The organism is Methylobacterium sp. 2A, from assembly GCF_009806555.1.
Classification (GTDB): Bacteria; Pseudomonadota; Alphaproteobacteria; order Rhizobiales; family Beijerinckiaceae; genus Methylobacterium.
This window is the reverse complement of record NZ_VUOK01000010.1, coordinates 1-109481: the sequence shown is the minus strand read 5'-3', so window position 1 is coordinate 109481 and position 109481 is coordinate 1. Positions and strand designations below refer to the sequence as shown.

General features: G+C 69.0%; 118 protein-coding genes, 1 tRNA gene and 4 pseudogenes (1 of these 123 running past the window's edge). 67 read left to right on the top strand and 56 right to left on the bottom strand.

Going from position 1 to position 109481, the window contains the following annotated elements; translation table 11 throughout:
* Positions 1–1204, bottom strand: the 5' portion of a protein-coding gene (locus FVE89_RS05605; RefSeq protein WP_160533052.1) for an AMP nucleosidase. It extends 290 nt beyond the left edge of the window; the window shows 1204 of its 1494 coding nt (coding positions 1–1204); the start codon lies at positions 1202–1204; the stop codon falls past the left edge of the window.
* A 112-nt stretch (positions 1205–1316) separates the two neighbouring features.
* Between FVE89_RS05605 and tsaA the strand changes: the two genes are divergently transcribed.
* The 3 genes from tsaA (at position 1317) to FVE89_RS05590 (ending at position 3251) form a co-directional block, all read left to right on the top strand.
* Positions 1317–1814 (top strand): tRNA (N6-threonylcarbamoyladenosine(37)-N6)-methyltransferase TrmO, encoded by a 498-nt coding sequence (tsaA, locus tag FVE89_RS05600; RefSeq protein WP_160533051.1) that lies wholly within the window; start codon positions 1317–1319, stop codon positions 1812–1814.
* Positions 1811–2503 carry a GDSL-type esterase/lipase family protein gene (locus FVE89_RS05595; protein WP_160533050.1) on the top strand — a complete coding sequence of 231 codons (693 nt, stop codon included), beginning with the start codon at positions 1811–1813 and terminating at the stop codon, positions 2501–2503. The genes tsaA and FVE89_RS05595 overlap by 4 nt, the downstream gene beginning before the upstream one ends.
* Positions 2504–2639: 136 nt before the next feature.
* On the top strand, positions 2640–3251 hold the full coding sequence (locus FVE89_RS05590) for a LysE/ArgO family amino acid transporter (RefSeq protein WP_160533049.1): 612 nt from the start codon (positions 2640–2642) through the stop codon (positions 3249–3251).
* An 18-nt stretch (positions 3252–3269) separates the two neighbouring features.
* Here FVE89_RS05590 and FVE89_RS05585 read toward each other — a convergent pair.
* Positions 3270–3465, bottom strand: a pseudogene (locus FVE89_RS05585) (GMP synthase (glutamine-hydrolyzing)); the annotation flags it as partial.
* A gap of 108 nt (positions 3466–3573) precedes the next feature.
* On the opposite strand from FVE89_RS05585, the gene FVE89_RS30960 reads away from it, so the two are divergent.
* Both FVE89_RS30960 and FVE89_RS05580 read left to right on the top strand, forming a co-directional pair.
* A complete protein-coding gene (locus tag FVE89_RS30960; RefSeq protein ID WP_246730511.1) occupies positions 3574–3855 on the top strand; it encodes a hypothetical protein in 282 nt (93 codons plus the stop codon).
* The gene (locus tag FVE89_RS05580; protein WP_160533124.1) at positions 3852–4283 is read left to right on the top strand and encodes a type II toxin-antitoxin system VapC family toxin; all 432 of its coding nucleotides are present in this window, start codon (positions 3852–3854) and stop codon (positions 4281–4283) included. Before FVE89_RS30960 ends, FVE89_RS05580 begins: the two co-directional genes overlap by 4 nt.
* An 11-nt stretch (positions 4284–4294) precedes the next feature.
* Here the strand turns inward: FVE89_RS05580 and guaA are convergent, their stop codons facing one another.
* From guaA to FVE89_RS05540, 8 genes are all read right to left on the bottom strand, one after another.
* The gene (guaA, locus tag FVE89_RS05575) at positions 4295–5851 is read right to left on the bottom strand and encodes a glutamine-hydrolyzing GMP synthase (protein ID WP_160533048.1); all 1557 of its coding nucleotides are present in this window, start codon (positions 5849–5851) and stop codon (positions 4295–4297) included.
* A 94-nt stretch (positions 5852–5945) separates the two neighbouring features.
* Complete coding sequence (locus FVE89_RS05570; RefSeq protein ID WP_160533047.1) at positions 5946–6365, bottom strand: hypothetical protein; 420 nt, start codon at positions 6363–6365, stop codon at positions 5946–5948.
* On the bottom strand, positions 6362–6757 hold the full coding sequence (locus tag FVE89_RS05565) for a hypothetical protein (protein ID WP_160533046.1): 396 nt from the start codon (positions 6755–6757) through the stop codon (positions 6362–6364). The genes FVE89_RS05570 and FVE89_RS05565 overlap by 4 nt, the downstream gene beginning before the upstream one ends.
* A gap of 266 nt (positions 6758–7023) precedes the next feature.
* Positions 7024–8391 (bottom strand): MFS transporter, encoded by a 1368-nt coding sequence (locus FVE89_RS05560; RefSeq protein ID WP_160533045.1) that lies wholly within the window; start codon positions 8389–8391, stop codon positions 7024–7026.
* 42 nt (positions 8392–8433) lie between these two features.
* Positions 8434–9180: an NADPH-dependent F420 reductase gene (locus FVE89_RS05555; protein ID WP_160533044.1), complete on the bottom strand. Its 747-nt coding sequence runs from the start codon at positions 9178–9180 to the stop codon at positions 8434–8436.
* Positions 9170–10075, bottom strand: coding sequence for an aldo/keto reductase (locus FVE89_RS05550; protein WP_160533043.1), 906 nt, complete (start codon positions 10073–10075; stop codon positions 9170–9172). Before FVE89_RS05550 ends, FVE89_RS05555 begins: the two co-directional genes overlap by 11 nt.
* A 209-nt stretch (positions 10076–10284) precedes the next feature.
* Entirely contained in the window at positions 10285–10623 is a 339-nt protein-coding gene (locus FVE89_RS05545; protein ID WP_160533042.1) for a hypothetical protein, read from the bottom strand.
* 72 nt (positions 10624–10695) lie between these two features.
* Complete coding sequence (locus FVE89_RS05540) at positions 10696–11127, bottom strand: CHRD domain-containing protein (protein ID WP_160533041.1); 432 nt, start codon at positions 11125–11127, stop codon at positions 10696–10698.
* A gap of 233 nt (positions 11128–11360) precedes the next feature.
* Here FVE89_RS05540 and FVE89_RS05535 point away from each other — a divergent pair.
* Positions 11361–11437 (top strand) — tRNA-Met (locus tag FVE89_RS05535).
* Positions 11438–11705: 268 nt separating this feature from the next.
* Positions 11706–12814 (top strand): annotated as a pseudogene (locus FVE89_RS05530) (IS5 family transposase).
* Between the two features lie 153 nt (positions 12815–12967).
* On the opposite strand, the gene FVE89_RS05525 reads toward FVE89_RS05530, so the two are convergent.
* A complete protein-coding gene (locus FVE89_RS05525; protein WP_142585087.1) occupies positions 12968–13483 on the bottom strand; it encodes a hypothetical protein in 516 nt (171 codons plus the stop codon).
* 101 nt (positions 13484–13584) lie between these two features.
* Positions 13585–13917 carry a hypothetical protein gene (locus tag FVE89_RS05520; protein ID WP_142585088.1) on the bottom strand — a complete coding sequence of 111 codons (333 nt, stop codon included), beginning with the start codon at positions 13915–13917 and terminating at the stop codon, positions 13585–13587.
* Positions 13918–14199: 282 nt separating this feature from the next.
* On the opposite strand from FVE89_RS05520, the gene FVE89_RS05515 reads away from it, so the two are divergent.
* The gene (locus FVE89_RS05515) at positions 14200–14553 is read left to right on the top strand and encodes a hypothetical protein (RefSeq protein ID WP_059408488.1); all 354 of its coding nucleotides are present in this window, start codon (positions 14200–14202) and stop codon (positions 14551–14553) included.
* A gap of 163 nt (positions 14554–14716) precedes the next feature.
* Here the strand turns inward: FVE89_RS05515 and FVE89_RS05505 are convergent, their stop codons facing one another.
* Positions 14717–15112 carry a hypothetical protein gene (locus FVE89_RS05505; RefSeq protein ID WP_070998510.1) on the bottom strand — a complete coding sequence of 132 codons (396 nt, stop codon included), beginning with the start codon at positions 15110–15112 and terminating at the stop codon, positions 14717–14719.
* Between the two features lie 262 nt (positions 15113–15374).
* Here FVE89_RS05505 and FVE89_RS05500 point away from each other — a divergent pair, with 262 nt between their 5' ends.
* Genes FVE89_RS05500 through FVE89_RS30955 form a run of 3 tightly spaced genes read left to right on the top strand, consistent with a single transcriptional unit; the run spans position 15375 to position 18352 of the window.
* Positions 15375–16958: an AAA family ATPase gene (locus tag FVE89_RS05500; RefSeq protein ID WP_059407724.1), complete on the top strand. Its 1584-nt coding sequence runs from the start codon at positions 15375–15377 to the stop codon at positions 16956–16958.
* 10 nt (positions 16959–16968) lie between these two features.
* On the top strand, positions 16969–17670 hold the full coding sequence (locus FVE89_RS05495; RefSeq protein ID WP_059407727.1) for a hypothetical protein: 702 nt from the start codon (positions 16969–16971) through the stop codon (positions 17668–17670).
* Complete coding sequence (locus FVE89_RS30955; protein ID WP_245364360.1) at positions 17663–18352, top strand: hypothetical protein; 690 nt, start codon at positions 17663–17665, stop codon at positions 18350–18352. Before FVE89_RS05495 ends, FVE89_RS30955 begins: the two co-directional genes overlap by 8 nt.
* 580 nt (positions 18353–18932) lie before the next feature.
* Here FVE89_RS30955 and FVE89_RS05480 read toward each other — a convergent pair.
* From FVE89_RS05480 to FVE89_RS05455, 6 genes are all read right to left on the bottom strand, one after another.
* On the bottom strand, positions 18933–19382 hold the full coding sequence (locus FVE89_RS05480) for a hypothetical protein (protein ID WP_070998508.1): 450 nt from the start codon (positions 19380–19382) through the stop codon (positions 18933–18935).
* A gap of 96 nt (positions 19383–19478) precedes the next feature.
* On the bottom strand, positions 19479–20429 hold the full coding sequence (locus FVE89_RS05475; protein ID WP_059407733.1) for a hypothetical protein: 951 nt from the start codon (positions 20427–20429) through the stop codon (positions 19479–19481).
* Positions 20430–20576: 147 nt separating this feature from the next.
* Positions 20577–22616: a hypothetical protein gene (locus FVE89_RS05470; protein ID WP_059407734.1), complete on the bottom strand. Its 2040-nt coding sequence runs from the start codon at positions 22614–22616 to the stop codon at positions 20577–20579.
* Positions 22617–23480: 864 nt separating this feature from the next.
* On the bottom strand, positions 23481–25076 hold the full coding sequence (locus FVE89_RS05465) for a hypothetical protein (protein ID WP_160533040.1): 1596 nt from the start codon (positions 25074–25076) through the stop codon (positions 23481–23483).
* Complete coding sequence (locus tag FVE89_RS05460; RefSeq protein WP_059407737.1) at positions 25073–26119, bottom strand: hypothetical protein; 1047 nt, start codon at positions 26117–26119, stop codon at positions 25073–25075. Before FVE89_RS05460 ends, FVE89_RS05465 begins: the two co-directional genes overlap by 4 nt.
* Before the next feature lies 1 nt (position 26120).
* Entirely contained in the window at positions 26121–26495 is a 375-nt protein-coding gene (locus FVE89_RS05455; protein WP_059407742.1) for a MarR family winged helix-turn-helix transcriptional regulator, read from the bottom strand.
* 65 nt (positions 26496–26560) lie between these two features.
* Here FVE89_RS05455 and FVE89_RS05450 point away from each other — a divergent pair, with 65 nt between their 5' ends.
* Positions 26561–27721, top strand: coding sequence for a DUF4062 domain-containing protein (locus FVE89_RS05450; protein ID WP_107645287.1), 1161 nt, complete (start codon positions 26561–26563; stop codon positions 27719–27721).
* 81 nt (positions 27722–27802) lie between these two features.
* Here the strand turns inward: FVE89_RS05450 and FVE89_RS05445 are convergent, their stop codons facing one another.
* Complete coding sequence (locus FVE89_RS05445) at positions 27803–28411, bottom strand: recombinase family protein (protein ID WP_059407746.1); 609 nt, start codon at positions 28409–28411, stop codon at positions 27803–27805.
* 529 nt (positions 28412–28940) lie between these two features.
* On the opposite strand from FVE89_RS05445, the gene FVE89_RS05440 reads away from it, so the two are divergent.
* Entirely contained in the window at positions 28941–29789 is an 849-nt protein-coding gene (locus FVE89_RS05440; RefSeq protein ID WP_059407748.1) for a hypothetical protein, read from the top strand.
* Positions 29790–29902: 113 nt separating this feature from the next.
* Here the strand turns inward: FVE89_RS05440 and FVE89_RS05435 are convergent, their stop codons facing one another.
* From FVE89_RS05435 to FVE89_RS05420, 4 genes are read right to left on the bottom strand one after another with little or no spacing between them, the layout of a single operon-like run.
* A complete protein-coding gene (locus FVE89_RS05435; protein ID WP_059407750.1) occupies positions 29903–30517 on the bottom strand; it encodes an SAM-dependent methyltransferase in 615 nt (204 codons plus the stop codon).
* Positions 30514–31656, bottom strand: coding sequence for an acyl-CoA dehydrogenase family protein (locus FVE89_RS05430; RefSeq protein WP_059407752.1), 1143 nt, complete (start codon positions 31654–31656; stop codon positions 30514–30516). The genes FVE89_RS05435 and FVE89_RS05430 overlap by 4 nt, the downstream gene beginning before the upstream one ends.
* 14 nt (positions 31657–31670) lie before the next feature.
* Entirely contained in the window at positions 31671–32162 is a 492-nt protein-coding gene (locus FVE89_RS05425) for a DNA polymerase ligase N-terminal domain-containing protein (RefSeq protein WP_070998505.1), read from the bottom strand.
* A 10-nt stretch (positions 32163–32172) separates the two neighbouring features.
* Entirely contained in the window at positions 32173–33369 is a 1197-nt protein-coding gene (locus FVE89_RS05420; RefSeq protein WP_059407756.1) for a glycosyltransferase, read from the bottom strand.
* A gap of 120 nt (positions 33370–33489) precedes the next feature.
* On the opposite strand from FVE89_RS05420, the gene FVE89_RS05415 reads away from it, so the two are divergent.
* The 6 genes from FVE89_RS05415 (at position 33490) to FVE89_RS05390 (ending at position 39328) form a co-directional block, all read left to right on the top strand.
* Positions 33490–34698 (top strand): MFS transporter, encoded by a 1209-nt coding sequence (locus FVE89_RS05415; protein ID WP_059407757.1) that lies wholly within the window; start codon positions 33490–33492, stop codon positions 34696–34698.
* Positions 34699–34758: 60 nt separating this feature from the next.
* Positions 34759–35919 (top strand): MFS transporter, encoded by a 1161-nt coding sequence (locus FVE89_RS05410; RefSeq protein WP_059407760.1) that lies wholly within the window; start codon positions 34759–34761, stop codon positions 35917–35919.
* A 62-nt stretch (positions 35920–35981) separates the two neighbouring features.
* Entirely contained in the window at positions 35982–36896 is a 915-nt protein-coding gene (locus FVE89_RS05405; RefSeq protein ID WP_059407763.1) for a manganese catalase family protein, read from the top strand.
* A gap of 182 nt (positions 36897–37078) precedes the next feature.
* On the top strand, positions 37079–38083 hold the full coding sequence (locus tag FVE89_RS05400) for an HWE histidine kinase domain-containing protein (protein ID WP_059407765.1): 1005 nt from the start codon (positions 37079–37081) through the stop codon (positions 38081–38083).
* Positions 38084–38200: 117 nt separating this feature from the next.
* Positions 38201–38944, top strand: a complete 744-nt coding sequence (locus FVE89_RS05395; protein WP_059407767.1) for a Crp/Fnr family transcriptional regulator — start codon at positions 38201–38203, stop codon at positions 38942–38944.
* 132 nt (positions 38945–39076) lie between these two features.
* The gene (locus FVE89_RS05390) at positions 39077–39328 is read left to right on the top strand and encodes a hypothetical protein (protein ID WP_059408268.1); all 252 of its coding nucleotides are present in this window, start codon (positions 39077–39079) and stop codon (positions 39326–39328) included.
* A gap of 66 nt (positions 39329–39394) precedes the next feature.
* Here FVE89_RS05390 and FVE89_RS05385 read toward each other — a convergent pair whose 3' ends face one another.
* From FVE89_RS05385 to FVE89_RS05370, 4 genes are all read right to left on the bottom strand, one after another.
* Positions 39395–40927: a sensor domain-containing diguanylate cyclase gene (locus FVE89_RS05385; protein WP_059407769.1), complete on the bottom strand. Its 1533-nt coding sequence runs from the start codon at positions 40925–40927 to the stop codon at positions 39395–39397.
* A 213-nt stretch (positions 40928–41140) separates the two neighbouring features.
* A complete protein-coding gene (locus FVE89_RS05380; protein WP_059407770.1) occupies positions 41141–43363 on the bottom strand; it encodes a CHASE3 domain-containing protein in 2223 nt (740 codons plus the stop codon).
* Between the two features lie 235 nt (positions 43364–43598).
* Positions 43599–45653 (bottom strand): PAS domain-containing hybrid sensor histidine kinase/response regulator, encoded by a 2055-nt coding sequence (locus FVE89_RS05375; protein WP_059407772.1) that lies wholly within the window; start codon positions 45651–45653, stop codon positions 43599–43601.
* The gene (locus FVE89_RS05370; RefSeq protein WP_059408269.1) at positions 45650–47167 is read right to left on the bottom strand and encodes an ATPase domain-containing protein; all 1518 of its coding nucleotides are present in this window, start codon (positions 47165–47167) and stop codon (positions 45650–45652) included. Before FVE89_RS05370 ends, FVE89_RS05375 begins: the two co-directional genes overlap by 4 nt.
* Positions 47168–47385: 218 nt before the next feature.
* Here FVE89_RS05370 and FVE89_RS30450 point away from each other — a divergent pair, with 218 nt between their 5' ends.
* From FVE89_RS30450 to FVE89_RS30945, 7 genes are all read left to right on the top strand, one after another.
* The gene (locus FVE89_RS30450; protein ID WP_185156782.1) at positions 47386–47523 is read left to right on the top strand and encodes a hypothetical protein; all 138 of its coding nucleotides are present in this window, start codon (positions 47386–47388) and stop codon (positions 47521–47523) included.
* A 103-nt stretch (positions 47524–47626) separates the two neighbouring features.
* On the top strand, positions 47627–48139 hold the full coding sequence (locus FVE89_RS05365) for a DUF892 family protein (RefSeq protein ID WP_059407774.1): 513 nt from the start codon (positions 47627–47629) through the stop codon (positions 48137–48139).
* A gap of 57 nt (positions 48140–48196) precedes the next feature.
* Positions 48197–48547: a DUF3140 domain-containing protein gene (locus FVE89_RS05360; RefSeq protein WP_059407776.1), complete on the top strand. Its 351-nt coding sequence runs from the start codon at positions 48197–48199 to the stop codon at positions 48545–48547.
* A gap of 3 nt (positions 48548–48550) precedes the next feature.
* Positions 48551–48742, top strand: a complete 192-nt coding sequence (locus FVE89_RS05355) for a hypothetical protein (RefSeq protein WP_059407778.1) — start codon at positions 48551–48553, stop codon at positions 48740–48742.
* Between the two features lie 143 nt (positions 48743–48885).
* On the top strand, positions 48886–51273 hold the full coding sequence (locus tag FVE89_RS05350) for an EAL domain-containing protein (RefSeq protein ID WP_059407779.1): 2388 nt from the start codon (positions 48886–48888) through the stop codon (positions 51271–51273).
* Positions 51274–52207: 934 nt separating this feature from the next.
* A complete protein-coding gene (locus FVE89_RS30950) occupies positions 52208–52807 on the top strand; it encodes a PAS domain-containing protein (RefSeq protein WP_244612616.1) in 600 nt (199 codons plus the stop codon).
* 18 nt (positions 52808–52825) lie between these two features.
* Positions 52826–53248, top strand: coding sequence for a sensor histidine kinase (locus FVE89_RS30945; RefSeq protein WP_244612615.1), 423 nt, complete (start codon positions 52826–52828; stop codon positions 53246–53248).
* On the opposite strand, the gene FVE89_RS05335 is transcribed toward FVE89_RS30945, so the two are convergent.
* Positions 53245–54711, bottom strand: a complete 1467-nt coding sequence (locus FVE89_RS05335) for an HWE histidine kinase domain-containing protein (RefSeq protein WP_059407784.1) — start codon at positions 54709–54711, stop codon at positions 53245–53247. The two genes, FVE89_RS30945 and FVE89_RS05335, sit on opposite strands and share 4 nt — an antisense overlap.
* 350 nt (positions 54712–55061) lie before the next feature.
* On the opposite strand from FVE89_RS05335, the gene FVE89_RS30940 reads away from it, so the two are divergent.
* The 5 genes and pseudogenes from FVE89_RS30940 to FVE89_RS05320 all read left to right on the top strand — a co-directional run bounded on the left by FVE89_RS30940 (position 55062) and on the right by FVE89_RS05320 (position 60324).
* The gene (locus tag FVE89_RS30940) at positions 55062–55250 is read left to right on the top strand and encodes a PAS domain-containing protein (RefSeq protein WP_245295892.1); all 189 of its coding nucleotides are present in this window, start codon (positions 55062–55064) and stop codon (positions 55248–55250) included.
* Positions 55251–55292: 42 nt separating this feature from the next.
* A pseudogene (locus FVE89_RS31490) lies at positions 55293–55469 on the top strand (PAS domain-containing protein); the annotation flags it as partial.
* 18 nt (positions 55470–55487) lie between these two features.
* Positions 55488–56075 (top strand): sensor histidine kinase, encoded by a 588-nt coding sequence (locus FVE89_RS05330; RefSeq protein WP_280178955.1) that lies wholly within the window; start codon positions 55488–55490, stop codon positions 56073–56075.
* A gap of 404 nt (positions 56076–56479) precedes the next feature.
* Complete coding sequence (locus tag FVE89_RS05325) at positions 56480–59338, top strand: PAS domain-containing protein (RefSeq protein WP_059407786.1); 2859 nt, start codon at positions 56480–56482, stop codon at positions 59336–59338.
* A 662-nt stretch (positions 59339–60000) separates the two neighbouring features.
* The gene (locus tag FVE89_RS05320) at positions 60001–60324 is read left to right on the top strand and encodes a metalloregulator ArsR/SmtB family transcription factor (RefSeq protein WP_059407790.1); all 324 of its coding nucleotides are present in this window, start codon (positions 60001–60003) and stop codon (positions 60322–60324) included.
* Positions 60325–60329: 5 nt separating this feature from the next.
* On the opposite strand, the gene FVE89_RS05315 is transcribed toward FVE89_RS05320, so the two are convergent.
* On the bottom strand, positions 60330–61646 hold the full coding sequence (locus FVE89_RS05315; RefSeq protein ID WP_059407792.1) for an ATP-binding protein: 1317 nt from the start codon (positions 61644–61646) through the stop codon (positions 60330–60332).
* Positions 61643–62305 carry a response regulator gene (locus tag FVE89_RS05310; RefSeq protein WP_059407793.1) on the bottom strand — a complete coding sequence of 221 codons (663 nt, stop codon included), beginning with the start codon at positions 62303–62305 and terminating at the stop codon, positions 61643–61645. The genes FVE89_RS05315 and FVE89_RS05310 overlap by 4 nt, the downstream gene beginning before the upstream one ends.
* 97 nt (positions 62306–62402) lie before the next feature.
* Here FVE89_RS05310 and dsbD point away from each other — a divergent pair, with 97 nt between their 5' ends.
* The 9 genes from dsbD (at position 62403) to FVE89_RS05265 (ending at position 69331) form a co-directional block, all read left to right on the top strand.
* The gene (dsbD, locus tag FVE89_RS05305; RefSeq protein ID WP_059407795.1) at positions 62403–64184 is read left to right on the top strand and encodes a protein-disulfide reductase DsbD; all 1782 of its coding nucleotides are present in this window, start codon (positions 62403–62405) and stop codon (positions 64182–64184) included.
* Positions 64185–64223: 39 nt separating this feature from the next.
* Entirely contained in the window at positions 64224–64853 is a 630-nt protein-coding gene (locus FVE89_RS05300; RefSeq protein WP_059407797.1) for a DsbA family protein, read from the top strand.
* Complete coding sequence (locus FVE89_RS05295; RefSeq protein ID WP_059407799.1) at positions 64853–65659, top strand: L,D-transpeptidase; 807 nt, start codon at positions 64853–64855, stop codon at positions 65657–65659. Before FVE89_RS05300 ends, FVE89_RS05295 begins: the two co-directional genes overlap by 1 nt.
* Positions 65643–66110, top strand: coding sequence for a DsrE family protein (locus FVE89_RS05290; RefSeq protein ID WP_059407801.1), 468 nt, complete (start codon positions 65643–65645; stop codon positions 66108–66110). The genes FVE89_RS05295 and FVE89_RS05290 overlap by 17 nt, the downstream gene beginning before the upstream one ends.
* Before the next feature lie 206 nt (positions 66111–66316).
* Positions 66317–66742: a YeeE/YedE family protein gene (locus FVE89_RS05285; protein ID WP_059407803.1), complete on the top strand. Its 426-nt coding sequence runs from the start codon at positions 66317–66319 to the stop codon at positions 66740–66742.
* Between the two features lie 3 nt (positions 66743–66745).
* Entirely contained in the window at positions 66746–67195 is a 450-nt protein-coding gene (locus FVE89_RS05280; RefSeq protein WP_059407805.1) for a DUF6691 family protein, read from the top strand.
* Positions 67192–68001: a sulfite exporter TauE/SafE family protein gene (locus FVE89_RS05275; RefSeq protein WP_185156781.1), complete on the top strand. Its 810-nt coding sequence runs from the start codon at positions 67192–67194 to the stop codon at positions 67999–68001. The genes FVE89_RS05280 and FVE89_RS05275 overlap by 4 nt, the downstream gene beginning before the upstream one ends.
* A 20-nt stretch (positions 68002–68021) precedes the next feature.
* Complete coding sequence (locus tag FVE89_RS05270) at positions 68022–68933, top strand: MBL fold metallo-hydrolase (RefSeq protein ID WP_059407807.1); 912 nt, start codon at positions 68022–68024, stop codon at positions 68931–68933.
* Between the two features lie 11 nt (positions 68934–68944).
* Entirely contained in the window at positions 68945–69331 is a 387-nt protein-coding gene (locus tag FVE89_RS05265; RefSeq protein WP_059407809.1) for a rhodanese-like domain-containing protein, read from the top strand.
* A gap of 29 nt (positions 69332–69360) precedes the next feature.
* Here the strand turns inward: FVE89_RS05265 and FVE89_RS05260 are convergent, their stop codons facing one another.
* A complete protein-coding gene (locus FVE89_RS05260; RefSeq protein ID WP_059407811.1) occupies positions 69361–70035 on the bottom strand; it encodes a Crp/Fnr family transcriptional regulator in 675 nt (224 codons plus the stop codon).
* A gap of 185 nt (positions 70036–70220) precedes the next feature.
* On the opposite strand from FVE89_RS05260, the gene FVE89_RS05255 reads away from it, so the two are divergent.
* The 4 genes from FVE89_RS05255 to FVE89_RS05240 all read left to right on the top strand — a co-directional run bounded on the left by FVE89_RS05255 (position 70221) and on the right by FVE89_RS05240 (position 72777).
* Complete coding sequence (locus tag FVE89_RS05255; RefSeq protein WP_059407813.1) at positions 70221–71021, top strand: pentapeptide repeat-containing protein; 801 nt, start codon at positions 70221–70223, stop codon at positions 71019–71021.
* A gap of 43 nt (positions 71022–71064) precedes the next feature.
* Entirely contained in the window at positions 71065–71454 is a 390-nt protein-coding gene (locus tag FVE89_RS05250) for a thioredoxin family protein (RefSeq protein WP_059407815.1), read from the top strand.
* A 7-nt stretch (positions 71455–71461) separates the two neighbouring features.
* Positions 71462–72181 (top strand): cytochrome c biogenesis protein CcdA, encoded by a 720-nt coding sequence (locus FVE89_RS05245; protein ID WP_059407818.1) that lies wholly within the window; start codon positions 71462–71464, stop codon positions 72179–72181.
* Positions 72182–72357: 176 nt separating this feature from the next.
* On the top strand, positions 72358–72777 hold the full coding sequence (locus tag FVE89_RS05240) for a hypothetical protein (protein WP_244507391.1): 420 nt from the start codon (positions 72358–72360) through the stop codon (positions 72775–72777).
* A 28-nt stretch (positions 72778–72805) separates the two neighbouring features.
* On the opposite strand, the gene FVE89_RS05235 is transcribed toward FVE89_RS05240, so the two are convergent.
* The 10 genes from FVE89_RS05235 to FVE89_RS05190 all read right to left on the bottom strand — a co-directional run bounded on the left by FVE89_RS05235 (position 72806) and on the right by FVE89_RS05190 (position 81004).
* Complete coding sequence (locus FVE89_RS05235; protein ID WP_059407826.1) at positions 72806–73267, bottom strand: DsrE family protein; 462 nt, start codon at positions 73265–73267, stop codon at positions 72806–72808.
* A gap of 63 nt (positions 73268–73330) precedes the next feature.
* Positions 73331–74230: an MBL fold metallo-hydrolase gene (locus tag FVE89_RS05230; protein WP_244612612.1), complete on the bottom strand. Its 900-nt coding sequence runs from the start codon at positions 74228–74230 to the stop codon at positions 73331–73333.
* A gap of 47 nt (positions 74231–74277) precedes the next feature.
* On the bottom strand, positions 74278–74955 hold the full coding sequence (locus FVE89_RS05225; protein WP_059407830.1) for a cytochrome c: 678 nt from the start codon (positions 74953–74955) through the stop codon (positions 74278–74280).
* A complete protein-coding gene (gene soxC / locus FVE89_RS05220; RefSeq protein WP_059407832.1) occupies positions 74939–76246 on the bottom strand; it encodes a sulfite dehydrogenase in 1308 nt (435 codons plus the stop codon). The genes FVE89_RS05225 and soxC overlap by 17 nt, the downstream gene beginning before the upstream one ends.
* A gap of 53 nt (positions 76247–76299) precedes the next feature.
* On the bottom strand, positions 76300–77979 hold the full coding sequence (gene soxB / locus FVE89_RS05215) for a thiosulfohydrolase SoxB (RefSeq protein WP_059407833.1): 1680 nt from the start codon (positions 77977–77979) through the stop codon (positions 76300–76302).
* Between the two features lie 15 nt (positions 77980–77994).
* A complete protein-coding gene (soxA, locus tag FVE89_RS05210; protein WP_059407835.1) occupies positions 77995–78858 on the bottom strand; it encodes a sulfur oxidation c-type cytochrome SoxA in 864 nt (287 codons plus the stop codon).
* 59 nt (positions 78859–78917) lie between these two features.
* Positions 78918–79247: a thiosulfate oxidation carrier complex protein SoxZ gene (gene soxZ, locus FVE89_RS05205; protein WP_010682137.1), complete on the bottom strand. Its 330-nt coding sequence runs from the start codon at positions 79245–79247 to the stop codon at positions 78918–78920.
* A gap of 39 nt (positions 79248–79286) precedes the next feature.
* Positions 79287–79757, bottom strand: coding sequence for a thiosulfate oxidation carrier protein SoxY (gene soxY, locus FVE89_RS05200; protein WP_059407837.1), 471 nt, complete (start codon positions 79755–79757; stop codon positions 79287–79289).
* Between the two features lie 27 nt (positions 79758–79784).
* Positions 79785–80261: a sulfur oxidation c-type cytochrome SoxX gene (gene soxX, locus FVE89_RS05195; RefSeq protein ID WP_059407839.1), complete on the bottom strand. Its 477-nt coding sequence runs from the start codon at positions 80259–80261 to the stop codon at positions 79785–79787.
* A 167-nt stretch (positions 80262–80428) separates the two neighbouring features.
* On the bottom strand, positions 80429–81004 hold the full coding sequence (locus FVE89_RS05190; RefSeq protein ID WP_059407841.1) for a thioredoxin family protein: 576 nt from the start codon (positions 81002–81004) through the stop codon (positions 80429–80431).
* Between the two features lie 241 nt (positions 81005–81245).
* Between FVE89_RS05190 and FVE89_RS05185 the strand changes: the two genes are divergently transcribed.
* Both FVE89_RS05185 and FVE89_RS05180 read left to right on the top strand, forming a co-directional pair.
* Positions 81246–81587, top strand: coding sequence for a thioredoxin family protein (locus FVE89_RS05185; RefSeq protein ID WP_185156780.1), 342 nt, complete (start codon positions 81246–81248; stop codon positions 81585–81587).
* A 33-nt stretch (positions 81588–81620) separates the two neighbouring features.
* Positions 81621–81977: a metalloregulator ArsR/SmtB family transcription factor gene (locus FVE89_RS05180; RefSeq protein WP_043379005.1), complete on the top strand. Its 357-nt coding sequence runs from the start codon at positions 81621–81623 to the stop codon at positions 81975–81977.
* A 12-nt stretch (positions 81978–81989) separates the two neighbouring features.
* Here the strand turns inward: FVE89_RS05180 and FVE89_RS05175 are convergent, their stop codons facing one another.
* The 4 genes from FVE89_RS05175 to FVE89_RS05160 all read right to left on the bottom strand — a co-directional run bounded on the left by FVE89_RS05175 (position 81990) and on the right by FVE89_RS05160 (position 85076).
* Positions 81990–83033, bottom strand: a complete 1044-nt coding sequence (locus FVE89_RS05175) for a YeeE/YedE family protein (protein WP_059407843.1) — start codon at positions 83031–83033, stop codon at positions 81990–81992.
* Between the two features lie 33 nt (positions 83034–83066).
* Complete coding sequence (locus FVE89_RS05170; protein WP_059407845.1) at positions 83067–83966, bottom strand: MBL fold metallo-hydrolase; 900 nt, start codon at positions 83964–83966, stop codon at positions 83067–83069.
* A 37-nt stretch (positions 83967–84003) separates the two neighbouring features.
* Positions 84004–84216 carry a DUF2892 domain-containing protein gene (locus FVE89_RS05165; protein ID WP_059407847.1) on the bottom strand — a complete coding sequence of 71 codons (213 nt, stop codon included), beginning with the start codon at positions 84214–84216 and terminating at the stop codon, positions 84004–84006.
* Positions 84217–84290: 74 nt separating this feature from the next.
* Positions 84291–85076: a sulfite exporter TauE/SafE family protein gene (locus FVE89_RS05160; protein ID WP_059407852.1), complete on the bottom strand. Its 786-nt coding sequence runs from the start codon at positions 85074–85076 to the stop codon at positions 84291–84293.
* Positions 85077–85291: 215 nt separating this feature from the next.
* Here FVE89_RS05160 and FVE89_RS05155 point away from each other — a divergent pair, with 215 nt between their 5' ends.
* Positions 85292–86968: a bifunctional protein tyrosine phosphatase family protein/NAD(P)/FAD-dependent oxidoreductase gene (locus tag FVE89_RS05155; RefSeq protein ID WP_059407854.1), complete on the top strand. Its 1677-nt coding sequence runs from the start codon at positions 85292–85294 to the stop codon at positions 86966–86968.
* Positions 86969–87251: 283 nt separating this feature from the next.
* Here the strand turns inward: FVE89_RS05155 and FVE89_RS05150 are convergent.
* Positions 87252–87521: pseudogene (locus FVE89_RS05150) on the bottom strand (metalloregulator ArsR/SmtB family transcription factor); the annotation flags it as partial.
* Positions 87521–88180: a peroxiredoxin gene (locus tag FVE89_RS05145; RefSeq protein WP_059407858.1), complete on the bottom strand. Its 660-nt coding sequence runs from the start codon at positions 88178–88180 to the stop codon at positions 87521–87523. The gene FVE89_RS05145 and the pseudogene FVE89_RS05150, both read right to left, overlap by 1 nt.
* Positions 88181–88409: 229 nt before the next feature.
* Here FVE89_RS05145 and FVE89_RS05140 point away from each other — a divergent pair, with 229 nt between their 5' ends.
* The 7 genes from FVE89_RS05140 to FVE89_RS05110 all read left to right on the top strand — a co-directional run bounded on the left by FVE89_RS05140 (position 88410) and on the right by FVE89_RS05110 (position 93997).
* A complete protein-coding gene (locus tag FVE89_RS05140) occupies positions 88410–89834 on the top strand; it encodes a cytochrome ubiquinol oxidase subunit I (protein ID WP_059407860.1) in 1425 nt (474 codons plus the stop codon).
* Between the two features lie 12 nt (positions 89835–89846).
* Complete coding sequence (gene cydB / locus FVE89_RS05135; RefSeq protein ID WP_059407862.1) at positions 89847–90857, top strand: cytochrome d ubiquinol oxidase subunit II; 1011 nt, start codon at positions 89847–89849, stop codon at positions 90855–90857.
* On the top strand, positions 90857–90955 hold the full coding sequence (locus FVE89_RS05130) for a DUF2474 family protein (protein ID WP_083374277.1): 99 nt from the start codon (positions 90857–90859) through the stop codon (positions 90953–90955). Before cydB ends, FVE89_RS05130 begins: the two co-directional genes overlap by 1 nt.
* A gap of 348 nt (positions 90956–91303) precedes the next feature.
* Positions 91304–92050, top strand: a complete 747-nt coding sequence (locus tag FVE89_RS05125) for a c-type cytochrome (RefSeq protein WP_083374276.1) — start codon at positions 91304–91306, stop codon at positions 92048–92050.
* Positions 92047–92979, top strand: coding sequence for a c-type cytochrome (locus FVE89_RS05120; RefSeq protein ID WP_244612611.1), 933 nt, complete (start codon positions 92047–92049; stop codon positions 92977–92979). Before FVE89_RS05125 ends, FVE89_RS05120 begins: the two co-directional genes overlap by 4 nt.
* Before the next feature lie 29 nt (positions 92980–93008).
* Complete coding sequence (locus tag FVE89_RS05115; RefSeq protein WP_059407866.1) at positions 93009–93776, top strand: transcriptional initiation protein Tat; 768 nt, start codon at positions 93009–93011, stop codon at positions 93774–93776.
* Positions 93777–93784: 8 nt separating this feature from the next.
* On the top strand, positions 93785–93997 hold the full coding sequence (locus FVE89_RS05110) for a hypothetical protein (protein ID WP_142582430.1): 213 nt from the start codon (positions 93785–93787) through the stop codon (positions 93995–93997).
* 39 nt (positions 93998–94036) lie between these two features.
* Here the strand turns inward: FVE89_RS05110 and FVE89_RS05105 are convergent, their stop codons facing one another.
* Positions 94037–95005, bottom strand: a complete 969-nt coding sequence (locus tag FVE89_RS05105) for a substrate-binding domain-containing protein (RefSeq protein ID WP_059407868.1) — start codon at positions 95003–95005, stop codon at positions 94037–94039.
* Positions 95006–95890: 885 nt separating this feature from the next.
* Here FVE89_RS05105 and FVE89_RS05100 point away from each other — a divergent pair.
* A complete protein-coding gene (locus tag FVE89_RS05100) occupies positions 95891–96262 on the top strand; it encodes a hypothetical protein (protein WP_059407870.1) in 372 nt (123 codons plus the stop codon).
* A gap of 213 nt (positions 96263–96475) precedes the next feature.
* Positions 96476–96808: a hypothetical protein gene (locus tag FVE89_RS05095; protein WP_059407872.1), complete on the top strand. Its 333-nt coding sequence runs from the start codon at positions 96476–96478 to the stop codon at positions 96806–96808.
* A 67-nt stretch (positions 96809–96875) separates the two neighbouring features.
* On the opposite strand, the gene FVE89_RS05090 is transcribed toward FVE89_RS05095, so the two are convergent.
* From FVE89_RS05090 to FVE89_RS05080, 3 genes are all read right to left on the bottom strand, one after another.
* Positions 96876–97661, bottom strand: coding sequence for a hypothetical protein (locus tag FVE89_RS05090; protein WP_142582429.1), 786 nt, complete (start codon positions 97659–97661; stop codon positions 96876–96878).
* A gap of 76 nt (positions 97662–97737) precedes the next feature.
* Positions 97738–98232, bottom strand: coding sequence for a hypothetical protein (locus FVE89_RS05085; RefSeq protein ID WP_059407876.1), 495 nt, complete (start codon positions 98230–98232; stop codon positions 97738–97740).
* A 2-nt stretch (positions 98233–98234) separates the two neighbouring features.
* Positions 98235–98963 carry a hypothetical protein gene (locus FVE89_RS05080; protein WP_142582428.1) on the bottom strand — a complete coding sequence of 243 codons (729 nt, stop codon included), beginning with the start codon at positions 98961–98963 and terminating at the stop codon, positions 98235–98237.
* A gap of 220 nt (positions 98964–99183) precedes the next feature.
* On the opposite strand from FVE89_RS05080, the gene FVE89_RS05075 reads away from it, so the two are divergent.
* The 7 genes from FVE89_RS05075 to FVE89_RS05045 all read left to right on the top strand — a co-directional run bounded on the left by FVE89_RS05075 (position 99184) and on the right by FVE89_RS05045 (position 103245).
* Complete coding sequence (locus FVE89_RS05075) at positions 99184–99492, top strand: helix-turn-helix domain-containing protein (protein ID WP_142582427.1); 309 nt, start codon at positions 99184–99186, stop codon at positions 99490–99492.
* A complete protein-coding gene (locus FVE89_RS05070) occupies positions 99483–99803 on the top strand; it encodes a hypothetical protein (protein WP_059407882.1) in 321 nt (106 codons plus the stop codon). The genes FVE89_RS05075 and FVE89_RS05070 overlap by 10 nt, the downstream gene beginning before the upstream one ends.
* 77 nt (positions 99804–99880) lie before the next feature.
* Positions 99881–101728, top strand: a complete 1848-nt coding sequence (locus FVE89_RS05065) for a ParB N-terminal domain-containing protein (protein WP_059407884.1) — start codon at positions 99881–99883, stop codon at positions 101726–101728.
* A gap of 58 nt (positions 101729–101786) precedes the next feature.
* Positions 101787–102167 (top strand): hypothetical protein, encoded by a 381-nt coding sequence (locus FVE89_RS05060; protein ID WP_059407886.1) that lies wholly within the window; start codon positions 101787–101789, stop codon positions 102165–102167.
* Complete coding sequence (locus FVE89_RS05055; RefSeq protein WP_159392710.1) at positions 102167–102337, top strand: hypothetical protein; 171 nt, start codon at positions 102167–102169, stop codon at positions 102335–102337. The genes FVE89_RS05060 and FVE89_RS05055 overlap by 1 nt, the downstream gene beginning before the upstream one ends.
* Before the next feature lie 315 nt (positions 102338–102652).
* On the top strand, positions 102653–102961 hold the full coding sequence (locus FVE89_RS05050; RefSeq protein WP_159392709.1) for a hypothetical protein: 309 nt from the start codon (positions 102653–102655) through the stop codon (positions 102959–102961).
* 41 nt (positions 102962–103002) lie between these two features.
* A complete protein-coding gene (locus FVE89_RS05045) occupies positions 103003–103245 on the top strand; it encodes a hypothetical protein (RefSeq protein WP_059407890.1) in 243 nt (80 codons plus the stop codon).
* 16 nt (positions 103246–103261) lie between these two features.
* On the opposite strand, the gene FVE89_RS05040 is transcribed toward FVE89_RS05045, so the two are convergent.
* The 4 genes from FVE89_RS05040 to FVE89_RS05025 all read right to left on the bottom strand — a co-directional run bounded on the left by FVE89_RS05040 (position 103262) and on the right by FVE89_RS05025 (position 107164).
* Entirely contained in the window at positions 103262–103756 is a 495-nt protein-coding gene (locus tag FVE89_RS05040; RefSeq protein WP_059407891.1) for a hypothetical protein, read from the bottom strand.
* A 34-nt stretch (positions 103757–103790) separates the two neighbouring features.
* Positions 103791–104351: a metallophosphoesterase family protein gene (locus tag FVE89_RS05035; protein ID WP_059407893.1), complete on the bottom strand. Its 561-nt coding sequence runs from the start codon at positions 104349–104351 to the stop codon at positions 103791–103793.
* Positions 104352–104527: 176 nt separating this feature from the next.
* Entirely contained in the window at positions 104528–106054 is a 1527-nt protein-coding gene (locus FVE89_RS05030) for an integrase family protein (RefSeq protein ID WP_059407896.1), read from the bottom strand.
* Between the two features lie 441 nt (positions 106055–106495).
* Complete coding sequence (locus FVE89_RS05025) at positions 106496–107164, bottom strand: sigma-70 family RNA polymerase sigma factor (RefSeq protein WP_342389917.1); 669 nt, start codon at positions 107162–107164, stop codon at positions 106496–106498.
* Between the two features lie 209 nt (positions 107165–107373).
* Between FVE89_RS05025 and FVE89_RS05020 the strand changes: the two genes are divergently transcribed.
* From FVE89_RS05020 to FVE89_RS05005, 4 genes are all read left to right on the top strand, one after another.
* A complete protein-coding gene (locus tag FVE89_RS05020; protein WP_160533037.1) occupies positions 107374–107733 on the top strand; it encodes a hypothetical protein in 360 nt (119 codons plus the stop codon).
* Between the two features lie 65 nt (positions 107734–107798).
* On the top strand, positions 107799–107972 hold the full coding sequence (locus FVE89_RS05015) for a CsbD family protein (protein ID WP_160533036.1): 174 nt from the start codon (positions 107799–107801) through the stop codon (positions 107970–107972).
* A gap of 62 nt (positions 107973–108034) precedes the next feature.
* Complete coding sequence (locus FVE89_RS05010) at positions 108035–108541, top strand: CsbD family protein (protein ID WP_160533035.1); 507 nt, start codon at positions 108035–108037, stop codon at positions 108539–108541.
* 49 nt (positions 108542–108590) lie between these two features.
* On the top strand, positions 108591–109481 hold an 891-nt coding region (locus FVE89_RS05005; RefSeq protein ID WP_348644667.1), incomplete at its 3' end, for a PhnA-like protein.

The following is a 109481-nucleotide window of genomic DNA, read 5'->3' as shown; positions in this document are numbered from 1 at the left end:
GGCTGAACCGCAATTCCCAATTGCGGTCGTCGTAGGTGACCACCGTGCCGGTGCGCAGGCGGCGCTTCAGAGCCTCGGCCTGCTCGCCGGTCACGGCGGCGGCCGCGTTCTGCAGCGCGACCTGCACCTCGGCCAGCGCCGGCACCGGTACGTCCGGCGGGACCAGCTCGTCGAGGATGCGGTCGCGGCGCAGATAGGCGTGGGCCAGGACGTAATCGCCGATCGTCTGCGACTGCCGCAGGCCGCCGCAATGGCCGACCATCAGCCAGCAATCGGGGCGCAGCACCGCGAGGTGATCGGTGATCGTCTTCGCGTTCGAGGGGCCGACGCCGATATTGACCAGGGTCGTGCCCTGATGGGTGCCGTCGGCGCCCCGGGCGACGAGGTGGTAGGCCGGCATCTGATGCTTGTGCCAGGGCGAGGCGGCGATGACCGTTGCCGGGTCGGCCTGCGCGGCCTCGGCCCGGGACACGGACACGCCCCCCGGCAGGACCAAGCGCTCGAACCCCTCCGCGCCGGAGGCCAGCCGCTCAAGCCCGTGGCGGACGAACTGATCGACGTAGCGGTGATAGTTGGTCAGCAGGATCCAGGGCTGGACCTCGCGCCAGTCGCAGCCCGTGTAGTGGACGAGCCGCCGCAACGAATAATCGACCCGCACCGCGTCGAACAGCGCCAGCGGCAGCGGCTCGCCCGCCACTTGGTCGAAGGTGCCGTCCGCGATCTCGTCGCCGACGAGCGAGAGGAGCGGCACCGGGAAGTAGGTGGCGAGGTCCGCGCCGTCGACGGCGCGCCCGCGGGCGTCGAGCCCCGCCTCCAGCACGTAGGGATAGGGGATCTCCTGCGCGCTGAGGCCCACCTCGATGGAGATCCCGTAATCGGCAATCAACGGCTCCAACTGACGGGTCAGGTAGTGCCGGAAGACGGCGGGGTGCGTGATCGTGGTCGCGTAGGTGCCGGCCGCCTGGAGCTTCGCGGTGGCGCGCCGCACCCGGGGCAGCGGACCGTCCGGGCGGTAGCTGATCCGCAATTCGGGGTAGCGGAAGGCGAGGCGCTCGGTGGCGTCCGGGGGCGGACCGCCGGCGAGGTAGCGCTCCAGGGCCTGCCGCAGCGCGCCGACCGCACCATCATAGAGCTCGACCAGACGGTCGATTGCGGTCCCGGCATCCGCCACCGCCTGCATCGGCCGCAATTCCCGCTCGATCATGTCGCCTCCGGTCCAGGCGCCGGCTCTACACCTCCGGCCACGTCGGCGCGAGATCCGGGCTTGCGGGCGGCGGGGGCTTGGCCGAGAAGCCCCGGAGGCAGAGCGAGGTCGTATGAGCGCGGACGAGTTCGGGATCCGTCCCGGCGAGGAGATGGCGAGCCTGCCCGCAACGTTCGATGCGGGTCTCCATTTCATCGGCCGGCTGCGCACCCCCTGGCAGGCGCGCTCCGAATGCCCGAAGAACGGGCTTCAGACCGACGCACTCTGTACCGTGGAGGTGGACGCGCCCTACGTCCCGGGCCTGCGCACCATCACGGGCTGCACGCACCTGATCCTGCTCTACTGGATGGATCGGGCGACCCGGGGCCTCGTGGTCCAGCAGCCGCGCCACGCCGACGGGCCACGCGGCACCTTCTCGCTGCGCTCGCCGGCGCGGCCCAATCCGATCGCCCTCTCGGTGGTGGACCTGCTCGGGCGAGAGGGCGCCGTGCTGCGGGTGCGCGGCCTCGACTGCATCGACGGCACGCCGCTCCTCGACATCAAGCCCTACTACGCCTCGACGGATTCCCGGCCGGGTGCGCGGGTCGATCGGGCCGGCGCCGAGCCGTGAGGCGTCTCGCGCTCCTGATCGTCGGCGGGATCGGGTTGCTCGCCCTCGGCGGCTACGCGGGCTGGCGCCTGCACAGGCCGGCCGCCGATGCGCGCGCCTACGCGGTCATGCGCCTCATCGCGATCCAGGTGAGTCTCGACGAGGCCCCGGCGCAATACGTCTTCTACGGCGGGGACTCGCAGGTCGAGTTGCACCCCGGCGGACAGGAGGTCTGCGGATCGCCGCTGGTCAATGGCGGCGTGAGCGGCTCGACGGCGGCGGCCTACGCGGACCACCTCGCGCAGCTGAGCTTCAAGACGCATCCCCGCATCGCTGCGCTGACGATCGGGACCAACGACATCCTCATCAAGAACAAGCCGCGCTCCGCCGAGCCGGCCGCACGGTTCGAGGCTGCCGCGGAGATCATCGTGCGGCGCCTGCAGGGCCTCGCGCCGCGGGTGGTGGTCACCGCCCTCCCCCCGGTCGGGCGCGAGCTCGGGAGGCTGGTCGATGCCGCTGCGGTTGCAGATTACTCGGGGCGCCTGCACGCTCTTTGCGGGCGGCTCGGCTGCACCTTCACCGACCCGTTCGCGGCCTTGCGCGACGGCGACACCGGCTACGCCAAGCCGGGCGCCATGCGGGACGGCCTCCATCTCGCGGCCTACAGGCCGGCGCTGAAGGCGCTCGAACCAGCGCTTTGCGGGCCGTGATCGGCGGCAGCGCGGCGTGATGGTCGAACACGGTCCCGTTCAAGTCTCAGCTTGGCTGTTGCCCATGTTCATGTGGGGCGCGCCGAGCCGGCTTGGCTGAGGTCGCCGTCGAAGGGTCTTGTGAGGAGCGAGAGGCTTGCTCGAAGCGTGTCTGGCGGGGTTCTCGCTCGGCCTGAGCCTGATCCTCGCAATCGGGGCTCAGAACGCCTTCGTCCTCCGTCAGGGTCTGCGCGGCGAGCATGTTGCGGCCGTCTGCGCCACCTGCGCCGTCTCCGATGCGGTCCTGATCGGTCTCGGAGTGACGGGATTCCGCAGCGTTATCGCCGCCGCCCCATGGCTGAGACCCGCGATGGTCTGGGCCGGGGCCGCGTTTCTCATCTGGTACGGCCTGCGAAGCCTGCGCGCAGCTTTCGCTTCGGAGGAGGCCGCGCTCGTTCCATCCGCGACCGCGACCGTCGGGCTTCGGCAGACCCTGACCGTCTGTTTGGCGCTGACGTGGCTCAATCCGCATGTCTATCTGGACACGGTCCTCCTGATCGGGTCGGTGTCGACCCGGTTCTCGGGCCACGAGGCCGCGTTCACCGTGGGGGCCTCGACGGCCTCGGTGGCGTTCTTCTTCGCCTTGGGGTTCGGCGCCGCGATCCTGAGGCCGCTGTTCGAGAAGCCAGCGGCGTGGCGGGTGCTGGACGGCGCGATCGCGCTGACCATGTGGGCCATCGCCGCAAACCTGTTGCTCAACGAGGTGTAGAAGCGGGAACGCCAGACCTCACTCCCACTCGATCGTGCCCGGCGGCTTCGAGGTGATGTCGTAGGTCACCCGGTTGATGCCCTTCATCGCGTTGATGATCCGGGTCGCGACCCGGCCGAGGAAGGTCATATCGAACGGGTAGAAGTCGGCGGTCGCTCATCGCGCTCACGGTCTTCACCGGCAGGATGACGACCAAGGCCTGCCGGATCTCGTCCAGCTCGCGCCCGAACGGCCCGTGCTGAAGGCGCTTGAACCGGCTCTGCGCGGGCCCTAACGCTATGCTGACCGGCGAAACCAATCCGCGTGGGAGGTTGCCACAAGCATGGCTCAGCAACGTCCTGTCCGGAGTCACCGCGCACGCGGGCTGGTGCGCTTTGCAGTTGTAGGCCGCGATACGGACCGCGGTCTGTTACAGTCGCTCGCGACGCTCCTGGCCGAGGATACGCCGCAAGCCTCGGAGTTGCGTGCGACAGTCAGCCGTTCCGTCGCCGGCGAGCCAAGTCCAAGGGGGGGCATCCTGGCCGCATTGCGGCGTTCCCCCCTGGTCGGAGCCGACCTAGACCTGACGCGCGGGCGGGACGAACGGCCTGTGCCCGACCTCTGATGCGCTTCCTGCTCGACACGAACATCATCAGCCACGTCATCAAGCCGAAGCCTTCTGCGTCTCTCCTGACATGGATGGCCGCGCAATCCGACACGGACCTGTATATCGCCGCCCTGACAATAGCGGAGATCCGGCGCGGGGTTCTGGAGAAGCCCGACGGACAGCGCCGTCGCCTGCTCGAGACGTGGTTCGCCGGCCCGGAAGGACCGCAGGCGCTCTTCGCGGGCCGGGTGCTGCCCTTCGATGAAGCTGCGGCGCTCATCTGGGCGCGTATGATGGCTGACGGCAAGGCGCGTGGTCGCCCGCGAAACGCGCTGGATACGATCATCGCTGCGGTCGCCGAAGCGCATGGCTGCGTGGTCGTCACCGATAACGAGCGCGATTTCGTTGGCGTCCCGATCCTCAACCCGCTCCGTCAGCCGACCTGAGCGGGGCAACCTCACTCCCACTCGATCGTGCCCGGCGGCTTCGAGGTGATGTCGTAGGTCACCCGGTTGATGCCCTTCACCTCGTTGATGATCCGGGTCGCGACCCGGCCGAGGAACGCCATGTCGAACGGGTAGAAATCCGCCGTCATGCCGTCCACCGAGGTGACGGCGCGCAGGGCGCAGACGTGGTCGTAGGTGCGCCCGTCACCCATCACGCCGACCGTCTTCACCGGCAGGATCACCGCGAAAGCCTGCCAGATCGTGTCGTAGAGCCCGGCCTGCCGGATCTCGTCGAGGTAGATCGCATCGGCCTTGCGCAGGGCCTCCAGCTTTTCGGCGGTGATCGTGCCGGGGCAGCGGATCGCGAGCCCCGGGCCGGGGAACGGATGGCGGCCGACGAAGCCCTCGGGCAGGCCGAGCTCCTTGCCGAGGACCCGGACCTCGTCCTTGAACAGCTCGCGCAGGGGCTCCACGAGCTTCATGTTCATGCGCTCGGGCAAGCCGCCGACATTGTGGTGGCTCTTGATCGTCACGGACGGGCCGCCCGTGAACGACACGCTCTCGATCACGTCGGGGTAGAGCGTACCCTGCGCCAGGAATTTCGCGCCGCCGATCTTCTTCGACTCGGCCTCGAACACGTCGATGAACAGGCGGCCGATCGTTTTTCTTTTGACTTCCGGGTCAGAGACGCCCTCCAGCGCCGCCAAAAACATCCCCGATGCTTCCACGTGGACCAGCGGGATGTTGTAGTGGTCGCGGAACAAAGCCACGACCTGCTCGGCCTCGCCGAGGCGCAGGAGGCCGTGATCCACGAACACGCAGGTGAGCTGGTCGCCGATCGCCTCGTGGATCAGCACCGCCGCCACGGCCGAATCGACGCCGCCCGACAGGCCGCAGATCACCTTCTCGGAGCCGACCTGCTCCCGGATCTTGGCGATCGCCTCCTCGCGGTAGGCGCCCATGGTCCAGTCGCCCGAGCAGCCCGCGATGTCGCGCACGAAGTTGCGGATCAGCAGGGCGCCATGGGGCGTGTGCGCCACCTCCGGGTGGAACTGCACCGCGTAGTAGTTGCGCGCCGCGTCGGCCACCGCCGCGAAGGGCGCGTTCTTGGAGATCGCCACGGTGGTGAAGCCGTCCGGCAGCTTGGTGACCCGATCGCCGTGGCTCATCCAGACCGGGTATTTTTCGCCCTTGTGCCAGACGCCCTTGAACAGCGGGCAATCGGCCAGGACCTCGACCTCGGCCCGGCCGAACTCCGCGTGGTGCCCGCCCTCGACGGCGCCGCCAAGCTGGGCCGCCATGGTCTGCTGGCCGTAGCAGATGCCGAAGACCGGCACGCCCGATTCGAACACCAGCTGCGGCGCCCGGGGTGAGGCCTCGACGGTCACCGATTCAGGGCCGCCGGAGAGGATCACGCCCTTCGGCTTCTGCTCGCGGAACGCGGCCTCGGCCTTCGTGAAGGGCACGATCTCGCAATAGACGCCCTCCTCCCGCACCCGGCGGGCGATGAGCTGCGTCACCTGAGAGCCGAAATCGACGATCAGGATCTTGTCGTGGTCGGTGTTCATCGCGGGCGATTATCCGAAGCCCGGGGCGCGCGCAACGCGCAACCCGGCCGTGGGCTGGGGATCGCCGCGCAAGGCGCGCGCCAGACGCGCTCGCTCAGTCGAAGTTGCGGACCTTGGCCGAGCCGCCGAGGCTGATTGCGGGCTTCGCGGCCGCGCCGGCGAGGCTCACCTTCTTCTGGCCGGGCGGGGTCTTGGCCCGCAGCGGCGGGGCGGCCTCCGGCGCCGGCCGCGACGGCTTCAGATGCGCCTGCCCGTGGATCACGGAGCCGATCTCGCCCGCGACCTTGATGAGGTCGTCGCGCTCGCAGGAGCGGGCGACCTTCAGGCCGAGCTTGTGCATGTGGCTCTTGCCGTAGAGGTAGGTGGCGAGCTGAGCGCGCTTCAGCGGCGGGATCTGCTCCAGGATCAGCGGCAGGTCGAACTCGTCGGCGCGGTAGACGGAGCCCAGGACTTCGAGGCTCACCGGGCAATCGACTTCGGGCTCTGCGCCGCTGGTCGGATGCGCTTGCGTCATGGATGCCTCTCGGAGGTCGATGGATCGGGGTCGTCGGATGCAACGGCGCCGGGGTCGGTTTCAACCCCTATTCGGACCGTGAGGTTCGCCACCGCATCCGGCGTGCGCATGGGTGGCGCGGCCGGCGCGGTTTCGACCGTCGGCTTCCAGGCGCCGAGGCATCCGGTGCAGACGGATTCGATCACCGCGCGGGCATGTGCCTGACGGCGCGCCCACAGCGCCTCCCGGGCGGCACGCGCGGCCTCGGCATCGGAGATCGGGCGGATGCGCAGGAACAGCGGCTCCTGCGCGGTCGCGGGCGACGGCGCCAGCACCAACGAGCCCAGCACGGCCAGGATGCGGCGGTCGAGCCCGCGCGATCGTGTCCATACCGGCAGCGCAAGACCGGTCATGCGCCCCTCCCCGCCGAACCGAATTCGATCCCTCGCGCGGTAGGGTAAACCAATGTTTAACGCTGCGGCGCGACCGGCGGGGCGGCGCTGGTCGTCGAGCAGCCGGAACTTCGTCCGGCGGCGTCGGTAGAACCAGGGGCGGACCGAACGAAGGGATGCCCCATGCCTCAGATGTTCGACTGGATCTTCTTCGCCATCATGCTCCCGTTCCCGGCCTTTCTGGTCTGGGACTGGATGAAGCACCGGTAGGTCGCGAAACCCGGCCGCTACGCGGACGGCGCCGCCCGGCTCAACGGTGCCGGAGACTCGGCCCGATCGACGCCCTCCGCCTCTCGCGCGGTCCGGCGCCTGTCCTGCGCGCGGCCGAGCCAGAGGCTGTTCAGGAGCCACGCGGCCGAGAGCGGGATCGCGGCCCCCGCGATGCCGGTGCTGCCCAGGCCCAGCCCCTCAATGCCCGTGAAGGACCACGCGCCGACCTGATCGCCCAGGCGATACACCACCGTGTCGATGAAGCTCTTGGCCTTGTAGCGGTCCTCCCGCGGGACGACCGTGAACAGCACCTCGCGGATCGGCCGGGCGATGGCGAAATTGCCCGCCCGGCGCAGGACCTGGAACGCGACGATCACGCCGATCGTCGGCCAGACCGCCAGCGCCGCGAAGCCCAGGATGCTGAAGGCGGGGAGAATCGCCAGCGTCAGCGCGACGCCGAGCCGGTTCACGATCCGGCCGGTGAGGAAGAGCTGGACGCCGAGCGTCAGCACATTCACCGCGAGGTCGACGCTGGCGAAGAAGGCGGTCTGTGCCCCGCGATCCGGAAAGCTGCGCTTCGCGATCCCGGCCTGCTCGAAATACAGGAAGGTCGAGGTCACCGAGAACAGCAGCAGGAACAGCGAGATGTTGAGCAGGTAGGGGGACGCGAAGGTCCGGGTCACGCCCGCCAGCACGCTGCCGCCGATCGTCCGGTCCTGATCGCCTGTCGGGGTCTCGCCGCTGCCCGGCACCTCGTGAAGGCGGCTCGACAGGGCCGCCAAGCCGCGCATGCAGAACACCGCGACCTCGAGGAGGACCACGGCGCAGAGCATCAGGCCCCAGGTCGGGACGTTCCTGGCCAGGATCGCCGTGGTGGCCGAGCCCGCGATGGCACCCAGCGTCGCGCCGGCCGCGATGAAGCCGAATAGGCGCCGGCCCTGCGCATTCGAGAACACATCGACGATGGTCGCCCAGAAGATCGAGACGACGAACAGGTTGAAGATCGACAGCCAGACGAAGAAGACCCGCCCGATCCAGATATTCCAGCCCGGCGGCGCGAGGGACAGGACCAGCGCGAAGGCGAGGATATTGGCCGCGAAGAACCGGTAGGTGATCGGCACGAACCGCGCCCGCGGCATCCGCTTCACCAGGTAGGCGAAGGGCAGGTTCAGGCAGAGCATGCCCACCAGGGTCGCGGTGAACAGCCAGGGCAGGTTCTCGATGCCGCCGGCCACGCCCATCTGATCGCGGATCGGGCGCAGCACGTAATAGGCGGCCAGGATCGAGAAGATGTAGGCCCAGGCCCAGGCGAGCGCCCGGCCTTCGCCGGGCTGGATATCGATCAGGCGCGCGAGAGGGCCGCGGGCCGGGACGGGATCAGGCATGGGCGCCCCCTGCGGGGGGCATCGCTCCGTTCCGCCGTCGGCTCACTTGGAGAGCCCGAGCTTCTCCCGCAGCTCCGGAGCGGTGACGTCGTGGCCGAAGCCCGGCGAGCCCATGGCGAATTTGTCGGCGTCCTTGAGCGACCCGACCACGACCGGATCGAAGCCGGCATCGCGGACAAGGCCCTCGGCGACCTTCAGGGCCTCCGGATCGTCACCGGCGATCGGGATCGCCATGCGGCCGCCGGAGCGATCCTTGCCGCCATCCGCGCCCTCCTTGGCGAAGACCTTGTAGTTCGCCGCGTTGAACGCCCGCACCAGCTTGGCGCCCGGAAAATACTTGGCCGAGGTCGCGCCGATGCCGCTGGCTTGGACCTCGTCGTAGAGCGCCCCGTCCCGCTTCTGCGTGGCGTTGCCGGCATCGAGCACGACCTTGCCCTTGAGGGCGGGACCGATCTCCTTCGCGAGGTCGGGATAGGCCTTGTAGGGCACGGCGATGAACACGGCATCGCCGAACGTGATCGCCTCCTCCGGGGTGCCCGCCTTCGCCTTGGGGCCGAGTCCCGACACCATGGAGGCCAGGGCCTCCGGGTGGCGCGAGGCGAACATCACCTCGTGGCCGTCCTTGACCCAGAGGCCCCCGATGGTGCCGCCGATATTGCCGGCCCCGATCACGCCGATCCGGATTTTTTTTGCGGCCCCATCCTGCGCAAGGGCCGGAACCGCAGCCGCCAGGGAGAGGCCGGCCGCGAGGGCGAGCGCCGCACGGCGCGTGAAACGATCAGACCGCATCGATGAAGGCCTCCATCTGCTTGCGCTGCGCCGCATCCGGGAGTTTCCCGCGGGCGGCGCCGAGATTGTCCTCGACATAGGCGGCCTTCGCCATGCCGGGGATCGGGCAGGTCACGGCCGGGTTGCCCAGCACGTATTTCAGAAAGAATTGCGGCCAGCTCGTGCAGCCGAGATCCTGGGCCACGGGCGGCATCGCCTTGCCCTGCACCGCCTTGAACAGGCGGTCGCGGCCGAAGGGAACGTTGGTCATCACCGCCATGCCCCGGTCGGCGGCCAGCGGGATCACGCGCCCGGCGGCAGCGCGGTTGTCGATGGCGTAGTTCACCTGGATGAAGTCCAGGGTCTCGCGCTTCATCACGGCTTCGAGGGCATCGAGCTGGTTGTCGCGCCAGACCGTGACGCCGACGTAGCGGATCCGCTTGGCGCCCTTCAGCTCGCGCAGAACCGCGAGATTCCCGGTCACGTCGATCAGGTTGTGAACCGCCACGAGGTCGAGCGTATCGACCCGCATCCGCTTCAGCGACCGCTCGAACTCCGCGCGGGTCGCGTCGCGGCCGGTCGTGTCGACCTTGCTGGCCAGGAAGACTTTTGGTCGCAACCCGGTCTCCGCCAGGATGGCGCCGAGCACGTCCTCGGCGCTGCCGTAGCTCGGGGCAGTGTCGATCACCGTTCCGCCGAGGGATACGAAGGTCTGCACCGCATCCTTCAGGGGCGCGATCTTGTCGGGTGTCGGCTCCACCTCGTAGCGGCGCGAGGTGCCGATCCCGATCGCCGGCAGCATCTCGCCGCTGGACGGGATCGGCCGTCGGATCAGGGGCTCGGCCGCGAAGGCGCTGCGTCCGACGAGCGGCGCCAAGGCGGCACCGGCGATGACGGCGCGGCGGGATACGGGCATGACCGATCTCCGAAGGACGCAGACGACCAGCCCGACATAGGGCGCTGCCAAGTGAATGTGTATTCGTTATTCTCACGGCTGCGCGAGCGCGGTGCCCGCCTGAGCGCTTCCCGCGGAAGTGGATACCGGCTCGACGCGAGAGCGCGCCAGAACGGAGGCTCACAGCCATGTCCGGGCGCGCGATCGGACACGGCTGTGAGGCGATGCCGCTAATCCTCCTCGGGCGGATCCTCGAACTCCGCGCCCTCCGTATCGGGGGCGATCCGGAACCGGTACTCGTCGATGGCCAGGAAGGCGCGGTGGGCGAGCTGCGGATCGATCCCGTCGCGCACGACGAGCGTCTGGAACTCAATGAACAACCGGGCGATGCGCGCCTCTTCGGACAAGGTTGCCAGCGCGGACGAACTTGCGCCCGCGCGCATCATGTAGCGTTTCGCCGCTCCCGTTTCATCGGTGGCGGGCAGGACGACGACCTGCCCGGCGGTCTCGGGTTTGAGGTCAGCCCAGCGGACGGGCGTCCAGGCGATGATGGCCTCGGTCTGCTTCATCGGGAACTCCGGCAGGGGACGTCTCCGCCTACCGGTGCCGGCGACGCGCGTCGAGACAGCGGTTTCGGGCGCTCAGCGCGCGCGCATGACCTGACCGCGGATCTCGCCCTTCGGATTGGCTGCCGTGTGCAGATTGAAGTAGAGGCGGCCGGCTTCGAGGTCGGCGGCCTTGGCGTCGTCCAGGGTCGCCTCACCCGTGAACGGGCTGGCCGTGGCGGTGACCGGCACGAGGACGCCGGCATTTTCTCCCGGTTTGGCCGGGCCATGGAAATGGGCAGCGGTCACCGGACCTGTGAGATTGGTGTAGCTTCCTGTCCAGCTGAGGCGCTTGGTCGCCGGATCGAACGTCGCGGTGACCTCTCCGCTGCCCTTCGACTGCGTGGCGGGCACCTCGCTCGCTGCATCGAGGGTCGCGCGATAGGTGGCGTCGTTTCCGGCCGCGAGGGCAGCCGGCGCCGCCAGGGCGAGCAGGACAGCGAGGGATCGGCAGGCGTAACGTGTCATCGAACGCTCCAGGTCGGCCGGAATCTGAGCGAGCCTGGGTGGCACCTTAGCGCGGACCGTCGCTGGGAACAGGCCCGCCGGCCCGTCGGACGCGACGATGGTTCTGTTTGGTCTCGCGCGCCATATCGGCGTCGCAGCATGCGCATGATTTGCCCGCGCGAGACCGTTGACACGATGCGCCGCCCCTCCCTATACCGCCCTCGCTGACCGCCCGCAGGGCGGCATCGGTGCGTGGCGGGGTAGCTCAGCTGGTTAGAGCAGAGGAATCATAATCCTTGTGTCGGGGGTTCAAATCCCTCCCTCGCTACCAAAAATACTCTCAAAATCGCAGGAATTTACGTTCTAGGCCCTGGACCCATCGTCCGGGGCTTTCTCGTTCTCGGGCGGATCTCGGGCGGACTTTTTTGCACGCTTGCCGGGCGATCCGCCCGATTCCGAGCGTTCGGGCGGACCATCGGGCAGCCTCGCACCGCCCCTGTGTCCCGTTCCAGGGCACGGCCCAGCCGAACACCTCCAAAAACCTCGCGGTTTGAGGGGTTTCGTGGTGTGATGGCGTCGGCGGTCGGTGAGGTGCTGCGATGCGCGGTCAGCCCGGTTTTTCGACGTCGATGAGCGTCAGAAGGATCTCTCGGCCAAGGGCGACGCGCGGGAGCGGTTGAGCCGCATCGTCGATTTCGAGCTGTTCCGGGACGACCTCGCCCGTTCCGTGTCTCGTTCAGACGGATCGAAGGGCGGTCGCCCACCGTTCGACCTCGTCTTCATGTTCAAGGTGCTGATCCTCCAGGCCAGCCACTCGCTGTCGGACGAGCGCACGGAGTTCCTGATCACGGACAGGCTCTCCTTCATGCGCTTCCTTTTCATGCGCTTCTTTGGGCTCGGGCTGTCCGACCCGGTGCCCGACGCCAACACGATCTTGACCTTCCGCGAGGCGCTCACCCGGGCAGAAATTGCGGGAAAGCCGGCCATCGCAGTGCTGTTCTCGGTCTACGAGGCGGCCCCGCGGCACGCCGGTTTCCTGGCGATGGGTGGGCAGATCGTCGACGCGACCGTGATGGCCGCGCCCAAGCAGCGCAACACCGAGGCCGAGAAGGCGGATCTGAAGGCCAGCCGTGTGCCCGACGCCTGGAAGGCCAAGCCGGCCAAGCTCGCTCAGAAGGACCGCGACGCGCGCTGGACGATCAAATGGTCGAAGGCCACGCCGGCCGAGGACGGGGCGAAGCGCGTGGACATTGCCGTGCCGGCCTTCGGCTACAAGAACCACGTCGGCATCGACTGCCGTCATGGGCTGATCCGGGCCTGGACCGCCACCGACGCGGCTCGCCACGACGGGGCGCAGTTGCCCAACCTGGTGTCGAAAGCCAACACCGCCGGCGACGTCTGGGCTGACACCGCCTACCGCTTGAAGGCTAACGAGGCACACTTGGCGGGCAACGGCTTCCGCTCCCGCATCCATCGCAAGAAGCCGCCGGGCAAGCCGATGGCCAGGAACGTCGCCCGGGCCAACGGCGAGAAGTCGAAGGTCCGCGCGGCCGTCGAGCATGTCTTTGCCCGGCAGAAGGGGCCGATGAGGCTCGTGGTGCGGCCCATCGGCTTGGCGAGAGCTCGGACGAAGATCGGCTTGGCCAACCTGTTCTACAACATGACCCGTGCGGTGTGGCTCATCGGCTACCACGCGAGGACTGCCTGAGGGTCGGGATCGAGGGCTTATCGCCCCGCCTGGGACCAGCGTGAGGACAGCATCAGATCGCCAAAGCGCTCAGCGTCCCGCTGAACCCTCCCAGGGACCGCCGTCATCACGGTAATTGGAGGTCCCCAGCCGGTTGCCGGCGACGATCTGCGGTCACTCAGTCCAAGTGAGGCCGAGGCCGAAGGCGCGCCCGTCCAGATGCGCCTCCACCCACCGGGCGTCCGGATGCCGGTCGTAGACGTCGGCCGCGAACGTGGCCGCCTCCGCCGACTCGAACAGGTAGTATGCCACGGGGAGGTGCTCGGCCTGGCCCCGCTCCAAGATACGCTGGAGGTGCGCGACACCCCTGACGACAAGATAGCCGATCCCGCCGCGCTTCTTGCGGTACACGCCGATGACGACGGGGGCGCCGAAGAGATCGTTCATGTACGCGGCTGGGTCGCCGCCGGACCTCCTTAGCTCAGCGACGCGGCCCACGTGTTCGGCCCCCGTCGAGAACATGTCCGTCAGTTGCTGTTGGGTGAAGGGCATATCTGTCAGCCTCTTTAGACCGGCGGCGCCGGCGAGGCCTGCTGATATAAACACATCCCCTTTCACGAAGCTTAGCGAGAAAATGGATTTATTTGCGATAAATTGTAGTGATCTTGTCAGTTCATAGTATTTGGTCAAATTTGAGCGATGCTTCTAAATATTCGTTCATTTTCGCGGGCGCACAGGGGGCACACAGACCGGTGGCGTGATCCCTTTTTAAGGCAACCTCCGGATTTGACTTAAACAGGCTTCACCCCGCCGGTGACCTCAGCCACGATGGAGTCCAGCGTCGAGAGCCTGGACGGCACGACGATCCGGGCCTCCGGATCCCCGGCGAGCGACAGGCCAAGCTGGCCGCCCCCGGGGGCGTAGATTACCACCGGGTCGAGCTCAGATACCCATGCCCCCAGCATCCGGATGACCTCCGCCGCGAGGGCGGCGACCAGGCGCGCCTTGACGACCTCGAAGTCCGCGGGCCGGGTGACCGGTGGCGTCGGGCGGTCCCAGTCGGGATGGATAACTACGGCCTGGGGCAGCGTGATCCGCACGGGCGTCTCGGGGTAGATCCGCATCGCCATACCTCTGCCTGGAACCGTGCCCTTCGGCATCTTGCTGAACTTGGCTCACTCCACAATCCGCATCATCCCCTCCCCTCAGCTTTAGGCCGACCAGACGGCGGGCAGGGCGGCCCCCGTCCGGATTCGAGCGCCCCGGACCGCCAGGCGCTCCAGCGCGAGTTCGGTGTGCCCGCCCCGCGGGGTCGGGGATCTCGCCTCGCCGTCTACGTGCTCTGGCACGTGCCGTGGCACGTGCCGGGCTTGCTTCTCCGAGGGGGCGGGCCGAGAATCCGTGGCATGCCCGACGACGAGTATCCACCCGAGTCTATCCGCGTCCTCGCCGGCTTGGAGCCCCCGGTCCAGGACCCGAATGACCCCCGAGTGCGCTGGTGCCGGGAGTTCCTGGAGGACCCCCGCGAGCCCCTCCTTCCGGTCACCTCGCCCCGGGTTCGGGCTGCCCTGGAGAGCATCATGCGCGACATCGGGTTCTCGGAGGACATGATCCGGGGGCGGTTCCCCACCGCCCCCGGCGAGCGTGTCGCCCGGCCGATCGGGCCCGACTACAGCCTCGACGACATCCCCGACGACCCGCGCGCGCCAGGCGGCGTGAACGGGGGATCCCGGAAACCTGCGGGCAAGCCGATCGAGTAGGTCGGCGGAGGGTGCGGGGCGGCTCATGGGCAGGCCTCCCCCGCGGGAGTGGTCGCCCCGCTCGAATCCGAGCGGTCCAGCGCCGAGAGGATCCCCGTCGCGAGGACGCCCATCAGAAGGACGGCCGAACCGGCCGAGCACACGAAGAGGGTGAGCTCGCCCATCAGGCCGGGTCCCTCTGAAGGAGCCCGTGGCTCTCCAAGACGACCGTGACCGCCCCGGCGATCTGGCGGTCGTTCAGGCCGTCCAGCCGGGCGCGGTCGAGGACCTGGCGAACGAGGCGGATGGGCGACGTCTGCCCGTTGAACTGCCCGAAGAGCACCCGCTCGACGTCGGGGCGCGCGTCGGCGGGCAGCTCGGCGAGCCCGTCGCTGACCAAGTCGTGAAGGGTCACGACCGGCCGCATCAGGTCGGTGACGCTGGCCTCGACGAACGCCTCGACCGCCTTCTCGTCGCCGCAGCGCGCATCGCGGACCGCCTCGCGGAATGCCGTCTGCGCGGCCTCCGGCATGCGGTAGAAGTCCCAAGCCGACCTGTGCTCCCAATACTTGTGCGCCATCACCCGCTCCCGCCATCGGCATCGCCAGGATAGCACTCTGAGCGATTCGGAACGGGACGGCGCGGTCGCCCATCGCCCAGGGAAAACCTAACCTTCTCTGGGACTTCCGATTGCGCACCGGGGCCGCCCCAGGCATGGTGGAGCCTCACCGGAAGGACGACCCCCGTGACCCTCGCTCGCTGCTTAAAACGGATAGCCCGCACCGCCTGAGCCCTGCTCGGCGCCCGTCTGCGCGTGCCCTCCGTTTCCAGCGAGCCTCCCCATGACATCCGACGACTTCCAGCGCCTTGCCCGGCGTGCTGCCCGGCAGGCTGCCTACAAGGAAAGTGAAGAGCATTTCCGGCGCGACATCGTCTACGCGTCGAACGGATTCCCCACGCTGGGGCAACTGTTCGCCGGAGCGATGCCGGCGGGCGGGACAGTGACGGAGGATGCCCGACGCTGGACGTCAGACCTCCTGAACTCGGCCATCGGCAAGCAGCTGTCAGATGCGCTCAAGGACGCCCTGGAGCTGCTCGGGAGCGAGCCGTGCCCCCGTTATGCCGAGGAAGTCGAGGCCCTCGCGCTGCAGGAAGGAAAGTTCAATCCGAACATCGCGCTGGAGGACCTGTGCGGCGAGATCGCCGACCGTGCAACGCTCTACGGCGCCATGCTGGCTAACCCTCAAGCGGCCGCCCGGGCCGTCGCGCTGCTGAGCGACACACTGCACAGCTACGCACACGTGGCGCAAAGCGATCCCGTCGCCGTGCGCGAGATCGCCGTCACGATGCTTCAGTGCGTGGCGCTCTGCCAGCGCGACCTCGTCCCGCCGATCGACCTTGAGCTAATCCCGTCCTGGCAGCTGACGCGATCGACCGCCCGCCGCGTCCTGGAGATGATCGCCAGCGTGGCCGCCCCGCCGGAGGAGCTGCTCCGTGCGGCCGATCCCCCTGACGATAAGTATGCGGATGCTCGTGTCATCCCGGACGACAGCCCTGTCCCGGGGTTCGTGGACGCGCGGCATCCCACGCGTGTCGTGCTGCCCACAGCTCTCGAATCGAAGAAGCCGGCCGGCGCCGCGCGGGCACTTGTCGGCCAGGCCCTTCCGCTGCATCGCATGCCAGACATCACCGTACTGGGCGAGCACCTCGTGGCGCGGCGGCCATGGCTCGCGACGCAGATCGCCCGCATTCTCGGTACGCTCGCTGGGCGGGACACCGTAGCCGTCCCGAACCTGCTCCTCGTCGGAGCGCCCGGAACGGGAAAGACCGAGCTTGCGCGGGACATCGCCGAAGGCCTGGGCGTGCCAACGGTCGTCTACGGATGCGCCGGGATCGCGGACTCCTCGATCTCGGGAACGTCGAAGCAGTGGTCTACGGCTCGGCTCAGCCTGTTCACGCAGCTCCTCGTCGATAACCAGTCCGGCGATGGCATCGTCATCCTCGACGAACTGGACAAGAGTGGAGCGACGGGTGGACACAATGGATCCCTCAGGGAGGCGATCGTCGCCGTGGGCGAACTATCGGCCCGCCGCCGCTTCTTCGATCTTGGGGTCGATGGGGTCGTCGACATCAGCGGTGTGTCGCTCGTTGCCACTGCCAACGACGTTGCAAGCCTTCGGGGCCCCCTGCTCGACCGTTTCGCGGTCGTCGAGATCCCCGGCCCCCGGCGGCAGGACCTCCCGATCGTCGCCAGAGGCATTATCGAAAAGATGAGGTCCGAGATGGGGGACGGCAGGTGGCTCGGCGACCTAGACGCAGCTGAGCTCGACAGCCTCTCGTCCTGGCGCGGCGGCTCGATCCGTCCCCTCCGCCGCGCCGTCGAGCATCTCGTCGCGCTTCGTTCAGACCGTCGCTTCGCGCACTGAGGAGGCCGCCATGGACATGCGTGCCCGCCGGGCCGCGCGCGAGCTGCGCAGCTACCTCGAACTCCTATACGGCAGCCAACCCGCGCTGCGCATCGTGCAGCACCCCACACCGGAGGGCCAGACCTTCATTCGTCTGTCCTGCACGGGACTGGAGCCGCCCATGCCGGGGGACACCGGGGACGACGGCCAGACGTACTCGGATGTGCCGCCTCATGCCTTCACGCGGCGGCACATGGACGTCGTTACGCAGATCGCTGAACGATACGTGGCCATCCGTTCAGACAGGTACCTCCCGGGGGGCGGCCTGGTCCCTGAGGACCATGGCGACATGTGCGACCGCATGTGGGCGGAGTACGGAGAGCTATTTCCATCCGGCACAGTAGAAGTTGGCGTACCATGGCAAGAGCTTGCCTGCGCCGGCGCATCTACCATGCGGTTTCACGGTGTCCTGAACGGCATCGTGACAACGCAGCTCAAGAGTAAGTTCGCCAGCCTACGCTGGTACATGAGCGGCAAGAACAACGTCGATACCGAAATGCTGGAGTTGATCCGTTCAGCTCTGGAGACGCTGTCCGTCGTCGTCTGCGAGCATTGCGGTGCGCCGGGCATTCACCGCCCGGGGGGATGGCACATCATCCTCTGCGACTCCTGCCACGAGGTACGCGAACAGGAGCGCAAGGCGGCCAAGGCCAAGAACAAGAAGGGTGGCTGATGTCTACTGGAACCTCACCCGCCGCTGTTGGTCGGTCCGCGACGGCGGCCGAGTCGTCGACCACGTCGCGGAAATTGCGCTCGTCGGCGTGAGGTTCCGGGCGAGCGAGGCCAGCCGCCTTCGCTGCCTCGGGACCGCGGTCCGAGACGTCCACGCCTGGGCCCGCGGGATCCCGCTCGCAGGCGTGCCGCGGCCGGCCGGGGCCATCCCTTTCACGTATCGTCTCGGCCAACCGGGATTCCGCATCCCGGACGACAGCATCCTCACCGCCGCGGCCGCCGCCTGGTTCGATCAGGACGGCCGGGCGTGGTGCCTCGCCCCCCGTTCGGAAGAACCTGTCATGCGTGCCGTCGCCCTCGCCATTGCCCTGGCCGCCCTCGCCGTCCCGGCGGCCGCCGACACGACATGGCTCCTGCCGCCGCCCGGGCTGTACTGCCCGAGCGCCGGAGAGAACGTCTTCGCGATCGTCGTTGGTGATGATCGGGGGCTGGGGATCGACGGGCTCGACTGCAAGGCTGTCCGGTTGCGACACGGGCGGGTGACGGCGGCCACGTGCTTCGCGAACGGCGGCTCGGAAGTGAGCCTGGACACCGACCTGCTCATCCTACCGAGCGGCGCGATGCTCCACGACTCGGTCCTCTTCCGGCGGCGTCAGGGGCCGCCCCCCTGCCCGACGAGGTGACCGCTAGTCCCTCTCACGAACCGATCCGATGATGGCGCCGAGGAGATCGTCATGCGCCCCCTGTCCCTTCGTGACCTCGTCCGGCGGCGGGCGGATGCCAGCCGCGACATCGACTTGCTGAGCTCGGGGTGGATTCCGGACGCGCGAACGCTCGCCGAGGCACCGTGCCTGTCCGACTACGTAGAGACCACGTACCCGGGCACGGACCTGCCGTGCCTCCACGGCTATGTCAGCGGGCATCCCCTGCTGCCCCCGGGTCCGGTCACGACCAGCCCGATCCTCGCCAGGGGGCCGGGATGGATCCGAACGGAGTCGCGGTGGTACGTCATCGGGGATCCACTCCGGATCCCCCCAGAGCCCGCGGCTCCGGACGCCCAGCCCAAGCCTGCCCCGGAGCATCATGACCTGCCCAACGGCGGGGTCACCACGCCCGACGGGTTCGTGGGCTTCTAGCCCTTGGCGGCCTCGCGGAGGCTGGCGGCATCGAGGGCAAAGGAAGCGAAGTACGCTTCGGTATCATTTTGCCGCATCGGTCGGCGGGGGCGGCGCGGGGCCGCCCCGGCGCAGATTTTCTAATGGGTCAGACGCCCGGGATGAGGGGCTGGCGGGTCGCCTGCGCGCCCCGGCAGAAGTGCTCGGCAAGCCCGGCTATTCCCGCAGACGTGAGGTGCGGATGGAACGCCGTGACGATACGGCCGTCCTCGCGCCGGACTTCCTTGGGGCACTGCCGGATCCATCCAGCCTTGGCGCCCGCCATCGTGGAGCGGAGCCGTTCACGCTTCCCGACGCCGATGCCACCGAGCTTCGAGAGGGTCTGGCGGACCCGGCGGACGTTCACGCCGCGGCGAATGAGCTCGGCCAGCGCCGAGGTGTCGTCCATGCCCTCGTCGACGATGACCCCGACGGCACGCTCGGCGAAGCGCCGGACGGCGTGGTCAGTGGCCCGGGCGCGGATCCCCCGGGGATTGCCGCGCTGGGGCTGGCTGACGAATGTGGGGGAGGCTGGGACGGACGTAGGGGCTGGCGGCACGGGGATCGCTCCTGTGCCCCGAGCGTCCCCCGACCGCGGTATTCGGATAGCCCGGGTTCCCCATGTCGTGGGGCTGTCGGTCCCGGCCGGGCAGCCTCAGCGGAGGTAGGTGCCCTTCTTCATCATGTGCGCCAGGTTGTCGTTGAGCTGCTGGCTCATGATCTCGGGCACGCGCGAGGCGGCATCGGAGCAGGCCTCGTCCCACGGCTTCTGCAAGATGGGCTTATACAGGGCCTTGTCGACAGCAAGGAACAGCACCCTGGGGTGGTCGACGTCCTTGAGCTTCCGGCCGATCCGGCGCAGGTCCCCGCCCCGGGTCTGGATGACCTGGTCCAGCGCCGAGTGCCCCCGATGGAGGACGTCCTGCTCGGTCACGGGCACCCGGGGCGGCCGGGCGATGTAGCCCTCATGGGCCTGCCCGTGGATCTTGATGGCCCCGTAGTAGACGCCCCACCGCCCCTGCGTGCCCGAGCGCTTCGGCGAACGGTCGGCCGAGACCTCGCGCGCCAACCGGGACAGGAATGCCCGGGGCACCCCGCCATCCTTCGTGGGGCGGACGCCCTGCGTCTTCGTGATGTTGTCCCACCACGGGATGAGGATCCGGTTCCGCGCGAGCCCGACGTCGCCGGGAAGGCGGATGTTCGGCTCCATGCCGAAGAGATACTTCAAATAGACCGACTGCTTGGCCTTCACGAAGAAGTGGGCGTAGACGTCCTCCGGGCTGCGCTCGCCCCTTTCCAGAGCGTTCAGCTCCGCCTTGCTCAGTCGCTTGTAGGCGACCGCGGATTCGGTCCACGGCGACCTGCGCTTCATGGTCGAGTGGAAGCGGTAGCGGATGTTGAGGACGGCCTGCCGGGCAACCTCGTCCACTGCCCAGCCCGCGGCACGCCTGTACTTGGCCATGCCCCGGTTCGGGTCGGTCATGCCGACCGTTCGGACGAACTCATCCCTCCAGCGGTCGATCGCCTCGCCGAGGTCGAGCGCGAGGTCGACGCCATCGAAGCCGTCGAGGTTGAAGCCGGAGGAGGATTGCTTGCGGCGTGCCATGCCGGGGAGGCTGCCACGGGGCCCGTGTCCCGGTCAGCGCCACGCAGGGGCCCGAAATAGATGAAGGCCTCCCCGGCGATCCGGAGATGCCTTCGAGATGTGCTGCATCTCGCCCGAACCCCAGGCGTCCCGACAATACCGCGTCGCCTAGGCTGCCACAAGCGCCAGGGAGCGGCGAGGCGTAGTCCAGCCCCCGGAGGCATCCGCGTAAGCCTCGGCCTCGCGAGAAAGGTCCAGCTGGGGCAGCGGGGCGGCCCTGGAAGGGGGCGCGAGGCGGCACTGACCCCGAGCGCCATCTCGCCGGGCAGACCGTCTGGCGGGCCCGACGATGGGCCTGGAGAGGTCCTGGAGAGCCGCCTGGGCAAGCACCGCATCGGCGGGGTCGACGCAGCCGGGATCCCCGACGAGGTCCCATGCCGCATCCCTGTGCCACTCCCACGTCCCGCTGGCCGTGGTCACGGTGGCGAACCAGTCCGACCAGCGCTGGACCACGACCTCTCCGGGAGCCGGCAGGGGCGCCAGTGAGGCGGGGCGGGCCTCACGCGAGGCAGAGCCCACAATATAGCGTGACGCGAACCCGACAGGCTCGACAGCCTCATCGATCCCGGTGGCGTTAGCCAGGACCTCGGACTGCGTCTCGGCCACGATGGAGGACCGCTCCAGAGCCTCGGCATCCCGGGCGGCCCTCAAGGTCTCGGCATCGATCGCGCCGTCGAGCCCGTAATCGGCGGAGGCGAGGCGCATGGCGAAGAGGACCGCCTCCTTGCCCAGGTCGTGGCAGGCGCAGATCTCGGCGAGGCTCATGCCGGCCGCTCGCTGCCCCATCGCGTACATGCCGATCGCGAGCCGTTGATCGGCCGAATCCGAGGCGCTCTCGATCCCGAGGCGACGTCGGCGTGCCGCTTGCCGCTCAGCCGGCGTCATGGCCTTGCCGCCGCCGGGGAACAGGGCGCGCAGACCGAAACGCTCCGCCTGCTCCACCTGGATGTCAAGAAGGTCGACGATCGTCGCGGCCTTGTGGTTGTACAGGATGGACTGCTCGACACCCTCGAACTCGTCGGTCTCGCCAGCCTCGTGGCGGCGCTGGCGCCGGTCGAGCGTCCCGAGGGCGCTGAGCGCCTCCTTCTCGGTCAGGCCCGCGAGAGGCGCGAGCTCGGCGGCCCAATCCTCACGCCGTCCGCCCCGGACGTGCGCGGTGGCGTTCGCGGTCAGGAACAGCCACAGCTCGCGCCTGCCCTGGGGCGGGCCGCCCATGCCGTCCCGCCACGCGTACAGGTCGCGCAGGATCCCGACCCACCGACCGGCCGGACCGGCATGGCGACGGGGACGCGCAGGAGCCGGATTGTCGTTGGCGGCCGCGGCGGTTTGGGCCTCGGCACGGGCCCTTCGGCGCTCCTCGATCTCGCGCCGGGACACGGGCAGGATGGCGTCGGCCAGGGCGTGGAACGAGTAGCGCGTCGCGTCCGCAAATGCGGCGGGCGCGATGAGCCGGGCCATAGTCCTGCTCTTCACGTTCATGCTCCCGACGAGCCGCACGACGCGGGCGCTGTCGCGGCAGACGCGGTCGAGACCGGCGTCGCGGAACAGGCGCCACATGGGCAGGCGCTTGGCCTCGATCGCATCGAGCTCGGGGTCGGCGTGCCTGCGCCGAACCTTGGGCATGCCGTTCGTGGCGAGGTCCGGCCCATGCAGGGCATCGTAGACTGCGCGCACACGCGCCCACGCGGCAGCCTTCACGCCGTCGCATGCCCACGTCCCCTGCAGGCCGCATCCCGAGGCGACCCAGATCGAGGGCAGCGGGATCCCGGCGGCGACCATCGCCTCGATCAGGAGGTCGCGCACGGCCTCGGGCGCCCATCCATAGAAGGGTTGGCTCTCGTTCTTCTGGTAGTCCCAGTCGAGAACGAGCGAGCCGACCGCCTTGAGGCACTCACCCGTGCGCCGGCGACCCCAGAAGCGGTTGAGGCTGCTGTACCGGTCCTCGGCGCCATGCTGCCTCAGGACGGCATCGGCCGGGTCGAGCGTCTCGCCCTCGAAGCGCTCGCCGTCGTCGTCGGCAACCTTCGTCCCGACCCAGGCGCGCCCGATCGACCCCTTGGGGTGCAGCCATGCGACATGGGCTGCCCGCAGGTGGGCTCGGGTGGCCTGGCAGGGTGTGGTGGAGGTCTGCGCGTCGGGCGTCATCATCTGGGGTCGGATCGAGTTGACGATGGGGCAGCACACCCATCGACGAAGCTACGGTACGCGCGTCGCTGGCCAACTCCAAACCGGGCATCCTGCGGCCGACTACCGAGCCTGCCCGCTCCTAAGAGGCGCACCGTGGCGGGGGGCCGCCCATCCCACGCATGGGCCATCGCGCGCGCGAATCGGACGCCTCGCATGACGGGCGCGCCGTGGCTTGGATCGGGACACGCCTCGCCCGGCACGGTCGCCCCCGTTGTCAGGGGAGACAGGGTCGAGGGCATGCGCGCGTGGAGTAGACGGCCGCCGTCGGCGGAGGGTGCCCCTGCCTCCGCGAGGGTAGCCTGCCCCCGGGGCACCCCCTCCCCCCGGGGGGGGCAGTCGGGTCACAACGTTTCCTGCCGATATGTAAGGAAGATGTCCCGTCAGGTTGTTGCCGAGTTCAAAAACGAACTGGTCTTCACCGCTCACTATTCCTCGGAATAGGATGGTTTCGGACCACTTGGCCGACGGCTACACCGTCAAGTGGGTCAGATCGACGTACGGGCGGAAAATGCTTGCGCGTAGTGATCGTCCGCGGTGACGATCTTGGAATGTCGTCGGCTCGCCCTGGTACACAATCGCTGCGTCGGCCAAATTCGGAGCGTCGATGACTGAGTTCGTCAGCGATCGGATGCGTATGCTTGCAAGGATCCGCCTCTGGTCTCCGAAATTAACGTCCATTTAAGCCCTAGCCTTGGCCTACCAAGAGCTACCACGGCCGATGCCGGTCTGGCAGCTTCGGACGTCGCTCGGTCCCCAGTGGGCTGCGTCGCCACCAAGATCCACCGGCGCCGCCGCCAGCGGGTCGCTGCTGTGCTCGGTCGCGGATCACGATCCCGGTCTGGTCCAGCCTGGCGTGCTCCACGAGATGACCCGAGGCTTCGTTGGCAGAGGCTCGGGGCGAGGAGGCACGGGGTTCGGCTTGCGGGGGCTCAGTGGCGCGATACCCATCAGCGTCTCCACCTTCTCCAAGGTGAACGACACCTCCGTAAAGCCAAGGCGCTCGACGGCCTTTTGTGCCTCAAGGAGGAGCTTCGGGGCATCCGGGTCGCCGGCTAGGTGCGCCTCCCGAGCCAGGAAGACGCGAGCATGGGCGCTCGGCATGGGCATGTGTGCTTTTCGGAAACCTTCCGCGGCCTCCAGGTAGAGCTGACGGCCCTTGGCCAGGTCCCCGGACCGGAAAGCCACCATTCCGTTGTTCGCCCCGGTCAGGTGCCTGAAGGCAGGGGACGCTTTTTTGGCGTCGATCTGGCGCAGGAGCTTGCTGGCCTCGGCCAGACGGTTCTGGGACGCCATGACGAAGGCACGGACGTTCAGCAGGATTGGCGAATCCGAGTTGCGTTGAAGGCCTCGGGCCGACAGCTCCTCCGCCTTCGGGAAATCCTCCGTGAAAGCGGCCGTGCTCGCGCCGAACTCGTAGGGCCGGAGCGAGAAGGGATCGACACGGGACCAAGCCTCGCAGGCGCACGGGACGTCGTCGAAGCGGGCCCTTCGATAGAGATGGAAGGCCTGGGCCTCGTGAGCCTCCGACACCGTGTCCAGTCGCTCGTGCGGGACGAGATCGACGCCGAGGTGCCGGGTCGCCCACTCACCCTGCGCCAGCGAGCTGCCGGTCGGGTCGACCATGCTCGTGCGGAACATGCGCCTGGATCGCTTCACTCCACCGCCGAGGAGGTCGGCCGTACCGATCGCGCCCGCGAGCTCGGTGATCTGGTGGGGGAACATTCCCCCGTCATCGACGAAGCGGACGCCTTGCTTGAAGAAGGTCGGATCCCGGTCGGCAAGCTCGGCCAAGGCGATCTCCGCGGCGAGCAGCCACGGGTCCCCCCGGGTCGCGGCACTCCTTCGCACGATGTCGTGCGCGCGCTCTGGGTCCCCCATGTGCAGGAACAGCCGCGACGCCGAACGCAGCACGTGCCGGTTGTCGGGTGAGAGCTGAAGGGCGACACGCATCGATCGCTCCGCCCGCTTGTCCCGCCCGGCAACCGTCTGGTGAAGTGCCAGCTCGACCCATGCCAGCGCGTCGTGCGGGTGCAGCCTCGTCAGGTCCCGCCACGCGGTGGCGTCGGTCGGCCGCGCATGCACCAGCTTGTCGGGCACCTCCTCGCCGTTGCGGCGGAGGAGTTCCGCCGCCTGGGCCCTGACGAGCGGCGCGGCGGTGCTGGCGGGGGCAATCAGCCGGCGCGCTGCGTTGAGGGCCTCTCCCTCCCGGCATTCGACGATCGCTATCTCGACGAGCTCGGATGCGGAGACGATGCTGGGAAACATTCGCCAACGTTCGAGACGTTGCACCATTTCGGGCGAGAGGTGGGGCGCCGGCTTCGGGGTCCCCCTTAGCCCGAGCTCGCGCGCGCGCAAGGTGAGCGCAAGGCTCCTCCACCGTGGGACGAGACGACGTTGCGTCGCGAGGGATTCCGGCGTCATGCGGCCCTCCCGGTACGCATGAGGATGCTGAGCCGCTTCGCAGCCAAGTCCATCCTCGAAACGTACCGTTCGAGCGAGAACTGGGTGGACTGGCCGAGGTGGTCGGGATGCCCCCGGCGCTGGAGGTCCGGGTCGCAGAACTCGCGCACCAGGCCGAGCACGTCGGCGCGGACGCGCTCGTCGATGAGCGGGCTCACATCCGCCAGGACTGCGGAAAAGGCGTTCCGCACGTATGGCAGGACCTGCTCGTAGGTCCCGCCCCAGGCGCGGGGATGATGCTGCGGATCCAGCTTCGAAAGGAGGAGGGGCGTGATGTTGACCCCGGAGAACAGGAAGGCGGCGAGGTTTCCCAGCATGTAGAGATCGCAACCGATCCGGCGGTTGGTGAACTCGGGGTGCACGAAGCCGAACAGCTGCTCGGGCGGGGCATACCCGCGGTCGCCGGCGATCTTGAAGTCGTCGTGGGCGGCCGGCTGGCCCTTCCGCGAGGACCGCCCGAAATCGGCGACCTTGAAGGAGGGGCCCGGATAGGCGAGCACGTTCGACGGCTTGCCGTCCTGATGGGCGATCATCTCCTTGTGGACCTGCCAGAGGCCGAGCGTGATGTCCTTGAGCGCATGCATGCACCACAGGGCGTCGCACGCGGTGCTGGTGTCCATCTGCACCCGGACGTCGCCCTCGGCCATCTCGAAGATGAGGTAGAAGACGCGTCCCTCCATGGGGCCCATGCCGGGCACCTGGACGTCGCCGTGGTCGAGGGCGATCACGACCTTCGAAAGCCTGCGCCCGCGGCAATGATCGAGGATGGCGCGCTCGTGGTTGTAGCAGGCGATGAGCTTCTGGATCTCGTTCGCCATGTCGACGTCCGGCTGAAGGGCCGGCGAGAAGTCGAACGCCTTCAGGAATCCGACGGCGGCGCCCTTCTCCGCGATGTAGCTCTGCGAGAACATCCCGCCGGTCGCGGCGGGACCGCGCTGGAGGTGCCTCGTCACCTTCCACCCGTTCTTCAGTTCGAGGCCGAGGAGCTTGTCGGCTGCCGACATGTCAGTGTCCCTTCGAGTGGCGGGTTGAAGGCCCGGGGCCCGTCATCCTGGTGACGAGATCCCGGCCGGCGGGTGTCAGCGTGAGCGCTCTCTTGCGCGGATCGGTCAGGGAGACGCCCTGGTCGATCAGCGGCTCCTTGGGGCCGGCGCCGGATGCAGACTGGTAGCGCCCAAGCAGCACGGCGACGAAGCGGCTGGCCGATTGCTGCGGAACGCCCATCCGCTCCGCCAGGTCGTTCACCGACAGGTTCGGCTCCGCCGCGATCGTCAGTAGCGCCAGGAGCTGCGGCAGCGACAGCTCGTCACCCGCGGCGGCGATGGCATCGCGCAGGTCCCTCAGTCGCTGCGTATCGTCGGCTTCAAACGGCGTGCCCACACCAACCTCTTGTTCTTACCCATTTTTGGGTGCATATCACCAAAACGAGTACGAACACAAGCGCGATGTCCATGATCCCGTGGCGTCGGGCGTCACGCAGAGGCGGTCACCCTATGAAGATCTTTGTCAGCTCACTCATCTCCGGCCTGGAGCCGATCCGCGACGCGGCCCGCTCCGCGATCGGCGATCTCGGCCACGGGGTCATTATGGCAGAGGATTTCGGCGCACGTCCGGCATCGCCGCAGGTCGCCTGCCTCGAAGGAATCCGCCACGCCGGCCTCGTCGTGCTGATCCTCGGCAAGTCCTACGGGGCGAAGCAGGAGTCCGGCCTCTCGGCCACGCATGAGGAATACAGGGAGGCGCGCCAGACCAGACCCGTGATCGCCTTTGTCCAAGAAGGCGTCGATCGGGACGATGACGAGGCCGCCTTCGTGGCAGAGGTTCAGGGTTGGAGCGGCGGTTTGTTCCGCGGCGGGTTCAGCGGGCCCGACGACCTGCGGGGCAAAATCGTCCGGGCCGTGCACCAGTACGAGATGTCCAAAGCCGCCGGGCCGGTCGACGAAGGAGCAATGCTCGATCGCGCGATTGGCATGTTGCCTAAGGATAGCCGAAGCCACTCGACCGGCCAGAAACGCCTGTCCATCTCGGTCGTCATGGGCCCGGAGCAGTCGATCCTGCGGCCGAGCCAGATCGAGGATCGCGACCTGGCGGAGCAGCTGCTGCAGTGGAGCCTCTTCGGCAGGACCCAGATCCTCGACCGAGGCAAGGGCATCGGGGATGTCGTCGAGGGCGGTGCGCTCGTGATCCGTCAGGAGCGCGATGCCGCCGTGACGATGATGCCGCAGGGGCACATGCTGTTGACGCTGCCGCTCCCGCGCTCGGACGATATGATGGGGGCGGTCATCGAGGAGGATGTCACCGACCTGGTGACGCGGATCCTCCGTTACGCGGTGGCGGTCCTGGACCGGATCGATCCGACCCAGCGTCTCACGCACGTCGTCCTGGCGGCCTCGATCGCCGACGCCCAGTACATGATCTGGCGCACCCGCAGCGAGGCGAACGCGAACAGAGGCTCCGTCAGCCACGGTTTCGGCCACAAGGAGCCGGGTCCGGTGACCCTGTCGCCGGCCCTGCGTACCCGGGCCGCCATCAAGCATGACGAGCGCGACCTAGTTGAGGATCTCGTGACGTTGCTCCGCCGGGAATACCGGACGAACACCAACTGACGTCGGCGTGTGGGGCCGCAGGGTCCCTTCCCTGGGCCCGCAGTGACATCCGGTGCGCGCTATGAGCGGAGCCGCCGGAGGCTACGGGGCCGTCGATCGGATCCCGGATCGCGGGATCCCATCCGATTGCCGTGCGAGGGTTCGGTAGACGGTGGGCCGCGAGACGGAGAACAGCTCGGCGAGGTCGGCGATCGCGTATTCTCCCGTGTCGTTCATCCGGCGCAGCTCTCGCTGCTGCTTCTCGGTGAGCTTGGGCTTCTTGCCCCTGAGTTTTCCCCGGGATCTGGCGATCGCCATCCCCTCGCGGGTGGGCAGGCGGATCAGGTCGCTCTCGAACTCGGCGAAGGTGGCCAGGATGTTGAAGAACATCTTCCCCAACGGATCGGCCGGATCGTAGACGCTCGCCCCCAAGGCCAGCTTGATCCCTCGCCCGGCGAGCGCGTCGGCGATGGCACGGGCGTCCGGAACCGAGCGGGCCAGCCGGTCGAGCTTGGGGACCACGAGGGTGTCGCCTGTCCGGGTGGCGGCCAGCGCCTGCGCCAGGCCCGGGCGATCCCTGTTCGTGCCGGTCAGCCCGTGGTCGGTGTAGACCCGTTCCGGTGCGACCCCGAGCCCTTCGAGGGCGGCGCGCTGGGCCGCCAGATCCTGCCGGTCGGTCGAGCATCGGGCATAGCCGATCAGAATCGTCATGGCGAGAAGTGTACGATTGGCCCCCCGCCACTGAAAGGATCAGCGTACGGGTCTTGTGAGACGGTCACCCGCTCGGGAGGCCCGTATCACCGGCGGCGGATCCCAGGCGTCTGTTGGACGATCCCGTTACGGACAGGCGTTCTGACCGGTAGTGGCCGTAAGCGGAATGGCTGCTTCAGAGGAGGTTTTCTGGGAAAGCAGACGGCCTCCTGAAACCCCGTCGCAGTCGTTCACGACCGACGCGGTAGCCCTTGAAAGCGGAGGTGACAGGGCTCTTGAGGCCACATGCTCGTGGTCGTTTGCGGAATTCCTGGCACAGGCAAGACGACCCCGGGGATGGCCCTCACGGTCTGGCGTCTCGCCGCCTCTGGAGGACAAGAGAGCGGCGCTCTTCAATCGCTGTGGCAGGTTTGAATGGTTAGGGTTCTCTGGGCGGGTGTCCGTTGGCCGATGCAGGCATAGGTCATCCATGGCCGGCGGGCGCGAGGCCAGCTACGTCGGCGTTCCGCCCGGACGCTAGGTGCCGATCATGTTCGACATGACGAAAGTGGTCGCTAACGCCCTGGGCGAACACCTCGCGCTCACGTACCAGCGCACCTTCGGCAGCCGAGAGCCGCGGTACGCCGAGATCATCGAGGCCTCCGCGCGGCTCATGATCGAGCGCATCGTCGGCAGCGACGCCCTCTACCACGACGGCGACCACACGACCCTCGTCACCCTCGTCGCCCAGGACATCCTGCGCGGCCGCTTCCTCCAGCGGGGCGTCACGCCCGAGGACTGGCTGCACATGATCGTGGCCGCCCTCTACCATGACATCGGATACGTGCGCGGCGTCTGCTCGGGCGACCGGGCGGACGCCTTCGTCATCGACGCCCAGGGCACGACCGTGAGCCTGCCGCGCGGCGCCTCGGACGCGGCGCTGGCGCCCCACCACATCGAGCGCTCGAAGCTGGTGGTGAAGGAACGCTTCGGCACGCACGACCTCGTCGATGCGGGACGGGTGATACGCGCCATCGAGCTGACCCGCTTCCCGGTCCCGCAGGACGACGAGCACCGAGAGACCGGCACGGAGGCAGGCCTGATGCGGGCCGCCGACCTGATCGGGCAGTTGGGCGACCCGCTCTACCCGCGCAAGCTGAACGCGCTCTTCCACGAGTTCGCCGAGGTCGGGCTCGACCGCCAACTGGGTTACGACAGCCCGGCCGACCTGGCTGAGCGCTACCCGGTCTTTTTCTGGGCGAAGGTCGAGCCGGTAATCGGCGATGCGACCCGCTTCCTGGACCTGACGGTCGAGGGGCGTGGATGGATGGCCAACCTCTACGCCCACGTGTTCGCGATGGAGCACGACCGCCGTCGAATGGGTCCGCATCCCGGCTGAAAGCAAGGAGGCCTGCCGTAGACTGCAATGCGCGCTTGTCTGGCAGCGGTCAGACCACACTCCGTCGCGGCGCGAACGTGTAACAAATACCGGGTAACGCTATGCGGCGCCCACTACCCCGACGGTCCATCTCCCTCAGGTTTCGTGCCGTGGACTAGCACGTCGAGCCGGTACTCGTCCGTCCTGTTCTGCCCGAAGACGCGCAGGAAGGCCCGTGTCTCTTCGATGAAGCGATCCGCCGCCTCGTCGCCAGTCAGCGGATAGTGGGTCTCCCCGGTCCAGTGAACCAGCACCACGTCCCCGCCCGGCCGGAGGCAGCCATGGACGCGCTTGGCCAAGCGCGCCACGTCGCCTGCGTCGAGGTAGTACACGACCTCCGAAAGCAGGATCAGGTCGAACGCGCCCTCCGGCCATTGGCCGGGCACCTGCGTGAGCTCGAATCGTACGTGCGACAGGTCCCTGCACCGTTCGCGGGCCCGCGCCAGAGCGCGTTCGGCCAGGTCAAGGCTGACGAGGGCATCGCAGCGTCGGGCGAGGGCCTCGGTCAGCACGCCGATGGAGCAGCCGACCTCCAGGGCAGAGGAGTAACGGTCCCGCGGCAGGGCATCGAGGGTCGCCGCGTACTTGGCTCGCTCGTAGTCGCTGGTCTCGAACTGCCAAGGATCCGGATCTGCGGCGTAGCGTTCGTCGAAGTAGCTCGACGGCAGGGAATGGGCGTGCCGGCTCATCGCGTTGACCTCAATTCGAACAGGTCGCCGGCGATGCCCCCGGCCCCGAGGATCTCGGCCGCCGCGGTGGCGAGCGCCCGGTCCGGTGCGGGCTGGCGCAGGTAGGTGGCGAGGTCGCGGGACAGCCGCTCCAGGGGATGCTCGCGCATGAAGCCCTGAAGGCCGACCGACCGCTGGGCGAGCTGCAGCACGTCGAGGCCGGCCTTCTCCACCGCCAGTCTCGCGAGGTTGACGAAGGCGACGATGCGGTCAGGCGCGAATTCGTCCTCGGCGACAAGACAGGCGGCACGCTCGACCCATCCCCGTGCGCCCTCCAGTGCGATGGCGCCTTCGCCGAGGCGGGCGAGCTGGTGCGGGTCGCCGCCGCGGCCGGTCGCGGCGAGATGCCCACGCCACGCGTCGAACACCGCCTCGATGCCGCCGAGCTGCACCGCCGCGAACCGCCACGCGCCGCCCGAGAAGACCGGCTGGCGATGGTAGTCGTCCCAACCGCCCAGGATCTCCTCCTCGGTGACGACTATATCCTCGAAGTCCACGGTGCCGGTCGCGGAGGCGCGCATGCCGTGCGCGCGCCAGCCAGTGAGGTCGGCGCGGCTGCCGGGCTCCAGCGGCACGACCAGCATCAAAGGCGAGGCGCCCGGCTCGTGCTTGACCGTCACCAGGGCGCGGGTGACGAAGCCGGCGCCCGACGCGAAGGTCTTCACGCCGCGGAGCCGGCGATCGTCCCCGAGCTTCAGGCAGTCGCCGGGCGGGTCGGTGTTCCAGACCCCGAACAGATGTCCGTCCCGCACATCCGCGAACAGGCGCGCGCGCTGCGTGGGCGTACCATACCGGGCGACGAGCTGGAGCGCGTTGACGTGCCCCTCGTAGATTCGGCCGAGCGCGAGGCTGCCGTACCCCACGAGCCGCAGCACCGTCGCGAACTCGGCCATGTCCGGTTCCTCGCCTAGGCCGAGGCCACCTTCATCGGAGGGAATGGGCGCGGTGAGCAGGCCGAGGCGAGCGAGGTCGGCGACGTCCTCAGCCGGGAAGCCGTCGTCGCGGTCCTGCCCGTCCGCGCGTGCCGCGGCCGCCGTCGCCACCTGCCTAGCGGCCGCGACCGCGTCGTAGGCCAGGTTAATCGGGATCCTCAGGTCCATCCGCCTTCCTCCCGTCAGGCCGCCGCGGCGGCGATCTCCTCGACCGTGCGTCCGGTCACGACCGAACGCGGTCGCTCCACCAGAATGTCCGGGTCGTCAGGTCCGCGGGCGGCCGCGTCGCGCGACTTGACCAGCAGCCAGGAAACATGCCGCTCGCGGGGCCGAGGTTTCATCCGCGTGAGACGCCAGCGGCCGGTCAACTTCTCGCCGTGCAGCGCGAAGGCGAGGGATCCGGACGCGAGTGCCGTCTCGGGATCGCCGTCCGGTGCCCAGGTGCCTTGGTCCCACAGCAGCACGACGCCGGCACCATAGTTGCCCGGCGCGATCACCCCCTCGTAATCGGCGTAGTCCAGGCCATGGTCCTCGACCTGGACGGCCAGGCGGCGCTCGCCCGCGACGAGGCTCGGGCCGCGCGTGACCGCCCAGCTCTTCAGGACGCCGCCGAGCTCCAGCCGGAAGTCGTAGTGCAGCCGGCGGGCGGCGTGCTTCTGCACGCGGTAGATCAAGGCACCGCCCTCAGGCATCGCCGGTCCGCTCGAAGGACGTCACGCCCAGGTCGCCCGCGGCGGTCCTTGCCCCCGTTGATCGGACCGAATGGCCGAGGCGTCGAGCGCCGCGCAGCAGGCAGGAGACCGCGTTCGCGAGGCGCGTGTGCCTCGCGAGTTCCCGCGGGCGAAGCGGGCGATAACCGAGCCGAGGGCTCGCGGCCTCGACCGCGGCGAGGATGGCGCCGAGCGTGGGCAAGCCGGCGATGATCCGCGCATCTTCGGCGCGGATGCCGAGCCACGGCGCCCAGAACGGGGTGCGGGCCAGCCGCCCGGTCGCTTGGAGCCGCCGGAGCCGTCGACGCCAGGCATACCGGAACACGGCCCGGGGCAGCGGCTCCAGGCGCGGGTCGCAGGGGCTCTCCGGCACCTCGCAGCGGAGCTTCATCGTGTCCGCCGCGCCGCCGGGCGCCCGGCCGTCGAGGCGGCCCGAGGTGACGACGAGGATGTCCGGGTCGTGACGCACCCGCGCGTCGCTCGACAGGAGCGAAGACACGAAGGCCTTGTCCTCGCCGACCGCCAGCGGCGGCATGCCCCCGACCTGTCGGTAGGTTTCGAGCCGGACCGCGAGCGTCGCCCCGGAGGTGGTCCAGTGCCGCGGCCAGGGATCGTGCGGCAGCGGGTCGATGAGGGCCTCGATCTCGATCAGCCGCGTCTCGTAGCCGCCTTCGAGGCGACCTCGCGCGTGCAGGGCGGCGGGCAGGCGCGCCGCGTCGGCCTCGTCGAGGGCGATCCGGCCGGCCACCGCATCGACCCCAGCCGCGACCGCGGCGAGGTTGCGGGCGACCCAGTCAGTCGGCACCCGGCTGTCCGCGTCCGTGGTGAGGATCAGGCCGTCGAAGGGCTCGCCCTCGTCCAACCAGTCGGCCGCTGCCTCCATCGCCTCACGCCGGGCCCATCCGGCGTTCGCTTCCGCATACTCGCGCTCGATCATACGGACGGGAATGCGCAGCGAAGGCAGCAGGCCTGCGACCACGTGTGCCGTCTCGTCGGTGCAGTTGTTGAGGAACAGCACCACGCCCAGCGCGCTTGCCCCGATGCCTCGCTGGGCGGCCAGCGCCTCCAGGCACGCGGCGATCCGCTCGGCCTCGTTCCGGACCGGGATGGCGACCACGCACCTGAGCGCGGGCGTCGGGTCCTGGCTCCCGAAAGCGTTCCCAGTCTCCATGTCACGACGGTCTCCGGCGGCCGCGTCAGGCTTGCTGGCGACCCGCAAAGCTAACCTGGGACAGGCGACTCCTTTCCTGGGGTTCAGTGCGACCAATACGACCGCGGTCCAGGGCAGCAGATGCAACCAGTCACGAGCCTTCTCGCCCTCAACTTCGCCCTGGCCGGTGCGCGCGAAGGCTTCGGGCCCTTCCTGGGCGTTTACCTGCAGCAGCGCGGCTTCGACCCGGCCGCGACCGGCTTCGCCATGGGCCTTGCCGGGCTCGCCGGCCTATTGGCGACGACGCCGGTCGGCGCGCTGATCGACCGTACGACGTACAAGCGTGCCGCCCTGGCCATGGCGGTGCTGGGCATCGCCGCGGGGGCGGTCGCCCTGGTCGCGACGGACAGCCTCTGGCTCATCGGTCTGTCGCAGTTGGTCATCGGTGTCGCCGACACCAGCATCGCGCCCTTGGTCGCGGCCGTGACGCTTGGCATCGTCGGGCAACAAGCCTACGGTCATCAGGTCTCCCGCAACGAGGCGTTCAACCACGCCGGCAACGCCGCCAACGCCGCCCTCTCCGGCGTGCTCGGCTACGCGCTCGGGCTCGGCTACGTGTCCATCGCCATCGTGGTCATGGCGGTCGCCTCGTGCGGCGTCCTGCTCGGCATCGACAAGGGCTGCATCGACCACGGCACGGCGCGCGGCGGCGAACAGGACGAGCGCTCGACGCTGCGCGTCCTGTTCGGGACTAAGCCGCTCCTGCTCCTGGCGGCCGCCGTGTTCGCCTACCAGACCGCGAACGGCGCCATGCTGCCGTTCCTCGCGCAGGCGCGCACAGCCTCGGGCGCCGACCCGAGCCTGACCACCGGCGTGATGACCGTCGTGTCCCAGGCCACGATGGTCGGCGCGGCGCTGCTGGCCGCGCGGGCTGCGCAGGGGCGTGGGCACGCCGGCGTGCTCTCCCTCGCCCTCGGGCTGGTCGTGGTCCGCGGCCTGCTAGCCGCGTTCGCGACATCCTGGTGGCTGGTCATCCCAGTCCAGGTCCTCGAAGGCCTGGCGATGGGGCTGGGCGGCGTCGCCATCCCGGCGCTCGTGGCCGAGATCATGGACGGCACCGGCCACGCCAATGCCGGGCTCGGCGGCGTCATGACCGCCTACGGCGCGGGCGCGACGGTAAGCCCGTTGCTGGCCGGCGTCGTCGCCCAATACCTCGGCTTCGCGGCATCGTTCGTCGTCCTGGCCGCCGTCGCCGCCGCCGGCTTGGCGGTGTGGATGGTCGGTCGCCGCGCGCTGGGCATGCACGGTCCGGCAGGTCAGACTGGCCGGGCGTCCGCCGAGCCGGCGTGACGGCTGGGATCTGGCGGCATGGATGCGCGGACCGGAGCGACGAGGTCGTGGGCGCGCGTTATGACGGGCTCCTTCCCGGCCTTCGTGCTGCTGCAGGGCTCGCTCTACGCTGCCTACGGCACCGAGTCCCCGTTCCTGCCGAGCTTCCTCGGCGAGCGCGGCCTGACCTCCGGTGAGATCGGCGTCGCGCTCGCGGCGGGTACGCTGATGCGCCTCGCCGCGGGCCCAGTGGCCGGGTACCTCGCCGACCGCTACGACGCCATGCGGGCCGTGCTCGGCGTCGCGGCCGCCGCCTCAGGGCTGATCGCCTTCGCCTACCTCGTCGGGTACGGCTTCTGGCCGCTGTTGGGAGTGAGCGTGCTGCACGCCAGCGCCATCGCCGCCCTGGCGCCGCTCGCCGACGCGCTCGCGCTCGGCGCCGCGGAGCGGGAGGGCACCTTCTCGTACGGCTGGGTCCGGGGCGCGGGCTCGGCGGCCTTCGTGCTCGGGACCCTGGTCTCGGGCCTGCTCGTCGCCCGGGCCGGCTTGGCGAGCATCATCGTGTCAAGCGGCCTCCTGTTCCTCGTCATGGCCGTCGCGACGGCTCGCGTCCCACCCGCCCCGGCGCGGGTCGGGCTGCCGAGCCTCGGCCTCGGCGGCCTCGGCGAGCTCTTGGCCCTCAAGCCGTTCCGGCGGATGCTCGTGGTGGCGGCGCTCGTGATCGGCAGCCACGCCCTGAACGACGGCTTCGCGGTGATCCGCTGGCGCGAGGCCGGGATCGGCCCGAGCGCGATCAGCCTGCTCTGGTCCGAGGCGGTCACGTCCGAGGTCCTCGTCTTCGTGCTTGCCGGCCCCTGGCTGCTGGCGCGCCTTGGGACGGCCCGGGTCGCGATGCTGGCCGCCGGCCTCGGCGTGGTGCGCTGGGCGGCCATGGCCTCGACGGCCGCGGTGCCGGTGCTCGCGGCCATCCAGCCGCTGCACGGGTTCACCTTCGCGCTTCTGCACCTCGCCGCCATGCAACTTATCGCCAGGGTCGTGCCGGAGCGCCTCTCGGCCAGCGCGCAGACGCTCTACGGCACGTTGGGCCTGGGCGTAGCCTCGGCGGTCCTAACCGCGGCGGGCGGCCTCCTCTACGGCGCGTTCGGCGCCGGAGCGTTCTGGGGCATGGCCGCGCTGTGCGCGCTGGCGCTGCCGCTCGCGGCGGGATTGGATGGCGCGATCCCTGGGCACCCGGAGGCCTGACGAACGCGATCCGGGCGCTAGCTGTCCGGGTGCGCATCCCTGCGCGGCCGGAGACCCGTGCCATGTTCATGAAGATCGACAAGCTCCTGACGGAGTTGCCGGAGCCCAAGAAGCCCGAGCCGAACGCCGCCGCCGCCCTGCAGGAGCTGCTCGGCGGCAAGTACGGCGAGATGTCGACGCTCGGAAACTACATGTTCCAGAGCTTCAACTTTCGCAACAAGGAGAAGCTGCGCCCCTTCTACAGCCTGGTGTCGAGCATCTTCGCCGAGGAGATCGGTCACGTCGAGCTCGTCTCGACCGGCATCGCGATGCTGAACAACGGTCCGGGCAACCCCAAGAAGGACGTCGACATCTCCAAGGCGCCGTTCGCCGAGATGCAGGACATCCGGCTCGCCGGCAGCTTCCTATCGAACGGCGGCGGCGCCATGCCGATGAACTCGAACGCCGCGTCCTGGAACATGGACATGGTCACGACCACCGGGAACCTGATCATCGACCTATTGCACAACTTCCACCTGGAATGCGGCGCGCGCATCCACAAGCTGCGGGTCTACGAAACCATGACCGAACCGACCGGTCGCGAGGTCTGCGGCTACCTGCTGGTGCGCGGCTCGCTGCACGCCCACGCCTACGCCCTGGCGCTGAAGAAGCTCACCGGCGTGGCCATCGAGCAGATGCTGCCGACCCCCAACATCGACCTTTCGCGCATCCCCGAGTGTCAGAAGTACCTCGATGAGGGCAAGCACCGGCGCCTCTACACCTTCAGTGAGTCGGACTACAAGGAAGCGGCCGGCGTCTGGTCGAACGACGAGGTGGCGCTACCCGGCGACCCGCCCGGCAACCTCGAAGTCGTTGACGGCGCGCCCGAGGGCGGCAAGATCCCGGAGCTCGACGGCAACTACGGGGCGTTCGCGCCGGACTACGCGCCGGAGGAGATCTTCGAGATCGCCAGCAAGCTCTACAAGAAGGGCCGCTGAGGTCATCCCGCTCGGTGCCGGCGTGAACCTGGTCGGCACCCGGCCGAAGTTTTCCCCGTGACACAAACGCCGCGAGGGCACCTTAGGGCGCCATCCACGGTTGTGCCTCCGTTGAGGTTCCCGGAGGCACAGCCGTCCTGGACGCAGGTTCGCCGTGCCAACACGGCGTCCAGGGGGGTCGGGTGTCGCGTCGAGATGAAAACGGACCGGACCAAGTCGACCTGCGGCTTCTCAAGGCTGCGGTCGAGGCGGCCGGCGAGGCCATCCTCATCACCTCTGCCGACCTCGACGAGCCTGGCCCGAGCATCCTCTATGCCAATCCCGCCTTCACCCGCCTCAGCGGATACGCCACGCACGAGGTTACCGGACGCAGTCCGCGCTTCCTGCAGGGGTCGGGGACCGACCGCGCCACGCTCGACCGGACGCGCGCCGCGCTGTCGGCCGGAGAAGCCTTCCAGGGCGAAACGCTCAATTACCGCAAGGATGGATCAGCATACTGGGTCGAGTGGCTGATCACGCCGGTCAAGAACGCCGACGGCCACATCACCCACTGGGTCTCGGCCCAGCGCGACGTCACCGAGCGCCGCGCCTACGAGGACCGGCAGGCGCTGATGGTGCGTGAGCTCCACCATCGGGTGAAGAACACGCTGGCCACGGTCCAGGCCGTCCTGAACGCGACCGTGCGCTCGTCACTCACGATGCCGGAGTTCACCCGCGCCTTCACCGGTCGGATTGTCTCGCTCGCAAGGACGCACGCGCTGATCACCGAGGACCAGGGGCAGGTTGCATCGTTCGAAGGGCTGCTCCGGGCCGAGCTCGACCCCTACAACGAGAACGGCCGCATAATGCTGCGTGGACCGCGGGTGCGGCTCCCCTCCGAACTAGCCGTGCCGGTCAGCATGGCCTTGCACGAGCTAACCACGAACGCGCTTCGCCACGGGGCGCTGGCGCACCCGGACGGCCGGGTCTCGGTGACGTGGACCGTCGAGGAAGGCGAGACGCGGCCGTGTCTGTCCTGGACCTGGGACGAGCACGACGGTCCTCCTCCCACGCTGCCAACCCGCGAGGGATTCGGCTCGCGCCTCCTCAACAAGATCTTGGTCGCGCAGACGGCGGCTCAGGTCGATGTGGCTTTCGATGCCGATGGCTTGCGGGTCAACGTCCGCGTCCCGCTCGAACACGTCTAGCGGTCCTGCGCGAACTCGACTGTGATGGGCGTTCGACGAAAAACGATTTGTTCTCCATCGCTGCTAATCCATGCTAATTTTCGACCACGACGGGTTTTCGTCGGTGGAGCGACTCCGATGTTTACCGCGTCCGAGCACCCGCTGTCGCCACTGCTGAAAAAGCTCGGAAGCCTCACCCGCCTCTCCGACCGAGACGAGCAAGCCATCCTGCACCTGCCGGCGTCGCCGCGGGTGTTCGCGGCAGGCCAGGACCTTGTGGGCGAGGGTGACCGACCCACCCGATGCTGGCTGATCGTCGAGGGCTGGGTGCAGCGCTACAAGGTACTTGACGAAGGCAAGCGCCAGATCTCCGCGTTCCACGTGGCCGGCGACATGCCGGACCTTCAGGGCCTGCACCTCTCGGTCATGGACCACAACTTGGGCGCGCTCACCAGGGTCACGGCCCTCTCCGTGCCGCACGAGGCGCTGCGCGAGCTCCTGCTGCGCATCCCCGAACTCAACGCCCCGTTCTGGCGCGACACCCTGGTGGACGCCGCCATCTTCCGCGAGTGGGTGGCCAACGTCGGGCGCCGACCGGCCTATCAGCGGCTCGCGCACCTGTTCTGCGAGCTGTACTTGAAACAGGTCGCGGTCGGCTTGGCCCGGGACGGCCGCTGCCCGATGCCGGTCACGCAAGTCGACCTCGCCGATGCGACCGGCCTGACCAGCGTCCACGTGAACCGCACGTTGCGCGAGCTTAGGCGCGATGGGTTGATCGAGCTCAGGGGCAAGCGGCTGGAGATCCCGGACTGGCCGCGGCTCGTGGCGGCGGCCAGCTTCAATCCCGCCTACCTGCATCTCGCCAGCCGCCCGACGGCCTGAATCACGGACGCAATCCAAGTTGTTGTGTCGTCTGGTGAGGCGGGGCAGCATTGGGCATCGCTCACCGGATGACCGGGCGTGGGCGGCTGAGAGACGCGCCGTGCTCCCGCCTGGATGAGCGCGGAGCGTTCGGTGCCTCGATACTATTTCGATACCTGCGACGGCGATGACGCGATTTCGGACGACGAAGGCATCGACTTGCCGGACGCGGAGTCCGCACGCCGCGCCGCGATAGGCGTCCTCCCCGACATGGCGCGCGACAAGCTCCCGGACGGTGACCGGCGCATCTTCGCGGTCAGCGTGCGCGACGCGGACGGATCGGTCGTCTACTCCGCCACGCTCGCCCTGACCGGCGAATGGCAGGTCCAGAGCGCGGGTTCGTAGGCCGGATCGGCCGGAACGCCGGATGGGCGCAACCATCCACCGCACGGATGCGAGCTTGGCGGACGCTCACGCCTCGACGACGCGGAGCGCTCGTCCGTTCGCCTGCTCACGAAGCCTGGCCGGCGCGCATCGCGTCCGGTTCCGCCCGTTCGCCTTGGCCTCGTACAGCGCCGCGTCGGCCCGGCCGTAGAGGTCGTGCACTTGGTGGATGCCCGAGGCCAAGCCGATGCTGACCGTCACGGTACCCGGCTCGATGCCGGCCGAGCCGACCGCCAGCCCGGACACCTGGGCGTGCACCTCATCGGCGACCCGCAGGGCGCCGGCCTCGTCGGTGCCGGGTAGGATCAGCGCGAACTCCTCGCCGCCGACCCGGCAGGCGAGATCACCGGGTCGGTGCACGCTCGCGGACAGGCAGGCGGCGAGACCCTTGAGCACCTCGTCGCCGACCGCGTGGCCGTAGCGGTCGTTGAAACGCTTGAAGTGGTCGGCATCGACGACGAGCAGCGACAACGGATTGCCGGTGCGACGTGCGTCCGCGCCGGCATCTGCCAGGGCAGCCTCGAACCGGCGCCGGTTCGCCAACCCGGTCAGGGGATCGGTCCGAGAGAGCCGGGCCATCTCGGCATGCATCTCCGCGCGTCGCCGGAGCTCCCGCCCGAACAACAGCGACAGGGCGACAGTCAGGCCGCATAGGACCAGCACGACCGTGGCGATGACGAGCGCCTTCGCCCGCCATTCCGCCTCGATCTCGCGCGTCGACCGGGCGACGTTGAGGACGAGCGGCAGGTCGCCGACCTCGGTGAAGGCGTAGTGCCGCTCGATGCCGTCGCGGACCGACGTGCCGACGAACGTGCCGCCGCGCTCCCGCACGAACCGCTCGAAGTTCGGGGTGCCGGCGAGGTTCGTGCCGATGTCCGCGTCGGCGTAGGGATGGCGCACGATGCGCGTGCCGTCGCGCAGGTAGAGATTGATCGCGCCGTCGCGCCCGAGGCCGATTTGGTCGAAGAGGCGTGCGAAGTAGGACAGCTTCAGGCTGCCCAGAACCACCCCGCCGAACGAGCCGTCCGGCTTGTCGATGCGGCGGCTCAGCACGACAATGGGCGCGCCGAGCAGGCGCGAAACGACCGGCTTGCTGATGAGGAGCCCGAGATGGGCATGGGCTTTGTGAGCCTGGAAGTAGTCGCGGTCGGCGTTGTTGACCTTCCGGGCCGGCAGCGAGGAGGCGTCGAGGATGCTATCGCCGTTCTCGTCGAGAACCAGCATGACGCCGAGGTCCTTGGCGCTGGCGGCGCGGTCGAACAGGATCATCTGGCGCGCCCGCGGGCTCGCCGCCGCGGTCTCAGGGGCGCGCAGGTTATCGACCACCGCTTGCAGGGACAGGTCGATGATCTCGACGTTGCGGGCGATGTCGCGCTCGATCACCTGGAGCAGGTTCTGGGATGTCTGCTCGGCATTCCGCCAAGCGTCACGGCGCAGATCGAGCAGCATCAGGCCGGACACGACCAGCATGCCAGCGGGCGCAAGCACGCCGAGCACCCCCAACACAACCCAGGTGCGGCCAGACCGGAGGACATGCGACAGGCTGCGCAGCAGGATCATCAGCCCGCTCCCTCCATTAGTTCTATCCTTGAGGGACTTCTACCGCTTTCAAACCTTAGGAATGGCTCCCGGACGCGTCGTCACTGGGCATTGAACATGGTCGTGGCTAACGCCCGGTTGAGAGCATGGCCTAAGATCCGATGGGCTGGGCGTAGGCGCACCCGAGGCGAGGCCGATGTCACCCGGGAACCCTGTCGGTCTCCGGGTGAGGTCTCAAGAGTCCCGCTTCGGTCGAAGGGCGACGATGTTTCCCGTCTCGACAGAGTGATTGGCCCCAATCACCTCGGCGACCTTGAGGGCGAGCTGCTCGCGCTTGAACGGCTTGCCGATCAGGTGAACGCCATCGTCGAGCCGGCCGTGATGGACGATGGAATTCTCGGTGTAGCCGGACATGAAGAGCACCCTCACCTCCGGCCGGACCGCCTGGACGCGTTCCGACAATTCACGGCCCCTGACCTTCCCGGGCAGCACCACGTCGGTCAGCAGCAGGTCGACGGCCGCGGCGTTCGCCCCGAAGACGCGCAGGGCCTCCTCGCCGTCGGCAGCGTCCAGCACGCGGTAGCCGAGGTCGGCGAGGATCGCACAGGCGATCTCGCGCACCGCCGCCTCGTCCTCGACCACCAGGATGGTGGCCGAGCCGCGAGGAAGCTCGACCGGCGCCGCAGTCCGTCCACCGACCGCGGCGAGCTGGCCGATTGCCCGGGGCAGGTAGATCTTCACCGTCGTGCCATGACCAGGCTCCGAGTAGATCTTCACATGGCCGCCGGACTGCTTGACGAAGCCGAACACCATCGCGAGGCCGAGCCCGGTGCCCTTGCCGTCGGGCTTGGTCGTGAAGAACGGCTCGAATACCCGGGCGGCGACCTCCGGCGTCATGCCGTGGCCGGTGTCGGACACCGCCACCATGGCGTAGTCGCCCGGAACCACCTCGGCGTGGTGGCGGGCGTATTCGCGGTCCAGAACCTTGTTGCCGAGCTCGATGGTGAGGCGTCCGCCGCCCGGCATGGCGTCGCGTGCGTTCAGCGCAAGGTTGAGCACCGCGCTCTCAAGCTGCGCCGGATCGGCCATGGCCGGCCACAGCCCGGCGCTCTCGACGTAACGCACCTCGATGTGCTCGCCGAGCGTCCGCCGGAGCAGCGGCACGAGGTCCGGCATCGTCGCGGCGAGATCGATGGCGGCCGGTGCCAGGGGCTGCTTGCGCGCGAAGGCGAGAAGCTGGCCCGTGAGCGTCGCGCCGCGCTGGGCGGCCCATGCGGCGCGCTCGATGCGGGTCTGCAGCTTGGCGTCGCCGTCGAGCTTCGCCCGGACGAACTCCAGGTTCCCGAGGATGACCTGCAGGAGGTTGTTGAAGTCGTGCGCGATGCCGCCGGTGAGTTGCCCGATGGCCTGCATCTTCTGCGCCTCGCGCAGCACCCCCTCGGCCTGGGCGCGTTTGGTCATGTCGGAGATGGTCAGGACGAACCCACCATCCGGCATCGGCGTGCGGCGCAGCTCCAGGTGATGGCCGTCGGCGCGGGAGCGCTCGTACACGACCGCCTCGCGCGGGCCGGTGCCGCCATGGCTGACCTGGTCCCAGGTCTCCAGCACCGGCCGCCCTGTCTCCGCCGTGTGCTCGGCGAGGGCGGCGTACGACGTGCCCGGCCGGATCATGGCCCTGCGCAGGTCGAGCAGCACCTGGAAGCATTCGTTCCAGTTCGTCAGTGCCCGGTCCGGACCGAACACCGCGACGCCCTGGCTGAGGCTGTCCAGTGTCGTGCTCAAGCGCAATGCCAGGGTGCGCTGCTCGGCCTCGGTCCGGTAGGACCGCGACCAGGCCTGGTTGAGGAGGCGGGCCGCCCAGAGCAGCGCCAGGACGGCGAGGAGCGAGCCACCCAGGGTCGTCCAGCGCACCCAGGCGGCGCGGGCGTCGTTCTCGCCCAGGCGTCGGGCGAGCAGCGCCTCCTCATCGGCCAGCATGGCCGCGAGCGAGGTCTCGGCCTCCTTCATGTAACCGCGGCCGACGTCCGTGTTGACTAGGCGCCCGGCGGCCTCGACGCCGACGTCGCGGCGCAGCTGCACCGTTTGCGCGAGCTCCTCCAGCTTGTGCTGGATCACCGGGGCAAGGGCGCGCAGGCGCTCCTGCTGGGCGGGGTTGTCGGCGGTGAGCTTCTGGAGCTCGCCCTGGAGCACCCCGAGGCGGTCACGGGCGGAGTCGTAAGGGGCGAGGTAGTCGTCCTTGCCGGTGATGACGTAGCCGCGCTGCCCGGTCTCGGCATCACGCAACGCGATTGCGAGATCCTTCATCGTTCCCAGAACGCGGTAGCTGTGCTGAGACCATTCCCGGGCCTCGCGCGAGGCGTTGAGGCGCTCCCAGGTCACAATCCCGACCAGGGCGAGGATGGCGAGCAGCACCCCGAAGACGAGGAGGTTCGCGCGCGCGACGATGCGCTTCGACATGGATCTGGGTCCGCCGCCCGCGCCGTAGCCCGGGGTGGGCCGCGCCGCCGCGGAGCTTGCTCGAACGCCAAGGACTTGGAGTCGCGTGCGCGCTTGCAGGTACTGTCTAGCACGATGGCCGACGATTGCGTGCGTTTTGCGGAAGCGTCGCCGTTGCGACCGGACTAGATCCTCGTCTCCCCCGTTCCCGCCGGGATGACGTTTCGCAACTATGGGACCAGGGAGTCCAGGGGCCTCAGGCGCTCTCGCCACCTAGCACGAGCCGCAACGACCGGGCGAGCTCGTCGCGGCGGTAGGGCTTGTTCAGCACCGGTAATACGCCGCGCCCGATCACCTGCCCCTCGTCGAGGTTCGCCACGTAGCCCGAAGTGAGCAGGACCTTGATGCCGGGCCGCAGGCTCTGCGCCTCGACGGCCAGTTGCGAGCCGTTCATGCCCCCCGGCATCACCACGTCGGAGAACAGGATGTCGATGCGCTCAACGCCCCGGAGATGCTCCAGGGCCTCGGCGGCGTTGCGGGCGACGATGACCCGGTAGCGCAGCTCCTCCAGGCTTTCCACAGCCATGCCGAGCACCTGCTCGTCGTCCTCAACAAGCAAAACCGTCTCGCCCTCGCCGGCGCGGCGCAGGGGGATCGAACTCGCCGCACCGACAGCGGCCTCCTCGTCAGCCGGGTCGGTCGAGCGCGGGAAGTACAGGCTGACCGTCGTGCCCTGGCCGACCTCCGACTCGATCTGCGCGAACCCCCCAGCGCTGCGGGTGAAGCCGTAGACCTGGCTCAAGCCGAGCCCGGTCCCCCTGCCGACCTCCTTCGTGGTGAAGAACGGCTCGAACACCCGCTGGAGCTTATCCGGCGGGATTCCGGTGCCGGTATCCGACACAGAGATGACGACGTAGGCCCCGGGCGCCACCCCCCTATCGGCGACTGCGGCGGTCCCGAGGTGGACGTTGCGGCTCGTCACGGCGATGCGCGCATGGCGATCCTGGCCTTCCATCGCGTCCCGTGCGTTCACGACGAGGTTCAGCACCGCTGCCTCGAACTGCGCCGGGTCGATCCGGATCGGGTCGAGCGCAGGGTCGAGATCGAAGGTGAGCTCCACCGTCCCCGTCGCCGCCCGCTCGGCCAAGGGCCGGAAGTCCAGGAGCAGGCGGTTCGGGTTGAGCGTCTGCGGCCGCAGCATCTGCCGGCGGGAGAAGGCGAGGAGCTGCTGGGTCAGTTGCTCGCCGCGCCGGGCCGCGCCCATCGCCGCCTCGGCCAGGCGCTTGACGCGGTCGAGCTGCTCGGGCCGGCGCAGGATCATGTCGAGGCCGCCGACGATGACGGTGAGCAGGTTGTTGAAGTCGTGCGCCACGCCGCCGGTCAACTGTCCGATGGCTTCCATCTTCTGGGCTTGGCGCAGAGCCTCCTCGGTGATGCGCTGGTCGGTGCGGTCCATCAGGATGCCGGCGATGCGCAGCGCCGCACCGGCTTCGTCGCGCTTGACCTGCCCGCGCATGGCAACCCAGCGGACGGTCCCATCCGCGCGCCGGACGCGGCATTCCAGGTCGAGCCTGCCCGTCTCGGCGACCGCGGCGAAGGCCGCCTCGACGGCATCGCGGTCCTCGTCGACGACGTGGGCGAGGAAGCTGTCCCGGTCCCAGCCGGGTGCGCCCGCTTCGTAGCCGAAGATGGCGTCGAAGCGGGGCGAGCGGCGGGACGTGCCCGTGACGTAGTCCACGTCCCAGGACGCCATGCCGGCGGCATCGAGGGCGAAGGCCAGCGTCTCTCGCGCGGTTTCCACTTCCTGCGTCCGCTCGACGACGCGCCGCTCCAAGTCCTCATTGGCGTCCCGGAGCTGCTCCTGCGCGCGCTCGCGCTCCAGCAGGTGCTCGCGAGCCTGGTACTGGCGACGCCGGGCCCTCAGGGCCGAGGCCGCCGCGCTGGCCAGCGTCTCGGCGTTCACCGGGCGCTCCAGCAGGATCACGTTGCCGAGCCTTCCGAGCAGGTTCGCCGCGCGCTCGGGCCGGCGACCCACCTGGCGGGTGGCGAGGACGATGAAGGGGAAGTCCGACCAGGGCGGCTGCGCGTCGAGCCAGGCGAACAGGTCGTCCGGCCGTCCGTCGGCGAGCGCCTCCTCCGTGACCAGCGCGGCACCCGCGCCGGCCTGGAGGCAGGCGAGCCAACCCACCATGTCCGGGCAGGCCTCGGCGCGCGTGCCCGCCCGGTCCAGCACCTGCCCCACGACCTGGGCGTCGCGCCCGCGGGGCGACAGGATCAGGACGCGTTCCTCGTCCGCGACGGGGACGCTCACGCCTTGCCGCCTTCGGACGCGCCTGACAGCATCGCGACCCGCCCGTGATAGGCCGGCAAGCCCGTGAGCACGCCCTCGAAGTCGTCGAGCGCCTCGCCGACCTGCAACCCACCCTGGGACAGTTTCAGCTCGCGGATGGTGCGCTCGTGCGCGTTCACCCGGCTCTTCACCACTGATAGGGCGGTGCGGACCTGGCCCTTCGCCTCGAAGAACCGGAACAGCAGGATGCAGTCGCTGAGATAGCTCAGGTCGACGTCGCTGCGCACGTCGCCGACGATGCCGTGCTGGCCCAGTACCAGGAGCGTGGTGACGCCTTGCTGGTTCAGGTAACTCAGGAGCTCGTGCATCTGCAGGATGAGGTACTCCTCGCCCGGCATGGCATGCAGGTAGGCGTTCAGGCTGTCGACTCCCACGAAGGTCGAGCCACGCTCCTCCACCGCAGCCCGGACCTTCGAGGCGAACTCCCCTGGAGAGAGCTCGGCGGGATCGACCTGCGTGACGGTCAGCCGCCCGGCCGCGATGTGCGGGGCCAGATCCATACCGAGCGTCGCGGCCCGGACCAGCATGGTCGCGAGCCCCTCGTCGAACAGGTAGTAGGTCGCCGTCTCGCCGCGCTCCAGGGCCGCCAGCATGCAACGGATCGCGGTCGTCGTCTTGCCGACGCCGGAGGGTCCGAGCAGCAGCGTGTTGGTGCCCGGCACGAGCCCTCCGCCCAGCAGCAGGTCGAGCTCGGCCGAACCGGTCGACGTGCCCCGGGGATCGAAGCTGGCGTGGTGCTCGGCCGCGATCAGGCGCGGGAACGCCTGGATGCCGCCGGTCTCCAGCACGAAGTCGTGGTAACCGCCGCGGAACTTGATGCCGCGCATCTTGACGATGCGGAGCCGCCGCCGCTCGGCGCCGTACTCGCGCGGTGCCTGGTCCAGCGACACCACCCCGTGAGCGATGCTGTGGAGTTGCACGTCCCCCGTCTCGGAGGTCTTGTCGTCGAGCATCAGCACGGTGCAGGCGCGCTTGGCGAAGAAGCGCTTGAGGGCCAGGATCTGGCGCCTGTACCGCAGCGGGTTCTGGGCCAGCAGGCGGAGTTCCGAGAGGCTGTCGAACACGACCCGGTCGGGCTTCGTCCGGTCGACCAGCGCGATGACCTCCTTCACCGTCTCCCCCAGTTCGATATCGGAGGGGTGCAGGATCGACTGCTCGCTGTCGGGGTCCAGGCCCATCTCGTCGACCAGCTCGAACACCTCGATGCCGTCGAGCGTCCAACCATGGGTCGCCGCGGAGGCGCGGAGCTCGTCCGCGGTCTCCGACAGGGTGATGTAAAGGGTGCGTTCGCCCCGGGCAACGCCCTCACGCAGGAACTGCAGCGCGAGCGTCGTCTTGCCCGTCCCCGGCGTGCCCTCCAGCAGGTAGAGCCGGCTCGGCGTCAGACCGCCGCCGAGGACGTCGTCGAGGCCCGGCACGCCGGTCGAGATCCTGATCTCTCCACCAGGCGGCGGGCTGGTCGATGTGTCGCTCATCATGTCGGTCGGGCTCCGTGGCGACGGGCGGATCCCGGCGGGCTGACACCGTAGCGCTCGGCCAAGCCCTTGTCAGCGCTCGCTGCGCCGCATGGTGGGGATCCCCTGGAACGTAACGCGTGGCGGGTTGCGTCACCCGTTACGCGGCCCGCGCGAAGTCGTCCTTCGGAACGGGGCAGACACTCCGGGCATTGGGAACCATCCCGGAGGAGGCGACGATGACCGAGAAGAAGGGCCGCGGCAGCGACACGGCCAAGAAGGCGAACGCGAAGGCGAGCCACGAGGGCAAGTCGAACCCGCGCACATCCTCGTCGGCCCAGGCCGAGCTCGGCAAGAAGGGCGGCAAGTCGAAGTAGGCCACCTCGCCAGAGGGCCCATCCGCCGCAGGCCGCCCTAGGAACGGCGGTACCCATCCCACGTTGGCCGGCGAACCCGACACCAACGAGGAGCTACGACGGCATGGCCAACATGGACATCGGTACGATCTACGCAGGCGCGCTTCGCAATACGCGCGCCCTGGAGAAGCAGGGCCTGGAGCAGATGGAGCGCCAGCTTTCCGGCCTGGAACGCTACCCCGACTACGCCGCCGTCCTGCGCCGCCATGTCGAGACCACGAAGGGGCAGATCGACCGCCTCGACAAGGCGCTGGCAGCCGTCGGCGAGAGCGCCTCGACCCTCAAGGAGACGGTGACCAGCGTTGCCGGCTCCATCGGTGCCGCGGTGCACGCCACCGCCCAGGACGAGACCCTGAAGAACCTCTACGCGGGCTACGCCTACCAGTATGACCAGGTCGCGGCCTACCGCTCGCTCGCCGTCATCGCCGAACGCGCCGGCAAGTCCGACCAGGCTTCAGCATTCCGGGCATCCGCCGAGGAGGAGGTCAAGGCGGCGGAGGAGATCGCCGCCCTGATCGAGCGGGTGACCCAGACCTACCTCGACCTGACACTCGGCGGCTCCAAGGCCGATAGCTGACCTCGACCCTAAGGCGGCCCCGAGCGGGGTCGCCCAACACCCGAGCGGAGGCGAAAAATGGCCGGGACGGACGACCACGAGACGACCTACAAGGCGTTCAAGGAGGTCGTGAACATGACGGCTGCGGCCCTGGAGAAGCACCTCAAGAGCAAGGACAGCCAGTCGGTCGGGCAGAGGAAGGACGGCGGCGAGGCGACGGGCCATGTGGAGGGGCGGCGCATCGTCGAGATGCTTCACAAGAACAAGTCCGAGTTGTCGGAAGACGATTACGGGCACATGCGCAAGGTCGTCGGCTACGTGCACCGCCACCTCAAGCAGGGCGGCCCGAAGGACAAGGACGCGGTGAAGGACTCGCCCTGGCGGCTGTCGCTGATGAACTGGGGCCACGACCCGCTGAAGGAAGCCTGAGGCATGGACGACCCGACGCCGGTGGCCGTCACCGTCGAGGCCTGCGGCGAGAGCCACGGTCAGTATCGTTGGCACCTGACCGACGCGGACGGCGTGTCCATCCGCGTCTCCCCGGAAGCTTATGCTTCCGCCGAGGATGCCTCCGACGCCGGGCGAACGGCCCTGGAAGCGTTCGGGTCGGTTGCCCAGGCTTGAACGACAGGAACGAAGTTGCGACGGCGCGCCGCAGCAAAGCTTCAGGGCCTTGCGTGTGGATCCATATACCGGTCGCGCGCCATTAAATCGATCTACACCGACATGGCCCAACATGGGGATTCGAACGTCCCCGGGGCCGCCTCATGCTCACCGTCGTCGGATGCCTTGTCGAGGCCCATGATTTCCGCCTCGTCGCGCTCGCGGCGGCCATCTGCGCGCTCTCGGCCCTGACAACGGTTTGCCTAATCAGCCACGCGAGCCGGGCGAGGGCTTGGGCGCAGGCCGGCTGGCTCGCCGTGGCGGCAACCGCCGGCGGCTCCGGCATCTGGGCGACCCATTTCATCGCCATGCTGGCCTTCGCACCGGGCGTGCCGAGCGGCTACGACGTCGCGCTCACCGGCATTTCCCTCGTCATCGCCGTCGCGCTGGCTGGGTCCGGGCTCTCGCTCGCGGTGCTGGTGGGAGGGCGCACGGCCGCCTGGGCCGGGGGCGCCATCCTCGGCTTCGGCATCGCCGCGATGCACTACACCGGCATGGCCGCCTACGACGTCGCCGGGCACAAGACCTGGGACCCGGCCACCGTCGCCGTCTCGCTCGCGCTCGGCGGCATCCTGGGCGGCGCGGCGCTGGTGGCACAGGTAGGGGCCCGCGGCCTCGTCCGGCAATTGCCGGCGGCCCTGCTGCTGCTGCTGGCCATCTGCAGCCATCACTTCACCGCCATGGGCGCCGTCACCATAACGCCCGACCCGACGCTCGCCGTTTCCGAGGCGGCGGTCCCGAACGCATGGCTTGCCGTCGCGGTCGCGCTCGCGAGCTTCGCCATCCTGCTCCTGGCGGCCGCCGCCCTGACCCTCGACGTGCGCGACCGAGGTCACGCGCAAGTGGAGGCCGACCGCCTGCGCAGCCTCGCCAACGCAGCGGTCGAAGGGCTCGTCGTCTGCACCGGCGACACCATCGTCAGCGCGAACCGGGCCTTCGCTAAGCTCGTCGGCCTGCCGCAGGCCGCGCTCGCGGGCACGGCGCTGTCGGCGCACCTGCCCGGCGACACCGCCCGCCTCGCCCTGGCGAGCCATCCGGAGCGGCCGGTCGAGGCCGAGCTCCGGCTGGCCGACGGTGCCCTGGTGCCGGTCGAGATCATCATGCAATCGGTCGAGTATGGCGGGCGCCCGCACTTCGCCGTCGCCGTGCGCGACCTGCGGGCCCGCCGCCAGGCCGAGAGCCAGATCCAGTTCCTTGCCCACCACGACGCGCTCACGGGGCTGGCCAACCGCGCCAGCTTCGCCAAGCGCATCGACCAGGAGCTGCGCGCCGCGGACGCGAGCGGGCGCAAGCTCGCGGTGCTGTGCCTCGACCTCGACCGCTTCAAGGAGGTCAACGACTTGTTCGGCCACGCCGCCGGCGACGCCATGCTGGAGAGCGTCGCCCGCATCGTCTCAGCCGAGCTCGACGACACGCAGATGATGGCCCGCCTCGGCGGCGACGAGTTCGCCGTCCTGATGCCGTGCGCGGGGCCATCCGAGGCCGGCCGCCTCGCCGAGCGCATCCTGGAGGCGCTTCGCGCCGGCAGGACGGACGGTGGCGGGCCACAGATCGCGACCAGCATCGGCATCGCCCTCTATCCGGACGATGCACAGGAGCGGGCCGCTCTCCTGAGCTACGCCGACACCGCTCTCTACCGCGCCAAGTCGGAAGGGCGTGGCACCTACCGCTTCTTCGAGGCGAAGATGGGCGTCGAGGTGCGCGAGCGCCGCCTGCTGGAGCATGACCTGCGCCACGCCGTGGCTCGCGGGGAGATGCAGCTCGTCTACCAGCCCCAGACCGACGTCGGCACGGGCGAGGTCATCGGCTTCGAGGCGCTGCTGCGCTGGAAGCACCCCGAGCGCGGCTATGTCTCGCCAGCGGTGTTCATCCCCATCGCCGAGGAGAGCGACGCCATCCTGCAGATCGGCGAGTGGGTTCTGCGCGAGGCCTGCCGCGAGGCCGCGACCTGGCCGCAACCGCTCGCCGTCGCGGTCAACGTCTCGGCGGTGCAGATCCACAGCCCCCACCTCGTCGGCCTGGTACACGAGGTGTTGCTCAAGACCGGGCTTGCGCCATACCGGCTTGAGGTCGAAGTGACCGAGACGGCGCTGATCAGCGACCCGAACCGGGCGCTGCTGACCCTTCGGCAGTTGAAGGCGCTGGGCCTCCGCATCGCCATGGACGATTTCGGCACGGGCTACTCGTCCCTTTCGAACCTGCGCTCGTTCCCGTTCGACAAGATCAAGATCGACGGCTCGTTCGTGCGCTCGGTCGACAGCAACGAGCAGACGGCGGCCATCGTGCGCTCGGTCCTTGGCCTGGGCCGCGGCCTCGGGCTTCCGGTCCTAGCCGAGGGCGTCGAGACGGAGGCGGAGCTCGGCTTCCTTGTGGCCGAGCGATGCCACGAGGCACAGGGCTACCTGATGGGACGGCCGTCGCCCATCGGCGAGTTCGCCCAATACACGCATGGCACGATTCCGCTCATCGCCGACGCCCGAAAACGCGCCTGAGCATACCGGCGAGGGGCAAGCGTCAACCTCGCTCGCGTAAGGAGAGGGATCTCAGGGTCGGTTCGGGCAGCAGGCGGGCCTGGGGAAGCGGAAACACGACATCCCCCACGATCCCCCACGCGCGCCCCGCACCTGAGGAACGCCGCGTCGGACCCGGCCAGGGCCATGCCCTGCGGCAGCGCCGCGTCGGCGTCGGCCGGCATGACCCTGTCGCAGGCGGCGCCCGGCGCGAGCCGGCTCAGGATGTCGAGGTAGATCTCACCGGAGGAGCGGCCGACGCTCCCGGGCACGAGGGATCGAATCCTCGAACGGGATGGGTTCACGGGCGCAAGGTTCCCTCGGTGTCCGCATGGCAGGCCGATCCATCACCGCAGGTCGTCGGTCCCCACGGCAGAGCGGGCGGCCGCGATGACGCCCAACGTCTCGCGCCAGGCGCCGGACCTCCTGGCCTCGACCTCGAAGGACTGGGACCTCCGGAACGGCGCGACCTGCAAGTCCAATATGGCCGACGACGGTCGGAAGGCCGTCATTTCGTCCAACTGCCGTATGTAGGGGCGGCCCACCTCAATCCTCTCCAGGCGACCCCGTTCACCCGGTTCGTCTCGATGCCCTCCGCCATGGGACGTGCCAACATCAACCTCGGTCGCGCCCGGATGTTTTGCCCCGGGCGAGCGGCGTCATGCTCGGGATGGCTACGGCTTCAGGACTGGCCTTCCGCCACGCCGAGCCCTCCCGTCACCACGCCCCGGACGCATTCAGTACGCAAGCGGACCGCCGGTCATCCTGGCCCTGCGGGACGAAGGAGCGCATCCCCGGCCGCCACCTGCCGTTGCAACCGGGTCTCTGGTCGGCGGTTCTGCAAACGTGTGCCTGGACGCGGCTTCGCGCGAGGTTTTTCGAGCCGGTTCACGACGGCTGATCCTGGAGGGGCGGGGTGGCCGTGCGAGACGGGTTGAAGCTGGGTACGGTCGACCTCAGGCTGCTGCAGGCGGCCGTCGAGGCGACCGGGGAAGCCATCTTGATCACCTCGGGCGACCTCGACGAGCCAGGCCCGCGCATCGAGTACGCCAACCCGGCCTTCACCCGCATGACCGGCTATGCGGCCGACGAGGTCGTGGGGCGCTCACCCCGCTTCCTACAGGGTCCCGGCACCGACCGGTCCGTCCTGGACGGACTGCGCGCCTCGCTTGAGGCCGGCGAGACGGCCCAGGGCGAGGCGCTTAACTACCGCAAGGACGGATCGGCCTACATGGTCGAGTGGCTGATCACGCCGGTGTGCGACGCCGGCGGTCAAGTCACGAACTGGGTCTCGGCGCAGCGCGACGTCACCGGGCGGCGCGCCGGCGAGGACCGCCAGGCGCTGCTGGTGCGCGAGCTCCACCACCGGGTGAAGAACACGCTGGCGACGGTGCAGGCGGTGCTGAACGCGACGATGCGCTCCTCGCTCTCGGCCACCGAGTTCACCCGCGCCCTGTCGGGCCGGATCTCCTCCCTGGCCCGGACGCACGCGCTGATCACCGAGAATCTCGACTAGGCCGCCTCGTTCGAGGGGTTGCTGAGGGCCGAACTCGACCCCTACGACGAGCGCGGGCGCCTGACCCTGGACGGGCCGAGGGTCGTCCTGCCGTCCGAACTCGCCGTGCCCGTGGGCATGGCCCTGCACGAGTTGACCACCAACGCCCTGCGGCACGGGTCGCTCGCGGACCCGAACGGCAGGCTTCAGGTGACCTGGCGCATCGAGGACCGGGGCTCCGGCCGAGGCTTGCGCTGGGACTGGGCCGAGCACGACGGCCCACCGGCCATGCATCCCACCCGCGAGGGCTTCGGCCACCGCCTCCTCAACAAGATCCTGGCCGCGCAGACGGGCGCCGAGGTCGACGTCGCCTTTGCCCCGGACGGGTTGCAGGTCTCCGTCCGCATGCCGTTGCCCGCACTGGCGGAAGGAGGATCAGGGACGGATGACCAAGGCACCTAGGACACCCGCTCGGGCAATGGCGCCTCAAACGTGAACACGACGCCGCCCGGTCGGTACTCGATCCTGGCCCGGCCTCCGAGTTCCATCGCGAGCGCCCGCTCGATCATGCGCGAACCGAAGCCGTTCCGCGCCGGCTTCGCGACGGGTGGGCCTCCGAGCTCCTCCCAACGCAGCCACAGGTGGGCCAGATGCCGCCCTTCGTCGAGGCCCCAATCCAGGACCACGCGGCCCGCGTCGTTCGATAGCGCACCGTACTTCACGGCGTTCGTCGCCAACTCGTGCAGCGCCAGCACGAAAGCGAGGCTGGCGCGCGGCGACAGCCACACCTGCGGGCCGGCGACGGTGAAGCGCCTGGCCGACCCGCTCCGGAACGGCTGCAGGGCGCGCTCGACGATTTCGCCGAGGGTCGCCCCTTCCCAGCTCTCGCGGGTCAGCGCGTCATGGGCCGCCGCCAGGGATGCCAGGCGCGCGTCGAGCGTCTTGCGCGCCTCGTCCAGGCTTGCCGCGTTACGCAGCGTCTGGTGGGCGATGGATTGCATCGTCGCCATCGAGTTCTTGACCCGGTGGGTGAGCTCGCCCGCCAGCAACTGGCGCTGCTCCTCGACGCGCCTGCGCTCCGTGACGTCGATGGACACTCCGGCCATGCTCACCGGGCTGCCGTTCGCGTCGTAGAACGTCTGCCCGCGGACGTGCACCCAGCGCTCCTCGCCCGACGGCGTGCGCACCCGATACTCGATGTCGTAATCCCCGTGCCCGGCGATGGACTCCCGCACCGCCTCCTCCATCCGCTCCCGGTCGTCGGGTACGACGGCGGCCAGCAGGTCATCGTAGCCGAACGGATCGGCGACGTTCCGGCCGAAGTTCTCCTTGCAGATGTCGGAGGCCTCAAGCCGCCGGTCGGCGAGGTCGAGGGTCCAAGAGCCGATCCGCCCGGCCTTGAGGGCGAACCGCATCCGCTCCTCGGTGCGGGCGAGCTCGACCTTGCGGCGCGCCACCTCCCGCCCGCGGACCGCAAGGTCGTCCTGGAGACGCACCAGCTTGTCCCGCTCCAGCGTGACGTCAAATTGCGAGGCGAAGAAGTGGGTCAGCACGCCGGCTCGGTCGAACACCGGCGAGACCAGCAGCCGGTTCCAGAAGACCTCGCCGGACTTCTTGTGGTTGAGCAGTTCGAGCTCGATGGGCTCGCGCCGCTCGATAGCGTCCCGTATGCGGGCGACGTCGTACCGGTTGGTCTCCGGACCTTGGAGGAACCGGCAGTTCCGGCCGAGGATCTCCTCGTTCGCGTAGCCGGTGAGTTTCGTGAAGGCGGCGTTGGCGAACACGATGGGGTTGTCGGGCCGGTTCGGGTCCGTGACGATCATCGGCATCCGCGTCGCGCGTACCGCAGCGGCGAACGGATCGGAGCTAGCGTCCGAGCGCGTCAGTTCGGCCGTGATGCAGTCGTGTTCCCGGAAGTCGGTCAAGACATCGTCGCCTGACGTGGCGCCACCTCGGGCCCGCCGTTCGGCGTGACCGTAGCACAGGCGAGCCCTGGGGCGGAGAGCCCCGACGTGATCGCGCACGTCATGCACAAGGCTGGCTTCGCCCGGCCGCAAACGGGCGCTTGCTGGCCTTCCGACCCTGCGCGCCCCGGCACCGGCCTCGGGGACGGCCGGGCCAGGGAGGCGGACCTGCCCTTCGGCTCGCCATGGACGGTCCCCGTCCGTCAGGCGCCGGAAACCTGGACGGCCACGGTTGGTTGTAAGTCATGCCCGGGTTGGGGCCGGCTTGGCACCCAGGACGCGCCTGGCGCCGAGGTTCGGGAGCGGTGGACGTGCGAGATCGGAACGCGACGCAACGGGTTCCGACGGATGCCGGTCTCCTGCTCGCCGCGGTCGAGGCCAGCGGGGAAGCCGTCCTCATCACCTCCGCCGAGCTCGAAGAACCCGGTCCGCGCATCGAGTACGTGAACCCGGCCTTCACCCGCATGACCGGCTACAAGGCGGAAGAGGTCCTGGGCTAGAACCCCCGCCTCCTCCAAGGCTCGGGGACGGGCCGCGCCGTCCTCGACCGGATGCGCGCGGCGCTTGCGGCCGGCGAGCCGTTCCAGGGCGAGGCCGTAAACTACCGCAAGGACGGCTCGACCTACACGGTCGAATGGCTGATGACGCCCGTGCGCGACCCCGACGGGCGGATCGCCCACTGGGTCTCGGCGCAGCGCGACGTCACCGAACGGCACGCGGCGGAGGAAAACCAGGGCCTGCTCGTCCGCGAACTCCATCACCGCGTCAGGAACACCCTCGCGACCGTCCAGGCGGTGCTCAACGCGAGCCTGCGCTCGTCGATGGGGCTGGCGGACTTCCGGCAGGTGTTCGCCGGCCGCATCGCCTCATTGGCCAAGACCCACACCCTGATCACCGACGCGCGGACGCAGACCGTGTCGTTCGAGGGACTGCTCCGGACGGAGCTTGAGGCTTACCTGGAGCCGGGCCGCTCGCGCGTGTCGCTGCAGGGCCCCCCGGTTCCGCTCGCGTCCGAACTGGCGGTCCCGGTCGGGATGGCGCTGCACGAGTTGACCATCAACGCCATCCGGCACGGCGCGCTTGCCGACCCGGACGGTCGCCTGGAGGTGACCTGGACGATCGACGAGAGCCCCGCCGGACCGGTCCTGCGCTGGACCTGGGACGAGCATGACGGGCCGCCCGTGGCGCTGCCGAGCCGGGAGGGGTTCGGCATGGAATTGCTCGACGGGTTGCTGACGTACCGTCTCAAGGCGAAGGTCGACGTCGCCTTCGACCCGGACGGCCTCAGGGTGAGCGCCGCCGTCCCGCTGCCGCGCGTGCGGTGAGGGAAGCGCGGCGGCCGTCGGAACGTCGCCAGGCGCAAGTGGCGGACTTCGGCATCCTGGCCCACCCCACACCGGTCTCCCCTCGCCTCAGCCGCTCCCTCCCTATCGACCATGAGGACGCTCCCATGCCTGCGTCCGGGCACCACGGGCGACGGTGTCGCGGAGAACAACACGCGAGGGCCACCTGTGCTAGGTGTGTGGCATGCCCGCCCGACGCGACCGCCCCACTGCCTTGACCGCCCCCGTCGCCGCCCGCAACGGCAGCCCATCGGCCAAGCGGATGCACACCCGCACGGGCGAGCCGACGCGCACGGCCGTGCGAACGTTCCGCCTTCGTGCGGAGGCACCCGGGCAGCCCGGCTCGACGGTTCGGCCGTCACGACGCCGGGACCGAGCCTGAACCGATGACCACGAGGGCTTCGCTGTTCGCGGCAGGCGGCTCCATGGGCGCGCTGATGGGCGGCCACGACTGGGCGACCACCTCGCTCGGGCCGCCGCGGCACTGGCCGCAATCGCTCGTGACCCTGATGCGTGTCATGCTCAACTCGCGCCAGCCGATGTTCATCGCCTGGGGGTCCGACCGCACGCTGGTCTACAACGACTCCTACGCGCCCATGCTGGGCGCACGGCATCCCGCGGCCCTGGGCCGCCCGTTCTTCGAGACCTGGCCGGAGGTCCGCGACGAAGTCGGCGCGCTGATGGACCGCGTGTTCGCGGGCGAGCCCGTGCACATGGACGACCTGCAACTCACGCTGCACCGGAACGGTTACCCGGAGGAGGCCCACTTCTCCTTCTCCTACACGCCGGTGCCTGGGGACGATGGCCGGACCGTCGGCCTGTTCTGCGCCTGCACGGAGACGACCCGGCAGGTCCTGACCGAGCGCGAGGCCGCGTCCGAGCGGCAGCGGCAGCAGGCGTTGCTCCAGCAGATGCCCGGGTTCGTCGCCGTCCTGGGCGGCCGGAAGCATGTCTTCGAGTACGTCAACGACGCCTACATCGCCGTCGCAGGCCAGCGGGACTACATCGGTCGACCAGTCCAGGATGTGTTCCCGGAGTTGCGCGACCAAGGCTTCTTCGAGCTGCTCGACCGGGTCTATGCGACCGGCGAGGCCTTCGCGGCTCGGACCGTCCCGATCCGCTTCGTCGAGGATGACGACCGGTACCTCGACTTCCTATACCAGCCCATCCGCGATGAAGCGGGGACGGTCACCGGCATCTTCGTGGGCGGTTACGAGGTCACCGAGGAGGTGCGCTCGCGGGCCGCACTCGCCGAGAGCGAAAGCCGTTACCGCACCCTGTTCGAGACCATCGACGTCGGGTTCTGCATCATCGCGATGAAGTTCGACGAGACGAACCGGGCCGTCGACTATCGCATCACCGAGGCCAATCCGGCCTTCGAGCGGCAGACCGGCGCGAACGTGACCGGGCGCTGGGTCAGCGAGTTCGCACCGAACCTTGAGCCCCAATGGCTGGAGACATACGGACGCGTCGCGCTGACCGGCCAGCCCGCGCACCTTGAGAGCTGGGCCGAGGTGTTCGGGCGTTGGTTCGACGTGCGCGCGCTGCGCGTGGGCGACCCCGCGGCCCACCGGGTCGCCGTCTTCTTCACCGACATCTCCGAACGCAAGCGCATGGAGGAGGCGCTGCGCGTCCTGAACGCCAGGCTTGAGCAACAGGTCTCCGAGCGCACGGCTGAGCGCGACCTCCTCGCCACCATCGTCGAGCGCACCGACGTGATGGTGATGGCGGCGGACCTCGACTACACCATCCTGGCCATCAACAAGGCCAACGCGGACGAGTTCGAGCGCATCTACGGCGTCCGGCCCAGGGTCGGCGACAACATGCTCGACCTGCTCGCCGACCAGCCAGAGCACCAGGCCCAGGTCCGTGCCGGTTGGGGCCGTGGCCTGGCCGGGGAGGAGGTCACGATCATCGAGGATTACGGCGATCCCGACCGTGTCCGTCCGTACTACGAGATCAGCTTCCGGACCCTGCGCAACGAACGGGGCGAGCGCATCGGCTGCTACCAGTTCGTGACGGACGTCACAGAGAGGTTGCGCGACCAGGCCGAGCTCGCGCAGGCGCAGGAGGCGCTGCGCCAGTCCCAGAAGCTGGAGGCGGTCGGGCAGTTGACCGGGGGCGTGGCGCACGACTTCAACAACCTGCTGACCATCATCCGTTCCTCGGTGGACTTCCTTCGAAGGCCCGACCTACCGGAGGAACGCAAGGGCCGCTACCTCGACGCGGTCTCCGAAACCGTCGAACGGGCCGCCAAGCTGACCGGCCAGCTCCTGGCCTTCGCGCGGCGGCAGGCGCTCAAGCCCGAGGTGTTCGACGTGGGCCAGCGGGTGCGCGGCATCGCCGACATGCTCGATACGGTCACCGGCGCCAGGGTTCGCGTCCTCACCGAGGTGCCGGACGAGCCCTGCTTCATCAGGGCCGACCTGAGCCAGTTCGAGACCGCGTTGGTGAACATGGCCGTCAATGCCAGGGACGCCATGGACGGTGAGGGTACGCTGACCCTGCGCCTCGTGCGCGGCGCGGCCCTGCCCGCCATCCGCGGTCACGCCGGCTCGGACCAAGCGTTCGCGGCCGTATCGCTGACCGATACGGGCCTGGGAATCCCACCGGAGCGGCTCGGTCAGATCTTCGAGCCGTTCTTCACGACCAAGGAGGTCGGCAAGGGCACTGGCCTCGGTCTGTCCCAGGTGTTCGGCTTCGCCAAGCAGTCCGGCGGCGACGTCGACGTGCGCAGCACGGTCGGAGAAGGCGCGACGTTCACGCTCTACCTTCCGGAGGTCACGCCGGAGGAGCGGCCGGCGAATGCCTCGCGCCCGGACGACGGAATGGCTCCCCTCGGCGCTGGGCAGTGCGTCCTGGTGGTGGAGGACAACGTCGGGGTCGGCCAGTTCGCCACCCAGATCCTGGAGGACCTTGGCTACAGCACGACCTGGGCGGCCAACGCCGAGGAGGCGCTGGATCGGCTCGGGCGGACCGGCAACGGGTTCGACCTGGTGTTCTCGGACGTGGTCATGCCCGGCATGGGCGGCATGGCCCTTGCCAAGGAGCTGCAGCGTCGGCTGCCCGGCCTGCCGGTGGTGCTGGCCTCGGGCTACAGCCACGTGCTCGCCCAGGAGGGCACGCACGGGTTCGAGCTATTGCACAAGCCGTACTCGGCCGAGCAGTTGGGCCGCATCCTGCACCAGGTCCTCGGGCTCCGGTCCGGGCATCGAACGCGCGTGACCGAGCAACGAACGTCCTGACGCCGCGTTCTGCGCTCATCCCCCGACGGCGGCATCATGGGACCGCGGATCGGTGGAGGGCGGGAAACGGTTGGAACGGTGGCCGGCGAGACGGTGCAGTTCAGCGCGACGCAGCGGGAGGCCGGCGACGGCGCGCCCGGGGCGACGGCGGCCTTCCCGTACGACCGGATGACCATGGAGCGGTTCCGCGCCGCGTTCCTTTCTCAGGATCCACACTGGGACTCCAGAGCCCACGGGACGCCGCGTCGCGTCGTAACCTGCCCTTATGCAAATGGGCCGCCGCAGCAGTGACGGTGAATGTCCGTTATTGGGGAGCGGGCGAGGCCGCCTGAATGACTGGGGTGGGCGCCAAGCCGAATGTCCGGTTCTGCGCGCGATCGAGATCCGGCAGGACTCAGTCTGGCCGAAAGCGGAATGGTTGCTTCCAAGTGGGGGCGCTTAAAAAGCGGACGGCCTTCTCTCGACCCAGCTAAACCGAAAGGTACCGGTCTGCTTCGGTGATGATGGGCGCCTTCCGCGCGGGTGGTGCACTTCATTGGAACGAGAGTTCCTGGCCCGAACCGGTGACCTTGCCGGTATGTACCGTTATGGCCAGACGGACTAGACACGCTATATTAGGAGTCTCTAAATAATCTCGAATGTCTGATTCAGGAGCACCGCGAATGGACGCCGTCACGCCGAACGACCTGATGCGGCTCCAGGACAAGGCCAGCGACGCGGCGCGCCTGCTTCGGCTCCTCGCCAACGAGAAGCGCCTGCTCATTCTTTGCCTGCTTGTCGCCCGCGGCGAGATGGACGTGACGAGCCTCGCCGAGGCGGTCGAGCTCAGTCAGTCGGCGCTCTCGCAGCATCTCGCCAAGCTGCGCGAAGACGGGCTGGTCGCGTACCGCCGCGAGAGCCAGACGCTCCACTACCGGCTCGAGGACCCCCGCGCCGCCCGGGTGCTGGCGACGCTCAAGGACATCTTCTGCCCGGAACTCGGCTGACCGCATCAGGCGCGAAGGATCTCCACCTCAAGCCCCGGGCGATCCGGCCGGTTGCGCAGCCGCAGGCTCAGACCGCTCCTGCGGGACGCCATCTCGGCGATGGCGAGCCCAAGCCCGCTCCCGGTGGCGCTCTTGTGGCGGCCGCGGAAGAAGCGCGTCGTGACGTGCGGCAGTTCCTCGGCGGGGATCCCCGGCCCCTCGTCGCGCACGAGCATGCCCTCCCCATCGGGACGGGCCAGCCATTCCACCGTGCCAGCGTCCATGTGGTGCACGGCGTTCTCGTGCAGGTTGCGGACCGCCAGGCGCAGGCTCTCGGCATCGGCCCGCAGGGTGTAGCCGCGCAGCCCTGGGTCGATCAGGGTTCGGACCCCCGCGGGCATCCGCATGCCATCCACGGTCTCGGCGACCAGCGCCCCTACGTCGACCTCCGCCAGGGTCGGCGACTCCCCGGCGGCGTCGAGCCGGGCCGCGTCGAGCAGTTGCCGGACGAGGCGGGTGGTACGGTCCACGGCCGCCAGGATCTGGCGCAGCGCCGCCTTGGCAACGTCCGGGTCGGTGGTGGCCATGGCGACCTGGGCCTGGGTCTTCAGCCCGGCCAATGGCGTGCGCAGCTCGTGCGCCGCGAAGGCCGTCACCTCTCGTTCGTGCCGGCGCGCAGCCTCGACCTTGAGGAACAGCCCGTTGAGGGCGTCGGCCAACGGCCGGACCTCGGCGGGGGTCCGCCCGGCGTCGATGGCGCTCATGTCGTCGGCGTCACGGCCCGCGAGGTCCCGGGCCATCAAGCGCAAGGGGCGCAGGCCCCGCCCGAGGCTCGCCCAGATCAGCATGCCGAGGAACGGGACGACGAGGAGCGCAGGGGTGACGAGGCCCATGATGAGATCGGTCACGAGGCGCTCACGCAGGCCCAGGCGGTCTCCGACCATGACCCGCACGCCCTTCTCGGCGTCCTCGACCGTGAAGACCCGCCACGTCTCGCCGTCGACCTCGCGCTCGGAGAAGCCGGCCGGCGCGTCGGTCAGGCGCCGCTCCGGGGCTCCGCTCGACCGCGCCACCATGCGCCCGTCGAGCGACCAGATCTGGCAGGACAGCTGCCGCTCGTAGGCCGTCGGCCCCGGGAAGGTGGATGGTGTTCCGTCGGAAGTCGTGCCGCCGACCGCGCCCACCAGGGAGCCGACCATACGCGCGGCCTCCTGCAGTCGGGTGTCGAGGACCTGCTCCACCTCGCGCTTGGAGCCGAGGTAGATCCAGGCGACCGCACTGAGCCAGATCAGCCCGGTCGCGAGGAGCAGGATCGCGAAGAGCCTGACGCGCAGGGATGTCATGCCGACGCCCTCATCCGGTAGCCGAGGCCGCGCACCGTCTCGATGGCATGCTTGCCGATCTTGGCGCGCAGGTTGTGCACGTGGACCTCGACGGCATTGCTCTCGACCTCCTCCTGCCAGCCGTAGAGGCGTTCCTCCAACTCGGCCTTGGAGCGGAGCACGTCCGGGCGTTCCATCAGCGCCGCCAGCACCATGACCTCGCGCCGGGACAGGCCGACCGGCACGCCGTCGACCGTCACGGCGAGGCTGCCGGGATCGAGCCGGATGCCCCCGTGCTCCAGGACGGCGGCGGCCCGCCCCGAGGCCCGGCGGACGACGGCGCGGATGCGGGCCGAGAGTTCGTCGAGGTCGAAGGGCTTGCCGAGATAGTCGTCGGCGCCGCCGTCGAGCCCGGCGATCCGGTCGGCCACCGCGTCGCGAGCGGTGAGCAGGACGACGGGCGTGCGGTCCTTCCGGCCGCGCAGGCCGCGCAGCACGTCGAGGCCGGAGCCATCGGGCAGCATCAGGTCGAGCACGATGGCAGAGAACGCGCTCGTGGCCAGCGCCGCCTCGGCGTCAACGCAGGTCCCGACGCAATCGACCGTCGCCCCGCCGAGGCCGAGCCCCGCCCTGAGCCCGTCCGAGAGGATGGGATCGTCCTCGACGACGAGGATGCGCATGCGTGTCTCCCCTGACCGTCCCGCATCCTCCGGGCCCGGCTTAAGCCTGGCTTAAGCTGCGTTTCCGACCTGCGGCGGGCCGATCCGGACCCCGCCCATGCCGAACGTATTAGCCCACCTCTTCCTCGCCGCCCTTGTCTGGGCGGGCGCATCGCCCTGGTTGCCGGTATGGTCGCAGGACCTCGCCGGGCGGCAGTCGCCCTTCACTCTCGTCGCGACACGGGACGCGCACCTCTCGCTCCACCTCCGCTGGACCATCGCGCCCGGCACCTATCTCTATCGCGACAGGATCCGCGCCGAGGCCGGTGCCGGCGCGGAGCTTCCCGTCACCACGCCGACCGCCGAGACAAAGGACGACCTGAACTTCGGGCCGACGGAGGTCTACCACGACTCCGTGGAGGCCATCGTGCCCGGCGCGGCGCTGGCCAGCCTGCGGGAGATCCGGGTCATCTACCAGGGCTGCGCCGAGCGGGGCATCTGCTACCCGCCGGTCACGAAGCGGCTGGACCTGGCCTCCCTGGCGAACGCCGGCGCATCACCGGCCGGCGGAGCCGCCCCCGCCGCCGAGCCGGCAGACGCGACGGTCGCCGCCGCCTCCCGCCAGGACGTCTTCCCCGCCGGGCCGGCCGCCCTCCTCGTCGGCAACCTCGTCGGCGTCCTGGCGGGCATGTTCGGGCTCGGCCTCCTGCTGGCGTTCACCCCCTGCGTGCTGCCGATGGTGCCGATTCTGTCGGGCATGATCGTCCGCTCGGGCCAGGGCCTCACGCCGGGGCGGGGCCTGGCGCTGTCCGGAAGCTACGTCCTCGCCATGGCGGCGGCCTATGCCAGCTTCGGCGTCGCGGCGGCGTGGCTCGGCCGCAACCTGCAGGTCGCCCTCCAGACCCCTCTCGCCCTCGGCCTGATGGCCACCGCCTTCGTCGCGCTGGCACTGTCGATGTTCGGCCTGTTCGACCTGCAGGCGCCGCGCTGGTGGCGGGACCGCTTCGGCGCCCCGGCGGCGGAAGGTGGGTCGGTCGCCGGGGCCGCGTTCCTCGGCTTCAGCTCGGCCCTCGTCGTCGGTCCCTGCGTGACGCCACCCCTTGCTGCCGCCCTGCTCTACGTCGCCCAAACGGGGGATGTCCTGCGCGGGGCGCTGGCCCTCTTCGCCCTCGGCCTCGGGATGGGTGCGCCGCTGGTGCTCGTCGGCGCGTTCGGCGCCGGCATCCTGCCCCGGTCCGGCCCCTGGCTGGTGCGGGCGAAGCAAGCATTCGGCCTCGTGTTCCTGGCTCTTGCGGCCTCGCTCGTGACACGCTTGCTGCCGGACGTGTTGTCCCTCCTGATTTGGGCGGCGCTCGCCATCGGCACCGGCATGGCGCTCGCGGTGCTGACCACGAACGGTCGCCCGTCACCCGCCGGTCGCGCGGCGGGCTTGGTCGCCGTCGCCTATGGCGGCCTCCTCCTCCTCGGGGCTGCCACGGGCGCGGACGACCCGCTGCGGCCGCTTGCCGGCCTCGCCCCGTCGCATCCGGGCCACATCGCCGAGGCGCGGACGGTCTCCACGCTCACCGCCTTCGAGGCGGCCCTCCTGGCGGCCCGAGCTGAGGGCAAGCCGGTGCTTGTCGAGTTCGCCGCCGACTGGTGCACCGTCTGCAAGACGAACGAGCGGACGGTCCTGGCGGACGCCGGCATCCGGGAGAGGCTCAAGGCCGTCTCGGTCATCCGGGCCGACGTCACCCGTGACGACGACGCCACCCGCGCCCTGATGCGTCGCTTCGAGGTGGTCGGTCCGCCGACCCTCATCCTGATGCGTCCCGACGGCGGCGAGGTCCGGGAGGCCCGCACCGAGGGCGAACTCACGGTCGAGGACCTGAAGCGCCGCCTCGCCCTCGTCGGAGCCTGAACTGCCTCTTCCGAGCCACCCATACCCACGGAGACCGTCATGCACCGCCGGACCCTGCTCGCCCTAATCCCCGCCATCGCCCTCGCGCCCGCCCTGCTATCGCCGCACACGGAAGAGGCCTTCGCCCAGGGCATCGACCAGAACGCCATCCTCAATGACCCGGAGGCGCCGGTCTCGGGCAACCCGAAGGGCGACCTGACCATCGTCGCCTTCCTCGATTACAACTGCCCCTTCTGCAAGAAGGCTGAGCCCGACCTTCTCCGGCTGGTGAAGTCGGACGGGCGCATCCGCCTCGTCCACAAGGATTGGCCGATTCTCGGCGACGCCTCCGTCTACGGCGCCCAGCTCGCCCTCGCGGCGCGGTACCAGGGCCGCTACGACGACGTGCATCGCGCGCTGATGGGCATCCCCGGCCGTAAGATCCCGAAGGAGCGGATGCTGGAGGCGGTCTCCGCCTCGGGCGTCGACATGGCCCGCCTGGAGGCGGATCGGACGTCCCACCAGGGCGAGATCGCCGCCCTGCTCCAGCGCAACCTCGACCAGGCGGACGCCCTCGGCCTGCAGGGGACGCCGGTCTTCCTGATCGGCCCGCTCAAGGTCGCGGCCGCCCTCGACTACGACGGCTTCAAGCAGGCGGTGGCCCAGGCACGCGCCAAGGGCCGCTCGTGATGCGGCGGGTGATGCGCCTAACGGCGCTCCTCGCGCTCGCCGCGGGGGTCGGAGCCTGCTCGGCCTCGATGGGCGCCCCCGGCCCGGTCGCCGGGGCGGGGGCGCGCCTTCCGGCCGATGCCGTTCGTCGCTACGCGGCCATCACCGACGAGCCGTTCCCGGTCGATGCGGTCGAGCCACGCGACCTGAAGGCCCGCAACGTCCGCCAGGTTGTCGACTATCCGACCAAGCAGCCACCGGGCACGCTCGTGGTCGACCCCTACCGGCGCTTCCTCTACCTCGTCATGGAGGGCGGCAAGGCCATGCGCTACGGGGTCGGCGTGGGCAAGGCCGGCTTCGAGTTCACCGGGGAGGCGACTGTCGCCCGCAAGGCGTCCTGGCCGCGCTGGACGCCGACCCCCGACATGCTCAGGCGTGACCCGGAGCGGAACGGGCGCTGGGCCGGCGGGATGCCAGGTGGCGCACGCAATCCCCTCGGGGCCCGCGCGCTCTACCTGTTCAAGGACGGCAAGGATACGCTCTACCGCATCCACGGCACCACCGAGCCCTGGAGCATCGGCGAGGCGGTGTCCTCGGGGTGCATCCGCATGCTCAACCAGGACGTCATCGACCTGCACCGCCGCGTACCTACGGGCACGAAGGTCGTCGTGCTTGGGTCGCACGGCACCGCCCAGGCCGCGCGGCCGGCCGCGCCGGAGACGACCGGCAGCCTCGACCGTGCGCGCCTCGACGACCTATCCCGCGGCGCCTCGGAGGCGCCCGAACCCCTGACGGACGACGGAGTGGCGGATGACGACGGTCTTTAGGAGCCTGGCGCTGGCGGTCGTCCTCGCGACGATGGGCATCGGAACGGTTCGTGCCGGCTCGGAGGCGCCGGCCGGCTACTACGCCGACCAGAAGGTGGTCTACCACAATGGCGGAAGCGGTCCGGACGAAGCAGCCTACTTCAAGCGCCTGCTCGCCAACCTGCGCAACCACGTCGAGGCCGTGGGCAAGGCGCATGTCGAGATCCGCGTGGTGAGCCTCGGTTACGGCGTCGGCCTCTTCCAGTCGGCCGCGAACGACAAAGAACTCGCCGGCCGCATCGACGCCCTCAAGGGGATGGGTGTGCGGTTCCTGGTCTGCGCCAACACCCTGCGCGAGCGGAAGATAGACCGCACCACCCTGTACGGCGTCGGCGAGGACGACCTCGTGCCGAGCGGCGTCGCCGAACTGGCGCGCCTGCAGGCCATGGGGTTCGCATACATCCACCCCTGAGGCCTTACACCGCTTCGGCAATCGACCGCGAAGACCTGATCGTGTGCCGCCGCACCTGACTCTAGGGCGCTTGTCCGCCGGACCATCTTTCCGCTTGTCATTACATTAGAAGATGCTAATTGAGTGTCATCTAATGTTTTGCGTGGGGCAGTAGTCCCCGCGGCCGGACCGGGCGCTTCCCGGACCGCACTTTGGGACAGATTGAGATGGAAGGCTTCACCCCCGTCAGCGCAATTCTCGGCGGAGCGATGATCGGCGGGTCCGCCTCGCTGCTGCTCATCCTCAACGGACGCATCGCCGGCATCAGCGGCATCCTCGGCGGCATCCTGGCCCCGCCCTCGGGTGAGACCGCTTGGCGGGCGGCCTTCGTGGCAGGCCTCGTCCTCGCACCACTCGCCTATGCCGGCCTGGGGGGCAGCCTTCCGCCGGTGACGGTCGAGGCGTCATTCCCGCTGCTGATCCTCGCGGGCCTGCTGGTCGGGTTCGGCGCGCGCCTCGGCTCAGGCTGCACCAGCGGCCACGGAGTCTGCGGCATCGGCCGCGGCTCGCCCCGCTCGCTGGCCGCGACCGGCATCTTCATGACCGTCGCCGTCCTGACCGTCCTCGTCATGCGCCATCTCGTCGGAGCCTGAGCCATGGCCAAGACCGCCTCCGCCTTCGCCGTCGGCCTCCTGTTCGGCCTCGGCCTCCTCGTCTCGGGCATGGCCGACCCGGCCAAGGTCCTCGCCTTCCTCGACGTGACCGGACGCTGGGACCCGAGCCTCGCCCTCGTCATGGCGGGCGCCGTCGCAATCTCGGCCGCCGGCTACCGCTTGGCGAGGCGGCGCGGACGGCCTTTGCTCGCGCCCAGGCTCGACGTCCCGACCCGGCGCGACCTCGACGGACGCCTGTTCGCCGGGGCCGCGATCTTCGGCCTCGGATGGGGCTTGGCCGGCCTCTGCCCCGGGCCCGCCCTCACCATCCTGACGGTGGCCCCGGCCGAGGCCGTGACCTTCGTGGCGGCGATGGTCGCCGGCATGCTGCTGTTCCGCCTGGTGCCGGCGGCGCGCCTGAAGCCGACCGCCGCGCTGGGAGCCGACGCATGATGCCCGGCCCCCTCACATCCGGCCTCGCCGCCGGCTCGGGCGGGGTCGTGGGCGTGATCCTCGGCCTCGTCGGCGGGGGCGGCTCGATCCTCGCGGTCCCACTGCTGACCTACGTGGTCGGCGTGTCCTCGCCCCACGTCGCCATCGGGACCAGCGCCCTGGCGGTCTCGGTCAGCGCGGCGGGCAACCTGGTCCCGCAATGGCGAGCCGGGAACGTGAAGTGGCGTTGCGCGGCGGCGTTCTCGCTCGCCGGGGTCCTTGGCGCGCTCGTCGGCTCGGCGGCCGCCAAGGCGGTCGACGGGAAGAGCCTGCTCGCCCTGTTCGGGGTCGTCATGCTCGTGGTCGGGGGCCTGATGCTGCGCAAGCGACGCGGCGAGGGCGACCCGGACGTGCGCCTGACCAAGGCCAGCGCGCCGGTGCTCCTGCCTTGGCTCCTCGGCATCGGCCTCGCGGTCGGCCTGTTCTCCGGCTTCTTCGGCATCGGCGGGGGATTCCTGATCGTGCCGGGCCTGATGCTGGCGACGGCGATGCCGCTGCCCATGGCCATCGGCACCTCGCTGGTCGCGGTCAGCGCCTTCGGGGCGGCGACCGCAGCGAGCTACGCCGCCTCCGGCCTGATCGACTGGCCGCTCGCCGGGCTGTTCATCCTGGGGGGCGTGCTCGGGGGCCTCGTCGGATCGAGGCTCGGCCAGCGCCTCGCCGGGCGCAAGCGCGCCCTGACCGTCACCTTCGCCGGCCTCGTCATCCTGGTCGGCCTGTACGTCGTCGCCCGCGGGGCCCTGCCGCTCCTCGGCCTGAGCGCCTGATCCCGGACAGGAGGAGATCCATGTCGAACCAGACCGCCGGAGCCCTGCGCGGGCATCCCATCGTGACCGGCTTCCACGACGAGCCGACCGGGAGCATCCAGTACGTCGTCGCGGACCCCGCGACGAAGCGCTGCGCGATCATCGACCCGGTCCTCGACTTCGACCCGAAGTCCGGCGCGACCGCGACCCGCTCCGCCGATGCCCTGCTCGCCCATATCGAGCGGGAGGGCTACGAGTTGGAGTGGATCCTCGACACGCACCCGCACGCCGACCACTTCTCGGCGGCAGGTTACCTCCACGACCGGACGGGCGTCCCGACCGCCATCGGCGAGAAGGTCATCGACGTGCAGCGGCTCTGGAAGGGGCTGTACAACCTGCCGGACACGTTCCGGACGGACGGTTCGCAGTGGTCCCGGCTCTTCGCCGACGGCGAGCGCTTCCGGATCGGCGACCTCGAAGTCGAGGTGATGTTCACGCCGGGCCACACCCTGGCCTCCATCGCCTATCGGATCGGCGACGCCGCCTTCATCCACGACACCCTGTTCATGCCCGACAGCGGCTCGGCGCGGGCCGACTTCCCCGGCGGCAACGCGCACGCGCTGTGGCGCAGCATCCGGCGCATCATGGCCCTGCCGGACGACACGCGGCTGTTCACCGGGCACGACTACCGCCCGGGCGGCCGGGCGGCGGCCTGGGAGAGCACGGTCGCCCGGCAGCGGAGCGAGAACCCGCACCTCGTCGAGACACCGACCGAGGAGGCGTTCGTGGCGATGCGCGAGGCCCGGGACCGCGAACTGCCGATGCCGAAGCTCATCCTGCACTCCCTGCAGGTGAACATCCGCGGCGGGCGCCTGCCCGAGCCCGAGGCGAACGGCCGCCGCTACCTGAAGATCCCGCTCGACTCCCTCGACGGTGCGGCGTGGGGCGATTGACGGAGGTGACCATGACCACGATCAGCGCGAAGGACCTGGTGGCGCAGGCCAACCGGGAGGTGGAGACCCTGTCGGCCGCGGAGGCGCTGGCGCGCCTGGGCCAGCCGGGCTCGGTGCTCGTCGACGTGCGCGAGGGCGAGGAGTTGGCCAAGACCGGCAGGATCGCCGGCGCCGTCCACGTGCCCCGCGGCTTCCTGGAGTTCCAGGCCGACCCCGCGAGCCCGACCCACCGGGCCGAGCTCGGCGAAGGCAAGTGCCTGGTGCTCTACTGCGGCTCCGGCAACCGTTCGGCCCTGGCAGCCAAGACCCTGAACGACATGGGCCTCGGACCGGTCGCCCATGTCGCGGGCGGCTTCCCCGCGATGGCGAAGGCCGGCGGCACCGTCGAGCCAGCCTGATCGGGACTGGCAAGCCGACAGGCCGCAGGTCACTTGCGACCGGCGGCCTCCAAGTTTGGGCGGTCGACGATCTCGACCGCGCCGCGCCGGACCTCGATCAGGCCGGCCTCGGCCCATTGCCCCAGGATGCGGCTCACGACCTCGCGCACGCTGCCGATGTCATCCGCGAGCTTCTGATGGGTTACCGAGGCCACCCCACGCGGGTCCGCCTCGGCCAGAAGCCGTTGCGCGAGGCGCTGCTTGAGCGGGGCAAACGCGACCTCGTCGATCAGCGTGAATAGGCCGGACATCAACCGCGTATAGTCATCCATGACGAAGCTGCGGAACGCGGCGCTCTCGCCCATCAGGTGTTGGAACGTGCTCACCGGCAGAGCCGCCAGTTCGGTCCGCTCCTCGGCGATGCTTTGCGCCGGAAAGTTGCCGCCGGAGAGGAGGCACTGTGTGGTCAGGGCGCAGGTGCCGCCCGGCCCGACTTTGTAGATCAGCACCTCGCGCCCGCCTTCAGACATCCGGAAGATGCGCGTACGGCCCTCCAGACACATCAGGTAGTTGGCGCACTCGCCATCGAGTTCGTAGGCGATGGCGCCCGCGTCCAGTACCGGAAAATGCACAGTTCCCCGGGCGATCTGGAGGTGCGCTGGGCTGAGCGCCTGCAGGAGCGGAAACCGGTCGATCCATCGCTCGACCTTCTGGGCATCCGTCATGGCGGCGTAGTCCCCCCGGCCATGACGACGGGCTGATCGTCCGGCTCGCGTTGCGTTTTTCTCCCGCCGCGCCGGACTTGTGTGACCTGGGTCACCGACCGGGTGCAGCGGCCCGGCATAGCATCGCATCACAAAGAACACGATAAGGGCATCCGCCATGCGCGGCGCCCACCGGGAGTGAACCGATGCACCGCCTCGCCCTGAGCTTCATGCTCGCCGTACTCGCCGCCGGCCCCGCCGCGGCCGAACAGGACCTCCTGCTCGGGGCCGACATGTCCTCGCCCGCCATGATCAAGGCCGAGATGAGCCGCGCCGACGTCGAGGCGCTGATCAAGGCCGCGGACGGCAAGCCGGTCGACCTGCACGACAAGTCCCTGTCTGGCCTCGACCTCTCCGGGCTGTACCTCCGGGGCGCAAACCTGCGGACCGCCCGCCTGAACAAGGTCAATTTGCGCGGCGCCGACCTCAGCGGCGCGAACCTCGAACAGGCATGGCTGCTGAAGGCCGACCTGTCCGGCGCCAAGCTCGTGGACACGAAAATGTTCGGCATCACCGCCCGCGACGCCAACCTCAGCGGCGCGGACCTCAGCCGGTCCATGCCCATTGGCGACTTCAAGGGCGCCAACATGAGCGGCGCCACGCTGGTCGACCTCAGGGGGGGCGCCGACATCAAGAACCAGTCCATGGGCCTGATGCGGGCCGTGTTCGTGTCGGTGAACCTCTCCGGCGCCAACCTGAAGGGTGCCAACCTCGGCCGGTCGCGGCTCGAATACGCCAACTTGAAGGATGCCAACCTCACCGACGTGGTGTTGATGGGCTCGGACCTGTCCGGGGCCAACCTGACCGGCGCGACGGTCACAGGAGCAGACTTTAAGAACGTCGACGTCAGCGGTGCCCGGCTGATCGACCTCAAGGGTCAGTCCGAGGCCAAGGACTGGGCCGAGCGCGTGAACGTAGACCGCGCCGTCACCCAGGCAACCAATTGAGCCGCCCGTAAGCCTCGACCCATCACAAGGACCCAGACAGCCCATGACCACCCGTCGCTTCCTGCTCGGCGCCCTGGCCGCCGCTCCCCTGCTGTTCGGTACCGCTGCGAATGCCGCCGAGGCCGTCTTCACCCCTGAAGCCTTTGAGGCGGCCCAGAAGGCGGGCAAGCCGATCCTCGTCCATGTCACCGCGCCCTGGTGCACCGTCTGCGCGTCGCAGAAGCCGATCCTCGCTAAGCTGGAAGCCCAACCCCGGTTCAAGGACCTGCAGGTGTTCGACGTCGATTTCGACAGCCGCAAAGACGTGCTGAAGCGGTTCGGTGTGACGACGCAGAGCACCCTGATCACCTTCAAGGGTGAGAAGGAGACGGGGCGCTCGGTCGGCGACACCCAGCCGGAGTGGATCGAGGGCGCTGTCGAGAAGGCTTTGTAGGTCGGCCATGGCCACGACGTTCGGCCTCGCGTTCCTCGCCGGCATCCTCTCGGTGATGTCGCCCTGCGTGTTGCCCTTGCTGCCGCTGGTCCTGGGCGCGGCGGCATCGGAACACAGGCTCGGCCCCGCTGCCCTGGCCGCCGGCCTCGCGGTGTCCTTCGTGGCCATCGGGCTGTTCGTAGCGACCGTAGGGTTCGCCCTCGGCCTCGACGCCGATGTCTTCCGCACCGTGGCGGCCATCATGCTGGTCCTGATCGGGCTCGTCCTGATGGTTCCGGCCGCCCAGACCCGGCTTGCTGTGGCCGCCGGCCCGGTGAGCAACTGGACCGAGAGCCGGTTCGGTGGCTTCTCGACCACCGGGCTTCTGGGACAGTTCGGCGTCGGGCTGCTGCTCGGCGCGGTCTGGAGCCCCTGCGTCGGGCCGACCCTCGGGGCCGCGTCCCTCCTCGCCTCGCAGGGGCGAGACCTGGGTTCGGTGGCAACGACGATGCTTCTGTTCGGCCTCGGCGCCGCCCTGCCACTCCTGCTCCTCGGCACGCTGTCCCGCGAGGTGCTGATACGCTGGCGCGACCGGATGATGGGGCTCGGCAAAGGGCTGAAGGTCGCCCTGGGCGCCATCCTCGTGGCCACCGGCCTGATGATCGCCACGGGCTACGACAAGGCCGCGGAGACCGTCCTGGTCAACGCTTCGCCGGCTTGGCTCACCAACCTGACGACCCGCCTGTGACCTCGATAGCGTCTGCCTCCAAAGCCCGCCCCATGCGACCCTACCGTCTTCGAACCTGCCTGCTCTACGCTGCCATCCTTCTCGGGATTGCAGGTCCGGCGCAGGCTTGGGAATTGGTCGGCACGAAGCAGCTTGAGCTACGCACTCGCGACGGTACGTCCATTCCAATCGGCACCGTGACGTTCACCCCAGGGCCGGACGCCACGCGGTTCGTCGTCACCCTCGACCGGACGAAGTTCAAGGACTTCTTCCTGTCGATGCGCGAGTTCAAATGCGTCGAGGGGCCCGAGGTCCAGTGCCACGTTCCCTATCCCTACGCGAACCCGGGAACGGTCCGGCCGGGCGATTATGCGTGGCTGGAGCACGCCCTGCTCTTCCTCTACAAGGCGCCGGCCGACTACGGAGCCAAGTTGAGCAACGGCCTCTACTACGCTCTTCAGAAAACGGAGGACGGGCTGGTTGGAAGGCCGATGGCGGTGGATCTCAACGACATCGCGGCCCCGCCTCAGGATCCCTCCGTGCCCCCGTTCGATCAGGCTGCCCGTGCGGACATTGTTCCAGGCGCCCGCTGGATCGAGGCGCTCGTCATCCGCTGAGACGAGTTCGTCGCCCCACCGGACCCAGTTAAACGCGCAGGTAGCTCCATCCTGCTTCCTGAAGGGTCACGAGACGGACCGCCCCCGCCGGAACGATGCCGACGTGGGGCAGCAATTCCAGCGAATGCCCCTCGGCCTTCTCCATGGCCTTGACGGTGTTGCCGCAGGCCGAGAGGACGATCCCCGGCACGCTCTCGCTGATGGAATGGATCCTCGCCGTGACGGGCGATGTGTCGGCCCGCAGCATGTGCAGGCCTGGGCCATAGGCGACGATCTCGACTTCCAGTTCCTCGGCCTGCTCGCTGTATTCGCGCGCGAGGTTGACCGCATTGTTGAGGGCGAGATCGAACACGCCGCCCTCGCGGGAACTGACCTGCATCGCGACCCGGTGGGTCTTCGGGCCGGTTGCCGGAGCCGCCGTGGCCCTGCTCGCTCCGAGCCCAGCCAGCAGTGCGGCCAATCCGGACACGCCCCTGCGCGACAGCATCATCTCGTCCCCTCCGTTGTCGAACGATCCTGATCCGAGACGCGCGCTCCTCTTGGAGCCGTCTCGTCAGGTCTGCAAGAATCGATAGCTGTCGCCGGCACGCTCGACATGTCCGACGCCCGAGCCCGGGAGATGAAAGCCAACGAGCGTCATCCGCTCGTTCGCCAACCGGTCCAGCAGGGTCAGGCGGGTGCAGGAAGCGAGGTCGCGGTCGAGATCGCTTCCGAACGCCCAGGCGGGACGCCGGAACGACAGAACTGCATGGCTCAGGGCATCTCCGCCGATCAGTACCTGATCCCGTCCCGCTTCGACGAGTACGGAGGCGTGGCCGGGTGTATGCCCCGGCGTCGCGACGTAAGTGAGGCCGGGGGCGATGCTCTCGCCGGGCCTGCGGCGCTCCACCTTCGCCTCAAGGCGGCGCAGGGTCCGTCGCGAGCCCACGGAGAGACCCTTCAGCCAGTCGGGCACCAGGGTCTCGACGTCGTCGCGGGTCCAAAAATCCCATTCCGCCGCCGGCACCACGTAGCGGGCATTGGGAAACCGTTCGCTGTCGTCGAAATCGTCGATCGCGCCCCAGAGATGATCGGGATGGGCGTGCGTGAACACGACCTGGGTGATCGCCTCGCGCGAAATGTTCCGGCTCTCCAATGTCTCTCCGAGCTTGCCCGCCGTCGGCTGGAAGGAGTTGCCCGAGCCGGCATCGATCAGGATGATCTCAGAGCCGATCCGCACGAGGCTCGCGTTCGTCGGGATCGGCGCGGCCTCCGCGCGCTGGCCCTCGGCCCTGAAGACGGCCTGCATCTCGTCGCGCGGCGTATCGGGCAGCATGAAGGCGAGGGAGGAGGACAGCGTGCCGTCGCTCGCCGTCTCCACGGAGGCGCCGCCGACCGTCAACGCCGCCGCCGGGTTGGCGGACGCGCGGCCGGTCGGCCACGCGCCCGCGAGACCCGCCGCGAGCCCCGCCATGAAGAGACGCCTGTCGCAGCGCGATCCGGGGACGGCGGCGCCAGTCGTCATTGGACTGGCGGCGCCTTCTTCGCGGAGTCGGGGGCCTTGTCGGGCGTCACGTCGAGGATGCGCGCATGGCTCGTAATCGTCGCCTCTTTGGGCAGGCAGTTCGTCATGCAGGGCTTGGCCGTCCAGAACTCCTTCTCCGCCGTCTGGCGGTCGTCCATGAAGAAGTTCTTCTCGTTCGGCAGGCGGATGCTGGCGAGGTTCTTCTCGTTCACCTCGAAATCCTGATCCTTCAGGATGTCGTTGAGATAGAGGAGATAGGCCGTGACCGAGTAGGTCTCATCCGGCGTCAGGGTCTGGGCCGCGCCGAACGGCATCGCCCGGTGCACGAAGTCGAAGACCGTCGAGACATAGGGCCAGTAGGACCCGATGGTCTTGACCGGGTTTTCCGACTTCAAGGTCCCGGATCCGCCCGCGAGTTCCGGCCACCGGCCCGCGCCTTCGCCGAACTCGCCGTGGCAGCTGGCGCAGCGCTCCTGGAAGATGGTCTCGCCCAGCGCCGCCGTGCCCTTGCCGACCGGAAGCCCCTGGCCGTCCGGCCGCACGTCGATGTCCCAGCCCTTGATTTCCTCGGGCGTTGCCGCGCGGCCGATGTTTAGGCGCTCGGCCGCCACCGGCGTCGCGGCCAGGAGGGCGGCTGCGAGCGCGGCCGGAATGAGGTTACGCGACCTCGACATTCTCGATCTCCCCGCTGGGCAGCACGTGCCAGGTCTGAATGCCGTTGTTGTGGTAGATCGAGTTCAGGCCGCGATGCTGGCGCAAAGCCGCCTTGGTCGGCTGCACATAGCCGGTCTCGTCCCTGGCGCGGGACTGGAGCAGCAGCGGCTCACCGTTCCAGTCGAACTCGTAATAAAAGCGCGTCAGCGCCTTATCGAGGACCGGACCGTCGAGGCGGGCGGCGCGCCAGTTGCGGCCGCCATCGAGGGAGACGTCCACGCCCTTGATCGCCCCGCGTCCCGACCAAGCGAGGCCCGAGAGCACGGTGAAGCCCTTGCCGTGGATCGGCGCCTGCGGGCTTGGATTGGTGATCACGGACTTCGCGTCCATGGCCCAGGTGAAGCGCCGCGCCTGTCCGTCCGGCATGAGGGCCGTGTACTTCGAGGTCTCCTCGCGGGTGTGCCAGGGCTCGTCGCCGACCTTGATCCGGCGCAGCCACTTCACCCACATATTGCCCTGCCAGCCGGGCAGGACGAGGCGCAGCGGGTAGCCGTGCTCGGGATAGAGCGCCTCGCCGTTCATGGCGTAGGCGACGATGGCGTCGTCGAGCGCCTTCTCGATCGGCACCGAGCGGGTCATCGCCGCGGCGTCCGCCCCCTCCGGCAGCAGCCACTTGGCGTTCGTCTTGAGACCCGCCTCTTCGAGGAGGCGCTTGAGCGGCACGCCCGTGTACATGACGCAGTGGATCATGCCGTGGGTGAACTGGCAGCCGTTGAGCTGCGCGCCCTTCCACTCCATGCCGGAATTGGCCGCGCATTCGAGGAAGGCGATCCGGTTGACGCGGGGGAAGCGCTTGATGTCCTCCAGCGTCAGCATCAGCGGCTTCTCAACGAGGCCGTGGATCATCAACCGGTGCTCGGCCGGGTCGATCTCGGCGATGCCGCCATGGTGGCGCTCGAAGCCGAGACCGTTGGGGGTGATGATCCCCTCAAGCTGGTGCAGCGGCGTGAAGCTCACCGAGCTCTGGCGAGAGGCGGTCAGCCATTCAACGTCGCGGCGGATCACGTCCGCCTCGAACTTCGAGGGGCGGCCATAGGGCCGGCTCACGACACCGTCACCGAGGGATTGCGACCATTCCGGCACGTTCGGCGGCAGGTTCTTGGCCTCCGGCGCGGCGGCGGCCGCACGGCCCGCGAAAGCGCCGGTTCCCACCCCGGCGCCGACCGCTCCGCCCAAGGCGAGGCCGGTGCGCAGGAAGGATCGGCGGGAGGTCGGCCCGGACGGATCGGGGCGCGGCTTCGGTTCAGACATCGGTCTCTCCGAACTGTTTCAAGTATGGCAATGTGTGAATATCTTGAAGACGACTAGGCGCCACGGACGGTGACCTGCGCGGGCGTCGGGTTCACCGTCTTCTTGGCCTTGATGTGCGAGGCGACGACGTCCCAGATCGGCGGACCCTCGGTCCCCTCGTTGACGCTCGCCCAGCCCGCCACGGTGTAGCTGCTGCCGGCCTCGATGGGTTTGCCGGTGCGCAGCAGGGTCAGGTCGGAGATGCGGCTTCCGGCCGGGCGGGCGACATCGATGGCGTAGGACACGCCCCCCACCCGCACCATGTCGCCCCCCTGCTGGTAGTAGGGATCGGCGTTGAACAGGTTGTCGGCCACGTCCTCCAGCACCTCCTTCAGCCGGGCGCCGGTCATGGGCATCCGGTAGGCCGCCGGGTAGGTGATGGCGGTGGCGTTGTAGACGTCCTCGTGGGTGATCGCTTGCCCGGGCAGGAGGGTCGTGCCCCAGCGGAAGCCGGGCGAGAGGGCGATGTCGGCCTCGCGCTCGGACAGGAGCGCGTCGCAGATCAGGTCGTCGAGGGTGCCGTTGAAGTTGCCGCGCCGGTAGAGCAGGGCCTCGGTCCGCCCAAGTTCCTGGCTCAGCATCGCCTCGTGGGGCGCGCGGATCGCCTGGATCTTGGCCGCCATCGCCTTCTGCGGGGCGATGACATCGGAGAAGATCGGGATGAGCTTCGAGCGGTAGCCCTTCACGGCGCCGTCCCGCACGTCGAGGTCGACGCGGGTGAGGAACTTGCCGTGGCTGCCCGAGGCGATGAGCAGGGTGTTGCCGACCTTTACCGCCTGCGGCAGCGCATCGTGCGTGTGACCGGTCAGGACGACGTCGATTCCCTTCACCCGCGAGGCGAGCTTGCGGTCGACGTCGAACCCGTTGTGAGAGAGCAGCACGACGAGGTCGGCGCCCTCTTTCCGGGCGTTGTCGACGCTCGCCTGCACATCCTCCTCGCGGATGCCGAAGGACCAGTTCGGGATCATCCAGCGCGGGTTGGCGATGGGCGTGTAGGGGAAGGCCTGCCCGATCACCGCGACCTTCGCGCCGCCGCGCTCGAACATCTTCGTGGACTCGAAGGCTGGCTCGTTCCACTCCGCGTCGCGGACGTTCTGGCCGAGGAACGGGCAGCCGAGCCCGTCCACGATCTCCTTCACCCGCTCGGTGCCGAGGGTGAACTCCCAGTGGCCGGTCATGGCGTCGGGCTTCAGCAGCGCCATGCAGTCGACCATGTCCTGGCCCTTGCTCACCATCGAGGTGTAGCTGTTCTGCCAAGTGTCGCCGCCGTCGAGGAACAGCACCTTGTCGCCGCGCTCGGCGCGGATCGCGTCGAGCACCGTGGCGATCCGGTCGAGGCCGCCCATCCGGCCGTAGCTGCGGGCGAGCGCGACGTAGTCCTCCGGCGTCAGCGCATAGGCCAGCGGCGAGCCGCCGGGGATGCCGTAGAGGTCGAGGTAGGCGCGTCCGGTGACGTGGGGGACCTGACCGCGCGCCTCGCCCACCCCGAGATTGGTCGAGGGCTCGCGGAACAGCACGGGCCGCAACTGCGCGTGGATGTCGGTCAGGTGGACCAGGGTGACGTTGCCCATCGGCTCGAAGGCCAGGAGGTCGTACTGGGTCAGGCGCTGCTGGGCGAAGGCGCGGATCCAGCCCGTCGGCACCAGGGCCGCGGTGGCGGCGGCGATCTGCAGGAAGTCGCGGCGTGAGGTCATGGGACGATCCGACCCTCAGTTGCGCACGGCGGGCGTCTCGACCGGAAGGCCGAGGCCGCGCCACGCGACGTAGGTCTCCAGGGCGAGGAACTCGTCGGAGAGCGGCTTGAACGGCGTGGCCCGGACGTCCTGCATGCAGCCCTCCATGCGCTCGTGCAGCGGCACCAGCCGCTGGTCACGTAGGCGGTAGACGGGGAAGCCGTTGCTCTGCCCCTGGCTGAGGAAATCGGCCCGGAGATACTTGCCGTGGTTCTTTTCGTGGCAGCTCGCGCAGGCGAGATCGAGCTGGCCGTTCCGCTGGTAGTACAGCGATTTGCCGCGCTCGAACCAGGGCGTCATCGGCCCGTCCACCTTCACGGCGACCGGCATCCCCCGGGACTGGTTGCGGATGTAGGTGGTCATGGCCGTGAGTTCGGGCGAGCCGAAGACGAAAGGCTCGGCCTTCAGGGCGCCGCTGCGGCAGATGTTGATCCGCTGCTCCAGATTGATTGGCTTCCCGAGCTTCTCGTTCCACTTCGGATAGGCAGCCGCGACGCCCTTCATCGAGGTCGAGGCCTCGTTGTGGCAGCTCGCGCAGGACTTGCCGGCCGTGCCATCGACCTTCGACCAGAGTTCCTCGCCCTGCTCGACGGCGAGGAAGCCCGGATTGTTGAAGTCGTCGGCCTGCATCTCCTGCGTTTCCTTGGAACGGAAATACAGGCCCGAGACGACTTCCTCGAACGGAGAATTCGGGTTCTGGGGCTTCATGCCGTGCGCCTGCCACGCCGGGCGCTCGGACGGCTCCTTCGCGGCGGGCGCCGACGGCATGTCCTGCGCGTGCGGCGCGACGGCCAACGCGACGAGCGCGAGCGCTGTAAAGGCGAGAGTTGGGCGGACCATGGTGAGGGCTCCGGCGCGGCGGGGGGAGGCGCTCCGGGGCGAACGGCCCCGGGCGCGCGTCAGGCGACCTTGATCTGCTCGGTGGCCTGGATCTTCGACCCGTCGTCATCGACCCAGGTAAAAGTCAGCGCTCCGGATTCTTCGGGCTTGATCTTGAACTGGAAGTAGGGATTGGCGGAGACTGCGCTCTCGATATCGGCGCTGAAGATCGTCTTGCCGTTCAGGTCACAGGTGAACTTGTTCAGGATCTTGCGCGGGATCGTCTTCCCGTCCTTGTCCTTGCGCTGGCCGGACTCCATCGTGTGGGAGACGAGCGTCTTCACCTCGATGATGCCGCCCTTGGCGACCTCCTTCTTGTCCAGTTTGATCCGCGGCTTCACGTCGGCCATGTGGTCCTCCCGTCCTCGTTCGATGCTGTCGCGTATGGGTTAGCCGCCGCAGCCGCCGATGGTGACCTTCACCTGGCGGACGTCGCTGAACACCGAGCCGTCGTTCATGCGGGCGACCGCGATGACGTTCTGGGTCTCTGCGAGACGGATCCGGGTGTTCGCCTCCGCGACGCTCGACGGCGTGAAGTGGAAGCTGATGACGCCGGGGTTCGGATTGCCCTCGGCGACGATCATCACCTCCTCGACGTAGCTTTCCGCCGTCATCGGCCCGTCGACGCTCACCGTCATCGGCACCGTGTTGCCGTTCTCGGCGATCTCGGGGAGTTCGAGCTTGACCCTGCCCTTCACCGGCTCCTTGCCGCGGGTGAAGGCCTTGATGGCCTCATCGGTCGCGGGCTTCGCCGCCAGGGCCGGGCCGGCGCGGAAAGCGAAGGCGGTGGCCACCATGGCGCCGGTGCCGAAGGCCAGGGCTTGGCGGCGGCTCATTGCGGGGATCTTGGCAGAGGTCATGGCAAGCGGCTCCTTCAGCCCGCGAGATCACTTCAAGGTCGTGAGGTAGGCGACGACGTCCTCGACCTGCTGCGCGGTCAGGATCGGCTTGCCCTGGAATTCGGCGCGCACGCGGTTGAGGCCGTCGATCCGGTAGAAGGCCGGCATCACGGTCGCCTCGGTGAAGACGTGCTTCGGGTTGACGACGATCATCCGCAGGTGGGCCGCGTCCCACCGGCCCGCGACGCCATCGAGGGAGGGCCCGACCTCGCCGTGGAAAGATTCGCCCTTGAGCGACGAGACCTGATGGCAGCCGAGGCAATTGCCCTGGCGCCGGTTCACGACGACCTTCGCGCCGGCCGCCGCATCCCCCGGCTTGTCGGTGAGCGGCTCGGGGATTGAGTCGCTGCCATCGATGGCGACGATCTTGAACGGGGCGAGCCCGGTGGAAGCCGTCTCGGCTCCGGCGGCGGTCGCGAGGACGCAAAGTCCCGCGAGCGCAAAGGCTGTGATCGGCCTGCGCATCTGGCGTTTCCTCGGTGCGCCGTCTTTGCGGCGAGTGCGGTCGTCTCGAACCGCTCGCTCTGCCGGCGGGCAAACCCATCGACATATGCGAATTATTGCAAGTTTGACGTGGATCGCTCTCAAGTCAAGCTGGAATTGCGAGGCCGCTGACTATCGCGGCGGGACTGTCAGCCCCGCTGCGCCGCCTCCGGCGAGCGGAGGTAATCCTGCAGGGTCGTCCGCTCGTCGGCACGCTCGGCCACGAAGGCGAAAGTCCGGCGGAACTCCTCCGGCGGCACGTAGCCCCGCACTCGCAGGACCTCGCGCTGCTGGGGCGTCTTGCCCGCGAGTGCCGTCTCCTCCACCGGAAAGAACTGAATGGTCGGCGTGGACCGGATGCCGTACTTCTCCGCGAAAGCCTTCTCGGGAAGGATCTGACCGTCGAAATCGGTGACCTCCCGCGAACCGATGAAATTCAGTTGCAGGATCTCGAAACGCTCGCGGATGAAGGCGCTCGTCGCCGGATCTGCGAAGTTCACGAGGTGGATCTGTTTGCAGAAGGGACAGCCCTTCAGCTCCCACAGGATGGCGAGGCGCTTGCCGTGCTCCCGCGCGGACTTCAGATCGTCGGGGAGATCGAGGAAGCTTTCGAGGAACCAGGGCTCCCGGTAGAGGCCGTCATCGCCCTGGATCGCTTGGGCCATGGCCCTGGAGGGCAGGCCGAGCGCGAGGGCACCCGCCAGGAACCGGCGCCGGGTCGACATGGCGTCCCCTCCAAATATTCTAGTTTCTGCATGTGTAGAGCGATTGTCCTGCCCCTGGCAATCTAGTCCTCCTGACATCCGGCTGCCATTGAAGCCGCGCGGACGACGGCGGCTCCGCGCCGAGGGCGATCACGATCCCGGCGGCTGCGCCGATGCCCCTCGAACACATTCGTCTTTTGCTATATAAGGATCAGTGGTCCTGGGCTTGGGAAGACCGATGCGGGGAACGAGGCGAGCCGTCATGGCGGGGGCGTGGGGGTTCGCCCTATGGCCCGGCATCGTTGAGGCCGCCGAGCTGATCAAGTTCGAGCGGCGCGGCTGCCCGTGGTGCAAGGCCTGGGACAAGGAGATCGGGCCGATCTACCCGAAGACGGATATCGGGAAGCGGGCGCCGTTGCGCCGTGTCGATCTCGACGCAGGCCTCCCTCCCGGACTCACGCTCAAGCGCCCGATCCGCTACACACCGACATTCGTCCTCGTCGAAGACGGGTCCGAGCTCGACCGGATCGAGGGCTATCCGGGTGAGGATTTCTTCTGGGGACGGGCCGAGCGGTTGCTCGAACGGCTCCCCGGATCCCCGTAACGGGCTTCGGGCGGCGAGGAAAAGGGTGGGATGATGCCGTTGCAACAGGCGCAACCGGTGACGAGCGTCGAGGCCCCGGGCAGCCTCGACCTGGATCTGTTGCTGGCCAATGCCCGCGATGCCAGCGAACTGCTCAAAGCCCTCGGGCACGAGGCGCGCCTCGTCATCCTCTGTCTGCTGGTCGAGGGCGAGCGCTCGGTCTCGGAACTGGAGCAATTGCTGAATCTGCGGCAACCGGCCGTGTCCCAGCAACTGGCTCGGTTACGGGCCGACGATCTCGTCGAGGCCCGCCGTGACGGCAAGAACATCTATTATGCGCTGGCCCGGCCCGAGGTTCGCGAGATCATCGCCGCCCTGCACCGCGCATTCTGCAACGGACGGACACCGTAACCGGCGAAACCCTCAAGTGTGCCGGTCCACGAGGTAGTAGAGCCCCGCGCGAGCCCCGACGAGGATCGCGCCGAGGGCGAGAATCGAGCCGACCGACAGCGTCGAAAGCCCGCTCAATCCCTGGCCGATGGTGCAGCCCAGCGCCGTGACGCCGCCGGTGCCCATCAGGAAGGCGCCGAGCAGGTGGCGCTTCACCTCGCGGGCATCATCGGGCGCCTCCCAGTGAAATTCACCCGCAGCGCGCGCCGCCGCGAAGGACCCGAGCACGACGCCGAGGACCGAGGCCACGCCGAAATCGATCCGCGTGCCGCTCGCGAGCATGGCATAGAGGAGGGTATCGCCGACCGGCCGTGCGAAGCTGAAGGAGCCGACCGCCCGGGTTTCGAACTCGTCGAAACCCGCGCTCCCGTTCGTCCACCACCCGGCGACGATGACGAGCCCGATGGCGATGGCGCCGATGAGGAGCCGCTGAGTCCGACGGAAGTCTTTGCCCGTCAGCGCCACGAGGCAGAAGCCGATGCCTGCAATGACGCTGAAGGCCACGCGGCCGGTCTGATCCAGCTTCAACAAGGCCCCGAGCCGCTGGCTACCGAGATCGAGGCTGAGCGGTGCGGTGAGCGTCACGCGCAGAAAGGCTGTCACGCCGCTGATCGCCATGTAGGCCGAGAGGCCGAGCACGAGGAGGACGAGGAGGGCGCGCAGATCTCCCCCGCCGAGCCGCAGCAACGCGCCGAAGCTGCAGGTGCCGACGAGCGCCATGCCGAAGCCGAACATCGTTCCGCCGAGGATCATCGCGCCCCATTCGAAGCGCGGCCCCGCATAGATCGACCGGGCGAGGTCGAGACCGAATTCGGATTCCAAAAGCTGCGTGCCCACCACGGCGATGCCGGTGGCCAGCAACCATGCCCGGGCGCGGCGCGTGTCGCGCGCATAGACGGCATCTTCGATGGCGCCCAACGTGCAGAACCGCCCCCGGCGCGCGACCATCCCGAGCACGGCACCCAGCACGAGGCCGAGGGCCGCCCGGAGGAGATGCGCAGGCAGGAGGTCCATCATCGGCTCAGGTACGCCCAATACCGATGAGCCCTGTCAAACGCCCAATTCCGCTCCGCCTTTCAGTTTGACCGGAATGGTCAGGTAACGAACGCCGTTCGCCTCGGCCGGGGGGAACTTGCCGGCGCGGATATTGACCTGGATCGACGGCAGCAGAAGGCGCGGCGCAGCCAGCGTCGCGTCCCGGGCGGTGCGCATGGCGGTGAACTCCTCCTCGCTCACGCCCTCCTTCACATGAACGTTGCGCTCGCGCTGCTCGCCGACCGTGGTCTCCCAGGCGTACACGTCGCGGCCCGGCGCCTTGTAGTCGTGGCAGAGGTGAAGCACCGTCGCCGGAGGCAGGGCCAGCAACTTGCGGATCGAGCGATAGAGGGTGCGCACGTCGCCGCCGGGGAAGTCGGCCCGCGCGGTACCGAAATCGGGCATGAACAGCGTATCGCCGACGAAGACGTGGCCGCCGATGCGGTAGCAGATGTCAGCCGGCGTATGGCCTGGCGTGTACAGCACCTCGACGGCGAGATTGCCGATGGCAAACGTCTCGCCGTCCACGAAGAGGTGGTCGAAATCGCTGCCGTCGGTCTTTAGGTCGGTGGCGTTGAAGACCGGGCGGAAGATCTTCTGGACCTCCTTGATGTGCTCGCCGATGCCGATCTTCGTGCCGGTCTTGGCCTTCACGTAGGGCGAGCCGGAGAGGTGGTCGGCGTGCGCGTGGGTTTCCAGCGTCCAGACCACCGTGTAGCCCGCCTCGTCGGCGGCCGTCAGCATCGCCTCAACGGAGCGAGTGTCGACGCTGCCGCCGTTGTGATCGTAGTCGAGCACCGGATCGATGAAGGCCGCCTGCTTCGTCTCGGGATCGGCCACGATGTAGCTCACCGTGTTGGTGGGCTCGTCGAAGAAGGCTTGGATGACGGGTTCGGGGCCACGGGCTTCGGTCATTGCTTGTCTCCTGTCGGTCGTCCTTGGACGGGTGGGGTCACGCGCCGGGAAGCCGGCGTCGGCAGGTGTTGATCCCTAGGATCGTGTAGGCTGGGCAGAACCCGACGAGGGCGGTCAACGCCATCACGGCGCCGATGCCGACGGCGGCAAGGGCCCAGACTCCGGCGAGCATCGTGTAGCCCAGGCCTGCGATCAGAAGGCCGACGACGAGGCGCAGGATGCGATCGATGCTACCGACATTGGGGGTCATGGCGGTTTTCCTGAAAGGTGCCGTCCGGTGGTCATCGAAGCGGGTGCGGCACCGGGCGCCCGCCTCGGCGACGGTCAAGGCGTCGCGGCGAAAGCGCCGGCGTTGCGGTAGAGCATGTAGCCGGCGACACCGAAGATGACGGTGGCGAATACCGTGTCGAGCGCGCCCTTGTAGCCAGAGAGCCGGTTGGCCAGCCGCATACCCAAGAAACCGCCGACGAGGCCGCCGGCGATGAATTCCCCGGCGACGGCCCAATCGACCATTCCGGACAGGGCGTAATTCGTTGCTGTGGCGAGGCCGAAGGCACCAACGGCGAGCAGCGAGGTGCCGACCGCAGTGATCAGCGGCATGCCGGTGGCGAAGACGAGGCCCGGCACGATCAGGAACCCGCCGCCGATCCCGAAGAAGCCCGACAGGACCCCGACCGCGAAGGCGACGGCCACGACCTTCCAACTCGGTACCGGACCGCATCCGACAGGCTCCGAGGTTCCACTCTGAACCTTGCGACCCCGCAGCATGTGGATGCCCACGACGACCATCAGCATCGCGAAGAGGAAGAGCAGGCGCTGGCCGTCGACCGCCTTGCCGAACGTCGAGCCGACGAGGGCGCCAAGGATGCCGACTCCGGCGAACACGACGGCGCAGCGCCAACGCACGTTGCCGGACCTGGCGTGCCCGACGAGGGTCAGGAACGCGTTGGCCGCGACCGCCAGAGCGCCGGTTCCAATGGCGAGGTGCGGCTGGGCCATGCCGACCACGTACAGCAGAAGCGGCGTCGCCAGGATCGAGCCGCCGCCGCCGATGAGTCCGAGCGTGAAGCCGACCCCTGAGCCGGACAAGATGGCGGGAAGCGCATTCATCGGCGGTGACCTCCGCGTCCAGGGGCCTTGTCGACGACCGGTCGAGCCGGTCGGCGGCCGGCAAGCCCCGATCCCGACTGTCATTCATTTAATAAAAAAACAAAATGAAAGGATCGTCGCTTTCGTCACTGGTGGACCTTCTTGCGGTGGAGGTCAACGTATGATTTATAGAAATCGCAACTCATAATATAAATCTATCAGATGAGGATCTAGCCATGGACGTCAAACGCCTCTCCCCGGACCTGTCGGTGACGGGTCAGCTCGCTCCCTCCGATCTCGCGGCGGCGGCCGAGTCGGGCTTCCGGGCGGTGATCTGCAACCGCCCCGATGGCGAGGGCGGCGACCAGCCGGGCTTCTCGGAGTTGGAGGCCGCCGCGCGTGCGGCCGGCCTGGAGGCGCGGTACCTACCCGTCACGTCGGGCAAGGTGACGGATGGGGATGTGATGGCCTTCCGCGGCGAGCTCGCGGCCCTGCCGAAGCCGGTGCTCGCCTTCTGCCGCACCGGAACCCGCTCCGCGACGCTGTGGGCGCTCGGCGAGGCGGCAGCTGCGCGGCCGCTTCCGGACATCCTGGCTGCCACCAAGGCGGCCGGATACGAACTGAGCGGCGTCGTCCGGCGCATCGCGGCAGGCGGCCGGGTTCCTACTGAGCACGCCGACCAGTTCCACAGTGTGGTCGTCGTCGGCGGCGGGGCCGGCGGCATCGCCGTCGCGGCGAGCCTGAAGGCGCGCAAACCCGACCTCGACATCGCCGTCATCGATCCGGCGGACGTGCACTATTACCAGCCGGGCTGGACGATGGTCGGCGGCGGAGTGTTCGAGCCCGCCGCCACGGCCAGGACCATGGCTTCCCTGATCCCGAACGGCGTGCGCTGGATCAAGGCGGCGGTTGCGGCCTTCGAGCCCGAGCGCAAGGCGGTAATCTTGGAAGGGTGCCGGGTGGTGCGCTACGACCGCCTCGTGGTCGCGCCCGGCCTCAAGCTGAACTGGGCCGGCATCGAGGGGCTCGCCGAAACCCTCGGGCGGAACGGGGTCACCTCGAACTACCGCTACGACCTCGCCCCCTACACCTGGGACCTCGTGCGGAACCTGCGGGCGGGCCGCGCCGTCTTCACGCAGCCGCCGATGCCGATCAAGTGCGCCGGCGCCCCGCAGAAGGCGATGTACCTTTCCGCCGACCACTGGCTGCGGCAGGGGCGGCTCGGGGACATCGCGGTCGAGCTCTACAATGCCGGTCCAGTCCTGTTCGGCGTGAAGGAATACGTCCCGGCCCTGATGAATTACGTGAAGCGCTACGACGCGAACCTGAATTTCAATCACACCCTGACCCGGATCGACGGTCCGGCTCGGCGCGCGTGGTTCTCGCGCAAGACGGAGGAGGGCGGCAGCGAGACGGTTGAGACCGGCTTCGACATGATCCACGTCGTCCCGCCGCAGCAGGCGCCCGACTTCGTCCGCGTCTCGCCCCTGGCCGATGCCGCCGGCTGGGTCGATGTGGACCCCGGGAGCCTGCGACACCGTCGCTTCCCCGAGGTCTACGCGCTCGGCGACGCCTGCAACGCGCCCAACGCCAAGACCGCCGCCGCCGCGCGCAAGCAGGCGCCCGTGGTGGCCCACAACCTCCTCGTCGAGATGGGCCACCTGCGCGGGGCCGAGGTCGCCTACGACGGCTACGGCTCGTGTCCGCTCACGGTCGAGCGAGGTAAGATCCTGCTCGCGGAGTTCGGCTACGGCGGCAAGCTCATGCCGAGCTTCCCCGCATGGCTGATCGACGGGACGAAGCCGAGCCACCTCGCATGGCTCCTGAAGGAGCGGATGCTGCCTCCAATCTACTGGAAGGCCATGCTCAAGGGACGCGAATGGATGGCTAAGCCGGAGAAGGCAGCCGCCTGAAGCTAAGCGGCGCCGGCTTTGTCCCGGCGCCGCTCGCTGTGCGTCGACGATGCGGGCTCAATCGCATGCCCTCAGCCGACAGCTAGGGTTCCGGACCGTGAGGCACGTGTTCGGAGCGGCGCGCCAGCGCCAGCGAGCGGCGCTAGGAACGGAGCGACAGCGTCCGTCAAGGTTCTCCGACCTGACCGAACATCGCCGCTTGGCCGAGCGCCCGCGCTCGCGCATCCGGGCTGCGCGCAGGCAAGCTTCTCCGCGGTCGACCCGCGATCAGGATGTCGTCGAACGCGTCGAGGAGGGCCTGCATGCGGGCGTCGCTCAGGCTGTAGAACACCACCTTGTGCTCGCGCCGCGTGGCCACGACCTCAGCGTTGCGCAGCTCCCCGAGCTGCTGCGACAGCGTTGGTTGGCGGATGCCGAGCTGCTGCTCGATCTCAGAGACGGATCGCTCTCCCTCCGCCAGGAGATACAGGATGCGCAGCCGGTTCGGGTTGGCGGCGACCTTGAGCAGGTCGGCGATCAGGATCGCCGTCGCCTCGTCCGTGCCGGAGGCCATCACAGGCTTCCCAAGCGGTAGTACCAGTCCTGCCCCGCAGCGCCTGGCTGGGCGATCTCGTCGCTCGTCAGAGGCGGGTTCACAAGCACCTGGTCGCCGGGTTGCCATCCCTCCGGCGTCGAGACGTCCGATGCGTCGCAGGCTTGGAGCGCCTGCACCAGCCGAAGGATCTCGGCGATGCTGCGGCCCACCGTCAGCGGGTAGGCGACCAGCGCCCGCACGATGCCTTCAGGATCGATGACGAACGTGGTCCGGACGGTGGCGCTCGACGTCGAGCCAGCCGGCAGCATGCCGTAGGCCCGGGCGATGCCCATGGCGGGATCTTCGACGATAGGGAATGGCACCCGCACGCCGAAACGCTGCTCGATGCTGTGCTTCCAGGCCAAGTGGGAGGAAAGGCTGTCGACGGACAGGGCGAGCAGGTCGCAGTCGGTGTCCCGAAAGGCCTCGTAGGCCTGGGCGAACGCGACGAACTCGCTGGTGCAGACGGGGGTGAAGTCGGCCGGGTGGGAGAAGAACACCAGCCAGCGTCCGCGATACGAGGCGAGCGTCCGCGGGCCCATCGTCGTCCGCGCGCGAAAGTTCGGCGCGACGTCGCCGATGATCGGCGGGCAGGCGGGCGGCGGCACGGGCGGATCGGTGTCGGTTTCGATACTCATGGAACAACTCTCGACGTTTCAACAGTGTGGTCAGCACCGTGGACCTCGCTACGATGCCGGTCAATATGCAAATTCATATCGAGTAGGTCTTCGCATCATAAACTTGTATTGACACGCCCGAGCTGTGGCATATGAAGGCGGGGCGACATTCCGGCGGCATGCTTGGTTCGGTACGGTCCATGGCGGGCCTCCCGGATGTCCCCATTCCCGCCAAAGGCAGCGCCCACGGATGCTGGCCAACCATCTCCCGAGCGCGCTCGACCTCGCCCGCAGTCAGTTCGCCTTCACGGTCGTCTGGCACTTCCTGTTCCCGGCTTTCACCATCGGGCTGGCGAGCTATCTCGCGGTGCTGGAAGCCTTCTGGCTCGCCACCGACAAGCCAGTCTATCTCGACACCTACCGCTACTGGCTGAAGGTCTTCGCCGTAGCCTTCGCCATGGGCGTCGTGTCGGGGCTGGTGATGAGCTACCAGTTCGGCACCAACTGGTCGGTCTTCTCGGACAAGACCGCTCCCGTGCTCGGGCCGCTGCTCGGCTATGAGGTGCTGACCGCCTTCTTCCTGGAGGCGGGCTTCCTCGGGGTGATGCTGTTCGGGATGGAGCGGGTGGGCCCCCGCCTGCACTTCCTGGCGACCTGCCTCGTCGCGGGCGGCACGCTGCTCTCGGCCTTCTGGATATTGTCCGCCAATTCCTGGATGCAGACGCCCGCGGGCTACTCGCTCGATGCCGACGGCCGGTTCGTGCCGGAGAGCTGGACGGCGGTGATCTTCAACCCGTCCTTCCCCTACCGCTTCGCCCACACCGTGACGGCGGCCTATCTGACGACGGCGATGATCGTCGGCGCGGTCGGCGCGTGGCACCTGCTGCGCGACCGGACCAATCCCCGCGCCCGGCTGATGTTCTCCATGGCGATGTGGATGGCGGCGATCGTCGCCCCGGTGCAACTGGTGCTCGGCGACCTGCACGGCGGGAACAGCTACCACCACCAGCCCGCCAAGGTCGCGGCGATGGAGGGCCACTTCGACAGCGTGACCCGCGCGCCCTCGATTCTGTTCGGCTGGCCGGACGCGCAGGCCGCCGAGACCAAATACGAGATCGGCATCCCGGGCCTCGCCAGCCTCTATCTCGCGCATGATCTGAACGCGAAGGTCACGGGCCTGAAGGACCTGCCGCGCGACACGTGGCCGACCAACCTGCCGCTGGTGTTCTGGGCCTTCCGGGTGATGGTCGGGCTCGGCATGCTGATGATCGGCCTCGGCCTGTGGTCGCTGTTTCTGCGGTACAAGGGCCGCCTGTTCGAGACGCCCTGGCTGCACCGCTTCGCCGTGGCGATGGGCCCCTCGGGGCTGATCGCGGTGACGGCGGGCTGGGTGGTGACGGAAACCGGCCGCCAGCCCTTCACGGTCTACGGCCTGCTGCGCACCGCCGACAGCGTCTCACCCATCGCCGCCCCCGCCGTGGCGGCCTCCCTCGCGGCCTTCGCGCTGGTCTACTTCGCGGTGTTCGGGGCGGGCATCTGGTACCTGTTCCACCTGTTCAACCAGACCCCGCGACCGCACGAATCCGGCCCGCCCGTCGGCCAGCCGGTCCGCACGGCGGGCATTACTCCGGCGCCGGCACTCGCCGGTGACGCGCACCTGCAACCGGCCGAGTGAGGGGAGGCTGTCATGGACCTCGATCTAACCCTCATCTGGGCGATCCTCATCGCCACCGCCGTGTTTCTCTACGTGGCGATGGACGGGTTCGATCTCGGGCTCGGCATCCTGTTCCCGGCGGTGCGCGGCAAGGCCGAGCGGGACGTGATGGTGAACTCGGTCGCCCCCGTCTGGGACGGCAACGAGACTTGGCTCGTGCTGGGCGGCGGCGGGTTGTTTGCGGTGTTTCCGCTGGCCTACGCCACGATCCTGCCCGCCCTGTACATGCCACTGATCCTGATGCTGCTGGCGCTGGTGTTCCGGGGCGTCGCCTTCGAGATGCGCTTCCGCATGGCGACGCCGCGCGGGCAGCTGTGGTGGGACCGTGCCTTCTCCTGGGGCAGCTTCGTCGCCGCCTTCTGCCAGGGGATCGCGCTCGGCGCCTTCGTCCAGGGCATCAGGATCGAGGGCCGGGCCTATGCGGGCGGCTGGTGGGACTGGCTGACGCCGTTCTCTGTGCTGACCGGCTTCGCGCTCGTCGTAGGCTACGGCCTGCTCGGGGCCTGCTGGCTGATTTGGAAGACCAGCGGCGAATTGCAGATCCGGGCGTATAACCTCGCCAAGCCCTTGGCGGTGGCGACGCTGGTCCTCATCGCCGTGGTCTCGGCGACGACGCTGGCGATCAGCGCGCCCTTTCGCGCCCGCTGGCTCGGCCTGCCCGGCCTGTTCGTCGGCGCGCCGGTGCCGATCCTGGTCGGGCTCCTGGCGTGGCGCTTCGCCCAGGCCCTAGGGCGGCGGGAGGAGGTCACGCCCTTCCTCTGCGCGCTCGGTTTCTTCCTGCTGTCCTATGTCGGGCTCGGCATCAGCATGTGGCCGTACATCGTGCCGCCGAGCGTCACGATCTGGCAGGCGGCGACGCATCCGAAATCGCAGGGCTTCCTGCTCTACGGCGCGGCGGTGCTGGTGCCCCTGGTCCTGGCCTACACAGCCTACGTGTACTGGCTGTTCCGCGGCAAGGTCACGGCGGAAGCGGGGTACCACTGATGCGCAGGTTCGGCTGGTTCGTGCTGATCTGGGCGATGAGCGTGGCGAGCCTCACGGCTGTCGCCCTGCCGCTGCGGTGGCTACTCAAGGGGGTGTGAAGGGTGTCGGTCTGCCCATTGCAACCGTGATCCTGCACGCCACCCCTTCAGGATGCTTCGGTCCTTGGTAAGTCCCCTTGCGAGGTCGGGCCGAGACCTACCTTTGCCATAGCGAAGCCGGAGCCACTGCCGGTTCGGCGGCTGTCGCGCTCCCGGAAAAGGTCGAGCGGACGTTGGCGCGTTCGACCAGAGGAATGTTCGTGCCGACGTTCTCGACAGTGCATCCTCCAGCCCGGGATGCCAGCGCGCCGCCGCGATGACGGATATTTGTGCTGAGTGCCTTTCCATTGTTCGGCGGGGGGCAGCCCCCCTTAAGCCTGGCTTAAGCAGGACGGCAAGGATGGCGGAATGCATGCACCGTCGGTCAAAGTTTCTCACCTTGCCTTTTCTGCGCTCGTCGCTGTGCTTCCGATGAGTCGCAGGTTGGCTCTGGCGGCGAGCAGGAGTGTCCGCATCGCGTTCGGCGGACTGTTGATGTGTGCTTCTGTCTGCCCAGCACGAGCCATGGACGGTGGTGAAATCGCCCGTAACGGAACACAGGCCGGCGTGCCGGCCTGTGCCTCGTGCCACGGGGATTCCGGGGGCGGAAATGCCGAGGGCGGCTTTCCCCGTCTTTCAGGCCTCGCGGAGGACTACCTCGCACACGAGCTCGACAGCTTCGCCGACGGCAGCCGGGACCATGAGATCATGGGTCCGATTGCCCAAGGCCTAGCACCGGAGGAGCGGCGGGCGTTGGCCGTCTTTTATGCCGGGCTCCGCGCCCCGCCGCCCGACGGGACACCCCAGCCGGACGACACGGCATACGACCGCGGCCGAATGCTGGCGCAGACTGGTGAGTGGACGAAGGCATTGCCCGCTTGCGCACAATGCCACGGCCCAGCTGGGCAGGGCGTCGGCGCCGCCTTCCCGCCGCTGGCCGGCCAGCCGGCCGCCTATCTCGCGGCGCAGCTCTCCGCCTGGAAAGCCGGGACACGCCACAACGATCCCCTCGGGCTGATGAAGGGGATCGCCGACCGGCTGAGCGATGACGACGCCACCGCCGTCGCTGCCTACTACGCCGCTCTTCCTGTCACGGCGATTGGAGGCGGCCGATGAACCTTATGACGCGCTTCACCGGACGGTCCGCAGCCCGCCTCGCGCTGGCAACGGCGATGGGGGGCCTCGCGGTCCTGACGCCCCTCGGTTCCGTAGGGGCCGAGACAACCGCGCCGCCCTTCGTGCCTCAGCCCGATTCCGCCATCTCCGACGACGACTTCGGCCAAGTCATTCGCCTGGGCGAGCGCATCTTTCGCGATACGGGCGCCGAGGCGCGGGCCTTCGTCGGCAACGATCTGCGCTGCACGAACTGTCACCTCGACCGGGGCCGCCTCGGCCATTCCGCTCCCCTCTGGGCGGCCTATCTCGTCTACCCGGCCTACCGGGCGAAGAACCGTCACGTGAATACCTTCGCGGAGCGGCTTCAGGGATGCTTCCGCTACAGCATGAACGGCAAGGCGCCCCCGCTGGGCGATCCCGTCCTGGTCGCGCTGGAGACCTATGCCGCCTTCCTCGCCCACGGGGCTCCCGTAGGCATGAAGCTTCCCGGGCAGGGGTACCCGAAGCTCGCCAAGCCCAAAGGCCTCGATCTGGCCCATGGGCGAGAAGTCTACGCCGCGAAATGCGCCCTCTGTCACGGTGGCGACGGTGCCGGGCAGGCGAGCCCGGACGGGACGATCGTGTTCCCGCCACTGTGGGGAGCCCGCTCCTACAATTGGGGCGCGGGGATGAGTTCGGTCGTCAACGCGGCAGGCTTCATCAAGGCCAATATGCCGCTGAGCCAGGGCAACAGCCTCACCGATGCCGAAGCCTGGGACGTCGCCGCCTATATCGACAGTCGCGAGCGACCGCAGGACCCACGCTTCACCGGCGATCTCGCGGCGACCCGCAAGGCCCATCACGACAGCCCTTACGATTTCTACGGTCAGGCCGTGGACGGCGTGACGCTCGGTGAGGGGGCACCTCCTGCCGGGACCGTGCCGCACTGAACAGCAACTGGCCCCCTGGGAGCACGATCATGACCCTCGAACGCCGCAGCCTGCTTGCCCTGGGCGCCGGCCTCGCCGCAGGCTTGGCGGACGCGCGCCCGGCCGGGGCGACCACCGCCGCCGACCTACCCGAGGGCAGCCGAAATCTGCGGGACCTCACAGACCGTCTGGCGAGGGCCCCGCGCCGGCGGGATTTTAAGATCGTGCCGATGATCCTCGACCGACCAGATTTCTGGGACCACGAGGCCCTGTCAGAGGTGATCGCCTACAAGGGAGGCCCCCGCCAGGTCTGGGACAACACCGACATCGGCGGGCCGTGGCTGAACCTCATGCGCAACGCCCTGAACAATCAGGTCTGGTCATTCAAGCATCCCGATTTTCTGGCCGCCTCGGCGACCCACGGATCGGCGAATGTCGCCCTCTACGACCAGGCGATGTGGGACAAGTACCAACTCACCAAGCTCGCGGGCGAGGCGTTCAAGACCAACACGCTGATCGTGCGGAAGAAAGCGGCTCAGGCGGGGGCCGCGAACTACCAGGACCCGGCGGGGATGTTCTCGCCGGAGAACAACACGATCCCGGCGCTGATGGCCCGGGGCGTCGTATTCCTCTCGTGTCACAACGCAATCTGGGAACAGGCGGGGACGCTCATCCGGCGCGATCTGAACCCGGACAAGCTCTCGCACGATGCGCTGGCGGAGCTGACGAACCATCTCATTCCGGGCGTCGTCCTGACCCCCGGCGCCGTCGGCACGCTGCCCGAGTTGCAGCAGGCCGGCTTTCATTACGCGAAGTGAGGCCGACAGTGCAGGGTCTGAGTGTCGGATGTCTCGTCGGAATCCTTGTCCTCAGCGCGGTGACGGCGGTCGAGGCCGCCGGCCGGACGAAACGATCGGCGGAGGCGGCCTATCTGGAGGAGGCCTTCGCCCACGATCTCTGCACCCGCGACGACCGCGCCTTGCGCAAGCTCAACCGCGCCCTGTCCCGCAGCCCGAAGGCCTCGCCGGTCCGCCGATGAGGCGAAGCGGCCCGGCGTCACGACGATAGTCCGCAGTCCTCACGGCCGGTATTGGCCAAAACCATAACGGGAGAAGACCGCTCGCGCGTCGTCGCCCATGAGGAAATCCAGCCAGAGCTTCGCCTCGGCCGGATGCGCGGCGTCCTTCACGACCGCTCCGGCATAGATGCCGGTGGCGTTCTGCTCGTCCGGGATGTCGATGCGCTCGGTCGGTAATCCAACCTGCTCTTCGAACAAGGTTTCCGAACGCCACGTGACCCCGGCCTGTGCGCGTCCCTGCATTAGCCAGACCGGCGTCTGGCGATGATGCATCCGCGTCAGAAGCGTCGTCCCGTCGGCGACCTTTGTCTCGTAGACGGCCTTCACCAAATCATCGTCCCCCGCCTTGGCCAGGGAGGCCTTGATCTGGCGAGCGACACCTTCGAATTCGGGATTGGGCATGGCGAGGGTCAGCCCCGGCCGCGCAAGATCGGCCAAGCCCTTGATGCCCGCCGGGTTGCCCTTGGGCACCATGATCGCAAGCTGATTTGTCGCGTAGATCGTCGGGGGGCCGAGAAGATCGCCCGCCTCAATGAGCCGATTTACCGCCATGAGGCCCGAGAAGTACGCATCGGGCTTGGCCGTCCAAGTCATGTTGCCGACGGTAATGCGCCCGCCGGCCTTCATTTGGCGGACGAGCAGACCCGGCGGAATCGTCTCGTAGTAGATCCGGCCCTTGAGCTCAGGGTGCTTCGCCTCGAAGGCCGCCACCAGCGGCGCCATCGCGAAGAAGTAATTGCCGCCCACGTAGAGCACGAGGCGCGCGTTGGTCAGGTCGCCATGGAAGTCGGCGAGGTTGTCGGCCTCCTTAACCGTGAATTCCAACCCCTTGTCGACTGCAGGGTTGTTGGCCCCAGCTTGCCATGGGGGAAGCCGGCCTACGTGGGAATCGATCGCGTGGCTCGGGGAGGCTTGAACTACAAGTAAACAGCAACCCAAAGCAAGGCTGAGAAACCTGATTTGAGGCATCGAAATCGCCTTCCTTTTACGCCGGACGGAGACGTCGCCGTTGGACCCTGTAGCTTAAGTCAAGCTTAAGGATAAGTTGTGGAGCTCAAACCAGCTCTGATCCGGCTTGCCAAGCTTGGAGCTTGCACCGGGCCACAATGGCGTCCCCTGATACGAAGACGTCAAATCCCCTGGCGACGTGGCTGCGGGTGAGATCCGCGGAATGATGAGGCTATCATCCAGGACAGTGAAAGCGGCATTGTGAATGGTAGCTGGGTATCCCGTAGAGCTACAAACGAAATTGCTGGATGGTCCGCTTTGAAGAAGGTGCCGGAGCGTTCTGAACGGCCGTGTTGGGCGCTAGGCGGAATGGCCGCTTTTGGCAGCCGGCTTGCGATAGGAATCCGCGGCAACCAGTTGATGGCCAGCTACGACGCCCCCGGGGCCAGGCCGACGCCGCCCGAGCCAAGGACGGCCTTGCCGCGCAGGTCGCGGCGGCCCACGCCGGCCCCCTCCAGGCATTCCTCGACCGGCTCATGCCGGCTGTCCCCTCAGCCAAGCCGTGCCGCCTCACCCGAGCGACCGGCTTCCCCGAGGGCATGCGGGACAGCCACGCGCGCACGCAGCTTCGGGCCGGTGACATCGCCGGTTGGGGGTGGGACCGCCTCTGCGCCGCCGCGGCCTCGCTGGACCACGAAGTCGTCGTGACCCTCCGGCCGCGAGTTCGCGCCGAAGCGTAGTCCGACGTGCGCCCACCGTCGGGCGCTGTGCGCCCCCTGTGCGCCCTTCAAAATTAACAAATGTTCAGGTTTGGCGGACATTTCACGTTTCGGGGGCATCCTGGCGTGACATGTCTTGGACGTATGCATCGCCCCGGGGCATCCTCCAGCATCGAGGAGCCACCCCATGCGCATGAAGATCTCCACCCTGTCCGAGGCCCAGCGCGTCGCACACGAGCGAGACCTCGGCCGGCGCCGGAAGGCCGGTGAGCGGGAGCGCTTGCGCGACATGGGGCGGCCCGACGCGGCGACGCTGGACAGGGCCCTCGGGGACGCCGTCCGGTCGATCCTATCCCGGGGCGGGGACGCCTTGACGCGCCCGGTCACTCCAGCGGCGCTGCTTAGGCTCACGCAGGAGCATCTCCTCTTACGGTCCGTGCGGGCGGAGGAGGCTGGCCGGGAGCCGGTCCGCTACCGCTCCGAGGCCGTCCTCGCAGCGATCCAGGACCGCCTGCTGACCCCGCCACGGGGCGCACCAGGACCTGCAAAGGCCGCCTAGGATCCCTCGAAATCCGCGTTACCAAGATCGCGACAGCCGATTCCGTGGAATGGAGTAACGGTAGGACAGCCCCTCGGCCCCAAAACCGCTCGCTGGACACGTCCCGGTTAACCGGAGGCCAGGGATACCGCTCGAAAGGCGGGCCGGCCCTCTGGACGAGGGAGTCCGCCCAGGCCCATCTTGAGGGTACACACCGCCGCCAAGGAGGCCCCCATGAACGCGATCGCCGCCGAGGTCATGATGGACTGCGGGGGGAGGCTCGCCTCGATCGGCAGCGCGATCCACCTCGGCGTGCAGCTCGCTGCGGCTGAGCGGAGGGCCCGGCGGGACGAGGCAGTCGATTCGGTGACCCGGCTGGCCTACAGGCTGCAGGACGCCCGCGCCGACCAGCGCGAGGCCGAGGTCCGCGCGGTGGCTGCCGAGGCCCGCATCGAGGTCGTGGAGCGGGCCCTCGCCCGGGCCGTTGCAGAAGCGGCCGCGCTGCGTGAGGCTCTGAGCGTGGAGCGGGAGTTCTCGGCCGGCCTGCGCGACATCATCGGCGCCTGAGGACGCCCGCTGAGATGCGAGGGGCCGCCGGGATCGCCGGCGGCCCTTTCCGTTCTTGTCGCAGACCTCAGCCGAAGGCGGGACGCGCCCCCCCACGGCGGCGGTCATAGGCCTCGTCGTCGTCCTCGGTCGGCAGAACCGCCGGGCGGGGGCCGCGCGTCGCCATGGCCGCCACCTCCGCCCGGTCGTTGGCCGCGGCCCTGCGGATCTGGGCCAGCATCGCCCGCATGTCGTCCCGGGCCGGGGCAGCCACGGGCGCGGCTGGAGCCGGCGGAATCCCGGGGATCGGGGTGCGGCCCTGGACGTGGGCGGCGACGACCCACGTGGTCAACTCACCGAGGTGACGCAGCTGGTTCGGCGAGAGGCCACCCAGCCACTGGACCAAGTGCGGCGGCAGGTCGGCATCGTGGAGCGGGATCATCCGGACGTCGCCGGCTGCCCGGGCCCCGGCGGAGGCCTGTACGGCGTTGCCGAGCATGGCGGCGGCATGGAGCTCGGCTCGGGCGGCGGGAGGCACCTGGGTCAACGTCTGCGCCGCCATGCTGTCGTCCCGGCCGACGGCAGCGTCCGCGACGTCCCGGGGTCCGACGGGCCGGCGGGGCAGTAGCGCGCCGAGCGTCGCACCGAAGGCGCCGGCTGCGTAGTCCAGCACCTGCGCCGGACCGGACAGCCCCCGGCCGGCGACGTGGGCGACGTGGCTGGCGCCGTCCCTCACGCCTCGGCCGACCATGCGGACGTCGGCCGCGATCGCGGCACCGGCCTCTTTCACGCCGCCGAAGATGGCGCGCAGCGCGGCCATGATCATCGCGGCGATGGCCCGGGCGATCCGGGCGAACCTGTCAGAAACGGACATCTCAACCTCCATCACGGCCTGTGCCGCGAACGGAGCCTCCCCCCGCGGCATGAAAGTTACCAGGACAAGTCACGCCTCAGCGCCGCGGACCGCCGTACCCGCGCGCGTTAACCTCCGTCATGATGGCCTCGACGTGCTGCTCCCATGCCCGGCCCGGGCCACCCTTGCCGGACCGGCCTTCCCGACCGTCGGATCCCTCCGTGAGCGAGGAGAGCCGGAGCGGTACGACGTATCCGAGGTCGTGGCATTGGCCAGCTGTGCCGGCGAGGACGTGGTCCTGGATTTGCCAGTCGGCCGTCCGGATGATGCGGCGCAGCTGGCTGTCGTCCATCTTCGCGAGCCACGCCCGGACCTCGGGCGGCAGCGGGGGCGGCGGCCCGAGTGCCAGCTCGTACTGGTCTCGCTGGATCGTGCGCACGTGCCGGCGAATTAGGTAGCCCAACGGGGCGGCCGTCGACCTGAGCGGCTGCCGTGGGGGCGCAGCCGGTGGGGGCGGCTCAGGCACGGCTGCCGGCGCCATCAGGCCGTACCAGCGAAGGATAGCGACGAAGATCTTTCGCAGCGTGGTCATTGTCACTCTCCGAAAAGGCAGGCGCGCAGCGCCGGGGGGAGCTGCCTCCGGTGCGCGTAGACGAGCGCCCGGGCATGCGCGGCCTCGACGACGTCGAGCGAATCAGTGCTGGCGAGGCGGTGCCCCTCTGCCAACGCCACGGCGCTCCAGCCCACCCCATTCCGCTCCCGGGCCTGGTCCCCATCCAGCCCTGACAGGTGCCGGCACGCCACGAGCAGGTCGGCCCGGACGTCAGGATCCCTGACGGCGGCGACGTCCTCCGGCGCGGCAGGCTGGGCGAGCCGGCGATCCACCGCCGCGACGACGTCCCGGGCCTCGGCGAGGAGCGCGTGAGCGAGGCGAACCTGCCCGGGCGTGAGCCGCCGGGCCCCGGCCAGCCCCCAAGCCAGGGGACCCTTCGATCTGAATGCCCACGCGTGCCTGGCGAGCTCGTCTGCGAGGGCGTCTTGAACGGCGGAGAGGGCGTCCTCCTCCACGCCGCGGTTCGCCTGCGCGACGCGGGCGTGGTGGGCTAGGTCCTGCCGAACGTCCTGCTCCCACCTGGAGATCCTCTTTGCGAGGTCGGGCACCCCCGCGGCGGATGCGAGGTCCCACACGACGACGCGGTCCTCGATGCGCAGGCCGGCCTTGGCGGTGGCGTTGGGGAACCGGCGCAGGAGGTGATCGGACAGCTCGGTGCGCCCAGCGATCCAGCGCCCGTGGCCCGCCCGGCGCCACGAGAGGTCAAGCAACTCGGGCGTTTCCGCAAGAGTTGACGCGGTCTTCGCGCCAAGGATCGGGCAATCTATCCTTTGAAGCATCGGCGTCCCCGATCTTTTGCAAATGATACCGAGCGGCAGTTCGCTTCTCGAACCGAAAAAAACTGCGCGTACCCTCATTTTCGCTCTTGCGCGCAAATTCGCAAGTGGCTTAATAAGAGGAATATCAATAAATTTATCAGGGATGACTTGAATGAATGCCGCACCCTTCTCAGGTGCAGGGAGCCTCGTGCCCGTCGTGAGCTACGAGCACATCGTCGCCTTGCTGCGCGCTGGCGTGGCCGAGGCCGGGAGCCAGCGCGCGTTTGCGCAGGCCTGCGGGATCCACGAGGGAGACCTGGGCCAATGGCTCAAGCTCCGCCGGCTCCCGAGCGAGCGCGCGATGCATTTCGTCGGCGTCGAGCGGCACCTCGTCCTCGTCGGGGATCCGATGCGGACGCTCTGGACGCCTGCCTCCCCCGCCCGCCCGGTCCCCGCTCCGGAGGCCGCGCCTTGCAGCTGACCGCTCGCCAGATCCGCGCCCGCATCGCTGCGGCCGCTCAGGAAGCCGGGACCTCCAAAGCCTTGGCCACCGCCGCCGGCATGAGCGAGAGCCGCGTCTCGAAGAGCCTGCGGTCCGGGGCCCACGTCCCGGATTCGCTCCTCGCCGCCGCGGGCATGTGGCGGGACGACCAGGGCGACGTCCGCCTTGTCGGCGACCCCGGCCCGGCGCGGGTGCAGATCCTCGTCGTGCAGGCGACCGGCGTTGCCGGCGTGACGGCCGCGATCGCCCTCGCGTCGGCCGCCCTCGGCCGAGAGGAGCCGCCTAGCTGACCGGCTCCCCCGCCGACGCGCCCGGCGACAAGGGCGCCCCACCCCGCTACCCGCCCCGAAACTGATGGTGCTGCATCATGTTCAAGACGCTCCCCCTCCACATCCTCATGCACGGCCACGACACCTCGGCGCCCGAGGGCGTCGTCAACGTGCGCCTCGCCGGCCGCGAGGATGGCATCGACCAGCTCGCCGCCTCGATCCACGCCCTTGGCCTGCTCCTGCCGCTCACGGTCGTCCCCGGCGCCGGCCAGGCCCACTACGTCGTCGACGGCAACCGCCGTCTCGCGGCCCTCCGGACGCTCGCCTGCGACGGCCGAATCCGCACGGACGCGCCGGTGGCCGTCATCGAGTGCGACGCCGAGACTGCCCGCGAGCGCGGGCTCAGCGCGAACATCACCCAGTCCCGCATGCACCAGGCCGACGAGTACCGGGCATTCCACGCCCTCCAGCAGGAGGGAATGGATGAAGCGACCATCTCGGCCCGCTTCGGCATCGACGCCGTCCGTGTCCGGAGGATGTTGGCCCTGGGCAAGCTCGCCGACGAAGTGCTGGATGCCTGGCGTGCCGGCGACTTCGGCCGGGACCCTGTCGACACCGTGAGGGCTTTCACGCTCGCGTCGTCGCTCGACGAGCAGCGCGCAGTCCTGGAGAGGCTGCGCGGCGCCGGCCGGCTCTACGCTCACTGCGTGCGGACAGAGCTCGGCGTGGGGGACCATGACCTGAGCCGCAACCTCGGCTTCGTCGGCCGGGACGCCTACGTCGCGGCGGGCGGCGGGATCGTCGAAGACCTGTTCGGCGAGAACCACCGGGTCCAAGATCCTGCGCTGCTGAAGCGGCTGGTCGACGAGAAGATCGCGGCCGAGGTCACGTGGCTCGTCGCCGACGGGTGGTCTTGGGCGGCCAGTGACGAGCACCTGCCGGACAACTGCCGCTGGTCCTGGCAGGTCATCCGCGCCGAGCCTCGCGCGGCCACCGACGCAGAGACCGCCCGCCTTGAGGAGCTCCAGGCGATCATCGACGCCGACGGCGACCCCGTCGGCGTCGCCGCGGCCGAGCAGGAGGCCGAGGACATCGAGACGGACATGAAGCAGGACGGCTACACGCCGGAGCAGAAGGCTCGCTCAGGCGTGATCCTCCGGATCGGCCGGGACGGCAAGATCGACATGACCTTTGGCGTCGTCCGCCCGGCAACGGCTGCCGTCGCGAAGGCTTTCGCCAAGATCGAGGGCGGGGACGCCGCCAAGGCTCTGCAGCAGGCGCAGGCCGAGCAGCCCGAATCCGTGGCGATCTCGGCGGCTCTGACGCTCCGGCTGTCGCAGCAGCGCACGCTCGCGATGCGCGACGCGATGCTGGCCTCGCCGCAGGTCGCCCTCGCCGCGCTGCTCGCCACGGCGATCTCCCAGGACTCCTACAGCTCTCCGGTCCGCATCACCCTCAACGGCTACAACGAGGCGCCCGGCGGCCAAGCCTCCGACGCTGAGAAGTATGAGGCGGCCTTCCAGAGGCTGGCGGACCTGCCGCTCGATGCGCTGCTGACGGTCGCCGCCGGCGTGGCCGGGAAGGCGCTCGACCTGCAGATCCACTCGGTCGGCGCCGTCCCGTCCAGCGCCAAGGGGGCCAAGGCCCTGGAGGCCCGCCTCGACGCCACGCGGATGGCGGAGGCGACTCGGGAGCGCTGGGACGCGGCCAACTTCTTCAAGTCGGCGCCCAAGGCCGTGGCGCTGCGCGCCGTCGCGGAGGCCCTGGGGCAGCCCGAGGCGGACCGGATCGCCGGATCGACGAAGCTCGAGATTGCCGCGGTCGCGCTGGCCCGGGTCGTCCCGACCGGCTGGCTGCCGCCCGAGATCCGGCCCGTCGGCTACGCGGTGGCCCCGGCGGCCGAGGCGGCCCCCGCGCCGAAGCCGGCTCGCAAGAAGGCCGCCTGACCCCCGCCGGAGCGGCCGCCCGGTCGCCCCGGATCCCCCGTCACAGGAGATCGCCCCCATGATCGAGCCCGCCTCCGACACCGCCATCCCCGCCCTGATGCAGGGCCTCATCAACATCGACGATCCCCAGGCCCTGGTGAACGCCCATGCTGCCGCCGTCGCCGCCGGGCAGGGTCCCCTCGCCGAGCAGGTCGCCCGATTCGCCGCCCACCTCGGGCAGGAACTCCGGGCGACGACCGCCAGGGTCGACCACGACGTCCGGCACACACACGAGAGCTCACACGAGGAGCTTTGGGCCGAGAGCGACGCGGCCGTGGACAAGCTCCGGATCCTGGAGGGAGTGCCCGCCCTCAAGGCCGCCATCGACATGCTGCCCGAGGATGACGTGGCGGAGATCTGGGGGATGTACGGGCCCTACGACGACGGGGAGGACGAGTGATGCCCCGCTACGTCGAGGACCTTGATCGCAATCGAGACGACGACGACGGACAGGTGCGCGAGTTCCTCTGCCCCTGGTGCAACGAGGCCCTCGATCTAGGCGAGGGCGTCTTCCTGGAACGGCACCCCGAGCGGTTGTTCGTCTGCATCGACTGCGCCTGCAGCAGCTGAGCACCGCCGGAGGCCCACGCCTCCGGCCCCTCCACCGGCCGCCTCAATCCGGGGCGACCCGTCGAGGGGCCTACCCACCGCCCGACCTCGCGGGCAGATCTCGGAGCACGCCGACATGGCCATTCAGATCACGCATGACGGTATCAACCTCATCGTCCAGACCCCGCACGCGAACCTCAACTTTAACCGCCGGATCAAGGACATGGGCGGCCGGTGGGAAGCCAGCGCATGGCGGGTCGACGCTCGCAACGAGGCCATCGTCCGAGCCGCCCTGAAGAGGTCTTACGGGTGGGATGGCACGGGGAGCCGGACACCGTGTCCATGCAGTGCGACATCGACAAGGACAGCTGGCGGTCGCCGGTCGAGGTAGCGGGCCGCCTCATCGCCCGCGCCTTCGATCGCGACTCCGGAGCCAAGCTGGGCGACGGCATCGTGCTCCTGTCCGGGAACGTCACGTCCGGAGGATCCCGGGCGAACTGGAAGACGATCGTCAGCGCAACCGTCGTGATCCACGACACCCCCCGGAAGGTCTACGAGAAGGCGCTCGTCATGGGCTACACCGGCGTCACCGACGTCCGGCTGTTCGTGCCCGACGTCGAGGAGCTGGCCGAGGGCGTGGACTGACCCATTCACCTACACGCAACCTCGACGACGTAGGATGGCCCATGACCACCAGGATCATCATCGACGAGTTCGACCGCCAGCTCCGTAAGGCGCGCATCCATGGCGTGCCCGAGCGTCGCGATCTGCGCCGGCGCCGGGCCCGGCTGATGGTGCAGGTCTCTGCGTCCACAATGCCCGAAATCCCTCGCCTAGCCGAGGACGTGCAGCGGGCCGTGGCGGGGCCGCACTACACCCTGGGCGAGATCTTCCAGCTCGCGCTCATCCGCCTGCCCGCCCGAGTCTGACGGGCCGCCCCGGGCCCTAGCGGAGCTCTTGCGCCTGGGGCGTCAGGGAGTGGAGCGCGTCGATGTCCGGGGCGGCCCGGACCTCTCGGCAGGCGTAGATGTCGTCGGCGAGCTGCTCGAATCCGTTCTTCTCGGAGCCGCCCCACACAGCCGATGCGGTGTGCCGCGTGAGCGCGACGACGGAGAAGCACCTGTTGATTGCCCCGTGCATCTTGTCGTCGGACAGCCGGATCTCGATGTCGTCCGGCCAGGCAAAGAAATTGAGGACGAAGGCCGAGACCTCCGTCTCCTCGGGCAGCCGGGCCTCCCAGGCATCGCAGGTGGACGCCAGGACGACCAGCGTTTTCTTGTCAAACGGGGGGAGCTTGACGTGCTTCCAGAGCGGCCGGTCGTAAAATTTCTCCCCAGCCGGGATCCGGCGGGCGACGAACTTCATCGGCGGCCGTCCGTCGGGATCGGCCTCGTGGAACCGGTGGCTGATGGGTCGGGCGGTGCGGGTGCGCCAGGGCATGCCCCATCGTGGCAGCCTGACCTTACCGCCTCATCTACGCCGCTTCGGCAAGGGCGGCGGCCGCCTTTGCCCCCGCCTTCCGGGCGGCCGTCTCCGCCAGGGCCTCCCGGATTTCGCTGAGCTGGACGGGGGCCCAGGCCCAGCAATCGACCCCGACGTCCAGGCTCGCCGACGTACCGGGCAGGCTGCCGTGCGAGTGCCCGTAGAGGTGCAGGTCGCCTCGGTGCATGCCGTACCACACGCGCTGCGCGTAGTGCCCCAGGACCATTGAGACGCCGTCGACCGTGACGAGAGCCCGCTCCTGCTGGCTTGCCCAAGACAGTGCCTTCTCCCGCGCGTTGTCGTGGTTGCCCCACACCAGGTGCTTCTTGCCGGCGAGGCGCGAGAAGATGTCCCGGCACCTCTCGGCTGACGCGCCGTAGGCGAAGTCGCCGAGATGCCAGACTTGGTCGCCCGGGCGGACGCGGCCGTTCCAGCGCGCCACGAGGACCTCGTCGTGCTCCTCGATCGACTTGAAGGGGCGGGGCCGGGCCATCCTCGATCCGAGGATACCGACGTGGCCGAAATAGGTATCGGACGTGAACCAGACCGTCATGGCGGCCTCCGGGCATAGGGGAACGCGTGCCGGCCGGGGCGTCCCGGCGGCGGTGGCTGGCCTCAGGCCAAGGGGCGTTTGCCTATGCGGAGGAGCGTGTTCATGGCGGCAAACTCGGGCATCTGGACCGGCCGGGCAAGGGGGGGGCGACCGGCAGGATAGGGGTTATCCCTGGGCTACGCGGCGGTGGCGAGCTCCTCGGGTATGTCCTCCTCCCCCGCCTCGGGCTTGCTCCGCTTGCCCTTGCCGGCGAGCTCGCGCTCCCGGCGCCGACGGGCTAACTCGGCGCCGAGCTCGATGGCCGGGGGGAGCGCCGAGGCGGCGGCCGCGGCCTGCTCATCCGCCCACGCGCACCAACGCGCCATGAGGGGCTGCTTGATGTCGAGACGATCGTCATCGGTGTAATGGCGCTCCAGGACGTCGTCGCTCCTGTAGCCCTCATTGTGGTCAAGGATCATCTTGACCGTGTCGCGCGGGATCCTGAGCGTCGCCTGACAGACCGTCGACAGCCCGCGGCGGAGGTCGTGCGGTGAGGCGGCGATGCCCATGTCGAGGATCCTGTGATTGATCGCCGCATCGGAAAGGTGGCCACCGAAAGCGGCGCCGATCCGGGCCGCCCGGACCTGCGGGAATAGGAAAGCGCTCCCGGCGGCCGTGGCCCGAGCCATCTGCTGCTGCACGAGATCCCACAGGGCCGGGGGCAGCGGCAGGGCGTGCCTATGCTTGTCCCCGCGCTTGGCCGCGGTCTTCCGGTGCGCAGGTCCCATCGACCAAACGCCCCAGCCGGGCACTTCCTCCCACGGGACGAAATCCTTGACCAGGGCCTCGACGACGGGACGCCGCCGCTGCCCGGTCAGGACGAGAAGCTGAAGGGCCGAGGCGACCGTCGGATTGAGGACGCCGGTCCGGGCCACCGCCAGGATGCGCCCGATCTCGCCGGGCTTGGCCGTATACCCGCCCGGGACCTTACCGTTCGCCCGCAGCTTGTCGCCCGGCGTCCGCTCGGGCGCCCGCAGGGTGGGGATACCGGCCTCGACGCCGGAGCGCTTTCGGTGCTCATGCCGCGCCAGGTAGCTCCACATTGGTCTCAGGACGGACGCCAAGTGCTCGGCGTGTCGCTCTCGGCCGCTGGCATGCACCGCGTGGACGACCGTCGCGAGGTCCTCGATCGTGATGCGCCGGACCCGCCGTCCGGCAAAGGTCGCGAGCTCGGGCGAGTGGAGCAGCTTCCGGTAGTCCGTGTACGTGGCCGACCGCCTGGTGCGCGCGACCTCCGCCAGGAACGCCGCAAGGGCCTCCTCCCAGGTCCACTCGCCGGCTCGCTGGATCTGGTCCTCCCAAGCCTCGACGAGGGCGGGGTCCCGAGGCGCCGGGTTCGGCTCCTTCGGGGGGAGCTTGTGCATCTGCCGGAGCCGGCCCTCCAGCCAGCGGTCGTCCGGGACCCCGAGCCGGTCGACGAGCCGGCGCCTGGCCTCCGTGGCGATCGCGCGCGCATCGGCGAGCCGGAGCATGTCGGTCGAGCCGAGAGTCAGCCTGTGCGTCCGATGTCCGGATTCGAACTTGAATGCGTACTTCACCCCACGGGGCCCGACGCGCATCAGCAGCCCGGGGCAGCCGGCGTCGATCAGGTCGTACGCCCGGCCCTTGGGGACGGCGTCGGCGATCCCCTGCTTGACCAGGGCCTCGGTGAGTTTGACGGGCATGCGAGCGGCTCGGGCGGATCTCGGGCGGACGTTCTCGGGCGGATCGCCGCCCGGGCTCATCCCCTCCGCTACCAAGCTTCCCTTGCCAGATCCTTGATCGAATACGATAAATACCTGGGCTTCGTCGTTTTCCCGTGCATGTCGATGCGCCCGGATGGAGCCCAAAACCGCCCGTCACGAGGAATCATAATCCTTGTGTCGGGGGTTCAAATCCCTCCCTCGCTACCAAAATCCGGTGTGCTCTTATCGGGACCGGCTATGCAGGTTTCGAGACCCTGGACCCCGCGTCCGGGGCTTTTTGCGTTTCAGACAAGGATCTCGGTCGAGTCGGCCGAAGAGCCGCATCTCGGAAACGTCGTGCGCGTTCGCCCGTGACGACGAGGGCGGGATCAACGGTTTCGCTTCGACGTACCTGTCCTGAACTTTCGTCCGGGAGGCCGATCAAGCGTCTCCGAGTTCGGCGGCGAGCCGGTCGCGGGCGCGGCTGACCCGGCTCTTCACTGTCCCGGGCGGGCAGCCGATCCGCGCAGCGGCGACCTCGTAGGTCAGATCCTCGATGGCGATGAGGAGCAGCGCCTCCCGCTGGGCCGGGTCGAGCCGGTCGAGCGCTTGCTGGACATCCTGAACGTCGAGGCGGTGCTCCTGATCCGCCAGACAGGATAGACTTGCCGCGTGCCTGCCCTCCGGGTCGGGAATCTCTCTGGGGTACTTCAATCGGCCGTTGAGGTGGCCGTTGCGCAGGATCGTGAAGAGCCACGCTCTCAGGCCGGTGCCGGGCCTGTAACTGCTACGATGTTCCCAGGCCTTGAGCAGGGTGAACTGGACCAGGTCTTCGCTCTCCGTTGCGTTGCGGGTCAACGACAGCGCGTATCGGCGAAGATGTGGCGCCGCTTCGATGAGGTCGGCCGAAAAACAGCGCTCCAGACGCGTCTCAGCCGCGTCCAGCGCCTCGGACAGACGCCGCACCGCGACAGCCAAAGGGGAGCCCTCGTCCAGATCTGCAGCTTCTGGGTAGAAAAATCGAAGTTCTCTCCCGAGCTCGGTACTCGCGAACGAAATCATGACGGCGTCGGGGACGGGCGAACGGCATTGTTCGGCGACATGCTGCACGGCGGAAGGCTCACCATCGTTCGGACTTGCAGCGCGCAGGACCGTTTATCGCGTCCTCTCGCTGGGTAGCATCAATCTTTGGTCGCTGAAGCCCGCGTCAATGATACGCGCATACCAGGATCTGAACATAAATTTTGGAACCGCCTTTTGCGCAACCGGTTCTTGCTCGCTGCCAAAGAGGTTGCGGCACGCAAAGGCAGGGGCGAGCCGTGACGGCGGACGTGGACAGGCAGGAACTTCGGCAGATCATCGCCGGCCCGAGCCGAGGGCTGATCGAGGAGCGCGCCAATCTGCGCAGCTCGGATGCGAACCGGCCGGACGCCCATGTCGGTGATCTGCCGGCGCGCGTGCGGCAGATCCTGAACTCGGTCTGCTCCGACCTCGACGACGGGGCCTTCGCCCGAAACCGCGATCCGTCGCGCAAAACCGTGCGCGATCACGCTGCCACACTCGACCGCAAGATCGGAGTCCCCATGCGGGGCGAGGCAGTCATCTGGGGCGGGGACCGGTTTTTCCTTGCGCCGCTCCGGAACAAAATGATCGATTTACCAGTATGTTTTGCTCATTGAAGATAGGTGAGGACTAGTCATTTTATCGTCGGTGTGGCGGTTTCTCGAAAATGCACGGATCAGCCATGGCCGAAGACAGAAATTCATCTTCCGCCGAGCACCGCAAAGGCTCGGTGAAAGAAGCCCTCGGCAAGCTCACCGGCGATGCCCGGGTCGAGGCTGAGGGCCGGCGGCAGAAGCGGGACGCCAAGGCCCCGAATCTCGGCCCTTCCCAACCCGCAAGGCCGAAGCGCGGCTGACGCCCCCACCCGGAACGGTCCGACGGGGTGTTCCACAACACGCGAACAGACAGGAGAGCGACATGGTCGACACGGATCGGATCACGGGTGCAGCCAAGGAATTCGGCGGCAAGGTTCAGGGGGCCGTCGGTGATCTCACCGGCTCGAAACAGAACGCGGCCGAGGGCCGTGCCCGCGAGGCGGCCGGCACGGCCGAGAATTTCTATGGCCAGGCCAAGGACACCGTCCGCGACGCCGCCGAGCATGTCGCCGACACCGCGCGCGACATCGGCGGCCGGATCCGCGAAGCCGTGGGCGGTCTCGTCGACCCCGACGACGTTGAGGACCGCGCGCGCCGTGCGCAGGGCGCCGCCGAGGATCACCTTGTCCGTGCCCGGCGGTCCGTGCGCGGCGCGGCGGACGACGCCTCCGACTACGCCGAGGAGGCCTATGAGCGCGGTGCCCACGCCCTGCGTCACGGCGCCCGCGGTGTGAGCGGCCAAGTCGCCGCGTACCCGCTCGCCTCCCTGCTCATCGCCGGCGCCGTCGGCTTCGGTCTGGGCCTGCTCGTCAACGCGACCCGCGACTGAGCCGGTAGCAGGCCGCAACTTCGAACGACCAACGACCCGGAGTATGAGAGTGACCCTCCAGACGACTGTTCCCCCGCTCGCCACGACAGCCGCACAGGCTGACACGCGGGCCTTGCTGCTCAACGAGGTATCCTGGGGCGCGATCTTCGCCGGTGCGGCGACGGCGCTGGTCACGCAGGTGATCGTCAACCTCGTCGGCGTGGGGGTGGGGCTGGCCTCGGTCGGCACCACGGCCGCCGACAACCCCTCGGCCTCGACCGTCTCGCTCGGCGCGGGCCTCTGGTTCGTCGCCTCGGGCCTCGTCGCCTCGCTGGCCGGCGGCCTGATCGCCGGCCGCCTCTCGGGCAAGCCCCTGCCGGGCGCGGCCGCGCTCCACGGGCTGGTCTCCTGGGCGGTCACCACGCTCGTGGTGCTCTACCTGCTGACCTCGGCGGCCAGCGGGCTGGTCGGCGGCACGCTCAGCACGGTCTCGGGCGTGCTGGGCGGCGCGAGCAACCTCGTCGGCGGCACGGTCCAGACGGCCGCCCAGGCCGCCGCGCCGTCGCTGTCGAAGATCTCCAACCCGCTCGAGGGCATCGAGCAGAGGGTGCGCGAGCAATCCGCCGGCCAGGATCCGCAGGCGGCCCGGGACGCGGCGGTGGCGGCGGTGCGCGCGGTGCTGACCGGCGACCCGGCGCAGAAGGAGCAGGCCAGGAGCCGGGCCGCGGACGCGCTGGCCAAGGCGCAGGGGATCACGCCCGACCAGGCGCGGGCGCAGATCGACGACTACCAGAAGCAGTACGAGCAGGCGGTGTCCACCGCCAAGCAGAAGGCGGAGGCCGCCGCCGCGACGGCGAAGTCGGCGGCGATGCAGGGCGCCTTCTACGCGGCGATCGCGCTGATCCTGGGGGCGCTGGCGGCGTTCCTGGGCGGGCGGCTGGGCGCGCCGAAGCCGGCCACG

Bases quoted from the DNA above. Each gene is read 5' to 3' on its own strand.
- tsaA (WP_160533051.1), top strand. From the start codon at position 1,317: ATGAGCGCGGACGAGTTCGGGATCCGTCCCGGCGAGGAGATGGCGAGC.
- FVE89_RS30960 (WP_246730511.1), top strand. From the start codon at position 3,574: ATGGCTCAGCAACGTCCTGTCCGGAGTCACCGCGCACGCGGGCTGGTG.
- guaA (WP_160533048.1), bottom strand. From the start codon at position 5,851: ATGAACACCGACCACGACAAGATCCTGATCGTCGATTTCGGCTCTCAG.
- FVE89_RS05570 (WP_160533047.1), bottom strand. From the start codon at position 6,365: ATGACGCAAGCGCATCCGACCAGCGGCGCAGAGCCCGAAGTCGATTGC.
- FVE89_RS05565 (WP_160533046.1), bottom strand. From the start codon at position 6,757: ATGACCGGTCTTGCGCTGCCGGTATGGACACGATCGCGCGGGCTCGAC.
- FVE89_RS05560 (WP_160533045.1), bottom strand. From the start codon at position 8,391: ATGCCTGATCCCGTCCCGGCCCGCGGCCCTCTCGCGCGCCTGATCGAT.
- FVE89_RS05555 (WP_160533044.1), bottom strand. From the start codon at position 9,180: ATGCGGTCTGATCGTTTCACGCGCCGTGCGGCGCTCGCCCTCGCGGCC.
- FVE89_RS05550 (WP_160533043.1), bottom strand. From the start codon at position 10,075: ATGCCCGTATCCCGCCGCGCCGTCATCGCCGGTGCCGCCTTGGCGCCG.
- FVE89_RS05545 (WP_160533042.1), bottom strand. From the start codon at position 10,623: ATGAAGCAGACCGAGGCCATCATCGCCTGGACGCCCGTCCGCTGGGCT.
- FVE89_RS05540 (WP_160533041.1), bottom strand. From the start codon at position 11,127: ATGACACGTTACGCCTGCCGATCCCTCGCTGTCCTGCTCGCCCTGGCG.
- FVE89_RS05520 (WP_142585088.1), bottom strand. From the start codon at position 13,917: ATGCGGATCTACCCCGAGACGCCCGTGCGGATCACGCTGCCCCAGGCC.
- FVE89_RS05515 (WP_059408488.1), top strand. From the start codon at position 14,200: ATGCCCGACGACGAGTATCCACCCGAGTCTATCCGCGTCCTCGCCGGC.
- FVE89_RS05505 (WP_070998510.1), bottom strand. From the start codon at position 15,112: ATGGCGCACAAGTATTGGGAGCACAGGTCGGCTTGGGACTTCTACCGC.
- FVE89_RS05500 (WP_059407724.1), top strand. From the start codon at position 15,375: ATGACATCCGACGACTTCCAGCGCCTTGCCCGGCGTGCTGCCCGGCAG.
- FVE89_RS05495 (WP_059407727.1), top strand. From the start codon at position 16,969: ATGGACATGCGTGCCCGCCGGGCCGCGCGCGAGCTGCGCAGCTACCTC.
- FVE89_RS05475 (WP_059407733.1), bottom strand. From the start codon at position 20,429: ATGGCACGCCGCAAGCAATCCTCCTCCGGCTTCAACCTCGACGGCTTC.
- FVE89_RS05470 (WP_059407734.1), bottom strand. From the start codon at position 22,616: ATGATGACGCCCGACGCGCAGACCTCCACCACACCCTGCCAGGCCACC.
- FVE89_RS05465 (WP_160533040.1), bottom strand. From the start codon at position 25,076: ATGACGCCGGAATCCCTCGCGACGCAACGTCGTCTCGTCCCACGGTGG.
- FVE89_RS05460 (WP_059407737.1), bottom strand. From the start codon at position 26,119: ATGTCGGCAGCCGACAAGCTCCTCGGCCTCGAACTGAAGAACGGGTGG.
- FVE89_RS05450 (WP_107645287.1), top strand. From the start codon at position 26,561: ATGTCCATGATCCCGTGGCGTCGGGCGTCACGCAGAGGCGGTCACCCT.
- FVE89_RS05445 (WP_059407746.1), bottom strand. From the start codon at position 28,411: ATGACGATTCTGATCGGCTATGCCCGATGCTCGACCGACCGGCAGGAT.
- FVE89_RS05440 (WP_059407748.1), top strand. From the start codon at position 28,941: ATGTTCGACATGACGAAAGTGGTCGCTAACGCCCTGGGCGAACACCTC.
- FVE89_RS05435 (WP_059407750.1), bottom strand. From the start codon at position 30,517: ATGAGCCGGCACGCCCATTCCCTGCCGTCGAGCTACTTCGACGAACGC.
- FVE89_RS05430 (WP_059407752.1), bottom strand. From the start codon at position 31,656: ATGGACCTGAGGATCCCGATTAACCTGGCCTACGACGCGGTCGCGGCC.
- FVE89_RS05420 (WP_059407756.1), bottom strand. From the start codon at position 33,369: ATGGAGACTGGGAACGCTTTCGGGAGCCAGGACCCGACGCCCGCGCTC.
- FVE89_RS05415 (WP_059407757.1), top strand. From the start codon at position 33,490: ATGCAACCAGTCACGAGCCTTCTCGCCCTCAACTTCGCCCTGGCCGGT.
- FVE89_RS05410 (WP_059407760.1), top strand. From the start codon at position 34,759: ATGACGGGCTCCTTCCCGGCCTTCGTGCTGCTGCAGGGCTCGCTCTAC.
- FVE89_RS05405 (WP_059407763.1), top strand. From the start codon at position 35,982: ATGTTCATGAAGATCGACAAGCTCCTGACGGAGTTGCCGGAGCCCAAG.
- FVE89_RS05395 (WP_059407767.1), top strand. From the start codon at position 38,201: ATGTTTACCGCGTCCGAGCACCCGCTGTCGCCACTGCTGAAAAAGCTC.
- FVE89_RS05385 (WP_059407769.1), bottom strand. From the start codon at position 40,927: ATGATCCTGCTGCGCAGCCTGTCGCATGTCCTCCGGTCTGGCCGCACC.
- FVE89_RS05380 (WP_059407770.1), bottom strand. From the start codon at position 43,363: ATGTCGAAGCGCATCGTCGCGCGCGCGAACCTCCTCGTCTTCGGGGTG.
- FVE89_RS05370 (WP_059408269.1), bottom strand. From the start codon at position 47,167: ATGAGCGACACATCGACCAGCCCGCCGCCTGGTGGAGAGATCAGGATC.
- FVE89_RS30450 (WP_185156782.1), top strand. From the start codon at position 47,386: ATGACCGAGAAGAAGGGCCGCGGCAGCGACACGGCCAAGAAGGCGAAC.
- FVE89_RS05365 (WP_059407774.1), top strand. From the start codon at position 47,627: ATGGCCAACATGGACATCGGTACGATCTACGCAGGCGCGCTTCGCAAT.
- FVE89_RS05360 (WP_059407776.1), top strand. From the start codon at position 48,197: ATGGCCGGGACGGACGACCACGAGACGACCTACAAGGCGTTCAAGGAG.
- FVE89_RS05355 (WP_059407778.1), top strand. From the start codon at position 48,551: ATGGACGACCCGACGCCGGTGGCCGTCACCGTCGAGGCCTGCGGCGAG.
- FVE89_RS05350 (WP_059407779.1), top strand. From the start codon at position 48,886: ATGCTCACCGTCGTCGGATGCCTTGTCGAGGCCCATGATTTCCGCCTC.
- FVE89_RS05325 (WP_059407786.1), top strand. From the start codon at position 56,480: ATGACCACGAGGGCTTCGCTGTTCGCGGCAGGCGGCTCCATGGGCGCG.
- FVE89_RS05320 (WP_059407790.1), top strand. From the start codon at position 60,001: ATGGACGCCGTCACGCCGAACGACCTGATGCGGCTCCAGGACAAGGCC.
- FVE89_RS05315 (WP_059407792.1), bottom strand. From the start codon at position 61,646: ATGACATCCCTGCGCGTCAGGCTCTTCGCGATCCTGCTCCTCGCGACC.
- FVE89_RS05310 (WP_059407793.1), bottom strand. From the start codon at position 62,305: ATGCGCATCCTCGTCGTCGAGGACGATCCCATCCTCTCGGACGGGCTC.
- dsbD (WP_059407795.1), top strand. From the start codon at position 62,403: ATGCCGAACGTATTAGCCCACCTCTTCCTCGCCGCCCTTGTCTGGGCG.
- FVE89_RS05300 (WP_059407797.1), top strand. From the start codon at position 64,224: ATGCACCGCCGGACCCTGCTCGCCCTAATCCCCGCCATCGCCCTCGCG.
- FVE89_RS05295 (WP_059407799.1), top strand. From the start codon at position 64,853: ATGCGGCGGGTGATGCGCCTAACGGCGCTCCTCGCGCTCGCCGCGGGG.
- FVE89_RS05290 (WP_059407801.1), top strand. From the start codon at position 65,643: ATGACGACGGTCTTTAGGAGCCTGGCGCTGGCGGTCGTCCTCGCGACG.
- FVE89_RS05285 (WP_059407803.1), top strand. From the start codon at position 66,317: ATGGAAGGCTTCACCCCCGTCAGCGCAATTCTCGGCGGAGCGATGATC.
- FVE89_RS05280 (WP_059407805.1), top strand. From the start codon at position 66,746: ATGGCCAAGACCGCCTCCGCCTTCGCCGTCGGCCTCCTGTTCGGCCTC.
- FVE89_RS05275 (WP_185156781.1), top strand. From the start codon at position 67,192: ATGATGCCCGGCCCCCTCACATCCGGCCTCGCCGCCGGCTCGGGCGGG.
- FVE89_RS05270 (WP_059407807.1), top strand. From the start codon at position 68,022: ATGTCGAACCAGACCGCCGGAGCCCTGCGCGGGCATCCCATCGTGACC.
- FVE89_RS05265 (WP_059407809.1), top strand. From the start codon at position 68,945: ATGACCACGATCAGCGCGAAGGACCTGGTGGCGCAGGCCAACCGGGAG.
- FVE89_RS05260 (WP_059407811.1), bottom strand. From the start codon at position 70,035: ATGACGGATGCCCAGAAGGTCGAGCGATGGATCGACCGGTTTCCGCTC.
- FVE89_RS05255 (WP_059407813.1), top strand. From the start codon at position 70,221: ATGCACCGCCTCGCCCTGAGCTTCATGCTCGCCGTACTCGCCGCCGGC.
- FVE89_RS05250 (WP_059407815.1), top strand. From the start codon at position 71,065: ATGACCACCCGTCGCTTCCTGCTCGGCGCCCTGGCCGCCGCTCCCCTG.
- FVE89_RS05245 (WP_059407818.1), top strand. From the start codon at position 71,462: ATGGCCACGACGTTCGGCCTCGCGTTCCTCGCCGGCATCCTCTCGGTG.
- FVE89_RS05235 (WP_059407826.1), bottom strand. From the start codon at position 73,267: ATGATGCTGTCGCGCAGGGGCGTGTCCGGATTGGCCGCACTGCTGGCT.
- FVE89_RS05230 (WP_244612612.1), bottom strand. From the start codon at position 74,230: ATGGCGGGGCTCGCGGCGGGTCTCGCGGGCGCGTGGCCGACCGGCCGC.
- FVE89_RS05225 (WP_059407830.1), bottom strand. From the start codon at position 74,955: ATGTCGAGGTCGCGTAACCTCATTCCGGCCGCGCTCGCAGCCGCCCTC.
- soxC (WP_059407832.1), bottom strand. From the start codon at position 76,246: ATGTCTGAACCGAAGCCGCGCCCCGATCCGTCCGGGCCGACCTCCCGC.
- soxB (WP_059407833.1), bottom strand. From the start codon at position 77,979: ATGACCTCACGCCGCGACTTCCTGCAGATCGCCGCCGCCACCGCGGCC.
- soxA (WP_059407835.1), bottom strand. From the start codon at position 78,858: ATGGTCCGCCCAACTCTCGCCTTTACAGCGCTCGCGCTCGTCGCGTTG.
- soxZ (WP_010682137.1), bottom strand. From the start codon at position 79,247: ATGGCCGACGTGAAGCCGCGGATCAAACTGGACAAGAAGGAGGTCGCC.
- soxY (WP_059407837.1), bottom strand. From the start codon at position 79,757: ATGACCTCTGCCAAGATCCCCGCAATGAGCCGCCGCCAAGCCCTGGCC.
- soxX (WP_059407839.1), bottom strand. From the start codon at position 80,261: ATGCGCAGGCCGATCACAGCCTTTGCGCTCGCGGGACTTTGCGTCCTC.
- FVE89_RS05190 (WP_059407841.1), bottom strand. From the start codon at position 81,004: ATGTCGACCCGGCGCCGGTTCCTGGCGGGTGCCCTCGCGCTCGGCCTG.
- FVE89_RS05185 (WP_185156780.1), top strand. From the start codon at position 81,246: ATGGCGGGGGCGTGGGGGTTCGCCCTATGGCCCGGCATCGTTGAGGCC.
- FVE89_RS05180 (WP_043379005.1), top strand. From the start codon at position 81,621: ATGCCGTTGCAACAGGCGCAACCGGTGACGAGCGTCGAGGCCCCGGGC.
- FVE89_RS05175 (WP_059407843.1), bottom strand. From the start codon at position 83,033: ATGATGGACCTCCTGCCTGCGCATCTCCTCCGGGCGGCCCTCGGCCTC.
- FVE89_RS05170 (WP_059407845.1), bottom strand. From the start codon at position 83,966: ATGACCGAAGCCCGTGGCCCCGAACCCGTCATCCAAGCCTTCTTCGAC.
- FVE89_RS05165 (WP_059407847.1), bottom strand. From the start codon at position 84,216: ATGACCCCCAATGTCGGTAGCATCGATCGCATCCTGCGCCTCGTCGTC.
- FVE89_RS05160 (WP_059407852.1), bottom strand. From the start codon at position 85,076: ATGAATGCGCTTCCCGCCATCTTGTCCGGCTCAGGGGTCGGCTTCACG.
- FVE89_RS05155 (WP_059407854.1), top strand. From the start codon at position 85,292: ATGGACGTCAAACGCCTCTCCCCGGACCTGTCGGTGACGGGTCAGCTC.
- FVE89_RS05145 (WP_059407858.1), bottom strand. From the start codon at position 88,180: ATGAGTATCGAAACCGACACCGATCCGCCCGTGCCGCCGCCCGCCTGC.
- FVE89_RS05140 (WP_059407860.1), top strand. From the start codon at position 88,410: ATGCTGGCCAACCATCTCCCGAGCGCGCTCGACCTCGCCCGCAGTCAG.
- cydB (WP_059407862.1), top strand. From the start codon at position 89,847: ATGGACCTCGATCTAACCCTCATCTGGGCGATCCTCATCGCCACCGCC.
- FVE89_RS05130 (WP_083374277.1), top strand. From the start codon at position 90,857: ATGCGCAGGTTCGGCTGGTTCGTGCTGATCTGGGCGATGAGCGTGGCG.
- FVE89_RS05125 (WP_083374276.1), top strand. From the start codon at position 91,304: ATGCATGCACCGTCGGTCAAAGTTTCTCACCTTGCCTTTTCTGCGCTC.
- FVE89_RS05120 (WP_244612611.1), top strand. From the start codon at position 92,047: ATGAACCTTATGACGCGCTTCACCGGACGGTCCGCAGCCCGCCTCGCG.
- FVE89_RS05115 (WP_059407866.1), top strand. From the start codon at position 93,009: ATGACCCTCGAACGCCGCAGCCTGCTTGCCCTGGGCGCCGGCCTCGCC.
- FVE89_RS05105 (WP_059407868.1), bottom strand. From the start codon at position 95,005: ATGCCTCAAATCAGGTTTCTCAGCCTTGCTTTGGGTTGCTGTTTACTT.
- FVE89_RS05100 (WP_059407870.1), top strand. From the start codon at position 95,891: ATGCGCATGAAGATCTCCACCCTGTCCGAGGCCCAGCGCGTCGCACAC.
- FVE89_RS05095 (WP_059407872.1), top strand. From the start codon at position 96,476: ATGAACGCGATCGCCGCCGAGGTCATGATGGACTGCGGGGGGAGGCTC.
- FVE89_RS05090 (WP_142582429.1), bottom strand. From the start codon at position 97,661: ATGTCCGTTTCTGACAGGTTCGCCCGGATCGCCCGGGCCATCGCCGCG.
- FVE89_RS05085 (WP_059407876.1), bottom strand. From the start codon at position 98,232: ATGACCACGCTGCGAAAGATCTTCGTCGCTATCCTTCGCTGGTACGGC.
- FVE89_RS05075 (WP_142582427.1), top strand. From the start codon at position 99,184: ATGAATGCCGCACCCTTCTCAGGTGCAGGGAGCCTCGTGCCCGTCGTG.
- FVE89_RS05065 (WP_059407884.1), top strand. From the start codon at position 99,881: ATGTTCAAGACGCTCCCCCTCCACATCCTCATGCACGGCCACGACACC.
- FVE89_RS05060 (WP_059407886.1), top strand. From the start codon at position 101,787: ATGATCGAGCCCGCCTCCGACACCGCCATCCCCGCCCTGATGCAGGGC.
- FVE89_RS05055 (WP_159392710.1), top strand. From the start codon at position 102,167: ATGCCCCGCTACGTCGAGGACCTTGATCGCAATCGAGACGACGACGAC.
- FVE89_RS05045 (WP_059407890.1), top strand. From the start codon at position 103,003: ATGACCACCAGGATCATCATCGACGAGTTCGACCGCCAGCTCCGTAAG.
- FVE89_RS05040 (WP_059407891.1), bottom strand. From the start codon at position 103,756: ATGCCCTGGCGCACCCGCACCGCCCGACCCATCAGCCACCGGTTCCAC.
- FVE89_RS05035 (WP_059407893.1), bottom strand. From the start codon at position 104,351: ATGACGGTCTGGTTCACGTCCGATACCTATTTCGGCCACGTCGGTATC.
- FVE89_RS05030 (WP_059407896.1), bottom strand. From the start codon at position 106,054: ATGCCCGTCAAACTCACCGAGGCCCTGGTCAAGCAGGGGATCGCCGAC.
- FVE89_RS05015 (WP_160533036.1), top strand. From the start codon at position 107,799: ATGGCCGAAGACAGAAATTCATCTTCCGCCGAGCACCGCAAAGGCTCG.
- FVE89_RS05010 (WP_160533035.1), top strand. From the start codon at position 108,035: ATGGTCGACACGGATCGGATCACGGGTGCAGCCAAGGAATTCGGCGGC.